This is a genomic window from Pseudomonas sp. PDM03, assembly GCF_014852385.1.
Lineage (GTDB): Bacteria > Pseudomonadota > Gammaproteobacteria > Pseudomonadales > Pseudomonadaceae > Aquipseudomonas > Aquipseudomonas migulae.
Map to the genome: position 1 here is coordinate 1 of NZ_JACVBM010000015.1, position 112,209 is coordinate 112,209.

General features: G+C 59.9%; 111 protein-coding genes and 1 pseudogene (1 of these 112 only partly in view). 39 read left to right on the forward strand and 73 right to left on the reverse strand.

Annotation, left to right across the window (positions count from 1 at the left end; all coding sequences use genetic code 11):
• Positions 1–86 precede the first annotated feature (86 nt).
• Positions 87–914, reverse strand: coding sequence for a phosphonoacetaldehyde hydrolase (gene phnX / locus IB254_RS19715; RefSeq protein WP_008040487.1), 828 nt, complete (start codon positions 912–914; stop codon positions 87–89).
• Positions 915–1,049: 135 nt separating this feature from the next.
• Positions 1,050–2,159: a 2-aminoethylphosphonate--pyruvate transaminase gene (locus IB254_RS19720; protein ID WP_192418970.1), complete on the reverse strand. Its 1,110-nt coding sequence runs from the start codon at positions 2,157–2,159 to the stop codon at positions 1,050–1,052.
• 109 nt (positions 2,160–2,268) lie between these two features.
• Here IB254_RS19720 and IB254_RS19725 point away from each other — a divergent pair, with 109 nt between their 5' ends.
• Positions 2,269–3,132, forward strand: a complete 864-nt coding sequence (locus IB254_RS19725; RefSeq protein WP_192418972.1) for a LysR substrate-binding domain-containing protein — start codon at positions 2,269–2,271, stop codon at positions 3,130–3,132.
• A 107-nt stretch (positions 3,133–3,239) separates the two neighbouring features.
• On the opposite strand, the gene IB254_RS19730 is transcribed toward IB254_RS19725, so the two are convergent.
• Positions 3,240–4,112, reverse strand: a complete 873-nt coding sequence (locus IB254_RS19730; protein WP_008029617.1) for a LysR family transcriptional regulator — start codon at positions 4,110–4,112, stop codon at positions 3,240–3,242.
• A gap of 268 nt (positions 4,113–4,380) precedes the next feature.
• On the opposite strand from IB254_RS19730, the gene IB254_RS19735 reads away from it, so the two are divergent.
• Complete coding sequence (locus tag IB254_RS19735; RefSeq protein ID WP_192418974.1) at positions 4,381–5,706, forward strand: MFS transporter; 1,326 nt, start codon at positions 4,381–4,383, stop codon at positions 5,704–5,706.
• Positions 5,707–5,710: 4 nt separating this feature from the next.
• Positions 5,711–7,108: an FAD-dependent oxidoreductase gene (locus IB254_RS19740; RefSeq protein WP_177318886.1), complete on the forward strand. Its 1,398-nt coding sequence runs from the start codon at positions 5,711–5,713 to the stop codon at positions 7,106–7,108.
• Here the strand turns inward: IB254_RS19740 and IB254_RS19745 are convergent, their stop codons facing one another.
• Entirely contained in the window at positions 7,109–8,437 is a 1,329-nt protein-coding gene (locus IB254_RS19745) for a type VI secretion system Vgr family protein (RefSeq protein WP_192418976.1), read from the reverse strand.
• Positions 8,438–8,656: 219 nt separating this feature from the next.
• Here IB254_RS19745 and IB254_RS19750 point away from each other — a divergent pair, with 219 nt between their 5' ends.
• On the forward strand, positions 8,657–9,361 hold the full coding sequence (locus IB254_RS19750; protein WP_008029612.1) for a YebC/PmpR family DNA-binding transcriptional regulator: 705 nt from the start codon (positions 8,657–8,659) through the stop codon (positions 9,359–9,361).
• Positions 9,362–9,469: 108 nt separating this feature from the next.
• On the opposite strand, the gene IB254_RS19755 is transcribed toward IB254_RS19750, so the two are convergent.
• The 9 genes from IB254_RS19755 to IB254_RS19795 form a co-directional block, all read right to left on the reverse strand.
• Positions 9,470–10,771, reverse strand: a complete 1,302-nt coding sequence (locus IB254_RS19755) for a protein kinase (protein ID WP_192418978.1) — start codon at positions 10,769–10,771, stop codon at positions 9,470–9,472.
• A 202-nt stretch (positions 10,772–10,973) separates the two neighbouring features.
• Entirely contained in the window at positions 10,974–12,104 is a 1,131-nt protein-coding gene (gene zapE / locus IB254_RS19760; RefSeq protein WP_192418980.1) for a cell division protein ZapE, read from the reverse strand.
• A 197-nt stretch (positions 12,105–12,301) separates the two neighbouring features.
• Positions 12,302–13,348, reverse strand: coding sequence for an ABC transporter substrate-binding protein (locus tag IB254_RS19765; RefSeq protein WP_192418982.1), 1,047 nt, complete (start codon positions 13,346–13,348; stop codon positions 12,302–12,304).
• 18 nt (positions 13,349–13,366) lie between these two features.
• Positions 13,367–14,482 (reverse strand): NAD(P)/FAD-dependent oxidoreductase, encoded by a 1,116-nt coding sequence (locus tag IB254_RS19770; protein WP_192418983.1) that lies wholly within the window; start codon positions 14,480–14,482, stop codon positions 13,367–13,369.
• Entirely contained in the window at positions 14,479–15,834 is a 1,356-nt protein-coding gene (locus IB254_RS19775; RefSeq protein WP_192418985.1) for an NAD(P)/FAD-dependent oxidoreductase, read from the reverse strand. The genes IB254_RS19770 and IB254_RS19775 overlap by 4 nt, the downstream gene beginning before the upstream one ends.
• A 1,078-nt stretch (positions 15,835–16,912) precedes the next feature.
• On the reverse strand, positions 16,913–17,203 hold the full coding sequence (locus IB254_RS19780; RefSeq protein ID WP_192418986.1) for a (2Fe-2S)-binding protein: 291 nt from the start codon (positions 17,201–17,203) through the stop codon (positions 16,913–16,915).
• A 7-nt stretch (positions 17,204–17,210) separates the two neighbouring features.
• The gene (locus IB254_RS19785) at positions 17,211–18,005 is read right to left on the reverse strand and encodes an ABC transporter permease (protein WP_008031926.1); all 795 of its coding nucleotides are present in this window, start codon (positions 18,003–18,005) and stop codon (positions 17,211–17,213) included.
• A gap of 6 nt (positions 18,006–18,011) precedes the next feature.
• Entirely contained in the window at positions 18,012–18,881 is an 870-nt protein-coding gene (locus IB254_RS19790; RefSeq protein ID WP_008041222.1) for an ABC transporter permease, read from the reverse strand.
• On the reverse strand, positions 18,878–19,897 hold the full coding sequence (locus IB254_RS19795) for an ABC transporter ATP-binding protein (RefSeq protein ID WP_192418987.1): 1,020 nt from the start codon (positions 19,895–19,897) through the stop codon (positions 18,878–18,880). The genes IB254_RS19790 and IB254_RS19795 overlap by 4 nt, the downstream gene beginning before the upstream one ends.
• Before the next feature lie 242 nt (positions 19,898–20,139).
• On the opposite strand from IB254_RS19795, the gene IB254_RS19800 reads away from it, so the two are divergent.
• Entirely contained in the window at positions 20,140–20,976 is an 837-nt protein-coding gene (locus IB254_RS19800) for an IclR family transcriptional regulator (protein WP_008031920.1), read from the forward strand.
• A 184-nt stretch (positions 20,977–21,160) separates the two neighbouring features.
• Here the strand turns inward: IB254_RS19800 and IB254_RS19805 are convergent, their stop codons facing one another.
• A complete protein-coding gene (locus IB254_RS19805) occupies positions 21,161–21,913 on the reverse strand; it encodes an anti-sigma factor family protein (RefSeq protein WP_192229206.1) in 753 nt (250 codons plus the stop codon).
• Entirely contained in the window at positions 21,910–22,416 is a 507-nt protein-coding gene (locus IB254_RS19810) for a sigma-70 family RNA polymerase sigma factor (RefSeq protein WP_032832617.1), read from the reverse strand. Before IB254_RS19810 ends, IB254_RS19805 begins: the two co-directional genes overlap by 4 nt.
• A gap of 158 nt (positions 22,417–22,574) precedes the next feature.
• On the opposite strand from IB254_RS19810, the gene IB254_RS19815 reads away from it, so the two are divergent.
• Entirely contained in the window at positions 22,575–23,660 is a 1,086-nt protein-coding gene (locus IB254_RS19815) for a catalase family peroxidase (RefSeq protein WP_192229207.1), read from the forward strand.
• Complete coding sequence (locus tag IB254_RS19820) at positions 23,657–24,205, forward strand: cytochrome b (protein ID WP_192418989.1); 549 nt, start codon at positions 23,657–23,659, stop codon at positions 24,203–24,205. Before IB254_RS19815 ends, IB254_RS19820 begins: the two co-directional genes overlap by 4 nt.
• Here IB254_RS19820 and IB254_RS19825 read toward each other — a convergent pair.
• Positions 24,202–25,407 (reverse strand): MFS transporter, encoded by a 1,206-nt coding sequence (locus tag IB254_RS19825; RefSeq protein WP_192418991.1) that lies wholly within the window; start codon positions 25,405–25,407, stop codon positions 24,202–24,204. The two genes, IB254_RS19820 and IB254_RS19825, sit on opposite strands and share 4 nt — an antisense overlap.
• 94 nt (positions 25,408–25,501) lie before the next feature.
• On the opposite strand from IB254_RS19825, the gene IB254_RS19830 reads away from it, so the two are divergent.
• Positions 25,502–25,948 (forward strand): winged helix-turn-helix transcriptional regulator, encoded by a 447-nt coding sequence (locus IB254_RS19830; RefSeq protein WP_192418993.1) that lies wholly within the window; start codon positions 25,502–25,504, stop codon positions 25,946–25,948.
• 39 nt (positions 25,949–25,987) lie between these two features.
• Here IB254_RS19830 and IB254_RS19835 read toward each other — a convergent pair whose 3' ends face one another.
• Both IB254_RS19835 and IB254_RS19840 read right to left on the reverse strand, forming a co-directional pair.
• The gene (locus tag IB254_RS19835; protein ID WP_008031906.1) at positions 25,988–27,139 is read right to left on the reverse strand and encodes a M14-type cytosolic carboxypeptidase; all 1,152 of its coding nucleotides are present in this window, start codon (positions 27,137–27,139) and stop codon (positions 25,988–25,990) included.
• A gap of 485 nt (positions 27,140–27,624) precedes the next feature.
• On the reverse strand, positions 27,625–27,966 hold the full coding sequence (locus tag IB254_RS19840) for a DUF6124 family protein (protein WP_008041212.1): 342 nt from the start codon (positions 27,964–27,966) through the stop codon (positions 27,625–27,627).
• 130 nt (positions 27,967–28,096) lie between these two features.
• On the opposite strand from IB254_RS19840, the gene IB254_RS19845 reads away from it, so the two are divergent.
• Complete coding sequence (locus IB254_RS19845; protein WP_192229209.1) at positions 28,097–28,744, forward strand: LexA family protein; 648 nt, start codon at positions 28,097–28,099, stop codon at positions 28,742–28,744.
• A 39-nt stretch (positions 28,745–28,783) separates the two neighbouring features.
• Here IB254_RS19845 and IB254_RS19850 read toward each other — a convergent pair whose 3' ends face one another.
• From IB254_RS19850 to IB254_RS19865, 4 genes are all read right to left on the reverse strand, one after another.
• On the reverse strand, positions 28,784–30,733 hold the full coding sequence (locus IB254_RS19850) for an acetyl/propionyl/methylcrotonyl-CoA carboxylase subunit alpha (protein ID WP_192418995.1): 1,950 nt from the start codon (positions 30,731–30,733) through the stop codon (positions 28,784–28,786).
• Positions 30,733–31,548, reverse strand: coding sequence for a gamma-carboxygeranoyl-CoA hydratase (locus IB254_RS19855; RefSeq protein WP_008041207.1), 816 nt, complete (start codon positions 31,546–31,548; stop codon positions 30,733–30,735). The genes IB254_RS19850 and IB254_RS19855 overlap by 1 nt, the downstream gene beginning before the upstream one ends.
• 137 nt (positions 31,549–31,685) lie before the next feature.
• The gene (locus IB254_RS19860) at positions 31,686–33,293 is read right to left on the reverse strand and encodes a carboxyl transferase domain-containing protein (RefSeq protein WP_192418997.1); all 1,608 of its coding nucleotides are present in this window, start codon (positions 33,291–33,293) and stop codon (positions 31,686–31,688) included.
• 12 nt (positions 33,294–33,305) lie between these two features.
• Positions 33,306–34,469 carry an isovaleryl-CoA dehydrogenase gene (locus IB254_RS19865; RefSeq protein WP_008031893.1) on the reverse strand — a complete coding sequence of 388 codons (1,164 nt, stop codon included), beginning with the start codon at positions 34,467–34,469 and terminating at the stop codon, positions 33,306–33,308.
• A gap of 295 nt (positions 34,470–34,764) precedes the next feature.
• Here IB254_RS19865 and IB254_RS19870 point away from each other — a divergent pair, with 295 nt between their 5' ends.
• Positions 34,765–36,462 (forward strand): AMP-binding protein, encoded by a 1,698-nt coding sequence (locus IB254_RS19870; RefSeq protein WP_192418999.1) that lies wholly within the window; start codon positions 34,765–34,767, stop codon positions 36,460–36,462.
• Positions 36,463–36,520: 58 nt separating this feature from the next.
• Here IB254_RS19870 and IB254_RS19875 read toward each other — a convergent pair whose 3' ends face one another.
• The 4 genes from IB254_RS19875 to IB254_RS19890 form a co-directional block, all read right to left on the reverse strand.
• Positions 36,521–36,721, reverse strand: coding sequence for a hypothetical protein (locus IB254_RS19875; protein ID WP_032828949.1), 201 nt, complete (start codon positions 36,719–36,721; stop codon positions 36,521–36,523).
• 419 nt (positions 36,722–37,140) lie between these two features.
• Entirely contained in the window at positions 37,141–38,040 is a 900-nt protein-coding gene (locus IB254_RS19880; protein WP_192229214.1) for a hydroxymethylglutaryl-CoA lyase, read from the reverse strand.
• A 147-nt stretch (positions 38,041–38,187) separates the two neighbouring features.
• Positions 38,188–38,589 (reverse strand): MerR family transcriptional regulator, encoded by a 402-nt coding sequence (locus IB254_RS19885; RefSeq protein ID WP_192229215.1) that lies wholly within the window; start codon positions 38,587–38,589, stop codon positions 38,188–38,190.
• Between the two features lie 196 nt (positions 38,590–38,785).
• A complete protein-coding gene (locus IB254_RS19890; RefSeq protein ID WP_008031887.1) occupies positions 38,786–39,715 on the reverse strand; it encodes a LysR family transcriptional regulator in 930 nt (309 codons plus the stop codon).
• Positions 39,716–39,867: 152 nt separating this feature from the next.
• On the opposite strand from IB254_RS19890, the gene IB254_RS19895 reads away from it, so the two are divergent.
• On the forward strand, positions 39,868–41,097 hold the full coding sequence (locus tag IB254_RS19895; RefSeq protein WP_192419001.1) for an acyl-CoA dehydrogenase: 1,230 nt from the start codon (positions 39,868–39,870) through the stop codon (positions 41,095–41,097).
• Positions 41,098–41,221: 124 nt separating this feature from the next.
• Here IB254_RS19895 and IB254_RS19900 read toward each other — a convergent pair whose 3' ends face one another.
• Positions 41,222–42,028, reverse strand: coding sequence for a TatD family hydrolase (locus tag IB254_RS19900; protein WP_192419003.1), 807 nt, complete (start codon positions 42,026–42,028; stop codon positions 41,222–41,224).
• A gap of 235 nt (positions 42,029–42,263) precedes the next feature.
• Between IB254_RS19900 and IB254_RS19905 the strand changes: the two genes are divergently transcribed.
• The 3 genes from IB254_RS19905 (at position 42,264) to IB254_RS19915 (ending at position 44,782) form a co-directional block, all read left to right on the forward strand.
• A complete protein-coding gene (locus tag IB254_RS19905; RefSeq protein ID WP_192419011.1) occupies positions 42,264–43,685 on the forward strand; it encodes a transglycosylase SLT domain-containing protein in 1,422 nt (473 codons plus the stop codon).
• 105 nt (positions 43,686–43,790) lie between these two features.
• Positions 43,791–44,225 (forward strand): DoxX family protein, encoded by a 435-nt coding sequence (locus IB254_RS19910; protein ID WP_008031879.1) that lies wholly within the window; start codon positions 43,791–43,793, stop codon positions 44,223–44,225.
• Positions 44,226–44,473: 248 nt separating this feature from the next.
• Positions 44,474–44,782, forward strand: coding sequence for a hypothetical protein (locus IB254_RS19915; RefSeq protein ID WP_008031878.1), 309 nt, complete (start codon positions 44,474–44,476; stop codon positions 44,780–44,782).
• A 3-nt stretch (positions 44,783–44,785) separates the two neighbouring features.
• Here the strand turns inward: IB254_RS19915 and greB are convergent, their stop codons facing one another.
• Genes greB through IB254_RS19930 form a run of 3 tightly spaced genes read right to left on the reverse strand, consistent with a single transcriptional unit; the run spans position 44,786 to position 48,505 of the window.
• Positions 44,786–45,283, reverse strand: a complete 498-nt coding sequence (gene greB / locus IB254_RS19920; protein ID WP_008031876.1) for a transcription elongation factor GreB — start codon at positions 45,281–45,283, stop codon at positions 44,786–44,788.
• A 34-nt stretch (positions 45,284–45,317) separates the two neighbouring features.
• Positions 45,318–47,822 (reverse strand): ABC transporter permease, encoded by a 2,505-nt coding sequence (locus IB254_RS19925; protein ID WP_192419012.1) that lies wholly within the window; start codon positions 47,820–47,822, stop codon positions 45,318–45,320.
• Positions 47,822–48,505 carry an ABC transporter ATP-binding protein gene (locus IB254_RS19930; RefSeq protein WP_008041184.1) on the reverse strand — a complete coding sequence of 228 codons (684 nt, stop codon included), beginning with the start codon at positions 48,503–48,505 and terminating at the stop codon, positions 47,822–47,824. Before IB254_RS19930 ends, IB254_RS19925 begins: the two co-directional genes overlap by 1 nt.
• Positions 48,506–48,515: 10 nt before the next feature.
• Here IB254_RS19930 and IB254_RS19935 point away from each other — a divergent pair, with 10 nt between their 5' ends.
• Complete coding sequence (locus IB254_RS19935; protein ID WP_192419014.1) at positions 48,516–49,121, forward strand: arylesterase; 606 nt, start codon at positions 48,516–48,518, stop codon at positions 49,119–49,121.
• A gap of 92 nt (positions 49,122–49,213) precedes the next feature.
• Here the strand turns inward: IB254_RS19935 and hxsC are convergent, their stop codons facing one another.
• Genes hxsC through hxsA2 form a run of 4 tightly spaced genes read right to left on the reverse strand, consistent with a single transcriptional unit; the run spans position 49,214 to position 52,409 of the window.
• Positions 49,214–50,377 carry a His-Xaa-Ser system radical SAM maturase HxsC gene (hxsC, locus tag IB254_RS19940; RefSeq protein WP_192419017.1) on the reverse strand — a complete coding sequence of 388 codons (1,164 nt, stop codon included), beginning with the start codon at positions 50,375–50,377 and terminating at the stop codon, positions 49,214–49,216.
• Positions 50,371–51,828 (reverse strand): His-Xaa-Ser system radical SAM maturase HxsB, encoded by a 1,458-nt coding sequence (hxsB, locus tag IB254_RS19945; protein ID WP_192419123.1) that lies wholly within the window; start codon positions 51,826–51,828, stop codon positions 50,371–50,373. Before hxsB ends, hxsC begins: the two co-directional genes overlap by 7 nt.
• Positions 51,821–52,123 (reverse strand): His-Xaa-Ser system protein HxsD, encoded by a 303-nt coding sequence (gene hxsD, locus IB254_RS19950; RefSeq protein WP_192419019.1) that lies wholly within the window; start codon positions 52,121–52,123, stop codon positions 51,821–51,823. The genes hxsB and hxsD overlap by 8 nt, the downstream gene beginning before the upstream one ends.
• Before the next feature lies 1 nt (position 52,124).
• Positions 52,125–52,409, reverse strand: a complete 285-nt coding sequence (gene hxsA2 / locus IB254_RS29945; protein ID WP_225602429.1) for a His-Xaa-Ser repeat protein HxsA2 — start codon at positions 52,407–52,409, stop codon at positions 52,125–52,127.
• A 143-nt stretch (positions 52,410–52,552) separates the two neighbouring features.
• Between hxsA2 and IB254_RS19955 the strand changes: the two are divergent.
• The 3 genes and pseudogenes from IB254_RS19955 to IB254_RS19965 all read left to right on the forward strand — a co-directional run.
• Positions 52,553–52,741, forward strand: a pseudogene (locus IB254_RS19955) (arylesterase); the annotation flags it as partial.
• Positions 52,742–52,797: 56 nt separating this feature from the next.
• Positions 52,798–53,091 carry a hypothetical protein gene (locus IB254_RS19960; protein ID WP_003226812.1) on the forward strand — a complete coding sequence of 98 codons (294 nt, stop codon included), beginning with the start codon at positions 52,798–52,800 and terminating at the stop codon, positions 53,089–53,091.
• A 1,020-nt stretch (positions 53,092–54,111) separates the two neighbouring features.
• Entirely contained in the window at positions 54,112–55,083 is a 972-nt protein-coding gene (locus IB254_RS19965; protein WP_192419021.1) for a L,D-transpeptidase family protein, read from the forward strand.
• Between the two features lie 123 nt (positions 55,084–55,206).
• Here IB254_RS19965 and oprI read toward each other — a convergent pair whose 3' ends face one another.
• A complete protein-coding gene (gene oprI, locus IB254_RS19970; RefSeq protein WP_003172710.1) occupies positions 55,207–55,458 on the reverse strand; it encodes an outer membrane lipoprotei OprI in 252 nt (83 codons plus the stop codon).
• Between the two features lie 644 nt (positions 55,459–56,102).
• Here oprI and IB254_RS19975 point away from each other — a divergent pair.
• The gene (locus tag IB254_RS19975; protein ID WP_008031384.1) at positions 56,103–56,390 is read left to right on the forward strand and encodes a GNAT family N-acetyltransferase; all 288 of its coding nucleotides are present in this window, start codon (positions 56,103–56,105) and stop codon (positions 56,388–56,390) included.
• Between the two features lie 60 nt (positions 56,391–56,450).
• On the opposite strand, the gene IB254_RS19980 is transcribed toward IB254_RS19975, so the two are convergent.
• Positions 56,451–57,527 (reverse strand): 3-deoxy-7-phosphoheptulonate synthase, encoded by a 1,077-nt coding sequence (locus IB254_RS19980; protein WP_008031386.1) that lies wholly within the window; start codon positions 57,525–57,527, stop codon positions 56,451–56,453.
• Between the two features lie 162 nt (positions 57,528–57,689).
• Positions 57,690–58,133, reverse strand: a complete 444-nt coding sequence (locus IB254_RS19985; RefSeq protein WP_008031388.1) for a PilZ domain-containing protein — start codon at positions 58,131–58,133, stop codon at positions 57,690–57,692.
• On the opposite strand from IB254_RS19985, the gene IB254_RS19990 reads away from it, so the two are divergent.
• From IB254_RS19990 to cysB, 5 genes are all read left to right on the forward strand, one after another.
• Complete coding sequence (locus tag IB254_RS19990) at positions 58,132–58,518, forward strand: thioredoxin family protein (protein WP_032832541.1); 387 nt, start codon at positions 58,132–58,134, stop codon at positions 58,516–58,518. The two genes, IB254_RS19985 and IB254_RS19990, sit on opposite strands and share 2 nt — an antisense overlap.
• On the forward strand, positions 58,515–59,471 hold the full coding sequence (locus IB254_RS19995; protein WP_192419023.1) for a putative 2-dehydropantoate 2-reductase: 957 nt from the start codon (positions 58,515–58,517) through the stop codon (positions 59,469–59,471). The genes IB254_RS19990 and IB254_RS19995 overlap by 4 nt, the downstream gene beginning before the upstream one ends.
• Positions 59,472–59,496: 25 nt before the next feature.
• Positions 59,497–60,402, forward strand: coding sequence for a 5'-nucleotidase (locus tag IB254_RS20000; protein WP_008031392.1), 906 nt, complete (start codon positions 59,497–59,499; stop codon positions 60,400–60,402).
• Positions 60,403–60,496: 94 nt separating this feature from the next.
• Positions 60,497–61,000: a universal stress protein gene (locus IB254_RS20005; RefSeq protein WP_008031396.1), complete on the forward strand. Its 504-nt coding sequence runs from the start codon at positions 60,497–60,499 to the stop codon at positions 60,998–61,000.
• 113 nt (positions 61,001–61,113) lie between these two features.
• Positions 61,114–62,088 carry an HTH-type transcriptional regulator CysB gene (gene cysB, locus IB254_RS20010; protein WP_008031398.1) on the forward strand — a complete coding sequence of 325 codons (975 nt, stop codon included), beginning with the start codon at positions 61,114–61,116 and terminating at the stop codon, positions 62,086–62,088.
• A 7-nt stretch (positions 62,089–62,095) separates the two neighbouring features.
• Here cysB and IB254_RS20015 read toward each other — a convergent pair whose 3' ends face one another.
• A complete protein-coding gene (locus tag IB254_RS20015; RefSeq protein WP_008031400.1) occupies positions 62,096–62,578 on the reverse strand; it encodes a GreA/GreB family elongation factor in 483 nt (160 codons plus the stop codon).
• Positions 62,579–62,580: 2 nt separating this feature from the next.
• Positions 62,581–62,991 (reverse strand): hypothetical protein, encoded by a 411-nt coding sequence (locus IB254_RS20020; protein ID WP_192419025.1) that lies wholly within the window; start codon positions 62,989–62,991, stop codon positions 62,581–62,583.
• Positions 62,992–63,115: 124 nt separating this feature from the next.
• On the opposite strand from IB254_RS20020, the gene earP reads away from it, so the two are divergent.
• Together earP and IB254_RS20030 are read left to right on the forward strand one after the other, a co-directional pair.
• The gene (gene earP / locus IB254_RS20025; protein ID WP_225602430.1) at positions 63,116–64,273 is read left to right on the forward strand and encodes an elongation factor P maturation arginine rhamnosyltransferase EarP; all 1,158 of its coding nucleotides are present in this window, start codon (positions 63,116–63,118) and stop codon (positions 64,271–64,273) included.
• A 48-nt stretch (positions 64,274–64,321) separates the two neighbouring features.
• On the forward strand, positions 64,322–64,891 hold the full coding sequence (locus IB254_RS20030) for an elongation factor P (RefSeq protein WP_007943632.1): 570 nt from the start codon (positions 64,322–64,324) through the stop codon (positions 64,889–64,891).
• Between the two features lie 226 nt (positions 64,892–65,117).
• Here IB254_RS20030 and IB254_RS20035 read toward each other — a convergent pair whose 3' ends face one another.
• The 4 genes from IB254_RS20035 to IB254_RS20050 all read right to left on the reverse strand — a co-directional run bounded on the left by IB254_RS20035 (position 65,118) and on the right by IB254_RS20050 (position 68,437).
• Positions 65,118–66,134 (reverse strand): alpha/beta hydrolase, encoded by a 1,017-nt coding sequence (locus IB254_RS20035; protein WP_192419027.1) that lies wholly within the window; start codon positions 66,132–66,134, stop codon positions 65,118–65,120.
• A 32-nt stretch (positions 66,135–66,166) separates the two neighbouring features.
• The gene (locus IB254_RS20040; protein WP_008031409.1) at positions 66,167–66,586 is read right to left on the reverse strand and encodes an organic hydroperoxide resistance protein; all 420 of its coding nucleotides are present in this window, start codon (positions 66,584–66,586) and stop codon (positions 66,167–66,169) included.
• A gap of 363 nt (positions 66,587–66,949) precedes the next feature.
• Positions 66,950–67,411 carry a MarR family winged helix-turn-helix transcriptional regulator gene (locus IB254_RS20045; protein WP_008031411.1) on the reverse strand — a complete coding sequence of 154 codons (462 nt, stop codon included), beginning with the start codon at positions 67,409–67,411 and terminating at the stop codon, positions 66,950–66,952.
• Positions 67,412–67,480: 69 nt separating this feature from the next.
• Positions 67,481–68,437 carry a LysR family transcriptional regulator gene (locus tag IB254_RS20050; protein WP_008031414.1) on the reverse strand — a complete coding sequence of 319 codons (957 nt, stop codon included), beginning with the start codon at positions 68,435–68,437 and terminating at the stop codon, positions 67,481–67,483.
• A gap of 110 nt (positions 68,438–68,547) precedes the next feature.
• Here IB254_RS20050 and IB254_RS20055 point away from each other — a divergent pair, with 110 nt between their 5' ends.
• Positions 68,548–69,297 carry a sulfite exporter TauE/SafE family protein gene (locus IB254_RS20055; RefSeq protein WP_192419029.1) on the forward strand — a complete coding sequence of 250 codons (750 nt, stop codon included), beginning with the start codon at positions 68,548–68,550 and terminating at the stop codon, positions 69,295–69,297.
• Here IB254_RS20055 and IB254_RS20060 read toward each other — a convergent pair.
• A complete protein-coding gene (locus IB254_RS20060) occupies positions 69,287–70,141 on the reverse strand; it encodes a LysR substrate-binding domain-containing protein (RefSeq protein ID WP_192419031.1) in 855 nt (284 codons plus the stop codon). The genes IB254_RS20055 and IB254_RS20060 overlap by 11 nt on opposite strands.
• Before the next feature lie 96 nt (positions 70,142–70,237).
• On the opposite strand from IB254_RS20060, the gene IB254_RS20065 reads away from it, so the two are divergent.
• Together IB254_RS20065 and IB254_RS20070 are read left to right on the forward strand one after the other, a co-directional pair.
• Entirely contained in the window at positions 70,238–70,453 is a 216-nt protein-coding gene (locus IB254_RS20065) for a DUF1127 domain-containing protein (protein WP_008031420.1), read from the forward strand.
• Between the two features lie 64 nt (positions 70,454–70,517).
• Positions 70,518–71,747, forward strand: coding sequence for a winged helix-turn-helix domain-containing protein (locus IB254_RS20070; RefSeq protein ID WP_192419033.1), 1,230 nt, complete (start codon positions 70,518–70,520; stop codon positions 71,745–71,747).
• A 104-nt stretch (positions 71,748–71,851) separates the two neighbouring features.
• On the opposite strand, the gene IB254_RS20075 is transcribed toward IB254_RS20070, so the two are convergent.
• The gene (locus IB254_RS20075) at positions 71,852–73,198 is read right to left on the reverse strand and encodes a class II 3-deoxy-7-phosphoheptulonate synthase (RefSeq protein ID WP_008031425.1); all 1,347 of its coding nucleotides are present in this window, start codon (positions 73,196–73,198) and stop codon (positions 71,852–71,854) included.
• A 149-nt stretch (positions 73,199–73,347) separates the two neighbouring features.
• Here IB254_RS20075 and IB254_RS20080 point away from each other — a divergent pair, with 149 nt between their 5' ends.
• Positions 73,348–74,103 (forward strand): spermidine synthase, encoded by a 756-nt coding sequence (locus IB254_RS20080; RefSeq protein WP_192419035.1) that lies wholly within the window; start codon positions 73,348–73,350, stop codon positions 74,101–74,103.
• A gap of 116 nt (positions 74,104–74,219) precedes the next feature.
• On the opposite strand, the gene IB254_RS20085 is transcribed toward IB254_RS20080, so the two are convergent.
• Complete coding sequence (locus tag IB254_RS20085; RefSeq protein ID WP_192419037.1) at positions 74,220–75,011, reverse strand: crotonase/enoyl-CoA hydratase family protein; 792 nt, start codon at positions 75,009–75,011, stop codon at positions 74,220–74,222.
• A gap of 432 nt (positions 75,012–75,443) precedes the next feature.
• On the opposite strand from IB254_RS20085, the gene IB254_RS20090 reads away from it, so the two are divergent.
• Positions 75,444–77,117: a DEAD/DEAH box helicase gene (locus IB254_RS20090; RefSeq protein ID WP_008031432.1), complete on the forward strand. Its 1,674-nt coding sequence runs from the start codon at positions 75,444–75,446 to the stop codon at positions 77,115–77,117.
• A gap of 221 nt (positions 77,118–77,338) precedes the next feature.
• Here IB254_RS20090 and IB254_RS20095 read toward each other — a convergent pair whose 3' ends face one another.
• The 7 genes from IB254_RS20095 to minC all read right to left on the reverse strand — a co-directional run bounded on the left by IB254_RS20095 (position 77,339) and on the right by minC (position 84,222).
• The gene (locus IB254_RS20095) at positions 77,339–79,495 is read right to left on the reverse strand and encodes a mechanosensitive ion channel family protein (RefSeq protein ID WP_192419040.1); all 2,157 of its coding nucleotides are present in this window, start codon (positions 79,493–79,495) and stop codon (positions 77,339–77,341) included.
• A 78-nt stretch (positions 79,496–79,573) separates the two neighbouring features.
• Positions 79,574–79,750 (reverse strand): hypothetical protein, encoded by a 177-nt coding sequence (locus IB254_RS20100; RefSeq protein WP_008031437.1) that lies wholly within the window; start codon positions 79,748–79,750, stop codon positions 79,574–79,576.
• Positions 79,751–79,892: 142 nt separating this feature from the next.
• On the reverse strand, positions 79,893–81,182 hold the full coding sequence (locus IB254_RS20105) for a M18 family aminopeptidase (RefSeq protein ID WP_008040545.1): 1,290 nt from the start codon (positions 81,180–81,182) through the stop codon (positions 79,893–79,895).
• A gap of 210 nt (positions 81,183–81,392) precedes the next feature.
• Entirely contained in the window at positions 81,393–82,028 is a 636-nt protein-coding gene (locus IB254_RS20110) for an RluA family pseudouridine synthase (RefSeq protein WP_008031443.1), read from the reverse strand.
• A 189-nt stretch (positions 82,029–82,217) separates the two neighbouring features.
• Positions 82,218–82,472, reverse strand: coding sequence for a cell division topological specificity factor MinE (minE, locus tag IB254_RS20115; protein WP_007944431.1), 255 nt, complete (start codon positions 82,470–82,472; stop codon positions 82,218–82,220).
• Entirely contained in the window at positions 82,472–83,284 is an 813-nt protein-coding gene (gene minD / locus IB254_RS20120; protein WP_008040547.1) for a septum site-determining protein MinD, read from the reverse strand. Before minD ends, minE begins: the two co-directional genes overlap by 1 nt.
• Before the next feature lie 200 nt (positions 83,285–83,484).
• The gene (gene minC, locus IB254_RS20125) at positions 83,485–84,222 is read right to left on the reverse strand and encodes a septum site-determining protein MinC (protein WP_032828916.1); all 738 of its coding nucleotides are present in this window, start codon (positions 84,220–84,222) and stop codon (positions 83,485–83,487) included.
• Positions 84,223–84,340: 118 nt separating this feature from the next.
• On the opposite strand from minC, the gene IB254_RS20130 reads away from it, so the two are divergent.
• The 3 genes from IB254_RS20130 to IB254_RS20140 all read left to right on the forward strand — a co-directional run bounded on the left by IB254_RS20130 (position 84,341) and on the right by IB254_RS20140 (position 89,464).
• Positions 84,341–85,273, forward strand: coding sequence for a lipid A biosynthesis lauroyl acyltransferase (locus IB254_RS20130; protein WP_008031451.1), 933 nt, complete (start codon positions 84,341–84,343; stop codon positions 85,271–85,273).
• Positions 85,274–85,431: 158 nt separating this feature from the next.
• The gene (locus IB254_RS20135) at positions 85,432–86,601 is read left to right on the forward strand and encodes a patatin-like phospholipase family protein (RefSeq protein ID WP_192419042.1); all 1,170 of its coding nucleotides are present in this window, start codon (positions 85,432–85,434) and stop codon (positions 86,599–86,601) included.
• A gap of 73 nt (positions 86,602–86,674) precedes the next feature.
• A complete protein-coding gene (locus IB254_RS20140) occupies positions 86,675–89,464 on the forward strand; it encodes an RHS repeat-associated core domain-containing protein (protein WP_192419044.1) in 2,790 nt (929 codons plus the stop codon).
• A 47-nt stretch (positions 89,465–89,511) separates the two neighbouring features.
• Here the strand turns inward: IB254_RS20140 and IB254_RS20145 are convergent, their stop codons facing one another.
• From IB254_RS20145 to puuE, 8 genes are all read right to left on the reverse strand, one after another.
• On the reverse strand, positions 89,512–90,297 hold the full coding sequence (locus IB254_RS20145; RefSeq protein ID WP_192419047.1) for an outer membrane protein OmpK: 786 nt from the start codon (positions 90,295–90,297) through the stop codon (positions 89,512–89,514).
• A 375-nt stretch (positions 90,298–90,672) separates the two neighbouring features.
• Positions 90,673–91,458 carry an outer membrane protein OmpK gene (locus tag IB254_RS20150; RefSeq protein WP_192419049.1) on the reverse strand — a complete coding sequence of 262 codons (786 nt, stop codon included), beginning with the start codon at positions 91,456–91,458 and terminating at the stop codon, positions 90,673–90,675.
• Between the two features lie 158 nt (positions 91,459–91,616).
• Positions 91,617–92,969: a nucleobase:cation symporter-2 family protein gene (locus IB254_RS20155; protein ID WP_008031456.1), complete on the reverse strand. Its 1,353-nt coding sequence runs from the start codon at positions 92,967–92,969 to the stop codon at positions 91,617–91,619.
• A 130-nt stretch (positions 92,970–93,099) separates the two neighbouring features.
• Entirely contained in the window at positions 93,100–94,392 is a 1,293-nt protein-coding gene (locus IB254_RS20160; RefSeq protein ID WP_008031457.1) for a urate hydroxylase PuuD, read from the reverse strand.
• A 50-nt stretch (positions 94,393–94,442) separates the two neighbouring features.
• Positions 94,443–94,946: an ureidoglycolate lyase gene (locus IB254_RS20165; RefSeq protein WP_007988150.1), complete on the reverse strand. Its 504-nt coding sequence runs from the start codon at positions 94,944–94,946 to the stop codon at positions 94,443–94,445.
• A gap of 120 nt (positions 94,947–95,066) precedes the next feature.
• Positions 95,067–96,062 (reverse strand): allantoicase, encoded by a 996-nt coding sequence (gene alc, locus IB254_RS20170; RefSeq protein ID WP_008031459.1) that lies wholly within the window; start codon positions 96,060–96,062, stop codon positions 95,067–95,069.
• An 88-nt stretch (positions 96,063–96,150) separates the two neighbouring features.
• Complete coding sequence (gene uraD, locus IB254_RS20175) at positions 96,151–96,666, reverse strand: 2-oxo-4-hydroxy-4-carboxy-5-ureidoimidazoline decarboxylase (RefSeq protein WP_192419051.1); 516 nt, start codon at positions 96,664–96,666, stop codon at positions 96,151–96,153.
• Positions 96,663–97,589, reverse strand: coding sequence for an allantoinase PuuE (gene puuE, locus IB254_RS20180; RefSeq protein ID WP_008031461.1), 927 nt, complete (start codon positions 97,587–97,589; stop codon positions 96,663–96,665). Before puuE ends, uraD begins: the two co-directional genes overlap by 4 nt.
• Positions 97,590–98,021: 432 nt before the next feature.
• Between puuE and uraH the strand changes: the two genes are divergently transcribed.
• The gene (gene uraH / locus IB254_RS20185) at positions 98,022–98,375 is read left to right on the forward strand and encodes a hydroxyisourate hydrolase (protein ID WP_008031462.1); all 354 of its coding nucleotides are present in this window, start codon (positions 98,022–98,024) and stop codon (positions 98,373–98,375) included.
• Positions 98,376–98,562: 187 nt separating this feature from the next.
• Here uraH and IB254_RS20190 read toward each other — a convergent pair whose 3' ends face one another.
• From IB254_RS20190 to IB254_RS20200, 3 genes are all read right to left on the reverse strand, one after another.
• On the reverse strand, positions 98,563–99,189 hold the full coding sequence (locus IB254_RS20190; protein ID WP_192419053.1) for a LysE family translocator: 627 nt from the start codon (positions 99,187–99,189) through the stop codon (positions 98,563–98,565).
• Between the two features lie 68 nt (positions 99,190–99,257).
• The gene (locus IB254_RS20195; RefSeq protein ID WP_017339770.1) at positions 99,258–100,607 is read right to left on the reverse strand and encodes an NCS2 family permease; all 1,350 of its coding nucleotides are present in this window, start codon (positions 100,605–100,607) and stop codon (positions 99,258–99,260) included.
• Between the two features lie 297 nt (positions 100,608–100,904).
• Positions 100,905–101,351 carry a MarR family winged helix-turn-helix transcriptional regulator gene (locus IB254_RS20200; protein ID WP_192419055.1) on the reverse strand — a complete coding sequence of 149 codons (447 nt, stop codon included), beginning with the start codon at positions 101,349–101,351 and terminating at the stop codon, positions 100,905–100,907.
• An 82-nt stretch (positions 101,352–101,433) separates the two neighbouring features.
• Here IB254_RS20200 and IB254_RS20205 point away from each other — a divergent pair, with 82 nt between their 5' ends.
• Entirely contained in the window at positions 101,434–102,600 is a 1,167-nt protein-coding gene (locus IB254_RS20205; RefSeq protein WP_192419057.1) for a PLP-dependent aminotransferase family protein, read from the forward strand.
• Positions 102,601–102,786: 186 nt separating this feature from the next.
• On the opposite strand, the gene IB254_RS20210 is transcribed toward IB254_RS20205, so the two are convergent.
• The 7 genes from IB254_RS20210 to IB254_RS20240 all read right to left on the reverse strand — a co-directional run bounded on the left by IB254_RS20210 (position 102,787) and on the right by IB254_RS20240 (position 107,711).
• On the reverse strand, positions 102,787–103,158 hold the full coding sequence (locus tag IB254_RS20210) for a glutathione S-transferase N-terminal domain-containing protein (protein WP_018925194.1): 372 nt from the start codon (positions 103,156–103,158) through the stop codon (positions 102,787–102,789).
• Positions 103,159–103,259: 101 nt separating this feature from the next.
• Complete coding sequence (gene folE, locus IB254_RS20215; protein ID WP_032832746.1) at positions 103,260–103,805, reverse strand: GTP cyclohydrolase I FolE; 546 nt, start codon at positions 103,803–103,805, stop codon at positions 103,260–103,262.
• A gap of 394 nt (positions 103,806–104,199) precedes the next feature.
• A complete protein-coding gene (locus tag IB254_RS20220) occupies positions 104,200–104,874 on the reverse strand; it encodes a polysaccharide lyase family 7 protein (protein ID WP_192419059.1) in 675 nt (224 codons plus the stop codon).
• A gap of 314 nt (positions 104,875–105,188) precedes the next feature.
• Positions 105,189–105,902: an XRE family transcriptional regulator gene (locus IB254_RS20225; protein WP_192419061.1), complete on the reverse strand. Its 714-nt coding sequence runs from the start codon at positions 105,900–105,902 to the stop codon at positions 105,189–105,191.
• A 117-nt stretch (positions 105,903–106,019) separates the two neighbouring features.
• Complete coding sequence (locus IB254_RS20230; RefSeq protein WP_008031481.1) at positions 106,020–106,577, reverse strand: Smr/MutS family protein; 558 nt, start codon at positions 106,575–106,577, stop codon at positions 106,020–106,022.
• An 86-nt stretch (positions 106,578–106,663) separates the two neighbouring features.
• On the reverse strand, positions 106,664–106,984 hold the full coding sequence (locus IB254_RS20235; RefSeq protein ID WP_008031483.1) for a hypothetical protein: 321 nt from the start codon (positions 106,982–106,984) through the stop codon (positions 106,664–106,666).
• Between the two features lie 136 nt (positions 106,985–107,120).
• A complete protein-coding gene (locus IB254_RS20240) occupies positions 107,121–107,711 on the reverse strand; it encodes a cysteine hydrolase family protein (RefSeq protein ID WP_008031485.1) in 591 nt (196 codons plus the stop codon).
• 238 nt (positions 107,712–107,949) lie between these two features.
• On the opposite strand from IB254_RS20240, the gene prmB reads away from it, so the two are divergent.
• Entirely contained in the window at positions 107,950–108,858 is a 909-nt protein-coding gene (prmB, locus tag IB254_RS20245) for a 50S ribosomal protein L3 N(5)-glutamine methyltransferase (RefSeq protein ID WP_192227315.1), read from the forward strand.
• A gap of 94 nt (positions 108,859–108,952) precedes the next feature.
• Here prmB and IB254_RS20250 read toward each other — a convergent pair whose 3' ends face one another.
• Together IB254_RS20250 and IB254_RS20255 are read right to left on the reverse strand one after the other, a co-directional pair.
• Positions 108,953–109,744: a hypothetical protein gene (locus tag IB254_RS20250; RefSeq protein ID WP_192419063.1), complete on the reverse strand. Its 792-nt coding sequence runs from the start codon at positions 109,742–109,744 to the stop codon at positions 108,953–108,955.
• 110 nt (positions 109,745–109,854) lie between these two features.
• Positions 109,855–110,853 carry an alpha/beta hydrolase gene (locus tag IB254_RS20255; RefSeq protein ID WP_008042789.1) on the reverse strand — a complete coding sequence of 333 codons (999 nt, stop codon included), beginning with the start codon at positions 110,851–110,853 and terminating at the stop codon, positions 109,855–109,857.
• A gap of 83 nt (positions 110,854–110,936) precedes the next feature.
• Between IB254_RS20255 and aroC the strand changes: the two genes are divergently transcribed.
• Positions 110,937–112,028, forward strand: a complete 1,092-nt coding sequence (aroC, locus tag IB254_RS20260; protein WP_008031492.1) for a chorismate synthase — start codon at positions 110,937–110,939, stop codon at positions 112,026–112,028.
• A gap of 28 nt (positions 112,029–112,056) precedes the next feature.
• Positions 112,057–112,209: the 5' end (the start) of an MFS transporter gene (locus tag IB254_RS20265; RefSeq protein ID WP_192419065.1), read on the forward strand. 999 nt of this gene lie beyond the right edge of the window; only the first 153 of its 1,152 coding nucleotides appear in the window; its start codon is at positions 112,057–112,059; the stop codon falls past the right edge of the window.

Here is a 112,209-nt window from a genome sequence, read left to right on the forward strand (position 1 = left end):
CGATGGCGGTGGGTCAGCAACCTTTTTGTGGGCTGACCCACCGCCATCGCCAGCAAGCCGGCTCCTACAGGGGGGAATGTGGTTAATCAGTTGGTTTGCGGCATCTCGCCGTTGGCCAGGCGCTGGTTGATGTCGGCGATCACGGCCGGCAAATCGGTGATGGTGTCGATCATGTAGTGCGGGCGCGAGCCTTCGAACAGTGCGTGGATGCGCTTGCGTTCGCTGTCCAGCTCGTCACTGCCGAGGGCGCGATAACCTTCGTAGTCCAGGCCCAGCGCGTTGCCCGAGCAGATCAGCGCCACGGTCCACATGCCGGCGCGACGACCTTCAAGAATGCCTGGCACGGTGTCGTCGATCTTCACGCACGCGGCGACATCGTCGATGCCCAGGGCGATCACGTTGGCCAGTGCCTGAGCCGGCCATGGACGGCCGTTGGGCACTTCGTCGGTGGCGACCACGTGATCGGCGACGTAGCCATTGGTGGCGGCGAGTTCGACCACTTTGTCCATGACCTGTTTCGGGTAGCCGGAGCAGGAGCCGATCTTGATCCCTTGCGCACGCAGGTTGGCGATGGTCTCCAGCGCGCCGGGGATCAGCGCCGAGTGCTCGGCGATTTTTTCGATTTGCAGTGGCATGAAGCGTTGGTAAATCGCAGTGACGTCATCGTCGGTCGGCGTGCGGCCGAAGGCCTTGCGATAACGTTCGGCGACGGCCGGCTGATCGCACAGTGTGCGGATGTGATCCCACTTGCCCATGCCCATCGGGCCACGGGCTTCTTCGATGGACACCTGGACGTCGAATTCGGCGAAGGCCTCGACAAAAATCTGCGTTGGGGCGAAGGAGCCGAAGTCGACCACGGTGCCGGCCCAGTCGAGGATGGCGGCTTGCAGTTTGGTTGGGTTTGCGTAGTTCATGAGTATCGATGTCCTTGTAGGAGCTGGCTTGCCAGCGAAGGTCGTTAACGATGACGCGTGTTGTCTGGATGAGCGCGGTGCTGTTGAGTCCATCGCTGGCAAGCCAGCTCCTACAACAGCTGAGGCGCCTGTGGTTCAGATTTCTAGCACTTCCATCTCGCGCAGCACTTCAGCAATCGCCGCCACCGCCGCGTGCATCTCGGCCTGGTTGACGTGGCCGATGCAGCCGACGCGGAAGGTTTCGACCTGGGTCAATTTGCCGGGATAGAGGATGAAACCCTTGGCCTTGACGCGTTCGTAGAACTCCTTGAACTGGTAACGCGGGTCTTTCGGTGCGTGGAAAGTGACGATGATCGGCGCCTGGATCGCGGTGGGCAGGAAGCTGCGCAAGCCGAGCCTGGCCATGTCATCGAGCAACACTTTGCAGTTGTCGGCGTAGCGCTGATGCCGCGCCGGCAAACCGCCTTCTTCGTTGTATTGCAGCAGGGCTTCGTGCAGCGCCGCGACCACGTGGGTTGGCGGGGTGAAGCGCCATTGGCCGGTCTTGGCCATGTAGGTGTGCTGGTCGAACAGGTCCATCGCCAGCGAGTGCGAGTTGCCGGCGGCATTGGCCAGCGCGTCTTTTCGAGCGAAGACAAACCCCATCCCCGGCACGCCTTCCAGGCATTTGCCCGAGGCGGCGATCAGCGCGTCGAACGGCACCTGTTGCGCATCCACCGGCAACGCGCCGAAGGAACTCATGGCGTCGATGATCAGGCGTTTGCCGTGTTGCGCAATGACTTGGGCGATTTCCGGCAGCGGGTTGAGGATGCCGGTGCTGGTTTCGCAGTGGATCAGCGCGACGTGGGTGATGCTGGCGTCGGCCCGCAGCAGACGGTCTACGTCGGCGGCGGTGGTCGGTTCGTCTTCGGCGGTTTCAAAGGTGCTGAAGGAACGGCCGAGCACTTCGCAGATTTTCGCCAGGCGTTTGCCGTAGGCGCCGTTGATCAGCACCAGGACTTTGCCGTCGCGAGGCACCAGCGTGCCGATTGCCGCTTCGACGGCGAAGGTGCCGCTGCCTTGCAGGGGCACGCAGTGGTGACTGTCGCCGCCGTTGATGATCGCCAGCAGTTGCTCGCAGAGGCTGGCGGTCAGTTGATTGAAGCGGTCATCCCATGAACCCCAGTCGACCATCATCGCCTGACGGGTGCGGGCCGACGTCGTCAACGGGCCGGGGGTGAGCAGGATGGGTTCGGCAGTACTCATTCTCGTGTCCTCGCAATCGATGGGATGAAGCTACGGGGCTTAAATTGCAATTTGCCGTGCTATCAATCAAATTGTTTGTTGTTATGCCAGCCATCAGTGAGGGTTATTCATGAACCTGTTCCAGCTCCGCGCCTTCGATGCGGTGGCCCGCGAGGGCAGCTTCACCCGGGCCGCCGCGCGGCTGTTCATCAGCCAACCGGCGGTCACCGGGCACATCAAGGCGTTGGAGGAGCACTACCAGATCACCTTGCTGCGGCGCACCGCGCGTCGGGTCGAGCTGACGGAGGAGGGCACCAAACTCGCCGCGATCACCCGGGCGATGTTTGGTCTGGCCGAAGAAGCGCAAGTGATGCTGGAGGCCAATCGGCAATTGCTCACCGGGCGTCTGGAAGTGGCGGCGGACGGGCCGCACATGGTCATGCCGATGCTCGCGAGCCTGCGCGCGCGGTATCCGGGGATCACCGTGAACCTGCGCCTGGGCAATGCGCAGGAAACCCTGGCGGCGCTGTTGTCGGAGCATGCCGATGTGGCGGTGCTGACCGAGGTTGAACCGCGCAAAGGGTTGCATTTGCAGGCGCTGAGCGAGTCGCGGATTTGTGCGCTGGTGCCTGAGGGGCATGCTTGGGCGCAGCGTTCGAAAGGGGTGCCGCTGAAGGAACTGGATCAGGTCATCATGGTGTTGCGCGAACCGAGTTCGATTACTCGACGCACGTTCGATGATGCTTGCACCCAGGCGAAGGTGAGCCCTCGGGTGTTGCTGGAACTGGACAGTCGCGAGGCGGTGACCGAGGCCGTCGCGGCGCAGTTGGGGGTTGGCGTGGTGTCGTCGGTGGAGGTCAGCCATGACCCACGGGTGGCGGCGGTGCCGATTATTGGCGAGGGGTTGGTGAACCGGCACATGATCGGGTGCATGGAGCGGCGGCGGGATTTGCGCTTGATTCAGGCGTTTTTCGAGTTGGCGCCGGTCAGTTAGACCGCGGCGCGGCCATCGCGGGCAAGCCTCGCTCCTACAAGGTCGTATGCAACCTGTAGGAGCGAGCGGGCGGCGATCCGACTTGCCCGCGAAGGGGCCAGACCTGCCTACACCAGACTCTCGCGCACCATCTCCAGAAACGTCGCCACCACCCGCCGCGAACTCTGCTCGCGCAAACACACCAGCGTTTCCGTCAGCCGCCGCTTGCAGTCGGTGATCGGCAGCGCACACACCCGCGAATCCGCACCAAACTCCGCCGCCGAGACCACGCCCACCCCGATCCCCACGACCACCGCCTCACGCGCCGCCTCCCGGCCTTCGACCTGAATCGCCGGGCGAATCCGAAACCCGGCGCCGGCCATTTCCTCCTCCAGCGTCTGGCGCGTCACCGAGCCGATTTCCCGCAGCACCAGTGGCGTGTCGTCGAGGTCCGCGAGGCAGATCGACTCGCGGTCGGCCCACGGATGATTGCGCGAAACAAACGCCACCATCGGGTCATTGCGCAGCGGCAGCGAGATCAATCGTTCATCGCTGACATCGCGCCCGAGCAACGCCAGGTCAGCCTGATAGTTGAACAGCCGAAACAGCGATTCATCAGTGTTGCCGGTTTCGATCTTCACGCTGATGCCGGGGTAGCGCTCGCAGAACCGCGCGATCTGCGGCAGCACGTGCACCGGGGCGTCCACCGCCAGAATCAGGCTGCCGGTCTGCAACGCCTGCGAGTCCTGAAGTAACTCCTGCGCCTCGGCTTCGATGACGAACAATCGCTGGGTAATGCTCAACAAGCGTTCACCCAGATCGGTCAGGCGCACCGAACGTTTGTTGCGGTGGAACAGCAACACCCCGAAGCGCTCTTCGAGCTTGCGCACCTGGTCGGAAATCGCCGGTTGCGTGAGAAAAAGCCGCTCGGCGGCTTTGGTGAAGCTTCCGTGAACAGCCACGGCATGGAAGGCTTTGAGCTGGGCGTGGGAAACCGACATCGAAACCTCCAGTAACAAGCTGGGCTTATATTGGAAATACGATAAATCGATTTCACTTATTAATCAGTAATTGTTTTTATCGGCTCCAGTCGCGGTGACTGGTCAGTCGAACAGCCTCCGTGACCATGAGCCTGCGCGTGCAATTGCAGGACTCATCTGACCGGTATCGCCAAAGGGACGCAGCGATATCGCAGTGCTCAACAATAAAAAACACAGGCGTTTTCTTCCAATTCTGCCGGCACACTCACACCCTGAGGTCAGAACCACAATGAACAAGCACATCGGCACCATCAAGCGTTGGCGCGTGCAGATCTTCGCGATCACCTGGCTCGCCTACGCCGCTTTCTACTTCACCCGCAAAGCCTTTTCCGTGGCCAAACTGGGGATCGCCGAAGACCCCACGTTCACCCTCGACAAAATGGCCATGGCCAACCTCGACGCTATCTATCTCGCTGCGTACGCCATCGGGCAATTCACTTGGGGCATCCTCGCCGACCGCTTTGGCCCACGGGTCGTGGTGCTCGGCGGGTTGCTGATTTCCGCTGCGGCGGCGCTGGTGATGGGCAGCTTCGCGACGTTACCGATTTTCGCCACCTGCATGTTGATTCAAGGCCTGGCCCAGTCCACGGGATGGTCGGGGCTCTGCAAGAACATCGGCAGTTTCTTCCCCGCCGAACAGCGCGGTCGGGTGCTCGGGTTATGGAGTTCCTGCTATGCCTTCGGCGGGCTCGTGGCTTCGCCGTTTGCCGGTTGGTGGGCGTATACGCTCATCGGCTCCTGGCATGCGGCGTTCATTTCCAGTGCGGCGGTGGTTGGGCTGGTCGCCGTGCTGTTTTTTATTTTTCAACGCAACAAACCGCAAGACGTTGGCTTGCCGGCGGTGGAACCCGAGCCTGCGCTGACCGCCGAGGAGGCGCATGCGCAAAGCAAGATCAGCGTGCTGGAACCGCTGAAGGAAATCCTGCGCAACCGCACGGTGCTGGTTCTCGGGCTCGCGTACTTCCTGCTGAAACCGGCGCGCTACGCGATTCTGTTGTGGGGGCCGGTGATCGTTTTCGAGCAGATGCCAACCGTGGGCAAGGTCGGTGCGGCGATCATCCCGACGGCGTTCGAACTGGCCGGGTTGCTCGGGCCGATCCTGCTCGGGCTGGCCTCGGACAAACTGTTCGGCGCCCGACGCATGCCGGCCTGCGTGATCAGTTTGCTTGCGTTGACCATTTCGCTGGCGTTGTTCATGGGCGCCTTGCACACCGGCAGTGTGATGCTGGTGGTGGCGCTGCTGTTCGTGATGGGCCTGACCCTGTACGGACCTGACTCGATGATCAGCGGCGCGGCGGCCATCGATTTCGGCACCGCCAAGGCCGGCGCCACGTCGGCGGGCTTCGTCAACGGTTGCGGCTCGGTCGGGGCGATCCTCGGCGGTTTGCTGCCGGGCTACTTCGACTCGGTCACCGTGTTCATTATCTTCGCCGGCTGCGCCTTGTTTTCAGCGCTGGTGCTGATCCCCTACTGGAATAGCCGCCCGGCTGGCCTGCGTGGCGAAACTGCATTCGTGCCGAACCGGCCGATGAGCGTCAAACCCCTGCGTACCTGAGGAAATACCGATGAGACCTTTCTGGCTGGAACAGGCGCTGGCGGCTGAGTCGTGCGCGCCGTGCGAACCTTTGCCCGGCGACACCCGCGCCGATGTCTGCATCGTCGGCGGTGGCTACACCGGTTTGTGGACTGCGATCATGCTCAAGGAGCAGAACCCGGAACTGGATGTGTTGCTGATCGAAGCCGACATCTGCGGTGCCGGCGCCAGCGGCCGCAACGGCGGTTGTGCGCTGTCGTGGTCGGCCAAGTATTTCACCCTGGAAAGGTTGTTCGGCGTCGAAGAGGCGGTGCGGCTGGTCAAGGAATCCGAGCGCAGTATTCATGCGATCGGCACCTTCTGCGAACAGTACGGCGTGGACGCCGATTACCGCCTCGACGGCACGCTCTACACCGCGACCAACCGCGCCCAATGCGGCTCGACCGACGCGGTGATCGCTGCGCTCGAACGCCACGGCATCAACTCGTTCACGCAACGGCCGGTCGCGGATGTGCAGCGCATGGCCGGTTCCCGAAAACACCTGGAAGGCTGGTTCTCACCGGCCGCCGCCAGCGTGCAACCGGGCAAGCTGGTGCGCGGTTTGCGCCGGGTGGCGTTGCAGTTGGGCGTGAGGATTCATGAGAACACCGCGATGACCGGACTGGAGGAGGGCAAACCGGCAGGGATCCAGACCCCGCACGGCACTGTCCGCGCGGACCGGGTGGTGCTGGCGATGAACGCGTGGATGGCCCGCGCGTTCCCGCAGTTCGAGCGCAGCGTGGCGATTGTCTCCAGCGACATGCTGATCACCGAACCACGGCCGGACCTGCTCGACCAGATCGGTTTGACCAGCGGTGTCACGGTGCTCGATTCACGGATTTTCGTGCACTACTACCACAACACCCCGGACGGCCGGATCATGCTCGGCAAGGGCGGCAACACGTTTGCCTACGGTGGCCGGATGCTGCCGGTGTTCGATCAGCCATCGCCCTATGCAGGCCTGTTGCAGCACAGCCTCAGCGAGTTTTTTCCGGCGTTTGCCGAGGTCAAAGTCGAAGCGACGTGGAACGGTCCGTCGGATCGCTCGGTCACCGGTTTACCGTTCTTCGGCCAGATGAGCGCCCACGGGAATGTGTTCTACGGCTTCGGTTATTCCGGCAGCGGGGTCGGGCCCTGTCACATGGGTGGGCAGATTCTCGCTTCGATGGTTCAGGGGCTCGACAATGCCTGGACCCGTTCACCGCTGGTCAACGGTCCGTTGGGCTTCTTTCCGCCGGAGCCGATTCGCTACCTCGGTTCGCTGATGGTGCGCAACGCCATCCGCCGCAAGGAGCGCGCCGAAGATCACGGGCGTCGGCCACGGCATCTGGACGTGCGCCTGGCGAAATTCGCGGCGGCAGCGGGCAAGGCGGACAAGGGCTGATCAGGCCTGACGGTTGATCAGCCAATCAAGCAGCAGCCGGTCATCACCGCGTGGTTGTCGCGTGGTTCGAGGCGCTGGCGGATGGCTCGCCGTCGCGCACAACACCGGGCGGTCCGGATCGCTGTCGAGAAAACTGATGAGCGCCTCGGTGCCGGCGACCGGCAGCTTCGACGGATCGATCCGACCGTCCGCTGTTGCGAGAGCCAGGGGTAGCCAAAGGCCGGGGGATTCATCGTCATCGGACTCTGGGGTGGGCCACAATCTGACCTGTATCCGGCCTTGTTCATCCAGCACCGCAGGCTGGCCGGCCGGGCCGAGCACCCGCGCCGTCTGGAAGCCCGGAATGCCGGGCCTGGCGTGTGTCAGCGCGGGGCGGAACACCGTTGACCACGGAATGGCGGTGAACTGATTGCTGTAACGCCGGCTCATGTCAGAGGTGGCCGGGGCGAGTATCGACGGTTGCTGTCCCTGATGACGGAGCTCGGTCAGCAGCCATTGATCGTTGAAGTTCTGCAACGGATGTTCCGACACTTGCACGATGCGTCCGCTGCGCAATTCGCTGTGATTGCTTTGACCCTGTATCTGCCGATGCAGACAGCGCAAGCGCTCGAGTATCCGGCGGCTGAGCCGTTCGCGATCGAGCGGTGGCGGGGCGGGGGGCGCGCAGAGTGGCGGCGAGGTGTGCCGCTGGAACAGTTCGTTGATCACCGGCTCGTTCGCGTGCTCGGGGGTGTCGCCATGAAACGGCGTCAGCAGCGGTTCCTGGGGGAAACTCAGGCAGTCATCCGCGAGCACCAGCACATGGCCGTCGCATTGATGTTCGAAGTGATAGTGGATGCCTTCTTCTTCGCACAGACGTTGCAGGAACGTCAGGTCGCTCTCGTCAAACTGAATGCAAAACGGCCTGGCGGGATAACGCCCGTTCGGCAGTTCGAAACGATAGCTGTCTTCGGGCACTGAGTTTTCTGCGAGTAACTGGCGCAGGATCGCTGGCACATTGAGTTGATGAAACACCCGTCGGCAATGCTGCCGGTCGAGATTTTGCAGCCAGGGCACCACCACCAATCTGTACCCGATCCAGTGCGGGCCGCGATGTTCGTGGCTGGCGCTGTGGACGACGCCATGAATACCAAGGCCTTGCGTCAGGCTGAGGAACACCGGTTGTTGCAACAGGCGATCCGGGCTCATCGCCGGTGACAGGCCGATCACTTCGATATCGAATCGATAGGGCTGGTTGAGCGCTTCATGGCCACTGAACTGAACCACCTGCCAACTCAAATCGGCGTCCAGCAGTGTCAGGGTGAAGGGACTTTCCTTGTCGTTGTGCATCGATCGCGCTTCTGCCAGGGAGTACGGGCACAGAGGGTACGAAACCGTGGGCCTTTATGGTCACCGCAAATCGACGTTTCAGAATCGCCCTACAACCAGCGGTGAAGAAGTCGATTCGACAGGATGGATTTTTTGGTCGATTGCCAACTTTAGGCCGTATAAACTTGCGCAAAGCGTCGGCCAATAGATGTCTCGGCGCCATAGATAAGAGAGTGAGTAATGGGCGCACAGTGGAAGGTTAAACACAAAGAAGCGGCAGCCAACGCCAAGGGCAAGATCTTCGGCAAACTGGTGAAAGAAATCACCATTGCTGCGCGTAACGGTGCCGATACCGCCACCAACGCACACCTGCGTCTGGTGGTTGAACAGGCCAAAAAGGCGTCGATGCCCCGCGAAACCCTGGAACGTGCGATCAAGAAGGGCTCCGGCCAGCTCGGCGAAACCGTGCAATACCATCGCGTGACTTACGAAGGGTTCGCGCCGCACCAGGTGCCGCTGATCGTTGAATGCGTGACCGACAACATCAACCGCACCGTCGCTGAAATCCGCGTCGCGTTCCGCAAGGGCCAGCTCGGCGCCTCCGGTTCCGTCGCCTGGGACTTTGACCATGTGGGCATGATCGAGGCGTCCCCGGACAGCCCGGATGCCGATCCGGAAATGGCCGCTATCGAAGCCGGCGCACAGGATTTCGAACCTGCCGATGACGGCGCTACTCTGTTCATCACCGAAGCGACCGATCTGGATTCGGTGCAGAAAGCCTTGCCTGAGCAGGGTTTCACCGTGTTGTCGGCGAAGCTGGGCTACAAGCCGAAGAACCCGGTCAGCGGCCTGAGCGACGAGCAGATGGCTGAGGTTGAAGCGTTCCTGGAAGGCCTCGACAACCACGATGATGTGCAGGACATGTTTGTCGGTCTGGCTGGGTAATTTGTTGCTTCAGTGATACCGCCATCGCTAGCAGGCTAGCTCCCACACTGGATTGTGAACACCGGTCAATTGTGGGAGCTAGCCTGCTAGCGATTGACCGCGCAGCGGTCACCGATTGTTCAATTCCCGCACAATCTCGCTGAACCCCGGCCGCGCCAGCACTTTCGGCTGGCAGCAACGTTGCTGCAAATCCTCCAGCTTCACACGCGCCTGATCACTCAGCCCCGAGTCGATCCGCTCCAGCAGTTCCCCCAACAGAACGCCAAACGCACGCACCTCGATCCGCTGCAATGCACGGGTTTCAAGGCTGTCCTCGGTCGCGTGGAAAGACGCTGCGCCAAAGTCCCCCAACAGACAATCGCCGTGCTCGTTCCATAGAATATTGTGGCCATAGAGGTCGCCGTGGGTGATGCCCTGGCGGTGCAGATGCTCGGCCACCGACGCGATGCCACAGGCGATCCGCAAGGCCACGTCGGCGCTGAACCGGGTATCGCTGGCGTAGACATCGCGGCTGCAGGATTCCAGGCTCGGCAACCCGGCGAGGTTGCGATAGCTCGGGTCGATCAACTCCATGACCAACCCGGCCTGGGCCTGCGGATGCTCGACAATCCGTCCTTCGACCCGGATCAGGTTGGGGTGAAGGCCGGCGGTGATGCAGGCGTTCATTTCATGCAGCGGCGAGCCATCGCTGGTCATTTCGCCCTTGTAGAGTTTGACCGCGACCGGCGTTGCCTGCTTCCACAACGCCTGATGAATGACGCCGGAAGCGCCTTCACCCAGCTTCTGTTCAAGGCTCAGCTGTGACCAGGGAATCGTCGGCGTGGCATCGAGCGCGGCGGCATCGGCTTCGGTTTCCAGCGGATTGCCGGCATAGGCCAGCCAGGTCAGGCTCGGCAGGGTCAGCAACCAGGATGGCAACTCGGTAAACTGGTTGGCGGCGATGCGGGTCAGCTCGAGGCGATGGCAATTGCTCAGGCTCTGGGGCAAGCACCGCAGGCGGTTACCGGCCAGCATCAGTTTTTGCAGATACGGGCGTTCGCCCAGTTCGGTCGGCAATTCGCTGATGCGGTTGTCGGTCAGGATCAACCAGCGCAACAACGGCGGCAGCGCGGCGCCAGGTACGGTTTCGATACGGTTGGCCTTGAAACCGACCATGGTCAGTGCGGGGCACTGGCCGAGGCAGGCGGGCAGTTCGCTGAACTGGTTGCGGTCGCAGAACAACACGCGCAAACGGGTCAGGCGATGAAAGTCGTCCGGCAGGCTGCGCAACGCGTTGCCACTGAGGTTGAGCACCTCCAGCGAATCCGCCAGGTCGAGGATTTCCCGGGGGAACTCCGTCAGGTCGGCGGCCAGGTCCAGGCGAGTGGTGCCAGCCAGCAGGCCGGCGCGCAGTTGGGCAAGGGTATCCATGATCAGATTCGCTATTGATCGAAGGTAGGGCGCGAGGCCCGATAAAGGGCGACATGATAGCGGTAAAACCCGGGTGGTTGTCAGACCGCTATCGCGAGCCGGCTCACTCCCACAGTAGACCAAGTTATCTGGATGTACGCGGTCAACTGTGGGAGTGAGCCTGCTCGCGATGGCGTTGGGTGCTGCGCCGCAAGAACTGGGTTCAGGCCGTCTCCCTGACTTCCATCAACTGTCCCAATCGACTGCGGGTGCGCGCCAGGTCAATGGCATCGCCGCCCAGGCTTTCGCGCAACGAGCGGTGGCCGAGCAGGATCAGGTGCTTGTCCTGGTCGTATAGAACGTCCACCAGATTGATGAAACGCTGCTGCGCGGCAATCGAGCAGTCGGCGAGGTTGGGCAGTTTATCGATGATCCAGTGGTCGAAACGTCGGCACAGCTCCAGGTAATCCATGACCGCCGTGGGGTGGTCGCACAGATCGCCGAAGGTGAAACCGATGGTGCGTCCTGCGCAATATCGGGCTGGGAGATGCCGGTTGCCGACGGGCAAAGGAATGGATGGCGCGTCGGGCCCGGGCAGGTTCAGTGCCTGACGTTGCGCCAGCGTAGCCGGCCAGACGTAGTGACCCTGGGTAAACAACTGCTGGGCGTGGGTTCTCGCCTGACTGCGATAGTCGTGCGGGCCGCCGACTTCCATGACTTGCATGCGCGCATTGATCAGGTCGATCACCGGTTTGAAGCGCGCGTGGTAGAGCGGGTTTGGCAGCAAGCCCTCAGGCGGGTAATTGGAGGTCACCAGCAGCAGAATGCCTCGGCGAAACAGAGCCTTGAACAGCCGCGCGATGAGCATCGCGTCGCCAATGTCGTGGACGTGAAACTCGTCGAAACACAGCACGCGGCAATCGTTCAGCAAGTCGTCGAGCGTCGTCGCCAGCGCATCCGGGTGATCGCGATGACTGAACATGCCTTGGTGCAGTCGAGCGAAAAACTCGTGGAAGTGCAGGCGCTGTTTTTCCGCGATCGGCAGCGCCTGGAAAAAGCCGTCGAGCAACCAGCTCTTGCCACGCCCCACGGCGCCGTACAGATACAGGCCCGGCAGCGTTTTCGCCGAAGTGCCGAGCAGTGCCGCGGCGTGCTGCGCCATGCAGTCGATTACGCGCTGCTGGCTGTGGCTGAGGGTGTAACCCTGTGCATGGGCCTTGTGCCGGAAGTAGTCGTGGATTACGCGCCCCGTCGCTGAATGAGCGGCGGAAGCGGTCGATGCCTTGCCGAAGAGGCGGCGCAGCGCGGGCCAGCGTGGTGTGAATCGCGAACGGTTGGGCGGTCGAACGGCCACTGTGTCACCCCGTAATCGTCAGGCAGGCTCCCCGAGCTGCGGCGGTGTAGTGTAACCAAATGAGGAAATTTGCTTCCAGTTGTGTCGACAAGTGCGGGGCGCAATTGGGCAGTGTGATGCTGGAGGTGGGGGGAGCGCCAAACCTGTGGGAGCGGGCCCGCTCCCACAGGGTTTTGTTGTGTTGGCTCGATAGTGAACTACCGCTCGATACTACGATTCCACCGCGCATTCCACGCCGGGCGCTGTTCGTTGACCTGGTCCCAGTCGATGGCAATCGCCGTCGTCAGATACTGCTTCATCGCTTCGACCTGGCCCCGGGTCTTGTCCGTGGTCGGGGTGTTCGGGTTGGACGGGATCTGATCGCCATCTTCAAGTGCAGCGGCTTGCGCCTCGGGGGTCAGCAGAAACGCGGCGAGTTTCTGCGCCAGTTGCGGCTGGGTGTTGTTGGCGATGGCGCATTCGGCAACGTTGAGCACCACTGCGCCTTCCTTCGGTTGCGCATATTCGACCGGCATGCCTTTGAGTTTCAGCGCGGTGACCTGGGTCGGCGTCAGCGGGAACAGCGCCGCTTCGTCGGTCTGGAGCATTTCGGAAATCTTCGCCGAGCTCGGAATGTATTCCAGCACGTTGCGCCCGACGGTGTTCGGCCACGCCTTGAAGCCCGGCTCGACGTCGGTTTCGCTGCCGCCCTGAATCCGGTTGAACATCAGGAAACCGTGCAGGCCGAAGGTCGAAGAAGCCATCGACTGGAACACCAGTTTGTCCTTGAAGCGCGGGTCGGCCATGTCCATCCACGAGGTCGGCGTCGCCCAGCCTTTTTCCTTGAACAACCGTGTGTTGTACGCCAGTCCCGTGACGCCAAGGCTGACCGCCACGGCCTGGTCCTTGATGCGGCCCTTGGCCGGAATCTGCGCCAGGGTCGGGCTGTCTTCGAGTTTGTCGCACAGGCCCATGGCGATGGCGCGGTACATGATGCCGTCGTCGAGGAACATCACGTGCATTTGCGGGTTGCCTTTGCTGGCCTGGACCTTGGCCAGAATATCGGCGGACGTGCCGGGCACGATCACCACTTTGACGTTGTTGGCCTTCTCGAAAACCGGCAGCACCTTGTCGGCGTAGAGCCGTTCCATGGTCCCGCCGTTCATGCCGAGGTAAAGCGTCGGTTCGGCCTGGGCCTGGGTAACCGTGAGCAGGGCGCTCAGGCACGAAAGTCCGAGCAGTGCAGTGCGTTTGACGTTATTCATTGGCGCGACCTTCCTCTATCAAGCAACGGAGATGGAGTGAAACCGGGTGATGGAAAACGCATCCAGCGACGTGGTTGAGGCGCCGCTGCAGATGATCTCGGTGAGCGCCTGACCCACCGCCGGACCGATCTGGAAACCTGCGCCGGCAAAGCCGAACGCGTGCAACAGACCGGGTTGAGTGCCACTGTGACCGATCACCGGTTGGCGATCGGGCAAGTAACCTTCGGTGCCGCTCCAGGTACGAATCGCCTGGGCGCCTTCAAGAAACGGATAGAGCTCCACGGCTTGGCGCAGGATTTCGATCACCGCGTGTTGACCGGGGCGGGCGCGCGCGCCGTCGAGGGCAAACCCCTGGCCGCCGCCCAACACGCAATTGCCGCGCGCGACCTGACGCGCATAAATACCGCCGCCCTCGACGCCGGTGCTGGCATCCATCACCCATGGCAAGGGTTCGGTGACCAACATCGCCGGGTGCCCGGCGTGCATCGGCACCGCTTCGTCGAACTGCGCGGCAAGGCTGCCGGCCCATGCGCCAGCGCAGTTCAGCAGCCAAGGGGAGTGCAGCTCTAAACCGTTTTGCGTGCTGACGCGAAAGCGCTGGCCGTCGTGCTCCACGGCGCTCACCGCGCATTGTTCGTGGACTTGCGCGCCGTGGCGCTGTGCTGCCCGGGCAAACGCGGGTGAAACCAGTCGTGGGTTGGCGTGACCGTCATCCGGGCAAAACGAAGCGCCGACCGCGACGTCGCCGACCCACGGAAAACGCCTGCGTAATTCATTGCGATCAAGCACCTGCAAGTCGAGGCCGAAACCCTGACTGCTGGCGGCATAGTCCTGCAATGCGCGCAGGTCGTTGAGGCTGCGCGCCAGTTTCAAGTGGCCGCTGCGCTGGTACTCACCGTCGATGCCGATCAACTGCGGCAACTGCCCCCAGATTTCGTGAGCCTGTTGCGACAGCGGTAGTTGCGACAACGGTCGGCCCTGTCGCCGCACGCCGCCGTAGTTCACGCCGCTGGAGTGCGAACCGCAAAAATCGCGTTCCAGCAGCGCCACGCGACGCCCGGCCTTGCTCAGGAAGAGCGCGGCGGAGGCACCGACAATGCCGCCGCCAATGATCACTGCATCGACCTCGATCATGGCTCGACCTCCAGACCAAACGGCAACGGTTTGATCGGTGCCTGCGCCCGCAGGCGGCCGATGTCAGAGACGTTTCGCTGACTGGCGCAGGCAATGATTTCTGCGGCGGCAGCGCCACACATGCGCCCCTGACAGCGACCCATGCCGACCCGGCAATGGGCCTTGACCCGGTTGATTTCCCAATGGCCCTCGCGCACGACGTCGCGGATGTCACCGGCGCGCACTTCTTCGCAGCGGCAGACCATCACGTCGTCCGGCGTATCGGCCGCCCAGTTTTGTGGAAACACGAAAGCGCGTTCCAGGCCTTGGCGAAAGCTATCGATTCGTTCAAGTGCCTGCTCCAGTTGCACGCCACGCTTGGGCGCAACCACGTGACCCATGTCTTCGAGCAAGGCGAGGGCGGCCCGTTCGCCGGCCATTTCCGCCGCGTCGGCGCCCATGATGCCGGCGCCGTCGCCGGCCAGATAAACCTCGGCGACACTGCTGCGACCGGCGCCGTCACGCTGCGGCAGCCAGGCGCGGTTGAGCGGGTTCCAGGCGAATGCGCAGCCGAGCAAGTCGGCGAGTTGGGTTTCACTGCGCAGGCCATGGGCGAATGCCACGGCGTCGCAGTCCAGTTGATGCTCACGGTTTGAGTTGGACCAACGCAGCGACTGCACGCGGTGTTCGCCATCGATGCGTTTCAAGGTTGCCCCCTGATGCACCGGGATGCCGTGAGCGGTCAGCCAGCTGCGGTAATAGATGCCTTTGGCCAATGTGGCCGGTTGCGCCAACAGATCGGGCAGGGCGCGGGCTTGGGCGCTGAACGGCGAGCTGTCGAGCACCGCGACCACGTTCGCGCCGGCCTTGGCGTATTGATACGCCACCAGATACAGCAACGGTCCACTGCCAGCGAACACCACGCGTTCACCGATGGCGCAGCCCTGGAATTTCAGGGCGATCTGCGCAGCGCCAAGGCTGTAGACGCCAGGCAGCGTCCAACCTTGCACCGGTAAAACCCGGTCGGTGGCGCCCGTGGCGACGATCACCCGAGAGAACTCCAAGCGTGCGGCGCGCTGCTCGTGCAAGGTGTCGAGCGCGCCGGCCTCGGCGTTCCACACCAGGGTTTCAGGACGGTAATCGAGCTGCTCGCGCAACTCGTCAATCGTCTGGTGCAAGGCTTTCGCCTTGCGCGCTTCGAAGCCATACAGCTTGACCGCCGAGCGCTTGAAGTTCGCTGGCTGCCGCCGATAAATCTGCCCGCCACCGCGCGCGGCTTCGTCCAGCAAAACCGGGCGCACACCATGCGCCACCAGCGTCTGCGCCGCACGAATCCCGGCCGGCCCGGCACCCACAATAACCACCGACTTCATACCCAACCCCCTGCAGGAGCGAGCCTGCTCGCGAACAGGGCCTCACATCCAACACCCATGTCGGCTGACCCACCGCTATCGCCAGCAAGCCGGCTCCTACAGTGGATTGGGATTGGTCGCGAATTTTGTGCTCGACACAGCTCCCTTGTAGGAGCTGGCTTGCTAGCGATGGCGGCCTCACATCCAACATTCATGTCGACTGACCCACCGCCATCGCCAGCAAGCTGGCTCCTACAGTGGATTGGGGTTGGTCGCGAATTTTGTGCTCGGCACAGATCCCCTGTAGGAGCTGGCTTGCCGGCGATGGCGGCCTCACATCCAACACCCATGTCGGCTGACCCACCGCGATCGCCAGCAAGCTGGCTCCTACAGTGGATTGGGGTTGGTCGCGAATTTTGTGCTCGGCACAGATCCCCTGTAGGAGCTGGCTTGCCGGCGATGAGGCCCTCACATTCAACATCCATGTCGACAGATGCACCGCGATCGCCAGCAAGCCGGCTCCTACAGTTGATTGGGGTTGGTCGCGAATTTTGTGCCCGACACAGCTCCCCTGTAGGAGCTGGCTTGCTAGCGATGGCGGCCTCACATCCAACATCGATGTCAGCTGATACACCGCGATCGCCAGCAAGCCGGCTCCTACAGTTGATTGGGGTTGGTCGCGAATTTTGTGCTCGGTACAGCTCCCCTGTAGGAGCTGGCTTGCTAGCGATGGCGGCCTCACATCCAACATTCATGTCAGCTGACCCACCGCGATCACCAGCAAGCCGGCTCCTACAGTGGATTGGGGTTGGTCGCGAATTTTGTGCTGGACACAGCTCCCCTGTAGGAGCTGGCTTGCTAGCGATGGCGGCCTCACATCCAACATCGATGTCAGCTGATACACCGCGATCGCCAGCAAGCCGGCTCCTACAGTTGATTGGGGTTGGTCGCGAATTTTGTGCCCGGCACAGATCCCCTGTAGGAGCTGGCTTGCTAGCGATGGGGGCCTTACATCCAACATTTATGTCGGCTGATACGCCGCCATCGCGAGCAGGCTCGCTCCTACAGGGGATTCGGGTTGGGGAGATGTAATGTGTGTTCATAGCGATCGCCCCGGTTCGCGGCTGATGTCTTCGCCGGCTTCTAGCAGCGTCGAACACGCGCGCACTCGCCGGCCATCGCCCAGGCGGACCCAGCAGTCCTGGCACGCGCCCATCAAGCAAAACCCGGCGCGGGGCTGTGCGCTGAAATCGCTGCCGCGCAAGTGTTCGCTGCAGGTCAGCACGGCGGTCAGCACGGTGTCGCCGAGCAGCCCGCTGGCCGGTGCGCCGTCGAGGGTAAAGTTCACGGCCGGGCGGTCGCCTTCGGCCAGTCGTTTCAGCAGAGCCATGGCGCCCTCATTGTTTACCCACCAGAACCCGATCCAGGCCGTAGACCCGATCAAGCAGAATCATCGTCAGCGCGGTCAGCGCGATCACCAGGGCCGACACCGCCGCCATCATCGGATCGATGGATTCAGTGGCGTACACGTACATGCGCACCGGCAAGGTTTGCGTGGCCGGCGAGGTGACGAAGATCGACAGCGTCACCTCGTCAAAACTGTTGATGAACGCCAGCAGCCAGCCCCCGGCGACCCCCGGCAAAATCATCGGCAAGGTGATTTGGCGGAACAGCGTGAAGCGCCCGGCACCCAGTGATTGCGCCGCGTGTTCGGCGCTGCGATCCAGGCCAATGGCCGAGGCCAGCACCAGTCGCAGCACATACGGCGTGATCACCAGCACGTGAGCAAAGATCAGCCAGGCGAAGCTGCCGTTGACGCCCATCAGCGCAAACAAGCGCAGGAGTGCCACGCCCAACACCAGATGCGGAATGATGATCGGCGACAGAAACAGGCCATTGAAAAAGTCCCGGCCGGGAAACTCGAAACGGGTGATTGCCAACGCTGCCGGCACCGCAATCAGCGTCGCCAGGCTGGCCGCGCAGAACGCCAGGATCAGGCTGTTGTAAAACGCATCGACAAAGTCGGCACGCTCGAACACCGCACGGAACCAGCGCAGGGAAAACTCCGTGGTCGGCAGGCTCAGGGTGTTTTCCGGGGTGAACGCCACGAGGCAGACCACCACCAGCGGCGCCAGCATGAACACCACCACCAGGGTATGGAACAGCAGGGCGAAAGGACCGTTCTTGGACATGACGAGTTATCCCAATGACTTCTTGTAGCGGCCTTCGATCATCCGGTTCCACGACAGCATGATCAGCAGGTTGAGCAACAGCAGCGCGACGGCGATGGCGGCGCCCATCGGCCAGTTGAGCTCCGACAGGTACTGGTCGTAGATCAGCGTGGCGACCATCTTGATCCGCCGCCCGCCGAGCAGGCCGGGAATGGCAAAGGAGCTGGCCGCGAGGCCGAACACGATCAACGTGCCGGACAGCACGCCGGGCATGATTTGCGGCAACACCACCTGGCGCATCACCGTGAAGTGACTGGCACCCAGCGACATCGCTGCTTGTTCGGCGGCCGGGTCGAGTTTTTGCAGCGAGGTCCAGACCGGAATGATCATGAACGGCAACATCACGTGAACCAGTGCAATCACCACCGCGAACGGCGTGTACAACAGCTTCATCGGTGAGCCGCCGAAGGCTTGCAGTGTCTGGTTGACCAGACCGTCGGCGCCGAGCAAGAGGCTCCAGCCGAAGGCGCGCACTACCACCGAAATCAGCAACGGCGTGAGGATCAGAATCAAGAAAATCGAACGCCATGGCGCTCCCATGCGGCTGAGGATGTAAGCCTCGGGCACGCCGATCACCACGCAGAGCAGGGTGGTCAGGGCGCTGATCCAGAACGTGCGCAAAAAGATTTCGTAGAAGTACGGATCACCCAGCAGACTGCTGTAATGGTCGACGGTGTAGGCGTCGCCGTTGATGCCCGAGCTGTAGTCGAAGACGTTGAACGACAACACCAGCGTCAGCAGCAGCGGGATCACCAGCAGGCAGACGTATAGCGCCAGCGCCGGTGCCGACAACAAATAGCCCTGACGTCCCTGGCGAACAGCCACGAGCGTACTCATGCCGACACCTCGTCGACACTCAGCACCCGCAGCAGCGCCGTGTCCCAGTCGAGGCCGACCGGTGTGCCTTCGTTCAGCGGTGCCGAGCCGTCGTTGCGGCGCACCACGCTGAGTTCGCCGAGGCTGGTCGAAACGCCGTACAACCATTGGCTGCCGAGAAAGAAGCGGCTGACGATCCTGCCTTGCAGGCGGCCGTGATCTTTGTCCCGCAGATCGATTTTTTCCGGACGCAGGCTCAGGGTCAGTTCACCGCCGCTGCGCACCTGAACCACACCCGCACTGTCTCGTTCGCCGGGCAACAGATTGGCCTTGCCGACGAAGCCGGAAATGAACTCGGTGCGCGGGTGTTCGTAAAGGGTGTAGGGCGCGTCGATCTGGGTGATGCGCCCGGCCTGCATCACCACCACGCGGTCGCTGATGGACAGCGCTTCGGACTGGTCATGGGTGACCATCAACGTGGTGATCCCGACTTCGCGCTGGATGCGGCGGATCTCGAATTGCATCTCTTCGCGCAGGTTGGCGTCGAGGTTGGACAGCGGCTCGTCGAGCAGCAGCACCGGCGGCTCGATCACCAGGGCGCGGGCCAGCGCCACACGCTGGCGCTGGCCACCGGACAGTTCGCGTGGGTAACGTTCTGCGTGCTGGTCCAGACGCACCAGTTTCAACACCCGATCCACGCGCTGCTGCAACTCGCCGTTGGGCACTTTGCGCATGCGCAGGCCGAAGGCGACGTTGTCTTTGACGGTCATGTGCGGAAACAACGCATAACTCTGGAACACCACGCCCAAGCCACGGCTGGCGGGTTTGGCGTGGGTGATGTCGCGACCGTCCAGCAGAATGCGCCCGCTGGTGACTTCGACGAAGCCGGCGATCATTTGCAGGGTGGTGGTTTTGCCACAGCCGGAAGGGCCGAGCAGGGACACGAACTCGCCTTTCTCGACCGAGAGGTGGGTGGCGACGACGGCGTCGATGTCGCCGTAACGTTTGCCGAGTCCTTCAAGTTGCACAAAAGCCATAACTGCGCTCCACCTGAGATTGTTATGCGCGGCCTGAGGTCGCGCTTTTTTGTATGGGCAGATACGAAAGGGTGTTGCGGGGTGCGTTGGCGCTCGACTTGGGTCGGCTGCCGCTGTTGTTCGAATCGCCCCTGTGGACGCAGATTAGGACGAAGACTAGGATGGGCTCAATGGCCTATTTCACTGAAGCGATGACTATTTTCAGTTTCATTCGGTGAGTAAATTAATTGTCGAGAAATGGCATGACTGATTCCATTGAACGGAATGAAAACAAAAATGAAGTCGGCGTCGGTGCGGTCTCCCGGCTGTTTGCGGTGCTGCGCAGTCTGGGTGACACCGTCGAGGGCGGGGAGCGCGTGACGCAACTGGCCCAGCGCATCGGTTTGTCGCAACCGACCACGCACCGTTTGCTGCGCAGCCTGATGGACGAGGGCATGGTCGAGCAGGACGTTCGCAGCAAACGCTATCGCCTGAGCCTGGATTTTTTTGCGCTGGCGGCGCGTGCCGGCAATACCGGAAACCTGCGCGAACTGGTGCGGCCGTCGTTGCTGCGGTTGTCGGCTTCGCTGGGGGATTCATTGTTTCTACTGGCGCGCAGCGGGTTTGATGCGATCTGCCTGGACCGCAGTGAAGGGCCGTTTCCGATTCGCACCTTTACCGGTGACATCGGCGGGCGGGTGGCGCTGGGCGTGGGCCAGGGCAGTCTGGCGATCCTGGCGTTCCTGCCGGAAGAGGAGCGCGACACGGTGATCCATTACAACCTGCCGCGGCTGAAGGATTTTCACCTGTACGACGAGGTGTTCCTGCGTTCGGAAGTCGAGAACGTGCGCGCCCTCGGTTACGCCGGGCGCAACACCGGCGTGCTGCAAGGCATGGCCGGCGTGGCGGTGCCGATTCTGGATCGCGAGGGGCGAGCGGTGGCGGCGTTGAGTGTGGCCACTGTGAGTGATCGGCTGGGCCCGGATCGCTTGCCGACAGTGGTGGAGATGCTCAAGCGCGAAGCAGCGCTGATCGGGCCGCGGATCAATCCGTTTGATCCGTTGTTGCGGCGGCCGTCCCAAGTCTTCGGCCAAAGCTGAAACCACACAAATCCCCTGTAGGAGCCGGCTTGCTGGCGATGGCGGTGGGTCAGTTAAATCAATGGTGACTGACACACCGCCATCGCCAGCAAGCCGGCTCCTACAAGGGGTGGTCAGTGTGTCAGTCAAATTAATGGTGACTGATACACCGCTATCGCCGGCAAGCCGGCTCCTACAGGGGGACCTAGAACTGCACGGTTTGCTTGAGCATCTGCGCCGTCGGCGTATCGCTCGGGCTGACCATCGCGTAGTTGTAACCGCTGCCGGACCAGTACTCAGCCTGCAACCCGCCGTCACTGCGACTACCCCTCGGCAGCAGAAAGTTTTTCGGACCCGGCGGGCGCACGTAGAAGCTGACTTTATGCCCGCTGCGATCCTCATAAACCACCATCGCCGCCGGCCCTTGCTCAGTGCTGAGCAAGCGCCCGCTGACCGGTTTGAACCCCGCGCCGGAAAGGTCCGGCAAGCGATGGGCCTGCGTGAAATAGCGGTCGAGCCAGCCCTGCATATCGCCGTCATCGCTGACCTTGTAATCGGCCGGCAGCATGCCTTGCTGGGCAAACAGCCGATAAGCCTGCATCGCGTCGGCCATCGGCGCCGCCGCGCTGAGGAGGGTCATCTCCCGCGCCTTCCAACCGCTGAAGCCGCCGATGCTCACGGCAATCAGCAACACCGCGGCGCTGGCCAGATGGCGGCGTGATTGGCGTTTGAGGCGTTGGCGAATCAGCGCCGGGTCGAGGGCCGGGTTGGCGGGTTGCTGCAACGCACCGCTCAGGGCCGCGCGCAGTTGCTGGGCGTCCTGCTGCCAGGCGCGAACCTGTGCGGATATTTCCACGTTGCCGGCCAGAAAAGTCTCTACCAGACGTCGGTCGTCATCATTGAGCTGGTGGTCCACATACGCGTGCAGGTCACGCTCGCTCGGGGGCATGCTGATCATTTGAGTCTCCGCAGGGAAGGGCGGGTGATTTCGCCGTCGCTGAGTTGGCGCAAGGCCTGGCGGGCGCGGGACAGGCGCGACATGACGGTGCCGACGGGGACGTCGAGAATCTCGGCGACTTCCTTGTAACTCAGGCCTTCGACCGACACCCAAAGCAGCAGCGCACGCTGTTCGGTGCCGAGCTGATCGAAGGCTTGCAGGGTCGATTGGGCGATCACGGTGCGCTCCACCGACGGTTGGGTATCGTCCCGTCCGGTAAAGAATTCGAGCATCCGCGCATAACGCCGGGAGCGCCGGTGAGCGTCGAGAAATTGCCGATACAGAATCGAAAACAGCCAGGCGCGCAAGTCGCCTTCGGGGCGTTTGTCGCCCCAACTCGATAGCGCCCGCTCCAGACACGACTGCACCAGATCGTCGGCGCTGCTGGGGTTGCGCGTCAACGACACGGCAAACCGGCGCAATCCGGGAATGATTTCTCTGAGTTGTTCGTCGATCTCGTTCATGAAGTTCTGGCTAGTCACTACGCTGTGGACTAGAGAGACGCCCGGCACTGAAGGTTATTCCACGCCTGAAAAAATAAATACCGCACGATGGAATAAACGTTCGCGGGGTTCGTCTGCTTGATCCTTCTCACTTGTGGCCGATGGCCCTGGAGTCTTTCATGGTAGATCGCTCATCACCGCCCACCCGGCCCCCCTTGAGTGCCGCGAGCCTGACGTTGCGTCTGGCCGGTATTGCCGTGGTGGTCGCTGCAGTGGCCGGGGCATTTGCCTACGTCAACGGCACCTTTGACCCACAGCGACTGACCCCGAAAAAGCTGATCAACGTGCTGGAAACCAACAACGGCGTGCACCCGGGCTTCCGGCGCAATCACTCCAAAGGCGTGTGCGTGATCGGGCATTTCGAGAGCAGCGGCGAGGCGCGCAGCTATTCCAGCGCTCAGGTGTTCAATGAGGCGCGGACCCCGGTGGTCGGGCGTTTCGCGTTGCCGGCGGGCAACCCTTATGCGCCGGACAGCGCCGTGCCGATCCGCAGCCTGGCGCTGCGCTTCACCCAGGCCAACGGCCAACAGTGGCGCACCGGGATGAACAGCATGCCGGTGTTCCCGGTGGGTACACCCGAGGCGTTCTATCAATTGCAGCAAGCCCAGTCGCCGGACCCGGCCACCGGCAAACCGAACCCGGCAGCGGTGCCGGCATTCTTTGGGGCGCACCCGGAGGCCGGGCCGTTCCTGGCCTGGATCAAAACCGCCAAGCCGTCCGCCAGTTACGTGACGGAAACCTATAACAGCGTCAATGCGTTTTACCTAGTCAACGCCGCCGGGCAAAAGCAAGCGGTGCGCTGGAGCATGGTGCCGTTGGTGCAGGACGCGGCAGGTGCCACGGCGCCGGAGGGTGGCGATTTCCTCGAAAAAGACCTGCTTCAACGGATTGCCTTGGGGCCGCTGCGTTGGCAGTTGAACATCACGCTGGCCAACCCCGGTGATCCGGTCAACGACGCCAGCAAGGCCTGGCCCGACGGTCGCAAAGTGGTGAACGCCGGCACGCTGGTGCTCGAAAGCACCCAGCCGCAGCTCAATGGCGAATGCCGGGACATCAACTACGACCCGCTGGTATTGCCCGCCGGTATCGAAGGTTCCGACGACCCGTTGCTCGCCGCTCGCTCCGCCGGTTACGCCAGTTCCTACTTGCGCCGCACCAGTGAAGTCAGTCAGTTGCCCGCCGCCAAACAGGAGGCTCAACAATGAGCAACCAACCGAACCACTTCGCGCCGCTGGCCCGACTGCTGCACTGGCTGATGGCGCTGATGATCATTGCCATGCTGTTTATCGGCGCGGGCATGGCCGCTTCCGTCTCTGAGCGGCACGAGTGGCTGATCCATCTGCACAAACCGCTGGGCATCGCCATTCTGTTGCTGGTGATCGTGCGCCTCGCTGTGCGCTTTTCCACCCGGCAACCTCCTTTGCCGGCAGACCTGCCGGGCTGGCAAGCGCTGGCGGCCAAGGCTTCGCATGTCTTGCTGTATGCCTTGATGTTGATCCTGCCGCTGCTCGGCTGGGCGATGATTTCGGCAGCGGGCGACCCGGTGATGCTCAGCAGTTCATTGCAGTTGCCGTCGATTGTGCCAGCCAATGCGCAGGTGTTTGCGTTCCTGCGCAAGGCGCACGGGTATCTGGCGTACCTGCTGTTTCTGACCGTGCTGCTGCATCTGGCGGCGGCGTTGTTTCACGGTTGGGTACGGCGTGATGATGTGCTCGACAGCATGCTGCGGGGCAACAAGGACCGCGGTTAACCGGCTTGTGTGGCGCATCGTTCGGGTGCGCCACTTTTCAGCGTCAGCCACCAGTAACCCAATGCCACGGCGTTAATCCCCGCACCCAACAGGCATACCCCCAGCCACCCGGCCCAGGCGTACATCGCCGTCGAGCCGATCGACCCCAGCGCGCTACCAATCGAATAAAACAGCATGTACCCCGCAGTGAGGCGGCTTTGCGCTTCGGGGCGCACGCTGTAGATCATGCTTTGGCTGGTCACGTGCACGGCCTGCAAACCCAGATCCAGGGTGATCACGCCCAACAACAGGGCCCACAAAGAGGATTGAGTCAGCGCGATCGGCAGCCAGGAGGCCAGCATCAACAACAATGACAAACCGCTGACCCACTGACCCAAACCACGATCAGCCAGATGCCCGGCACGCGCGGCGGCCAGTGCTCCGGCAGCGCCGGCCAGCCCGAACAAGCCGATTTGCGTGTGGGACAACGACAGCGGCGGGGCGCTCAGCGGCAACACCATGGGCGTCCACAGCACCATGGCACTGGCGAAGGTCAGCAATGCGAGTACCGCCCGTTGACGCAGCACAGGTTCTTCCTTGAACAACGTGAACACCGAGCCGAGTAACGCGCCATAGGAACTGGCCGGTTGCGTGTTCTCGTGTTTAGGCAGCACACGCAACAGCAGCAAAGCCATCACCAGGGTCAACCCCGCCGACAACAGATAAATAGAACGCCAGCCGGCCAGATCGGCCATGCCGCCTGCCACCGTCCGCGCCAGCAAAATGCCGACGACGATGCCGCTGGTGACCACGCCGACCACACGCCCACGCTGCGCCGGGATGGCCAATGTCGCGGCGTAGGCCACCAACACTTGGGTGACCACCGCCAACAACCCGGTCAATGTCATCCCGAGCAACAGCCAGGTGCTGTTCGAGGCTAACGCAATCATCAACAACGCCAGCGCCGACAACAGGGTTTGCGTGACGATCAGGCGTCGGCGGTTCAGCAGATCACCGAGCGGCACCAGCAACAACAATCCGACGCCGTAACCGATCTGGGTGAGCGTGACGACGATGCCGATAGTGGCGGGGTCCATGGCAAACGCCTCGGCCATCGCATCGAGCAAGGGTTGCGCGTAGTACACGTTGCCGACGGCCAGTCCGCAGGCGACGGCGAACAGCAACACGACGCCGCTGCTGAGTGTTGTTTGAGTGGGCTTCATGCCGGGCTCCTAAAGTGGTTTCTAAATAAAACCAGTTGTACGGTAAGTAAGCTGGTTTTATATTGCAACCACATTTGTTTTCGAGAGCGCAGGCATGGCCAAGCGTACAAGCATGGAGAGCGCCGAATGCCCGGTGGCCCGTTCACTGGATGCCATCGGCGATTGGTGGTCGTTGCTGATCGTGCGCGATGCGTTCGACGGCATTCGCCGGTTCGGTGAGTTCCAACGCAACCTGGGCATGGCGAAGAACATTCTCTCGGCACGATTGCGCACGTTGGTGAGCCACGGGATTTTCGATCTGGTGCCGGCGTCGGATGGCAGCGCGTATCAGGAATACGTGCTGACGGAGAAGGGCAAAGGCCTGTTTCCGCTGATCATCGGCTTGCGGCAGTGGGGCGAGGCGTTTTTTTATGAGGACGGGGAGACGCATTCACGGGTGGTTGACCGCGACAACGGTCGACCGGTGCGGCCATTGGAATTGCGCGCCGAGGACGGGCGATTGCTGGGGCCGGAGGATTGTGTGCGAGTGGCGGCCGAATGAGGCGTGGCTGCATGCCTGGCATGCAGCCATTGCGCAGGATCAGCGCAAGGTATCGACCATGTCCGCCACGGTCGTCAGCACATCCTTGCCCAGTTGCTTCGAACGCTTGCCGGACCAGCCAGTCAACGGATCCGGTTTGTCGTTGTTGTCCTTGAATGGCATCTCCAGGGTCAACGACAGGCAGTCGAATTTCTGACCGACGCTGTTGCACGCCAGGGTCATGTTGGCTTTGCCTGGCTCGTCGCGGGTGTAGCCGTGCTTGGTCTGGAAGTCCTTGGTCAGATGTTTCAGATGACTGCGGAAATGCTCTTCGAGCTTTTCGATCCGCGGCGTGTAGCCTGGGTTGCCCTCGCAACCGGCAGTGAACACGTAGGGGATTTCTTCATCGCCGTGGATGTCGAGGAACAGGTCGACGCCGTACTTTTCCATCTGTTGCTGAGCGAACAGCACTTCCGGGCTGATCTCCTGACTGGCGCTCTGCCAGGCGCGGTTGAGGTCCTGGCCCATGGCGTTGGTGCGCAGATGACCGTGAAAGGCACCGTCCGGGTTCATGTTCGGCACCAGGTACAGGTCGGCGCTGGCCAGCAGTTTGTTCAGCACTGGATCGTCGTGTCTTTCCAGGCGTTCGATCACACCTTCCATAAACCACTCGGCCATGTGTTCGCCGGGGTGTTGCTGGGCAATCATCCAGACCTTGCGCCGGCCTTCGGCGCCGGTGCCTTTGCGCAGCAACTGAATGTCACGACCTTCGACACTCTTGCCGGTGGCCAGCAATTCGGTGCCGGCCTTGGTCAGCGCCTGTTCGATCAACCAGTCATGGCGGCCACGGCTGTAGGGTTCGAAGTAGGCAAACCAAGCGTGGGTGGCCGTGGCTTCGAGGCTGAAACGCAGGCAGTCGCCTTCGAAGATGGTCGGCACCCGGAACCAGTTGACGTGGTCGTAGGACGCCACTGCCTGATAGCCGTCCCAGGCTTTGTTGTACGAGGATTTACTGGCATTGTTCAGACGAAACCAGTGTTCCTGTCCGACGTGCAAACCGCTGGCCTTGAAGTGAAACCACTGAAAATGCTGGCTGCGGGTGTCTGGCTTGATGGCCAGTAGTGCTTGCAACGGATTGCTGATATCCAGCACTTCAATGTTGCCGCTGTCGAAGTTGGCGCTGATGTCGAAAGAAGATCTAGCCACGGTCATAATCGATTCCTGAATATGATTTTTATGGCTGATACTTTACACGCTGGGAAGGGAAAAACCGGGGGAAATTGCGGGGTAAAAGGGGGGCGTCCTCCTTGACGCCGTCGCAGCTTAGAGACTGTGCGATTGATTCTCAAGTGCTATTTTCCGTTAGTTTGGCCCAATGTTGCCGGGCTTCTCTTGCCAACAGATATTCTTTTGATATTATCCGCGCCATCGAATTTGCAGCACCCAAAGACTTCATTAGCCTGAAGGTAAAGCCAGAATAACTGGCAAAAAAAAGACCCGGCAAAAAGCCGGGTCAAAAACCGTGATTAGCCTGATGAGGAGATAGTCCAGGAGACCGACCTAAGGTCACTTGGACAATCAACTGATCTCGCGACCAGCTGCATGCAATAATAATCATTCTCGTTTGCAAGTCAAACGATTTTATCTGCGCGATTGGAAAATTCTTTCCCGCGCCCCGCGAAATATCCCTGCCTGCCTTATGCGTGATGATCCCCGTCGAGGGATCGGTCCAGCAAAGCCTTGGCCATATCGATCATATGCACCGTCGAAAACGCCAGGTCCCGGTGCACGCCCTGCAGATTGTTCGCCGACTCGTACGCCGTGGCGGCAGCGCAGCGCAACAGGTCTGAGGCGCGCACCAGTGCTTCCTCGCAGCTGACATTTCGGTTCACATCAAAAAAACGCTCCTCTTCCACCGCTTCGGACACAGCTGGTTTCAAGTAATAGTCCAGGGCGCGCTGCGCGGCGGCCGAGCCTTTTGGCGAGGTGAGGGAGGTGTCGATCTGCATGTCTGGCAAGTCATTGCTGGGGATGGTCATGGCGATGGCAAAGCTCCGTGTTAGATTCAAATCCGTGATCCAATCGTAGTACGAACTGTATTTGTGACGAAAATTTAAATACTACAAGTTGTGTTTTGCTGGCCGGAGGCGCCCACGTATCGTGCCGCACATGGATAAATGGATTGAATTGGTCAAGGCCAAGATGAGTGAACTCAAAGTCACTCAGGAAATACTCGCCGACCGCCTGGGGATGTCCCAGGGCGGCGTCGGCCATTGGCTGAACAAACGTCGCCAACCGGGCATCGATGACATGAACCGTGTGCTGCACGCACTGGGCATGGAGTTTCTCGAGGTGGCGCTGGTGATTCGCGAGCCGGACATTGCGAAGGAGGAAAGCCAGGATCTGGTGCGCAAGTACAACCCGTACTTCCGTTACCCGGTCAGTGACTGGCGCGAATCCTGCGAGGTGCGTGACGGTGAGCCGACGGTCTATGACACGGCGCGATTCGAACTGACCGACTACCACGCTCAAGGCGCGGCGTTCTGGTTGACCGTGGTGGGCGATGCGATGACTGCACCGAGCGGCGTCAGTATCGCCGAGGGCATGATGATCCTGGTGGACCCAGCCATTGTGCCGGAGCCCGGGAAACTGGTGATCGCCCAATGGCCGGACAGCACTGAAGCGACGTTCCGCAAACTGATCGAAGAGGGCGGGCAGCGTTACCTGGTCCCGCTCAATCCGACGTATCCGAAAGCCCTTTACACCGAAGCCTGCCGAATCATCGGCGTAGTGGTTCAGGCAACGGCCAGATTCTGATCAGATCGGTCCTCGCAATGCGTAGGACCGATCCGCATTTCAGGCTTCTTCCAGCTCGACCAATGCACTGCCTTCGCTGACCATCTCGCCTTCCTGGCAATACAGCGCTTTGATCACCCCGGCGTGTGGTGCACGAATGCTGTGCTCCATCTTCATCGCCTCCAGCACCACCAGTTGCGCCCCGGCTTCGACCGTTTGCCCGGCTTCCACCAGCACTCGCACGATGCTGCCGTTCATGGGCGCAGTGAGCCCGCCGTGATGGCTGTGACTGGCTTCGACGGCGCTGATCGGGTCGTAGGACTCGATGCGGCGTAATTCACCATCCCATTGCAGATACACAACGCCGTCGCGACGGATTGCCCGATGCTGGCGGCGTACGCCGTAGTGTTCGGTCAGCAGTTGCTCGCCCGCGAGTTGCGCCGATCGGGTAGCGCCCAACGTCAGCGCGCGGTCCTGACCTTCGCAGCTCAAATGCAGGGTGATTTCTGTCGGCAATCCGGCACGGAACCCAGTGCCGATAGCCCAAGGCGAACTCAGGTCATCAGTGCGGGTCGTGTCCGCTTGGCTTTGGGAAAACGCCTGCGCCGCGGCTTGCCAGAACTCATCACTGAGCGGCGAGGGCTCTGGCAGCAGTTGCTCCTGGTAACGCGGAATGAACCCGGTATCCAGCTCAGCCGCCGCAAACGCGGGATGACCAACGATTCGACGCAAGAAGTTTATGTTGGTCTTGAGCCCGCCAATCGCGAACTCATCGAGCATGCTCAACAACCGCAGACGCGCCTGTTCGCGATCCTCGCCCCAGGCAATCAGCTTGCCGAGCATCGGGTCATAGAACGGCGAAATTTCGTCGCCTTCTTCCACGCCGCTGTCGACCCGACGACCCGGACCTTCAGCCGATTCACGGTACAACTCCAGGCGCCCGGTGGCCGGCAGGAAATCATTGCCCGGGTCTTCGGCGTACAGCCGCACTTCGATCGCATGGCCGATCAGGGGCACTTGATCCTGAGTCATCGGCAGCGCTTCGCCACGTGCCACGCGAATCTGCCAGGCCACCAGATCGAGGCCGGTGATGGCTTCGGTGACCGGGTGTTCGACTTGCAGGCGCGTGTTCATCTCCATGAAGAAGAACTCGCCGCGCGCATCCAGCAAGAACTCCACGGTGCCGGCGCCGACATAACCGATGGCTTGCGCCGAACGCACGGCGGCCTCGCCCATGGCGCGGCGCAGTTCCGGGCTCAAGCCCGGTGCGGGCGCTTCTTCGACGACTTTCTGGTGCCGACGCTGAATCGAGCAGTCACGTTCGTTGAGGTACAGGCAATTGCCGTGCTGGTCGGCGAAAACCTGGATTTCCACGTGACGCGGCTTCAGCAGATATTTCTCGACCAGCATCCGCGAATCGCCGAACGAGGATTGCGCTTCACGCTGGGCCGAGGCGAGGGCTTCGGCCAGTTGGCTGACGTCCTCGACCACTTTCATGCCTTTGCCGCCACCGCCTGCCGTCGCCTTGAGCAGCACCGGATAGCCAATGCGTTCGCAGGCGTCGCGGAAGGTGTCGAGGTCTTGGGCCTCGCCGTGATAACCGGGCACCAGTGGCACGCCAGCGGTTTCCATCAAGGCCTTGGCGGCGGACTTGCTGCCCATCGCGTCGATGGCCGAGGCGGGCGGACCGAGGAAGATCAGGCCTGCTTTTTCGATGGCGCGGGCGAACCCGGCATTCTCGGACAGAAAACCATAACCCGGATGAATCGCCTGCGCGCCGCTGGCCTTGGCGGCGGCGATCAGCTTGTCGATTTGCAGGTAGCTGTCGGCGGCTTTGCTGCCACCGAGGTCAACGCGAATGTCCGCTTCGCGGCTGTGCCGTGCTTCGCGGTCGGTGGCGCTGTGCACGGCGACGGTGGTCAGGCCCAGGGCCTTGGCGGTGCGCATGACCCGGCACGCGATTTCGCCACGGTTGGCCACCAGCAGAGAGGTAATGACAGGTGCGCTCATCAACGCGGCTCCTTGGGGGTGGTTTCGGCCTGCCAGCTCGGCGGACGTTTTTGCAGAAAGGCGCGCAGGCCTTCCTGGCCTTCGGGGCTGACGCGGATGCGCGCGATGGCATTTTCGGTGTAGCGACGCAGCGCCGGGGTCAGCGCGCCGTTGCCGACTTCACGCAGCAAATCCTTGCTGACGCGCATGGCTGCGGGGCTGTTGAGCAGCAGGTTGTCGATCCATTGCTCGACTTTCTGCTCCAGCTCATTGCCCGGATAACTCTCCGACAACAAGCCGATTTCCCGAGCGCGTTGCCCACCGAAGCGCTCGGCGGTCAGCGCATAACGGCGTGCCGCGCGTTCGCCAATGGCTTGCACCACGAACGGGCTGATCACCGCCGGTGCCAGGCCGATACGCACTTCCGACAGGCAGAACTGCGCGTCGTCGGCGCCGATGGCCATGTCGCAGCAACTGATCAGGCCCAGCGCGCCGCCGAAAGCCGCGCCTTGTACCACGGCCAGCGTCGGAACTTTCAGCTTGGCCAGGTTGTACATCAGCTCCGCCAGTTCCCGGGCGTCGTCGAGGTTGGTGTGGTAATCGAGCTCGGCCGATTGCTGCATCCACGCCAGGTCGGCGCCGGCACTGAAATGCTTGCCACGTCCGCGCACCAGCAAAAAGCGCAGGCTGGCGTCGGTCGAGACCTTGTCCAGCGCGAGGATCAGTTCACGGATCATCTCGGCGTTGAACGCGTTGTTCTTTTCTTCCCGGCTGAGCCACAGGGTCGCGAAACCACGCGGGTCGGTCTGCAGTTCGAGGGTGTTGAAGTCGCTCATATTGTCCGTCTCCACAACTCTATTCTGTAGGAGCGAGGCTTGCCCGCGAAGGAAGCGCCACGGTGTATCTGTTGCACCGCGTCATGCTTGTTCGCGGGCAAGTCGGATCGCCGCCCGCTCGCTCCTACAAAGTCAAATCACATCCGGAACACGCCGAAGCGGCTCGGTTCGATTGGCGCGTTCAGCGACGCGGACAAGGCCAGGGCCAGCACATCTCGGGTCTGCGCCGGGTCAATGACGCCGTCGTCCCACAGCCGTGCGCTGGAGTAGTAAGGGTGGCCCTGTTCTTCGTATTGATCGAGGATCGGTTGCTTGATTTCGGCTTCCTGCTCGGCGCTGAAACTATGCCCGCCACGTTCAGCCTGCTCACGCTTGACCTGCACCAACACGCCCGCCGCTTGCTCGGCGCCCATCACGCCGATGCGTGAATTCGGCCACATCCACAGGAAACGTGGATCGTAGGCCCGCCCGCACATGCCGTAGTTACCGGCGCCGAAGCTGCCGCCGATGATCACGGTGAATTTCGGCACTTTGGCGCACGCCACGGCGGTCACCAATTTTGCGCCGTGCTTGGCAATGCCGCCGGCCTCGTACTTCTGGCCGACCATGAAGCCGGTGATGTTTTGCAGGAACAGCAACGGAATGCCGCGCTGGCAGGCCAGTTCGATGAAGTGCGCGCCTTTCTGCGCGGCCTCGGCGAAGAGGATGCCGTTGTTGGCGAGGATCGCGATCGGGTAACCGTGCAGGTGAGCAAAACCGCACACCAGCGTGGTCCCGAACAGCGCCTTGAATTCGTCGAACACCGAACCGTCCACCAGCCGCGAGATCACTTCGCGCACATCGAACGGCTGCTTGGCGTCGGCCGAGACCACGCCATACAACTCGTCGCTGCTGTAGAGCGGGGCGATGGGCGTGCGTTGTTGCAGTTCGCCAAGCTTGCGCCAGTTGAGGTTGGCGATGCTGCGTCGGGCAATGGCCAAGGCGTGTTCATCGCTCTCGGCATAATGGTCGGCGACCCCGGAAATCTTGCAGTGCACATCGGCGCCGCCCAGATCTTCGGCGCTGACCACTTCACCGGTCGCGGCTTTCACCAGCGGTGGGCCGGCGAGGAAAATAGTCGCCTGCTCGCGAACCATGATCGCTTCGTCGGCCATCGCCGGCACGTAAGCGCCGCCGGCAGTGCACGAGCCCATGACCACCGCGATTTGCGGAATGCCCATGGCGCTCATGTTGGCCTGGTTGAAGAAGATCCGCCCGAAGTGCTCGCGGTCCGGGAACACTTCATCTTGGCGCGGCAGGTTGGCGCCGCCGGAGTCCACCAGATAAATGCACGGCAAGCGGTTCTGCTGAGCGATGGTCTGGGCGCGCAGGTGTTTTTTCACGGTCAGCGGGTAATACGAGCCACCTTTCACGGTGGCATCGTTGGCCACGATCATGCACTCGACGCCTTCCACTCGACCGATCCCGGCAATCACGCCCGCGGCCGGCACGTCTTCGCCATACACCTCGTAGGCCGCCAATTGGCTGATTTCGAGAAACGGCGAGCCCGGATCGAGCAGGCGATTGATCCGCTCGCGGGGCAGCAATTTGCCCCGCGAAGTGTGGCGTTCTTGCGCTTTCGGACCGCCACCTTGCTGCACTTGCGCGAGCAGGGTGTGCAAGGCGTCGACCTGGGTGAGCATCGCCGCGCTGTTCGCGGCAAACTCCGCCGAACGGGGGTTGAGCTGGGTATGCAGGATAGCCATGGACAGCTCCGTTTAGCGGGTTTCGTTGAACAGTTCGCGACCGATCAGCATGCGACGGATCTCACTGGTGCCAGCACCGATTTCGTACAGCTTGGCGTCACGCAGCAGACGACCGGCCGGGAATTCGTTGATGTAACCGTTGCCGCCGAGAATCTGGATCGCGTCGAGGGCCATTTGCGTGGCGCGCTCGGCGCTGTAGAGGATCACGCCGGCGGCATCCTTGCGCGTGGTTTCGCCGCGCTCGCAGGCCTGGGCCACCGCATAAAGGTAGGCGCGGCTGGCGTTGAGTTGGGTGTACATGTCGGCGACTTTGCCCTGGATCAGCTGGAATTCGCCGATGCTTTGCCCGAACTGCTTGCGGTCGTGGATGTACGGCACGATCAGGTCCATGCACGCCTGCATGATCCCGGTTGGGCCGCCGGACAGAACGACACGTTCGTAATCGAGGCCGCTCATCAGCACTTTCACGCCGCCGTTGAGTACGCCGAGGATGTTTTCTTCCGGCACTTCGACGTCATCGAAGAACAGCTCGCAGGTGTTGGAGCCGCGCATGCCGAGCTTGTCGAACTTGTTGCTGCGGCTGAAGCCTTTCCAGTCGCGCTCGACGATGAACGCGGTGATGCCGTGCGGGCCTTTTTCCAGGTCGGTCTTGGCGTAGATCACATAGGTGTTGGCGTCGGGACCGTTGGTGATCCAGGTTTTGCTGCCGTTGAGCACGTAGTGATCACCACGTTTGTCAGCGCGCAATTTCATCGAGACCACGTCGGAACCGGCATTCGGTTCACTCATGGCCAGGGCGCCGATGTGCTCGCCGCTGATCAGCTTTGGCAGGTATTTGCTTTTCTGTTCGTGATTGCCGTTGCGGTTGATCTGGTTCACGCAAAGGTTGGAGTGCGCGCCGTAGGACAGGGCGACCGACGCCGAACCGCGGCTGATTTCTTCCATGGCCACCACGTGCGCCAGGTAACCCAGGCCAGCACCGCCGTATTCTTCCGGGACGGTAATGCCGAGCAGGCCCATGTCGCCGAACTTGCGCCACAGGTCGGCGGGGAACAGGTTGTCGATGTCGATTTGAGCGGCGCGCGGGGCGATCTCTTTGGCGACGAAGGACTGGACCTGATCGCGCAGCATGTCGATGGTTTCACCGAGGGCAAAGTTCAGGGATGGATAGCTCATGGGTCACCTTTTGGCTTTTTTGTAGGGCGGGGAGGGTCGTGATTTGGCTCTCACCTTTACGTTAACGTAAGCCTGTGACGAATGGCTGTCAATCACCCTTTACGTTAACGTCAACTTGAGCGAGAGTAGAGCCAGTTCAAGATAGAAAGCCGACCCAACTTGTAGGAGCGATGCTTGCTCGCGAAAGCGTCAGATCAGTCGACATAAATGTTGAATGTAGAGGCCTCTTCGCGAGCAAGCATCGCTCCTGCAGGTATCCGTTGGTAGCCCATTAATAAAGACAATAGGGGTCGTCATGGATCAACCCAGTGCAAGCCCGCAGCGCAGCTATACCCGTGGTTCTCAGGACAAAGCCTTGTTGGCGATGACCATCGGTCAGGCATTTGATAACACCGTCGCGCAGTACCCGACGGGCGAGGCGCTGGTCGTGCGCCATCAACAGTTGCGCTACACCTGGCAGCAACTGTCCGACGCCGTGGACCTTCATTCCCGGGCACTGCTCGCGCTGGGGTTGCAGGCCGGTGATCGCCTCGGCATCTGGGCGCCGAATTGTGCGCAGTGGTGCATCAGCCAGTTCGCCAGCGCGAAGATCGGCGTGATCCTGGTCAACATCAACCCGGCGTATCGCAGCTCGGAACTCGAATACGTGCTGAAGCAGTCAGGCTGCCAGTGGCTGGTCTGCGCGGGCGCGTTCAAGACCTCCAATTACCACGGCATGCTGCAAGGCCTGGTGCCCGAGCTGGCAGAGCAATCCATCGGCCAGTTGCAGAGCGAGCGTCTGCCGGACTTGCGCGGCGTGATCAGCCTGGATGCGCAGCCGCCATCAGGTTTTCTGCCGTGGTCGCAACTGAGCGATCTCGCAGCGGGTGTATCCGGCGAGCAGTTACGCGAGCGGGGGGACAGCCTGCATTTCGACCAGGCCGTGAACATCCAGTACACCTCCGGCACCACCGGTTTTCCGAAGGGCGCGACCCTCAGCCACTACAACATTCTCAACAACGGTTACATGGTGGGCGAAAGCCTCGGCCTGACCGCCAATGATCGGCTGGTGATCCCGGTGCCGCTGTATCACTGCTTCGGCATGGTCATGGGCAACCTCGGCTGCATCACCCACGGCAGCACCATGATTTACCCCAACGATGCCTTCGATCCGCTGCTGACCCTGACCACCGTCGCCGAAGAAAAGGCCACCGCACTGTATGGCGTGCCGACCATGTTCATCGCCATGCTCGATCAGCCGCAACGTGCGCAATTCGATCTGTCGAGCCTGCGTACCGGGATCATGGCCGGCGCGACCTGTCCGATCGAAGTGATGCGTCGGGTGATCAGCGAAATGCACATGAATGAAGTGCAGATTGCCTACGGCATGACGGAAACAAGTCCGGTGTCGTTGCAGACCGGTCCTTCAGACGAACTGGAATTGCGCGTCACCACGGTCGGTCGCACCCAACCGCAGCTTGAAAGCAAAATCATCGACGAGGCGGGCAACCTGGTACCTCGCGGCACCATCGGCGAACTCTGCACCCGTGGCTACAGCGTGATGCTCGGCTACTGGAACAACCCGCAAGGCACCGCCGAAGCCATCGATCAGGCCGGCTGGATGCACACCGGTGATCTGGCGAGCATGAATGATGAAGGCTACGTGTGCATTGCCGGACGCAACAAGGACATGATCATCCGAGGCGGTGAGAATATTTACCCGCGGGAGCTGGAAGAATTCTTCTTCACTCACCCGGCGGTGGCGGACGTGCAAGTGATCGGCATCCCGTGTTCGCGTTATGGCGAAGAGATCGTCGCCTGGATCAAATTCCACCCCGGTCACAGTGCCACCGAGCAAGAGCTGCAAACCTGGTGCAAGGAGCGCATCGCGCACTTCAAGACACCGCGCTACTTCAAGTTTGTGGAAGAGTTTCCGATGACGGTGACCGGCAAGATCCAGAAATTCCGGATGCGCGAGATCAGCATCGAGGAGTTGCGCATCAACAAGGCGTGACAAATTTCCCCTTGTGGGAGCCAGCCTGCTAGCGATAGCGGAGTGTCAGTCAACATGCCTATGTCTGAACCACCGCAATCGCCAGCAGGCTGGCTCCCACAGGGGCGATGGTGAAAACCTGAATCGCAGAAAGCACAAAGGGGAGCCGAAGCTCCCCTTTAATTTTTCGTTGCGCATGCTCTTTTTTTATTATTGAGGGGCGGTCTGTTTTTGTTTTTGGCAACCGTGACCCTTTACCGCTGTTTTTGTCGATCCCCATCCGGGATCAAGAGCAAACGTATTTTTTTGAGCGCTGATCTACTTTTTCGCTAAGCGATCCAACCAGTTCGGGAGCTACCTGAAGGTAGTTTTATTGTTCTCTGCCCGGTTGCGGGTTACTCCGAAAAGCACCCTGAAAAGCACACCTTCTCCAAAAAAATCTGTTAGCTGCGTCTCTGCCGTGTTGTTCTTGTTATGTCAGAGTCGTTACGTCTTATTTTTATTGGTTTGCTGCTTTTTATTCTTGTTATGCCATAGAGATAGCAGAAGCCGTGCCAACTTTTAAAAACCCTTTAAAATCAATGACTTGATTTTTTGTAGGATTTTTCGCTCAGGTAAACCCCTACAATTTGTTTCCGTGTTACTCGCTTATCCCCCACGTTCCAGACGCAGCGGTAACACCTGGACACATCAGCGCACTTACTGCGCGCTGCGAGCCTTGGCCACGCGCGAACCGGTTGGGCGCCCCAGTACCGTGCAAATCTGCTGACCGGCGAGAATCAAGGCGTCCAGGTCGATACCTGTTTCGATGCCGAGGCCATTGAGCAGGTAAACCACGTCTTCGGTGGCGACGTTACCGCTGGCGCCTTTGGCGTAGGGGCAGCCGCCGAGGCCGGCGATGGAGCTGTCAAACACCGAGATCCCTTCGAGCAGGCTGGCATAGATGTTGGCCATGGCCTGGCCGTAGGTGTCGTGGAAGTGCCCGGCCAGTTTCTCCCGTGGCACGTCGGCCGAAACCACTTCGAACATCTTGCGCGTCGCGCCCGCCGTGCCGGTGCCGATGGTGTCCCCCAGTGAGACTTCGTAGCAGCCCATGGCATAGAGCTCGCGGGCGACCAGGGCAACTTGCTCGGGTTTGACGTGACCTTCATAAGGACAGCCCAGCACACAGGACACGTAACCGCGCACGGTAACGCCGTGCTGCCTGGCGGCTTCCATGATCGGCGCAAAACGCTCCAGGCTTTCGCTGATCGAGCAATTGATGTTGCGCTGGGAAAACGCTTCGGACGCTGCGGCGAACACTGCGACTTCCTTGACCCCGGCGGCGATCGCATCTTCGAAGCCGCGCAGGTTGGGGGCGAGGGCGCCGTAGGTCACGCCCGGTTTGCGCTGGATTTGCGCGAAGACTTCGGCGGATCCGGCCATCTGCGGCACCCATTTGGGCGAAACGAAACTGCCGACTTCTATATAGCCGAGGCCCGCGGCCGTGAGTGCATCGACCAGTTGCACCTTGTCAGCAACGCTGATCGGTTGAGCTTCGTTTTGCAGACCGTCGCGAGGGCCGACTTCGACCAGGCGTACGTGGGAAGGAAGGGACATGGGAATCGACCTGTGCTGTCTGTCTGAATGTTCATGGAACCCTGTAGGAGTGAGCCTGCTCGCGATGGCGGACGATCAGTCAACATCCATATTGAATGTCACGCCCTCATCGCGAGCAGGCTCGCTCCTACAGGGGAATGTGTTGACCTATTGAACCACCGGCTGGCTTTTCATCGTCTGTTCCAGCGCTTGAGTGCAGCGCTCCTGTGCGGTGTCCAGTTCCAGCTTCATCTGCTCGATATCGAGCATCTGCTGCTCCAACTGTTCGCGGCGCTCGGCGATTTTGCTCAGCATGGTTTGCAGCTGTTTCTGATTGCCGCCGGTGGGGTCGTAGAGTTCGATCAGCTCGCGGCATTCGGCGAGTGAGAAACCAATGCGCTTGCCCCGCAGGATCAGTTTCAGGCTGACCTTGTCGCGGGGCGAATAGATGCGTTCCTGGCCGCGCCGCTCGGGGCTGAGCAAGCCTTGCTCTTCATAGAAGCGAATGGCCCGCGTGGTGATGTCGAGCTCGCGGGCGAGGTCGGAAATGCTATAGGTCTGGCTGCTCATGGAAGCGCTCGAAAAAAGGTCATGGCGCTAAGCTAATGGCAGGTTGACGTTTACGTCAAGGGGCGGGTTTTTTCGTCGTCATTGCGGGCCTCTTCGCGGGCAAGTCGGATCGCCGCACCGCTCGTTCCTACAGGTACTGTGTAAATCCTGTAGGAGCGAAGCTTGCTCGCGAAGAACGATAACGCGGTACAAAGCCCTACACCTTATCGAGCTTCTTCTCATGCGCCGTCACCTGCTGGCACAACTCGATCATCTGCTCACGCATCCAGCGGTTGGCCGGGTCCTGGTCGGTGCTTTCGTGCCAGTAAAGGTGAGTTTCCACCGGCGGCACGTCGTTGACCGGCAGGTTTACCGAGTACAAATCATGGCGGCGGGCGAAGCGCTCCGGCACGGTCATGACCATGTCGGTCTGCTGCAACACCTGCGACGCCATCAAGTAATGCTGGGAACGCAGGGCTATCTTGCGCTGGATGCCCATCTTGCCCAGCGCCAGGTCGACATGGCCCAGACCGCTGCGGCGGCTGGAAATATGGATGTGCGTCAGTGACAGATAGTCATCGAGGGTGAATTTCTCCTTGGTCGCCAGCGGATGGCCCTTGCGCATGGCGCACACGTAACGGTCTTCCATCAACTTGACGTGACGCACTTGCGGGTCGGTGTTGAGCGGCGCGTCCACCGCAAAGTCGAGTCGCCCGGCCGCCAGTTCCTTGGTGGTCTCGCGACGTTTGGACAGAAAGCTCTCGATGATCACCGTTGGCGCCAGGCGGCGCAGGCGCTGGAACAGTGGCGGCAGGATCACCGCTTCGGTGAGGTCGGTCATGCTGATGCGGTACGTCTTGACCGCCTGCAACGGGTTGAAGATGCGGCTTTCCTGCACCGACACCCGCAGCAGCGAGAGGGCGTTGCGCACCGGGCCGATGATGTTTTGCGCCATCGGCGTTGGCACCATGCCTTGGGCCGTACGCACGAACAAAGGATCGTTGAACGTCTCGCGCAGGCGGGCCAGAGCGTTCGAAACAGCCGGTTGAGTAATGCCGACAATCTGTCCGGCGCGGGTCAGGTTGGCTTCGGTGTAGATCGCGTCGAAGACGATGAAAAGGTTGAGGTCGACCTTGCTCAGATTCATTGCGCTGCACTCTTATTGTTGGTTCTCAATCAGCCGATCATATATCGGTGATGAATGTTAATACACGCCGAGAATAGGCTAGGTAAATTTTCGTAGCTGTTCTAGCATCGATTGCATGACCTAAACAACCTCCCCCCAGAAGGTAGCTGCTCATGGATTTCGCTTATTCGCCCAAGGTGCAAGAACTGCGTGAGCGCGTGACCGCGTTCATGGACACCTACGTTTATCCCGCCGAAGCCGTGTTCGAGCGCCAGGTTGCCGAGGGCGACCGCTGGCAGCCGACTGCGATCATGGAAAAACTGAAACTCAAGGCCAAGGCTGAAGGCCTGTGGAATTTGTTTCTGCCTGAGTCCGAACTCGGCGCCGGCCTGACCAACCTCGAATACGCACCATTGGCAGAGATCATGGGCCGCTCGCTGCTGGGGCCTGAGCCATTCAACTGCTCGGCGCCCGACACCGGCAACATGGAAGTGCTGGTGCGCTACGCCAACGAAGAACAGAAACAACGCTGGCTCGAACCGCTGTTACGCGGCGAGATCCGCTCAGCGTTCGCCATGACCGAACCGGACGTGGCTTCGTCCGACGCCACCAACATGGCCGCCCGCGCCGTGCGTGACGGTGACGAGTGGGTGATCAACGGCAAAAAGTGGTGGACCTCGGGTGCCTGCGATCCACGCTGCAAGATTCTGATCTTCATGGGCCTGAGCAATCCTGATGCGCCGCGCCACGCCCAGCACTCGATGATTCTGGTGCCGGTGGATGCACCGGGCGTGAAGATCGTTCGTCCGCTGCCGGTATTCGGTTACGACGACGCGCCTCATGGTCATGCCGAAGTGCTGTTCGAAAACGTCCGGGTGCCGTACGAAAACGTCCTGTTGGGCGAAGGACGTGGCTTCGAAATCGCTCAGGGTCGCCTTGGCCCGGGCCGAATTCACCACTGCATGCGTTCGATCGGCATGGCTGAGCGTGCGCTGGAACTGATGTGCAAACGCTCGGTGAATCGCACCGCATTCGGCAAGCCCCTGGCGCGTTTGGGCGGCAACATCGACAAAATCGCCGACTCGCGGATGGAGATCGACATGGCGCGCCTGCTGACCTTGAAAGCGGCGTACATGATGGACACCGTCGGCAACAAAGTGGCGAAGAGCGAAATCGCGCAGATCAAGGTGGTGGCCCCGAACGTGGCGTTGCGCGTCATCGACCGGGCGATCCAGATCCATGGCGGGGCAGGGGTTTCCAACGATTTCCCGCTGGCCTACATGTATGCCATGCAACGCACGCTGCGCCTGGCCGACGGCCCGGATGAAGTGCACCGTGCGGCGATCGGCAAGTTCGAGATCGGCAAGTATGTGCCGAAGGAAATGATGCGCAGCAGCCACTGAGTGTCACCCCTCTGTAGGAGCGAGCCTGCTCGCGATGGTCGCCAACGATAACGCGTGTTTATTGGATAAACACGGTGTTCATTAGTCCATCGCGAGCGGGCTCGCTCCTACAGTTGATTGCGTTTCAGTCGATCACTGGCAGTCCGTAAAAAGCCCGCGCACACGCGGTGCTGTGGGCCGCCAGCTCTTCCTCGCTTTCCCCGCGATGCAACGCCACTTCCCGCAACACTTCAGTCAGGTACGCAGGTTCGTTGCGACCATTTTTCGGCTTTGGCCGCAAGCTGCGCGGCAGCAGATACGGCGCATCGCTCTCCAGCATCAACCGCCCGCGTTTGATTTCTTTCACCAACGGATGCAAATGCGTGCCCCGACGCTCGTCGCAGATCCAGCCGGTGATGCCGATGTGCAAGTCCAGGTCGAGGTAGCTGAACAGCGCTTTCTTTTCGCCGGTGAAGCAATGCACCACGGCGGCCGGCAATTGGTCGCGGTAATCGCGCAGGATTTCCAGCAAGCGCTGACTGGCATCACGTTCGTGGAGAAACACCGGCAGTTGCAGATCGACCGCCATCGCCAAGTGCTCTTCGAGGACTTTTTCCTGTTGCGGACGCGGCGAGAAATCGCGATTGAAATCCAGCCCGCATTCACCCACCGCCACTACGTTCGGCTCTTTGAGCAAACTGCGCAGACGCTGGGCGCTGTCGGCGTTCCAGTCGCTGGCTGCATGAGGGTGAATGCCGGCGGTGGCGAACAGCCGTTGCGCCGTTTCATCCAATTGCCGGCACAGCTCCAGCGCCTGTTCGCTGCCTTCGACATTGGTGCCGGTGAGCACCAATTGGCAGACTCCGGCGGCATAGGCGCGGTCGAGTACAGCCTGGTGTTTGTCGGCAAAACTGGGGTTGGTCAGGTTGACGCCGATATCGATGAGTTGCATGGTGCTACCTCGGACCAAAGGCCGGAAAGCATATCAGAGCTGTAGATTTATAAGAAAAGCCAAGAACTACAACGAGTTAAAGCTGTCTTTTGATGCCGCGAGACAAGCTGGGGTGGTCAGCATGCCATCACTGTGCCAGTCTTTCGCACTTTGCCAGCGCTCAAGGCGCTCTGTTTCTGACGTTCGATTTCAAACATTTTTTTGAAATTGACCCAGTATTCTTTCCGGAGAGTGGATGACACGTCCCTCGATTTTGTTACTGCTGTGTGGTTCGTTGCTGCTGCCGATGCCGGCGGTTGCGCGGCTGGCCGGCCCGCTGCAAGCCGTGCCGGCGGCCAAGGTGCGCGACCTGCAGGAAATCCGCAGCAGCCGTGTGCTGAAGGTGCTGGTCAACCAGAGCCGCAACAGCTCCGGCGAAGTCCAGGGCCAGGCCATCGGCGTCGAATACCATCGCTTGCGTGCCTTCGAGCAATACCTCAATGGCCATGCCCGTGACGGTCAGGAAGTGACGCTCAAGATCATTCCCAAAGCCAAGGATCAACTGCTCGGCGCGTTGCAGCGCGGGGAGGGGGATCTGGTTGCACCGGGCGAGTTGCTCGATCTGCAACCGGGCTACGCCGTCAGCACCAGCGAACCGATTGCCAGCGACATTCCTCTGGTCCTGGTCGGAATCAAGGGCGAGAAACGCTACACCCGCCTCGAACAACTGTCCGGTAAAACCCTGGCGCTACCCACCGGCAGCGCCGCCGGGGAGGCGATCAGTCAGATCAATCAAAAACTTGCCTTGCACAAACTGGCACCGGTGAAGATCGAGTGGGTCGATCCGAGTCTGGCGGTCGAAGACGTGCTGGAAATGGTTCAGGGCGGGATTTTTCATCTGACCATCGTCGAGCAGCCGATTGCCGAACGCTGGGGCAAGATCCTGCCCAAGTTGCGCTTCGATCGGCAGGTGCTGATCAGCGAGCCGGGGGAAGAATTCTGGTTCGTACGCCGCGATGCCTCGATGCTGCGGGCGAGCATCGATCGCTTCCTGATCGGGTACAAAAAGCCTTCGGATCAGGACGCGGCGTTTCTGCGCATCTATCGTCGCCTCTATCAAGTGCATTACCCACTGGCCAAGACTGATCGCCAGCGCCTGGAAAAACTCAGACCGGTACTGCAGAAACACGCCGATGCCCAAGGCATGGATTGGTTGAATCTGGCGGCATTGGCCTTCAAGGAGTCCGCGTTGCAACCCCGCGCACGAAGCGGCGGTGGCCCCACTGGCCTGATGCAGATCACTCCGTCCGCGGCCCAGCGGGTAGGGGTCAACAACATTCAGGACCTCGATTCCAATGTGCAGGCCGGGGCCAAATACCTGGCGATGATCCGCCGCAAGTTTTTCGCCAGCCCCAAACTCAACGAGCGTGAGCGCATGGCGTTCGTACTGGCGGCTTACAACATCGGGCCGGAGCGGGTTCAGGGCATGCGCGCCGAGGCGCGTCGGCGAGGCTTGAATCCCAATCAATGGTTCTTCCAGGTCGAGCGCATCGCCATGGAGCAGGTGGGAATGGGACCCGTCAGCTATGTTAATAGCGTGAACAAGTATTACTTGGCGTTCGATCGGGAGCGGGAGTCGTTGGAACCCCAGGGGCAGAAAGTAGCCTCAAGGAAGTGATCGAATAAACTGATTGTTATGGCGAAAAATTTGCGCTTTTAGCATTTAATTTATTGATTAATATAGCGGCCAACCAACACACAAACACACAATGGATGACACAGCATGAGCTCACTGATCAACAAGGTACTGTTTACCCGCGCTGGCTACGGCCTGACTGTCCTGCGGATCTTCGTCGGCATCATCTTCGCGGCCCACGGCTCGCAGAAACTCTTCGGCGCTTTCGGCGGCTACGGCCTGGCGGGCACCGCGCAGTACATGGAAAGCATCGGCCTGGCACCGGGTTACCTGATGGCCACTTTGGCCGGTGGTACCGAGTTCTTCGCCGGTCTGGCCTTGATCATCGGCTTGCTGGTCCGCCCTGCGGCACTTGGCCTGACGTTCCTGTCGCTGGTCGCAATCTTCAGTGTGCATATCAGCAACGGTCTGTTCATGGCCAACAACGGTTATGAATTCGCCCTGGCCCTGCTGGGTGGCAGCATCGCGGTGCTGTTCGAAGGCGCCGGCAAGCTGTCGGTTGATCGCGCCATCGCTGGCTGATCGCTCTGGCTCAACGAAAAGGCCCGCATTGCGCGGGCCTTTTTTGTTGTGCGTCATTCTTGACACTGTCCGGTCAGCTTCTCTAGGATGCTGCTCATGCGCCGATTTAAACAGCTACTTGCGGGGCGCCAGGTGACTCATTCAGTTGCCGATAGAAGCTTGAAACAGGCTTCGAAATACCGCTAAAGCGCTGGTTCGGTGTTGCCTCTCACCTGCCATGCAGACTTTTGAGGCAGAGACACGACACGATGAATGCACTAAACCCCGTTGTACGCCCCGCGCCGATCACGGCACATCTGACCCAGCGCAATCCAAAAATCCTGCTTGGCGGCAAACATCAGCCGACGCTCCTGCGTTACCTCGATGGTTGGCCACGTCGTACCGGTGGGCCCGCAGCTTTCCTGATCCAGTTTGTCGAAGACGGTGAGTCACTGGCGCGTTTTGCCAGCGACAGTTTCGACCTGGCGGTGATTCAGTCGCCCGCCCTTGAAGACGCGCCAGAGATGATCAGGCAACTAACGCGCGTCGCCCGGCAAGGGCTGATCACCCGCCGTTAAGGCTTATGGGTAATCAATCGCCACGATATACACGCACTGTTCGCCGGTAGGCGTCTGGACCCGAACTTCGGCGTCCAGTGCCTTGCCGATCAGGGCGCGAGCCAGCGGTGAGTCGATGCTGATCAGGCCCAGTTTCAAGTCCAGTTCATCCGGCCCGACGATGCGGTAGCGCGACTCTTTGCCGTCCTCGTCTTCGATGGTGACCCAGGCCCCGAAGTAGACTTTGTTCGGATCGCTGGGTTTTTCGCTGACCACCTTGAGCGCTTCCAGCCGTTTGGTGAGAAAGCGCACGCGACTGTCGATTTCGCGCAGCATCTTTTTGCCGTAGGTGTATTCGGCGTTCTCGGAGCGATCACCCTGCGCCGCGGCCTCGCTGACCGATTGCGTGACCTGCGGTCGGCGCACATGCCAGAGCTCATGGAACTCGGCCCGCATCCGCGCTTCACCTTCAGGGGTGATCAGCGCGGTGCCAGCGGTGCGGGGAGGGCGATAACGGCTCATGGCAACTTCTTGTGGTTGAGAAGGGTTGAGTCTATCAACCCTCGCGCAAGACTGTCAGGGGGCTGGCGTTCAAGGCGCGTCGGGTGCCAAACACGCTGGCACCGCCGATCAGCACGGCGCCGATCAGTGGCAACACCAGCAGCCACGGATGCGGGTGCCATGGCAAGTCGAAGGCGTAACGGTACAGCACCAGGCTCACCAGCTCCGAGCCCAGCGCTGCCAGCAATCCGCTGACCGCACCAAGCAGGCCGAACTCGATCCGTCGGGCCTTGACCAGCAACTGACGCTCGGCCCCCAGCGCCCGCAACAATGCGCCCTGGCGAATGCGTTCATCCAGCGTGGCTTGCAGGCCCGAGAACAACACTGCCATCCCCGCCGCCAACACAAACAACAGCACGTATTCCACCGCCAGGGTGACCTGGGCGAGGATGCTGCGCAGCTGCGCAAGCAAGGCTTCGACTTGCAGAATGGTCACTGCCGGGAAAGCGCGGGACAGGTCGACGATCTGCTGGTCGTGGCCCGCCGCCAGATAGAAACTGGTCAGGTAGGTCGCTGGCAGATCCTTCAATGTGCCGGGCTGGAAAATCATGAAGAAGTTCGGCTGGAAGTTGTCCCAGTTGATCTCCCGCAGGCTGGTAACCTTCGCTTCGCGATTGACCCCGCCGACAGTAAAGACCAAGTGATCGCCGAGCTTGAGCTTCAGGCTCTCGGCGACTTTGCCTTCAACCGACACACCGGGAACGTCGTCCGGTGCCTGATCGCCCCACCAGTTGCCGGCGGTGAGTTTGTTGCCGGCCGGCAGGTCTGCCGCCCAGGTCAGGCTGAGGTCGCGCTGAATCGCCCGATCACCGGCCGAGTCCTTGCTGACGATGTCCTGCACCGGTTCGCCATTGATGCTGATCAATCGCCCCGGCACCACCGGGTACAACGGCGCCGATTGTGCCGACAGTTCGATCAGGCGGTCGGTGAATGCCTGTTTTTCCGCCGGCAGGATGTTCAGCGCGAAGTAATTCGGCGCGTTTTTCGGCAACTGGTTTTGCCAGGTGTCCAGCAATTCGCCGCGCAGCAAAGCGATCAGCGCCATGGACAGCAGGATCAGACCGAAGGCCAGCGATTGGCCGGCTGCCGCCAGTGGATGACGCAGCAATTGACCCAGGCCGAGACGCCACGGCAACGAAGCGCGCGCGAGCATTCGACGCAGGCTCTTCAGTAGCAGCAACAGCAGGCCGCCCAGCACCAGCGCCGCGATCACGCCGCCGCCGAGCAGGGCGAAGGTCAGTACCAAATCCAGGCTCAGGCGCCACATGATCAGCCCGAGCGCGCCCAGTGCCGCGCCGTAGACCATCCAGGTGCTGGAAGGAATCGGCAGCATGTCGCGGCGCAATACGCGCAATGGCGGGACCCGCCCCAATGCAGCCAGTGGCGGCAAGGCAAAACCGGCCAGCGCCACCAGTCCGGTGCCGATCCCGGCGATGGCCGGAAGCAGGCCGCCCGGTGGAACATCGGTCGGCAACAAATCATGCAGCAGCGCGAACAACCCGAGTTGCGCCAGCCAGCCGAGCAAGGCGCCGCTGATGCTGGCCAACAGTCCGAGAACCGTCAGCTGCAAACTGAACAGCACCATGGTTTCCCGGCGGGACAGCCCGAGGCAGCGCAACAGTGCACTGGCATCGAAGCGGCGGGTGGCGAAGCGCGTCGCCGACAGCGCCACCGCGACGCCGGACAACAGCACCGCGACCAGACTCGCCATGTTCAAGTAGCGCTCGGCTTTGCCGAGTGCGCCGCCGATCTGCCGGTTGCCATCGCGGGCGTCTTGAATGCGTTGATTGGCGGCGAGGCCGGGTTTGATCAATTGACGGTAAGTTTCCAGCGCTTCGGCCTTGCCGCGCCAGAGTTCGCGGTAGCTGACGCGGCTGCCGGGCTGCACCACGCCGGTCGCCGCGAGATCGCTGAGGTTGATCAGCACCCGCGGCGTCAGGCTGTAGAAGTTGCCGGCACGATCCGGTTCATAGGTCAGCACGCGCGCCAGTTTCAGGGTGCGCATGCCGACGTCGATGCTGTCGCCGATCTTCAAGTCCAGCGCGGTCAGCAGTCGCGCTTCAACCCAGGCTTCGCCAGGTTTCGGTCCGCCTCCGGATTTTTCCGCAGCGAAGGGCGCGGCGGCGCTTTTCAGCTCGCCACGCAGTGGATAGACGTCGTCGGCGGCTTTGATGCTGGACAGCTGAATGCCATTGTCGGTGGCGATTACGCTGGAGAACTCCACCACCTGCGCATGTTCGAGGCCCAGATCCGTGCCGCTTTTGATCTGTTCGGGTCGCGCCGGCGAACTGCCTTCAAGCAGCAGGTCGGCGCCGAGAAACTCGGTGGCGCGCAGCATCATGGCGCCATTCAGGCGGGCGCCGAAGTAGCCGATGGCGGTACTCGCCGCCACCGCTACCAGCAAAGCGAAGAACAACACCCGCAACTCACCGGCGCGGGCGTCGCGCAGCAGTTGGCGGATGGCGAGACTGAACAGGCGCAACAGCGGCAGGCGTGCCATCAAGGCTCCAGAGGGGCGACCAGCAGGCCGGCTTCAAGGCGGATCAGGCGCCGGCAACGATGTGCCAGGCGTTCATCGTGGGTCACCAGCACCAGGGTCGTGCCGCGTTCCTTGTTCAGTTCGAACAACAGATCGCTGATGCGCTCGCCGGTGTGGCTGTCGAGGTTGCCGGTGGGTTCGTCGGCGAACAGCACATCGGGCTCGGCGGCAAACGCACGGGCAATCGCCACACGTTGCTGCTCGCCACCGGAGAGCTGGCGGGGCGAGTGGGTCAGGCGTTGGCCCAAACCGACCCGTTGCAGCAATTCGGTAGCGCGCTCACGGGCGTCTTTGCGGCCATCGAGCTCCAGCGGCAACATGACGTTCTCCAGGGCGTTGAGGCTGTCGAGCAACTGGAATGATTGAAAGACAAAACCGACGTGCTCGGCGCGAATGCGTGCGCGCTGATCTTCATCGAGATTGCTCAGGCCCTGGCCGGCGAGGGTGACTTCGCCGCTGCTCGGCAGGTCGAGGCCGGCGAGCAGGCCGAGGAGGGTGGATTTCCCCGAGCCGGACGCACCGACGATGGCCAGGCTGTCACCCTTGTTCAGTTCCAGGCTGAGTTCGTGCAGGATAGTCAGATCACCTTCCGCGCTGGGAACCACTTTGCTGAGGTCCTTCGCGGTGAGAATGCTTGCGCCCATGGAGAATCCGATGCGAGTGTGGTTTTTGAGTGCTGGCCTGGCCTTGATGTGCATGGCCCAGAACGCAGCGGCGGGTACTGTCCTGATCGTTGGCGATAGTATCAGCGCCGGTTTCGGACTGGATACCCGCGAGGGGTGGGTGTCGCTGCTTGAGCAACGGCTCAAGCGCGAAGGTTTCGACGATAAGGTGATCAATGCGTCCATCAGCGGCGACACCAGTGCCGGAGGCCGGGCGCGCCTGCCTGCGCTGCTTGCAGAGCATAAACCGGAGTTGGTGATCCTTGAGTTGGGCGGCAATGACGGGCTGCGCGGAATGCTGCCAATACAATTGCAACAAAACCTTGCAGCGATGATCAACAGCTCCAAGGCCAGTGGTGCCAAAGTGCTGCTACTCGGCATGCAATTGCCACCCAACTACGGTGCGCGCTACAACAAGGCCTTCGCTGAGGCTTTCAGCAACGTCGCGACCGAGAAAAAAATCCCGCTGGTGCCGTTTTTCCTCGACGGTGTGGGCGGGCATCCGGACCTGATGCAGTCAGACGGCCTGCACCCGACTGCGGGCGCTCAGGACAAGTTGCTGGAGAATGTCTGGCCGACACTGAAACCGCTGCTTTGAAAGAATTTTTTACAAAAATCAGAACAGACGCTGAATTTTGTAAACATCACCGAAGCATGAAAAAACAGGAAATTCAAAGCGAAACAATCAGATTAGAAGGGCGATAGCTGTTTGCTGTAACCGAATTTAACCCCCGATGCGAAGAATCCTCCACACTCGTTCTGCTTTTCGCAGCTCTGACATTCTGGGGCGAATTCGTTTTTCCAATCACTGATCGATTTTCGGTAGTAGGGCAGAATGTCCGGGTTCACCAAGCAAAGCTGATGGTTATAGACCGAAATGTTCATGCCGTATCTGGCCAGAATGCTGACCGACTTACTAAGCGTGTCCTTATATTCGATTGGGTCAATCCATAGCTCGTCAAGATTTGCTCTGGTGAAGCCCATCATTTCAAGGCCCATCAGTGCTACTTGGTCAACAAATAGGAGGTTGCGGGCGATGAATTCACACAATTCGGGAAGCCGCTGCACTGAGAGCTTATGAATGACGACTCGGATTTCAACCTTCTGACCTAAGCGCTTAAGGTTGAGAATTCCTTGGATGGTTTCGTCAAATGCCCCTTGAGCTTGAACGATGTAGTCATGCAACGTCGGGTCATCAGAATAGACAGGGATTCCGATCATCGCATCGGATAGTTCTAATGCTGCATATTTTTCCGTAAACGCGAGGTCTTTGAAGCTGCGTCCGTTTGAGAGGATGTGGATTCCTGTTCTTGGAAGATAGCTTTTGGTCAAGCGCAGGATCTTAAGGAAGCGGTCCCTGTTGGTCGTGGGCTCGCCGCCTGTAAATCCCAGTTCCCTGGTGTCTTTTGGAATTAATGGAATCAGGGTCTCAACGTCATCAAGTATCCACGAGTCATCAACTGCTTTAGGGGGTTGCGAGCACATCAGGCAGTAATGATTGCACTGCTCTGTCAGCAGGATGCTGTTGTGCGGCGACGAAGCCCGAAAAAGTACGCGGATGCTTTGGCGATCAGCTGTAAGTCTGACGACGTCATTATCCCCTATGTAGCTGTAGTCATTTGGCAGAACCGAATAATCAGCGTCAGAAGGCAGTTCGTGGGCCCGCGACTGATGTCGCTCCAGTAGTAGATAGTGCGCGAACCCTCGGGGGATACTGTGATCGCACACCAGATAAGCCATATCCCTTCGCAAGATCTCGGGCAGCTTCCGATTAGTCGAAACCTTGATCAAAGTGAGGTTCTTAAGAACATCAACCGCGTGGATGCGGATAATTTTTCCGCTGAGCTTCAGCATCGGTTAGCCCACCCCATGAAGATCCGTTTCGTTTCTTCGTCATTCCCCATCAGCTGGATGAGGTGCTTGAAAATCGCCATATTCCGTTTGCAGAAGGAGGACTCAGGTTTCCTTGCTGCGACATCTTTATGAATGGCGTGATGGTAGACGGGCTCAGCGCCACAGTACGCTTCAAATGCGCAGTCGGAGCACATCGGAGCACTCAAGGTGAAGGAGTTTTCCAGTGCATCCAGAAGCTGGTCGGAGAGAATGATCTCCTCGTATGAATTCTCAAGGATATTACCGAGCCGGAAGGTATGATCCCCCATCTCGGCTAGCATACGGCTTTCATCTGAGGCATAGACGGAGCCATCGTAATTGAACACGATAGCTGCAATACCAGCTCCAGCAGGGTTCATTAAATCTACAAACCCAGGGTCTCCTGAGGTCAGCATTTTTGTAAGCACAAGCCCCGAGTATTGCTCGACAAATCGTACGCCGGACTTGTTCAGTTCGATGATGTACTCAAGACCTTCCTTGTAAAACTGCAGCCAGCGCTCAGTGTCATAAGACATGAATTTTTTGGTTTTGATTGCAAAGCCATATGGGGAGAGCGTGCGTAGAAAAATTCCGTCGAAGCCTAGGCGCAAGTATTCATCGATGATGTCACGTGCTCGCGGCAGGCTCTTATCTGTGGTTGTCATCAGGGCCGACACTTGGTCGTAACCGAGGGTTGATCGGGCCTTTTTCAAACCTTCTTCAAAACGCTGGTGACTGTCTCGCCCCGGCCTTGGGCGATTTTCATTATGCAGATCCATTGGTCCATCGAGCGACGATGAAAGCACAATGCGATGTTGCTTGCAGAAATCGAGCACATTGTCGTTTAGGAGCGAAAGCGTGGTCGCAATGACGAACTGCAGATCGCGGCCTTCATGCAAGTTGCGTTTTTTTGCCTCAAGAACAACGTACTTCACCATTTCAAAATTCAGCAGAGGTTCTCCACCCTGAAATTCAATTTTGATGGCTGGATTCGGAGTCCTAAAAACGAAATCCAGCGACTTGTCTGCCATATCCCTGGTCATGTCGAATTCGCCTTTACTCTCCGACTGCCTCGATACTTGGCAGTACGGGCAGCTATGATCGCAGCGAAGCGTAACCACAAAGATGTGCAGGTTGGTGAACTGCGCCAATCTGGCCAGTCGCGTGCGTATCTTCAGAGCAAGGAGTTGAAGCGGTGCCTGCTCATTGGGGAAGCGAATAAATTGCTTGGATCGCAGGGTTGGGATCAGCTCTGATGAGGCCGGAAGCATCTTGCTTATGATTGGCTCCAGCATCGGTGCTGGTATGACGTGAAACTCGCCTGCCATGTTGGTAATGACATATTCGTCGTCATTCAGGCGGTCAAATTTGAAGGGCAGCAACTCGTAGGAGCATTGCTGCGTGTAAAACTCCCGCTTTTGAAATTTACTCACTGATAAGCCCGGTTTTTGAAAACGCCAGTCCAAGGATCAGATTCTTGATCGGTAGGGTCTCCGCGTTCAGCTTGTGGCGTAGCTGGTAGTCGAGAACATCCTTCTTGAATTCTTGAACGGCAGACAGAAATGACGGTTCGTCTGTACCGATATTCGGGGATAGGGTGCAGATAAATTGCCCATCAACGGATTTGATATCAACCGTCACGGAGTTCATTGAGCGGTAAGCTGCTTTTTGCAGAGCCTGCACGTCATAAAACCGCTCATTAAAAATGAGCGTATTTGCGAGCTCCATTTTAGGAGCCCGAGTGGTGGGAGCTATGGGAGCTATGAGACGCGTGTGAGCTATGAGAGCTGTGGTAAGCCATCAGTTGACCTTGATCGCCACGTTTTAGAACAAACGCAAATAGGTCATTTCCGCCGCGAGCTGAGAGATTCTCACTCGGAGCAGCAGTTTGTAGGGTGTTTGAAGTATCAGCGTCGGGTACGGCAACCTCATGGGCGGTTATTGCCGATGCGTGCTCGGTAGCTACTGCTGCTGCCAGAGTAGCCATTGGTACCAGAAATGAGCGCTTTTTCATTATGAGATTTCCTTATCGAAGGTGAGGTTATTTGTTGAGTCTCGCTGGCGCGCGTCAATGATGTCAATATGGAATCGATTGATAGAGGCTTTCCGATCCCAAAATCCGACAAACGTACCGTTCGGCTCAAATACTGCTAGTGCCATACCGAGGCCTTCGCTGAGGCTTTTAGCAACGTCGCGACCGAGAAAGAAATCCCGCTGGTGCCGTTTTTCCTCGACGGTGTGGGCGGGCATCCGGACCTGATGCAGTCAGACGGCCTGCACCCGACTGCGGGGGCTCAGGACAAGTTGCTGGAAAATGTCTGGCCGACACTGAAACCGCTGCTTTGACGCTTTTCTAGTGGCGGCGTTTCGGCTAATGTGGCGCCCCCGATTTGGAGCCCCCGATGCCGCGTCCCGCCTGGTCACTTTTTGCCTATCAACTGATCGAGCCTGACGAACAGCTGGATCTGTTCGCCTGCCAGGAAGTGCGGGTACATCTGGTGACCCGTCAGCTGGAGCTGGGCGGCTCGGCCGATCGCACCTTGTGCGGCAGCCTGTTGCCCGCGCAACCGCGCTGGTCGAGCGTTGATCGCCGAGTGTTTCAGGACCAGCGGCTGTGTTCGTTGTGCCGGGCCATTCTGGAGTCGCAAAAACGCGGTACTTCGCCGATCTGGCCGGAGCTGCGGTTCGAGCTTTGATGGCTTGATGTGGGGTTGGGTTGGGTTGGGTTGGGGGCATATCCGTTTTTGCGGTAACGGCCACTGACGGTTTCGCTTTTACAGCGAGTCACTTTCGAAAAGCGCGAAAGTAACCAAAGCGCTTTTGCCCCTTTCGTTCGGTGGCTCGCTAATGCTCGCCATGCCCTCGCTCCGGTCCCGCTCCGTGGGCCCGCCGCGATCGGCCATCCCTGGCCGTGCGCGGCTAACCCGGCATCCATGCCGGGTTGCCCACTGCGCAGAACCTCCACTCGGCCTCTCGAGGGGGCGACTACCGCCACAGCCGCCGAGGCGGCCTGAAAGCCGACCTGGCTCTTTAGTTGTCCGCGTTCTTCTTCTCTGCTGCGCTCACTCATTCCCGACATGTACACCGCTCCCCTGTAGGAGCCGGCTTGCTGGCGATAGCGGTGGGTCAGACAATTAATGTGTTGGTTGGACGGACGCAATCGCCAGCAAGCCGGCTCCTACAATGGATTGGGTTCGCACGATTCAAAATTGTAGGAGCCAGCTTGCTGGCGATGGACGTCAACGATGACGCGGGCTGTCTGAATCAACGCGGTGTCTGGGCGTTTTTCGCCGGCAAGCCGGCTCCTACAGGGAATCGCGTTTGCTTTTGCTTTTCACCACTCATCAGGCCGAGCGTTAGCTCGCCTTCAGCTTTTGATCTGAGCGCCCCCTCGAGAGGCCGAGTGGAGGTTCTGCGCAGTGGGCAACCCGGCATGGATGGCGGCGGGCCCACGGAGCAGGACCGGAGCGAGGGCATGGCGAGCATTAGCGAGCCACCGAACGAAAGGGGCAAGAGCCCTTGGTTACTTGGGGCTCTTCCAAGTGACTCGCCGTAAGGGCGAAACCAATAGCGGCCGTTACCGCAAAAACGGATATGCCCCCCTGAAAAAATATCGCAGCCAATTCACGCTCTATCGGTGTCTCTCCCCGAATACCAGAGCGCCAGTGTACAATTGCGTTCTTAAACCCCAGTCGATTATGCGAAGGATTTTCCGGATGTTGCCGCGCTTTCCTGCCGTCACCCGCTGCCTGACTCTTGCCGCCCTTTGTATGGCTGGCCCCGTAGCAGCATTGGAGCTACCCCTGCCACCGCCCGGTGAAGACATCATCGGCCAGGTGCAAGTGATCAAGGCCAAGTACGAAGACACCTTCGCCGACCTTGGTACCACCTACGATCTGGGCTACTCGGAAATGGTCGCGGCCAACCCGGGCGTCGATCCATGGTTGCCGGGTGCCGGCACCGAGATCGTGCTGCCGACGCGCTTCATCCTGCCGCCCGGCCCACGTGAAGGCATCGTCATCAACCTGGCTGAATACCGCCTCTACTACTTCCCGAAAGGCCGGAACGTGGTCTACACCTTCCCGCTGGGTATCGGTCGTGAAGGCTGGGGTTCGCCGATTGCCCACACCAGCATCGTTGCGAAGACGCCGAACCCGACCTGGACGCCTCCAGCGTCGATCAAGGCCGAACACGCCGCTGACGGCGATCCGCTGCCGAACGTCGTGCCGGCCGGCCCGGACAACCCGCTGGGCCCGTTCAAGTTCACCCTGGGCACACCGGGCTACCTGATCCACGGTTCGAACAAGAAGTTCGGCATCGGCATGCGCACCAGCCACGGCTGCTTCCGCATGTTCAACAACAACGTGCTGCAAATGGCAGGCATGGTGCCGGTCGGCACGTCAGTGCGCATTCTCAACGACCCGTACAAGTTCGGTGTAAGTGGCGGCAAGGTTTATCTGGAAGCGCACACGCCGCTGGACGACAAGGGCAACCCGTCGGTCGTCGACAAGCACACGGCTGTGATCAACGCGATGCTCAAGCGCGAAGACATCACCAACAACCTGCGCATGAACTGGGATGTGGTGCGTGATGTGGTTGCCGCTGAAGATGGCCTGCCGGTGGAAATCGCCGTGCCGAATGCTTCTGCGCCGATGGTGACGAGTGCACCGATCGATCCGTTGCAGTAAGGCTTGAACAGAACCCGCCGGCGCTGAGAGCGTCGGCGGGTTTTTTATTGCCTGGACAAACGCCGGGCAATAAAAAAGCCGACCCAAAAAATGGGTCGGCTTGATAACAACCCCGAAGGATTATTACTTGCGGCTAGCTTTTTCCAGCATGCGCAGAGCACGCTCGTTAGCTTCGTCAGCAGTCTGTTGTGCTTTTTGAGCAGCAGCCAGAGCTTCATCAGCTTTACGGTAAGCTTCGTCTGCACGAGCCTGGGAGCGAGCAGCTGCGTCTTCAGTAGCGGTCAGACGTGCTTCGGTTTCTTTCGATACGCTGCTGCAACCGGTAGCCAGAACTGCGGCCAGAGCCAGAGCAGAGAATTTCAGAACGTTGTTCATCGTGTTCCCCTTCAAGGACTTTCAATTAAAGTAGCTGTCTCCTCAGAGTGAGGAAATAGCCGGCGTACATACTACCCATTACTTGTCGTAAGTAAACTGACGTAAAGCAAGAAGCAAAAAAAATTGTAGGCGTTGATTCTTTTTCGAGCAACTTTTACTTGCGATTGATTAAAAAATATCCAGCTGCAAGGCCCGAGCTGAGCGAGTTGGCACGAAAAAGTTCCCAGCGGCAGGACTGTTTTTCCCATCTTGGCTAAAGTCTGTCTAGATGGATTCGTCTACACTTTTGTTCGGAATTTGCGCGGCACCTCTCAAACTCTTTCGCCTAGTTGAGGTGACTTAATAGAGGGGCGCTCGTCTTAAGTCTCAACATCCGGCAATGTTCAGGCTATCGACCCGCAGAGCGCTTCGGTCGAGCCGTCCCTGCGTAACCCGGAGCAGCACCCGCCCAACCCAGCGTGATGACGAGCGCACCTTGAGCATTTCTGCCAATGGTGCCTACTATTTGATACGTGCTCGGTTGCGCGAGATCGGTGCAGCTCTTCTCGGTGTCCATTCAGGCACGGGGGTGGCGTAGATGTTCCTTCGCCGGAAAAACATCGGTAAGGTAGGGGTCAGAATTCAAGACCCGCAGAGGAGTTGTGATGAGCGAGGCGTTGTCCATCAACCATGACCAGGCAGGTCATCAGTTCGAGACCAATGTGGACGGTCATCGTGCCTACCTGACCTATATGGATCTGGGGAAACAGACTCTGGATATCTATCGCACCTTCGTGCCCAACGCATTGCGTGGTCGCGGCATTGCGGCAGCCTTGACCGAGAAGGCGCTGGAGTACGCCGAGGAAATGGGCTACACCGTGATTCCATCGTGTTCCTACGTGGAGCGCTATATGGAGCGCCACCAGCGGCATGCGGCCAAGCTGAGCCAGTAAAACGAACGCATAAAAAAACGCCGGGTTAAGCCCGGCGTTTTTGTGTGCGCTGAACAGTGATCAGGTGCGATCACGTTTAGGCAGCACATCCTTGAGCTTGGCGTGCATGCTGCGCAAGGTGTTTTCGGTGGCGGACCAATCGATGCAGGCATCGGTGATCGACACGCCGTATTGCAGGTCGGCGAGGTCTTTCGGGATCGCCTGGCAGCCCCAGTTCAGATGACTTTCGACCATCAGGCCGATGATCGACCGGTTGCCTTCGAGGATCTGGTTGGCGACGTTCTCCATCACCAGCGGTTGCAGGGCCGGGTCCTTGTTGGAGTTGGCGTGGCTGCAATCGACCATGATGTTCGGCTTGATCTTCGCTTTGTTCAGCGCTTGTTCGCACAGTGCGACGCTGACCGAATCGTAGTTCGGCTTGCCGTTGCCGCCGCGCAGCACCACGTGACCGTAGGCATTGCCCTTGGTGGTAACGATCGACACGCCACCTTCCTGGTTGATCCCCAGGAAACGATGCGGGCTGGAAACCGATTGCAGGGCGTTGATCGCCACGGTCAGGCCGCCGTCGGTGCCGTTCTTGAAGCCGACCGCCGAGGACAGGCCGGAGGCCATCTCACGGTGAGTCTGGGATTCGGTGGTGCGCGCGCCGATGGCCGACCAGCTGATCAGGTCCTGCAAATATTGCGGAGAGATCGGGTCAAGGGCTTCGGTCGCGGTCGGCAGGCCCATTTCGGCCAGGTCCAGCAGCAACTGACGACCAATGTGCAGACCGTCCTGAATCTTGAAGGAGTCGTCCAGGTACGGGTCGTTGATCAAGCCTTTCCAGCCGACAGTGGTGCGTGGCTTCTCGAAATACACGCGCATGACCAGATACAGCGTATCGGACACTTCCGCGGCCAGCACTTTCAGGCGCTCGGCGTATTCGTGGGCAGCCTTGATGTCGTGGATCGAGCACGGCCCGATGACGACAAACAGGCGGTGGTCGGTGCCATCAAGAATGTTGCGAATGACTTCGCGACCCTTGGTGACGGTGCGCAGGGCAGCGTCGCTCAGAGGGATATCACGCTTGAGCTGGTCAGGAGTGATCAGCGTCTCGTTGGAGGCGACGTTTAGGTCGTTGATCGGTAAATCAGCCATCGTTTACTCGTCAGGTCACGGGTGCCGGCCGCCAGCGAACCCGCGCGGCGGAGCACAGCAAATTAAGCGCGTCGGGGAGCGGAACCTTAGCGCGTTACACCGTGGCTCGACAATGGGCAGACAGCGGTTTAAGGGCCATTCGCAACGAATTGATGACGTCCCTTAATCCAGCACCGCCTGCGCAAATGCCTTGCGAACCGTGTCGTGGGAGAACTCGTCGGCGTGCTGCTGGACCCATTCGAGGGCCAGCGCCTGGGTTTCCTGCAGGTCGTCGTGGGCGTCATGCAAGCGACAGTAACGCTCGATCTGACACACCTGTTCGCCCATTCGGGCGCTGAACATCATCTGCTCGTCAACAAAGGCAATGCCTACCAGGTAGCCGCGCTTGCGTCGCAAGCACCAGGCCACGTAGCCCAGGAAACGCATATCGGGGTTCAAGGTCGGCATGCGGACTTCCAGCGCGGTACCGTGACGCCAGGCGCGGTGGTAATTGCAAGCCATGCCCCCGAGGCTGATAGTGTGCAGCTGTTGCCGTGAAATACACTCAGGTTTTAGCAACGTTAATTCGACGGGTACATCGTCAGGATGAGGAATAAAACGTCCCATGAGCACGGACTCCATGTGTCGGCCATCTGACATTGTTTCCCCCAGTATAGTGGTCGAATTGGCACTGACCGATTTCGACGCCGACCAACGGTTGCTGGCGATGAGCGGCGTTTCGCTGGTTGTTTTTACCAGCGTCGGCTGCGCCAGTTGCCGTTTTGCCCGAGAGCAATTGCCCAGGCTCGATCTGGATGTCGATCGCTTGTGCTGGATCGATGCCGGGGACAACGGCGGGGTGGTCGAGCGTTATCAGGTCTTTCATTTGCCGGCGCTGTTTGTGGTGCGCGACGGTGAGTTCTTCGGGGCACTAAAATCACGCCTGACCGCTACCGAGCTGAATGAGGCCGTAGGTCAGGCGTTGACGAGAACAGCAGAGGAGTTGCCATGACGGCTGCAGTTGCCAAACCGACCATCGGTATTATCGGAACCGGTGCAATCGGCGGGTTTTACGGGGTCATGCTGGCGCGTGCCGGTTTCGATGTGCATTTTCTGCTGCGCAGCGAGTTTTCGGCGGTGGCTGAGCACGGACTTCACGTCGACAGTGCACCGCACGGCGCGCTGACGTTGAATCCGGTTCAGGCCTATTCGTCGGCCGAAGACATGCCGCCCTGCGACTGGTTGCTGGTGGGCGCGAAGACCACCAGCAATGCCGGTCTGGCGCCGGCGATCATTCAAGCCGCAGCGCCGAATGCCAAGGTACTGCTGCTGCAAAATGGCCTGGACGTCGAAGACAGTCTGCGGTCATTGCTTCCCGATACGCTGCACCTGCTCGGCGGGCTTTGTCTGATCTGCGTGCATCGCACCGGCCCGGGCGCGATCACTCATCAGGCCCTCGGCGCGGTGAACGTCGGCTACCACAGTGGCCCCGCTGGCGATGAGCAGGCGCGCATGGCGATTGTCGAGGAGGGCGCCGGGTTGTTCCGCAGCGCCGGTATCGATTCCCAGGCCATGGCTAACCTGCAACAGGCGCGCTGGCAAAAACTGGTCTGGAATATTCCATACAACGGCCTGTCGGTTCTGCTTGGGGCGGGCACCACAGCGTTGATGGCCGATGTCGACAGCCGCGAACTGATCAAGGCCTTGATGGCCGAAGTGGTCCGGGGCGCGAAGGCCTGCGGTCACGACATGCCGGCCGGTTATGCCGATTATCTGTTCATGATGACCGAGAAAATGCCGGACTACTGGCCGAGCATGCACCACGACTTTTTGCACAAGCGACCGCTGGAACTGGCGGCCATTTACGCCCGGCCGCTGGCGGTGGCCAAGGCTGCCGGGTGCGAATTGCCGCGAATCGACGCGTTGTATCGCAGTTTGAGTTTTATCGATCGACGCAACACCTGAGTCGATCAACCCGAGGGGGAAGGGCATGGCAAAGACGATTGACGACAAACTGGTACTGGCGATTTCTTCGCGTGCGCTGTTCGACCTGAGCGAAAGCCACAAGGTTTATCTGTCGAGCGGCGTCGAGGCTTATCGGCAATATCAGATCGAACACGAAGACGAAATCCTCGAGCCCGGCGACGCATTCCCTCTCGTTGAAAAACTCCTGAACCTGAACGCCAGCCTCGGCCGCGCCAGGGTCGAGGTGATCCTGGTGTCGCGCAACAGCGCTGACACCGGGCTGCGGGTGTTCAACTCGATTCACCATTACGGGCTGGCGATTTCGCGCGCGGCATTTGTCGGCGGGCGCAGTCCGTATCCGTACCTCAAGGCGTTTGGCTGCGACCTGTTCCTGTCGACCCATGCCGAAGACGTGCGCAGCGCACTGGATGCCGGGTTCGCGGCGGCGACCATTCTGTCGGGCGGCGCCAGCCGTGCGGCCAGCGATGAGTTGCGGATTGCCTTCGACGGTGACGCCGTGCTGTTTTCCGACGAGTCGGAGCGGGTTTATCAGGCCGGCGGCCTTGAAGCGTTCCAGGCCAGCGAACGCGAAAGCGCCCGCGAGCCCTTGCGCGGTGGGCCGTTCAAAGGCTTTCTCGCGGCGCTCAATCTGTTGCAGCGCGAGTTCCCGGAGGACGACTGTCCGATCCGTACCGCGCTGGTCACCGCGCGTTCCGCACCGGCTCATGAACGGGTGATTCGGACCTTGCGCGAGTGGGATATTCGTCTGGACGAATCGCTGTTTCTGGGTGGCTTGACCAAGTCCGCTTTCCTTGAAGCCTTTGCCGCTGACGTGTTTTTCGACGATCAGGCCGGCCATTGCGAGTTGGCTCGCGAGGTGGTCGCTACCGGCCATGTGCCGCATGGCATAAGCAATGAGCAAAAGGTTTAAGCCCGCCGTTCAACGCGTTACGCGGGACGTCGCACTCGCCAAGGCACTGCTAAGCTGAATCAATCTCCGCCATGTTGGCACTCGAGGAGGTCATATGATTCGTTCGATGCTCTATGCCACTGACCTCGGCCTGTACGCCCCTTTGGTGATGCAGCATGCCCTGGAGCTGGCTCGAACATTCAATGCCGATCTGTATGTGGTGCACGCGGTTGAACCCATGGGGCTGTTTGCCGAATCGGTGCTTCAGAGTTACCTCGATGAGCAGGCGCTGAACGAGTTTCACAGTCAGGGCCTGAACACCGTGATCGCCAATATCGAGCAGCGCGTGCTCGACAGTTTTCGTGAAGAACTGGGGGATGAAGGGGAGCAGGATCTGGAGCGGATACAAGCGGTGCGGGTGCTTCAGGGCGATCCGTCGCAGGTGATTCTCGAGCAGGCGCAGAAACTCTCCGTGGATTTGTTGATCGTAGGTAGTCATAGCCATGGTGCTGGTGCGGAAACGCCTTTGGGGCGGACCGCAGCGCGGGTGTTGCAGTTGGCTCGGGTCCCGGTCTATCTGGTGCCGCTGGTGGAACGCCGTCGCCAAGGGGACCGCTAGTCCACGAATAGTGGCAGTTTGATAAAAAAGTTCTAGATTTATTCTTCAAACCATTAATATAGTTATATACCGTCGCTGATGCCCGTGGCGTCTACTTGCTTTGAGGGATTCATATGAAGCTTCAACAATTGCGCTACATCTGGGAAGTGGCGCACCACGACCTCAACGTTTCCGCTACAGCCCAAAGCCTTTACACCTCGCAACCGGGCATCAGCAAGCAGATCCGTCTGCTGGAAGACGAATTGGGCGTCGAGGTTTTTGCTCGCAGCGGCAAGCACCTGACCCGCGTCACCCCGGCCGGCGAGCGCATCATCACCACCGCCGGCGAGATCCTGCGCAAGGTTGAAAGCATCAAGCAGATCGCCCAGGAATTCTCCAACGAGAAGAAAGGCACCCTGTCGATCGCCACCACGCACACCCAGGCGCGTTATGCGTTGCCGCCGGTGATCAGCAATTTCATCAAGCAATACCCGGACGTTGCGCTGCACATGCACCAGGGTTCGCCGATGCAGATCGCCGAAATGGCCGCTGACGGCACCGTCGATTTCGCCATCGCGACTGAAGCGCTGGAGCTGTTCGGTGATCTGGTGATGATGCCGTGCTACCGCTGGAACCGCTGCGTGGTCGTGCCTCAGGGCCACCCGTTGACCAAGCTGTCGAAGCTGACCCTCGAAGCGCTGGCCGAATACCCGATCGTGACTTATGTCTTCGGTTTCACCGGCCGTTCGAAACTCGACGAAGCCTTCAGCCATCGCGGCCTGACGCCGAAAGTGGTGTTCACCGCCGCCGACGCCGACGTGATCAAGACTTACGTTCGCCTGGGGCTGGGCGTGGGCATCGTGGCAAAAATGGCGGTCGATACCAAACTCGATAATGACCTGGTGGTGCTCGATGCCAGCGAATTGTTCGAATCCAGCATCACCAAAATCGGTTTCCGCCGCGGCACCTTCCTGCGTGGTTTCATGTGCGACTTCATCGAGAAGTTCGCCCCGCACCTGACCCGCGAAGTCATGGCCAAAGCCATTCAGTGCCACAACAAGCAGGAACTGGAAGAGCTATTCGACGGCGTCGAACTGCCGGTTCATTGATCTCCCGCTAAACCACCTCGGTAACAGAAAACTGTTGCCGAGCACCCGCCACCAGAATCTCCACCTCGTCCCCCTCGAACTTGCCCAGCAGGCTTTTGCCCAGCGGCGAGCGAGGGGTGATGACGGTAATCCATTGCCCCACCAAGTCGACCTTCAAACCTGCCGCGTCGGGCGCCAGGAACAGCCATTGCTCACGTCCCTTTTCGTCTTCGAGACCGAGCAGGGCGCCGACTTCGATGCCGCGCTGGTCGTCATAAGGCCGTAGCGTCAGGTTCTGGCACAGCGTCAGTGACTGCCTGATTTCCTCCACGCGCTTAGCCTGTCCGGCCGCGAGATATGACGCCTCCAGGCCCAGGGTGTCGTACTTGTTTTCGGCGATGTTTTCTTCGTGGGTCGCCGTTTCGTAAGCGGTTTGCGCGGCACGCTCGGCGATATCGAGATCGATCCGCAGCTTGTCGATAATCAGTTGGTGGACGGTTTGCTTATTCATGATCAATCGCAGAATTGCAGGACATTGGCGCGGCTTTTTTCGCTCGGTGCCGTCCGGTCCTGTTGCAGCCAGAACTGGCAATTGGGGTTCGACAGATTGCGGTTGCTGCTTCGCGCCTGATCCAGCCGTTGTGCCTGCTCGTTCTTGCGCAGGTTCTCTTCGTATTGCTGGAAAATCGGGCTCTGCGGCGGAATGTCCGGCTCCGGTTGCACCACCATCGGCGGCTTGGCCAATTGCTCCACCGCTTGCGCAACGGGCGCCAGTTGCTCGCTGAACAACAGGCGCGAGGCGAGCCAGCAGGTCAGTGCGATCGCGAGGAAACCCAGCCACAATCCGAGGGCGATACTGCCCGTCAGTTGCAGGGCATTAAGCTGGATCGGCAAGCGGCGGCGCGGATTGGGACGGTAGGGCATGACTGCCTCCTGGCGGGTGGTCGCGGGCGAGTGGCGATTGTCGCATGAAGATTAATCGCCGTCGGCTCTTCTGCACGGGGTAATTTATGCGGACAATCGGCGCCTTTGCCAACGGGAGCCTGGAATGCCTGAAATGCCTCAAATGAAAAACCGCAGGCGCTGGGATATTTTTTGCACCGTGGTCGATAACTTTGGCGACATCGGTGTGACCTGGCGCCTGGCCCGCCAATTGGTGGCCGAACATGCGATGGACGTGCGTTTGTGGGTCGATGATTTGCGGGCCTTCGAGCGTTTGTGCCCAGCCATCGATCTCAACCTTTCACAGCAGTGGCAGGAAGGGGTCGAGGTGCGTCAGTGGACGGCCGACTGGCAGCCGACTGACGCGGCTGATGTGGTGATCGCCGCGTTCGCCTGCCAGTTGCCGAGTGCTTACATGGAGGCCATGGCGGCGCGGGAGAAGCCGCCGCTGTGGTTGAACCTCGACTACCTGAGCGCAGAAGACTGGGTCGTCGGCTGCCACGGCTTGCCGTCGGTGAAGTACAAAAACGTGCAGAAATTCTTTTTCTTTCCGGGGTTCCAAAAGGGCACCGGTGGCTTGCTGCGTGAAAGCGGATTGCTGGAACGGCGTCGGCAGTTTCAGCAAGACCCCGAGGCTCAGCGCGCATTCCTGCAAGGTTTAGGGATTGATCGGGCGCAAGGCGCGCAGTTGATTTCGCTGTTCGCCTACGAAAATGCCGGCCTGGCCAGTTGGCTGGATGTCATGGCCGCCGATCCAGTGGCCACGCATCTGCTGGTGCCCGAAGGGCGGATTCTCGGTGATGTCGAACGTTGGCTCGGTGTCGAGGGTTTGGCGGCGGGCGCGGTGCATGTGCGCGAGTCATTGACCGTGCAAGTGCTGCCGTTCGTCCGACAGGATCAATACGATCACCTGCTTTGGTGCTGCGATTTCAACGCCGTGCGCGGCGAAGATTCGTTTGTCCGCGCGCAATGGGCAGGGCGGCCGCTGCTCTGGCACATCTATCGGCAGGACGAAGACATTCACCTGGACAAGCTCGAAGCCTTCCTCACGCTCTACACAAAAGGCCTGTCTGCGCCTGCCCGCGAGGCGATCAGCGGTCTTTGGCGAGAGTGGAATGCCGGGCATGATATGTCCGACCATTGGGCTACGACCCGTAAACACTGGCCAGAACTGCAAAAACACGCCGAAGCGTGGTGTCTGGAACAGGCTTTGCAGGCTGATCTTGCCGCAGCGCTGGTACAGTTTTATGTAAATTGGATATGATACGCGGCCTAGATTTTTGTAAATCCCATCCAAATTCGGATATTCGCAATGAAAACTGGTAAAGAACTGAAACCCGGTACCGTGATCCGTCTCGAAAACGATCCATGGTTGGTTCAGAAAGCTGAATTCACCAAATCCGGTCGTAACAGCGCGATCATGAAGACCAAGCTGAAAAACCTGCTGACCGGTTACAAGACCGAGATCGTTTACAGCGCTGACGACAAACTGGACGACGTAATCCTCGACCGCAAAGAAGCGACCCTGTCCTTCATCAGCGGCGACACCTACACGTTCATGGACACCACCGACTACACCATGTACGAGCTGAACGCTGAAGACATCGAAGCCGTTCTGCCTTTCGTTGAAGAAGGCATGACCGATGTTTGCGAAGCGATCTTCTTCGAAGAGCGTCTGGTTTCCGTAGAACTGCCGACCACTATCGTGCGTCAGGTTGACTACACCGAAGGTTCCGCTCGCGGCGACACTTCCGGCAAGGTAATGAAGCCTGCCAAACTGAAGAACGGTACCGAGCTGTCGGTTGCTGACTTCATCGAAATCGGCGACATGATCGAGATCGATACCCGCGAAGGCGGTTCCTACAAAGGCCGTGCTAAATAAGCACTGCTTCAGGAATGAAAAAGCCCGACCATTGAGTCGGGCTTTTTTGTGCCTGAAATTCCGGATTCAACGATGAACCCTTGTAGGAGCGAGCCTGCTCGCGAAGGCGGTATCACATACATCATTGATCTCGACTGATACACAAACCTGTAGGAGCCGGCTTGCTGGCGATGGCGATCTTGAATACGCCATCGCCAGCAAGCCGGCTCCTACAGGGTGAGCGGTGTTATTTCTTCAGGTGTTGCTTCAGTTCTTCGGACGCTTGCAGCATCGCCGAGCGAACCGCTGGCACCTGGCTCACCACATTCAGCAAACCATAATCGTGAATCATGCCGTTGTAACGCACCGCCGTGACCGGCACACCCGCCTCATCCAGTTTGCGCGCATAGGCTTCACCCTCATCGCGCAGTACATCAGCACCGGCCGTCTGCACCAGCGCAGGTGGCAAGCCCTTGAGTTGTGCGGTGGTCGCCCGCAGCGGTGAAGCGTAGATCTCGTTACGTTGCTTGGCGTCGGTGGTGTAGTTGTCCCAGAACCACTTCATCATGTTTTTGGTGAGGAAGTGTCCCTCGGCAAACTGGTTGTAAGACGCCGTTTCAAAGCTGGCGTCGGTCACCGGCCACAACAGCACCTGGAATTTGATCGCCGGGGTGCCTTTGTCTTTGGCCATCAGCGCAACCACGGCCGCCATGTTGCCGCCGACACTGTTACCGGCCACGGCCAGTCGCTTGCCATCGACGTTGATCTCTTTGCCGTGCTCGGCCACCCATTTAGTGGCCGCGTAAGCCTGGTTGATCGCCACCGGGTAATGCGCTTCCGGTGAAGGGGTGTAGTTGACGAACACCGCCGCTGCCCCCGAACCCGCAACCAGATCCCGAACCAGCCGCTCGTGGGTCGGGAAGTCCCCCAGCACCCAGCCGCCGCCGTGGAAGAACATGAACACCGGCAGCTCGCCTTTGACCCCGGCCGGCCGGACGATGGTCAGGCTGAGCGGTTGGCCGTCGACTTGAATGGTCTTCTGGCTGACGTCTGCTTTTGGCAGCGTCAGTTTCACCCCGGCTTGCGCGCCGACCAAAATGGCCCGGGCATCTTTCGGTGAAAGCTGTTCCATCGGTTTGCCGGTGCCGGCATTCAGGACATCGAGGAACGCCTGGGTGTTGTGTTCAACCCCGTCGCCCGCGAATGCGCTGTGGATGGACAGGGCGAGAAGGGTGCCGGTCAAGACTTTGCTGAAAGTGTTCATGTTCGTTTCCTGTTCGGTCTTGGAGTCGACGGTTAGACGGTCACGTGCAGGCGCACTTCGACGTTGCCGCGGGTGGCGTTGGAGTACGGGCAGACCTGGTGGGCCGCGTCGACCAGGGTTTGCGCATCGGCTTGTTCAAGGCCCGGCAGGCTGATGTGCAGGTCGATGTCCAGACCGAAGCCGCCAGGAATCTGGCCGATGCCGACGTGGGCAGTGATCGAGGCGTCGGCCGGGATGCTGCGTTTGGTCTGGCTGGCAACGAACTTCAGTGCGCCGATGAAGCAGGCCGAGTAACCGGCGGCGAACAGTTGTTCCGGGTTGGTGGCCGCGCCGCCAGCACCACCGAGTTCTTTCGGGGTCGCGAGTTTGACGTCGAGGATGTTGTCGCTGGAAACCGCACGACCGTCACGGCCGCCAGTGGAGGTTGCGATTGCGGTGTAGAGAGTTTGCATGATGTAGGCCTCGTTTCAGGTTTGGATGATTTGCGCTAAATGTTTGCGCGCTAAGTAAGTGCGAGATGAATGTATCGCGCTAATATTTAGCGCGCAAGATAAATTTTTAAAAAAATCGCAGGAAAGGGAAAGGACCGTGGAGGGAGTATTAGCGAAAGAGTTGATCTAGAGCTGTCGAAGCAGTTTTTTTCGACGAAGATTTTTTTCAGGAGGGGCGAAGGCGAGCCAAGACAGCAAGAACACCGCAACCCTGTAGGAGCAAGCTTGCTCGCGATAGCGGCCTGTCAGTCAACCTCAACGCTGAATGACACATCGCAATCGCGAGCAAGCTTGCTCCTACAGGGATCTTCGGTGTCTGGGAGGTTAGAGGCTGTCCTGCAGATTGCTGCGCAGCACTTGCAGCTCCGCTTGCAGTTTTTGCAAGCGCTCAAGCGTCATGCCGCTGGCGCCGAGGATGCACTGGGGCACGCCTCGCGCCTTGTCCCGCAACGCGCGGCCCTGTTCAGTCAGCTCGACAATCACCACTCGCTCGTCCTCGCGGCTGCGAGTGCGGCTGAGCAAGCCTTCGACTTCCAGGCGCTTGAGCAACGGGGTCAACGAACCGGGATCGGTCAGCAAGCGCGTGCTGATTTCGCCTACGGTCAAACCGTCCCGTTCCCACAACACCATCATCGCCAGGTACTGCGGATAGGTCAGGCCCAGCGCTTGCAGCAGCGGCTTGTAGACCTTGGTCATCAGCAGTGAAGTGGAATGCAGGGCGAAGCAGGCCTGGTTGTCCAGCAGCAGGTCGTCGCAGTTATCCGTGGTGTCGCGTTCGGTGTTCATCTCAAAGCCTTGATCAGTGATCTTCATGAATCTAGCGGGCGAATCTTTAATGCGCCAGATAATTCTGCCCTAGTGTCGGTCCAGATTGGTTCGCAGCGCCAGATCCCACGGCGGGACAGGGCTGAAGCGGACTTTCAGGTACTCCAGCAATAAACGACTCCTCGGGTTAGGTTGCTGCTCCAGGCGCAACGCATAGATGCCGGTGGTTTCCGGCGGTGGCAGGCCGTGTTCACAGAACAGCGGCAGCAGTTCGCCGCGCAACAGGTATTCGCTGGTCAGCCAGGTCGGCAAGTGCGCGATACCGAGCCCGGCCAGCGCACCGCAGACCAGCGCCTCGGCATTGTTGGCGCTCATACGGATGCGCCCGGGACGATGCAAATGCATTTCTGCGTTTTGCTCGAAACGCCACGCAAATGGCGGCGCCAGGCCATCCCAGTCGAGGCCGTCGTGATCACTCAGCTGTGCTGGATCGGTCGGCACGCCTCGGCGTTGCAGGTAAGCGGGGCTGGCGCAGGCGATGCGCACCATGCTCGCCAGCGGCGTGGCCACCAGCCTGGTATCGGCCATTTGCCCGGCGCGCAGCACAAGGTCGACCTTGCCCAGATTCAAACCCTGCATGTCGACAAAACTGTCGATCAGGTGCAGTTGCACGTCGAGGCCGGGGTACAGCATCAGAAAATCAGCGATCACCGGTGCCAGATGCCGTCGGCCGAACGCGGCGGGCGCGTCGATCCGGATCAAGCCTTCCGGCGCGCTGCTCAGGGACACTGCCTCGGCGCGGGCCAGTTGCAATTCCGCCACGATCCGCCGCGCACGCTCGGCAAACGCCACGCCGGCCGGGGTCGCGCGGACGGCATGGGTGCTGCGAATGAACAACTGGCTGCCGACTGCGCTTTCCAGGCTATCGATGCGCCGCGCCACGGCGGAAGGGGTCAGTGGATGACGGCGAGAGGCAGCGGAAAAGCTGCCGGTTTCCAGCACGTCGAGGAACAGGCCGAGTTGTTCGGTCAATTGATTAGGGTTCATAGCGTATCAATGCTTATGCGAAGTTGGCACAGCCATTGTGTGTTGCTGTGCGTTTCCCCGCCAGCGCCGACTGCGTAGGATGAATGGCCTGAGATAAAAGGAAATTGGCCGTGATCGAGTTTTTGATGTACCTGGTATTTGGCGCAGCCTTGGGAACCCTCGGCGGCTTGTTTGGCATTGGCGGCGGTCTGATCGCGATTCCGTTGCTTGGCGTGTTGTTCGGTCTTGATCAGCAAATTGCCCAGGGCACCGCGCTGGTGATGGTGGTTCCGAACGTGATGCTGGCGCTATGGCGTTATCACCAGCGCAACAAAATCGAAATGCGTCACGCGCTGCCGCTGGCCTCAATGGGTTTTTGCTTTGCCTGGGCCGGCTCCATCTGGGCGGTGGGCATTGATGCGCAAACCATGCGCCTCGGATTTGTCGCCTTCCTGATCGCGCTGTCGGCCTACAACCTTTTGCGAATGTTCTACGCCAATGCGCCGGCTTCTTCGCAGATGAATTACGCCTGGCCATGGCTAGGTGTGCTCGGCGCGGCGTCCGGGACCATGGGCGGATTGTTTGGCGTGGGTGGGGCGGTGGTGGCAACGCCGGTGCTGACCAGCCTGTTCGGCACCAGCCAGGTGGTGGCCCAAGGGTTGTCGCTGGCACTGGCATTGCCCAGCACGGGCGTCACGCTGGTCACCTATGCCGTGCATCATCAAGTGGACTGGATGATCGGCGTGCCGTTGGCCGTGGGTGGACTGCTGAGCATCAGTTGGGGCGTGAAGATCGCCCATGCCATGCCGGAGCGCCTCCTGCGCGGGCTATTCTGTGGTTTCCTGGTGCTGTGCGCAGTGACGCTCGCGTTTAAAGTTTGAAGCCGTCGACGATGTGCTCGGCCAGGCATTCGGTAATCGGTGACGGATTGTGCAGGTTGCGCACCAGCATGATGCTTGCTTCGGGCAGCAAGGGCAGGTCTTCGGCGTCACCGAGAATGCGCATGTCCGAGGTGATCAGGCTTTCCAGTTGCGCGGTGACGGCCAGGCCGGCGCTGACCACCGCCATGATCGCCGACAAGCTCGAGCTGTTGTAGGCAACGCGGTAATCGCGGCCCATCGCGTCCAGCGCATTGCAGGCCCACAGCCTGCAGAAACAATCACTGTTGAACATCGCCAGCGGCAACGGTGTCTGCTCGTGGGCGCTGTAGCATTGTGCTTCGGCCCAGACGAAACGTTCCTTGCGCAGCAACTGGCCGATCTCGTTGCCCGGCTCGCGGGTGACGATGGATAAATCCAGATCCTGGCGTAGCAGCAATTGTTTTGATGATTCGCAGTGCACCTCGATCTGGATCAGCGGATATGACTGGGCGAATCGCCGCAGAATTCCCGGCAGAAAACGCATCACGTAATCGTCCGGCGTGCCGATCCGCACCGTGCCGACCATGTGCGGTTCGCGCAGGGTGTTGAACACCTCGCTGTGCAACTTGAGGATGCGCCGGGCGTAACCCAGCAGCACCTGGCCTTCAGCGGTCAGCCGCACCTGGCGGCCGTCGCGCTGGAACAGTTGGCGCTGCAACACGTCCTCTTCCAGTCGCTTCATTTGCATGCTGACGGCGGATTGCGTGCGGTTGACCAGCTCCCCTGCGCGGGTGAAACCGCCCTGATCGGCGATGGCAACAAAGGTGCGCAGCACTTCGGTGTCGATACTTGGGAAGGCGGACATACATCAATCTCCGAGATGTATTGCATAAGAAACATTCGTTGGATTGATCTTAGCTCTGGCGTGACACTTGAGCCATCCCAAACGGAGGGCAACAAGATGAAAGGTCAAAAAGGTTATGTCGAGGTAGAGAAACATTCCATCCACGTCGTCTCGGATTTACTGCACAAGATCAGTCGCTGGTACGAATTGCACCGTGAACGCGAGTTGTTGGCGGGCATGAGCGACGAAGCGTTGAAGGACATCGGGCTCAGTCGTGCGGATGTCGAGCACGAAACCGTGCGCCCATTCTGGGATGACCCGATGCACAAATGAGTAAGCCACAACTACACAAACCGTCTCCCGGTGAGGTAGGTTGCGAGCAGACAAGGAGATGCTCATGCCCGCAACGCTGTCCTTTTCCATCAAACAGGCTCGACGCCTGGCGCTGGCCGCCCAAGGATTCAACGGGCGCCAGCCGCCAGCGGCGATCAAAGCGGTGCAGCTCAATCGCCTGATCGAGCGGCTGGGCATCTTGCAGATCGATTCGGTCAATGCGTTGGTGCGTTCGCACTACCTTCCCTTGTTTTCCCGCCTCGGCAATTACTCATCCGACTTGCTCGACCAGGCTGCCTGGAGTTCGGGGCGGCGACGTACGTTGTTCGAATACTGGGGTCATGAAGCCTCGTTGCTGCCGCTGTCGATGTACCCGTTGATGCGCTGGCGCATGCAGCGCGCGAGTCGTGGCGAAGATATCTATCAGCAACTGGCACGTTTCGGGCGTGAGCAACAGGACACGGTCCGGCGGGTGCTGGCCTCGGTTGAAGAGCTCGGCGCGCTGGGCGCCGGCAGCCTTTCGACCCGTCAGGAGCGGGCAGGACCATGGTGGGACTGGAGCGCGGAAAAGCATGCGCTGGAATGGTTGTTCGCCGCCGGGGAAGTGACCGTGGCCGGGCGACGTGGATTCGAGCGGCTCTATGATTTGCCCGAGCGGGTGATTCCTGCGGCGATTCTGCAGCAACCGTTACTCGCGGAGGACGAGGCCCAGCGCGGGCTGCTGTTGCACGCCGCGAATGCCTTGGGTGTGGCGACGGAAAAGGACCTGCGCGATTACTTCCGGCTCAGCCCGGGTGATGCGCGTCCGCGCCTTGCGGAACTGGTGGAAGCCGGGGAACTGCTGACCTGTGAAGTCCAGGGTTGGCGGCAACCGGGCTTTTGTTTGCCAGCGCCGAAAGTGCCGCGCAAGGTCGAGGCCAGTGCCTTGCTGTCACCCTTCGATTCGCTGATCTGGGAGCGCAGTCGTACCGAGCGTTTGTTCGATTTTCGCTATCGGCTGGAGATTTATACGCCGCCGGACAAGCGGGTCTACGGCTATTACGTGTTGCCGTTTTTATATAACGAGCGGATTGCTGCGCGAGTGGATTTGCGTGCGGAGCGGGCGTTGGGGCGGTTGGCGGTGCATGCCGTGCATGAGGAAGAGCCGGGGCTGGATGAGGAAGGGATGCTGGCGTTGGCGGTGAATTTACGGCGGATGGCGGATTGGCTGGGGTTGGAGCGGGTGCAGTTGAATTGCCCGCGGGAGAGTGCGGGGCGGTTGCGGGTGGCATTGGCCAGTATTGGTGGTGTCTGAACTGATGCCATCGCGAGCAGGCTCGCTCCCACAGTTGACCGAGTTGTCCTGTCGGACGCGGTCCACTGTGGGAGCGAGCCTGCTCGCGATGGGCGCAACGCGGTTTACCGGCGGACTTGCTTCAGGGTTTCAGCAATAAGGAACGCCAACTCCAGCGACTGATCCGCATTCATCCGCGGGTCGCAATGGGTGTGATACCGATCCGACAAACCGTCCTCGGTGATCGGTCGCGCACCACCAATGCACTCGGTGACATTCTGCCCGGTCATCTCGATGTGAATGCCGCCGGCATAGGTGCCTTCCGCTTCGTGCACCTGGAAGAACTGCTTCACCTCGCCAAGAATCTGCGCAAAGTCGCGGGTCTTGTAGCCGCTGCTGGCCTTGATGGTGTTGCCGTGCATCGGATCGGAACTCCAAAGCACCTGCTTGCCTTCACGCTGCACAGCACGGATCAGTTGCGGCAAATGATCGCCAACCTTGTTCGCGCCCATCCGTGCGATCAGGTTCAAGCGACCTGGATCGTTGTCCGGGTTGAGCACGTCGATCAGGCGAATCAAGTCTTCCGGGTTCATGCTCGGACCAACCTTGACCCCGATCGGGTTGTTCACCCCGCGCAGGAATTCGACGTGAGCGCCGTCGAGCTGACGGGTGCGGTCGCCGATCCACAACATGTGCGCCGAGCAATCGTAGTAATCGTTGGTCAGGCTGTCGCGACGCACGAAGGCTTCTTCGTAGTTCAGCAGCAGTGCTTCGTGGGCGGTGAAGAAACTGGTTTCGCGCAGTTGTGGCGAGCTGTCCATGCCGCAGGCGCGCATGAACGCCAGGGTTTCATCGATGCGATCGGCGAGGTGGCTGTATTTTTCCGCCAGCGCCGAGTTGGCGATGAAGTCCAGGTTCCACTTGTGCACCTGATGCAGGTCGGCAAAGCCGCCCTGGGCGAAGGCGCGCAGCAGGTTCAGGGTTGCGGTGGACTGGTGATAGGACTGGAGCAGACGCTCCGGGTCCGGTACACGGCTTTTTTCGTCGAAGCCGATGCCGTTGACGATGTCGCCACGGTAGGCGGGCAGGGTCACACCGTCGATGGTTTCGTCGTTGGCCGAACGCGGTTTGGCGAACTGACCGGCCATGCGCCCGACCTTGACCACCGGGCAGCCGGCGGCGAAGGTCATGACGATGGCCATTTGCAGCAGCACTTTAAAGGTGTCGCGGATTTTCGCGGCAGAGAACTCGGCGAAGCTTTCGGCGCAATCGCCGCCCTGCAACAGAAATGCGCGGCCCTGGGTCACTTCGGCAAACTGACGTCGCAACTCCCGGGCTTCACCGGCAAACACCAGCGGCGGATAACTCGCCAGGGTTTGCTCGACGTGCAGCAAATGCGCCGCGTCGGGGTAGTGGGGTTGTTGCTGGATCGGCAGGGCGCGCCAGCTGTCAGGGCTCCAGGGTTGGCTCATCACGGTCTCGGTTGTTTTACGCTCGGACGTTCATGTTATCAGCAAATTAGTGCGTGACCTGTTCCCGTCGCTTCGCGGACAATCGCGCTTTTGCCGCCTGATGTTGCGGTGCATTGCGTTGCCGGGCCCGGTGACGATCTGGAGACGAAATGACTGAGGAGCGCGTCGAGCATCTGCTCGCCGAGGTGCAGGACGAGTTCGGCGTGATTCGCGTGCTGGAAGTGGCCGATTACCGTTTTCTCGAGTTCGGTGATGCCATCGAACAGAGCTGCGTGTTCACCGCCGACCCGAGCTGGCTCGAATACGATTACACCCGTGCCATGCTGATCGGCGCGTTGTGCCACGAGCAACCGGAAAGCGCGCTGTTCCTCGGCCTCGGTGCCGGCACGCTGACCCAGGCTTGCCTGAAGTTCTTGCCGCTGGAAGATGTCGAAGCCATCGAGTTGCGGCCCGACGTGCCGCGCCTGGCCATCGAATACCTGGGGCTGGATGACGATCCGCGGCTGTACATCCGTGTCGGCGATGCGCTGGAACTGCTTGATACCGCCGAGCCGGCCGACCTGATTTTTGTCGACCTTTATACCGATGTCGGGCCGGGTGTCGGGCATCTGGCCTGGAGTTTTCTGGAAAACTGTCAGAAACGCCTGAATCCGGGCGGCTGGCTGGTGATCAACCAGTGGGCCACCGACGATGGCAAACCGTTGGGCGCGGCGTTGTTGCGTGGGCTCTATCACCGGCATTACTGGGAACTGCCGGTGAAGGAGGGCAACGTGATTCTGCTCGTGCCGTCGGAGCTGGATCAGGTGCTGGATATGGATGGGTTGGTTGCGCGGGCCGAAGGGCTGGCGCCACGGTTGGGGTATTCGTTGCAGTCGTTGATCAAGGCGATTCGCCCCGCGACCTGATGTGTCGTCTGTAAGGGCCTCATCGCGAGCAGGCTCACTCCCACAGGGGGACGCATTCCAAATGTGGGAGTGAGACCGGCTTGCCGGCGATGGGGCCGTAAAAGGCGACACAAATCTCAAACCCCTTTGAAAATGCCCGGCCGCTTCTCAACCATCGACCGCACGCCTTCCTTCGCATCCTCACTCGCCAACAACTTCTTCACCAGCGGCGGCAACCCCAGCGCCGCTGCTGTTTCGCCCTCATAACGCGCCTGCCGCGCCGACATCAACGTCGCCTGTACCCCCAGCGGCGCCTGCCGGGCAATCCGCTCCGCCAGCTCGATCGCCCGGGGCAGCAAATCCTCGCTGGCCATGACTTCCTGCACCAAACCCAGATGCAACGCGTCATGCGCATCGAATTCATCCCCGGTCAGCAGCCAGCGCATCGCATTGCCCCAACCGGCGACTTGATGCAGGCGCAATGTGGCCCCGCCGAACGGGAAAATCCCGCGCTGTACTTCTTTCTGGGCAAACCGGGTGTTACTGGCGCAGAGGTTGATGTCGGCGGCGAGCATCAGCTCGATACCGATGGTCAGGCAATAACCTTGCGCGGCGACGATCACCGGTTTGCTGACTCGCGGGCCCGCGAACACGCCCCACGGATCGCAACCGCCGGGCGGCGCCTGCCAGCCCTCGGCCAGGGCCGAACTGGCGCTGACCAGATCAAGCCCGGCGGTGAAATGCTCGCCATGGCCGAACACCACCGCCACCCGCGCTTCGCTGTCAGCCTCGAACTCACCGTAGGCCAGACTGAGTGCGTTGAGCAGGTCGAGGTCGAAGGCATTGCGCTTGGCCACCCGATCCAGGCCGATCAACAGGACATGGTCGCGCCTTTCGCAGGTCACACGGCTGGTAACAGGTTGATTCATCGAACAATTCCTCGGACGGGAAGGGGTTTGAAGGGGTAGGCGAGGCCGCAGGTCCGAGTCACAACGGTGAACCGTTTTAGCGCCATCCCCAGCAGGGCCGGGCCTTTGAAAAATAGACCGTCGCACGATTATCCGCAAAGCCTGTGACACAACGGTGTATCCGTCAGTTTTCCGACAAATAATGCTCCCTTTTTGGGCGAATTCCGGTATAGTGCGCGCCGGCCTTTAACCGGGCCGCGTTTAGGTAGCGCAATTCCCCGAAGTCAGCTTCGGCTGCACGTCCGCACAGCGGACTCTCCCTTGACGAATCTTTTTCATTCATTCGTTTTCGCAAATCCCCGCCGACAAAGCAGCCAGGGCGACTCTTGAGTCTTACACGGCATGCGCAGCTTTGGAGCATGGGTCTTTGCGGATGCACTTAGAGGCAGACCCATGACCCAGGAAACCGGCGGCTTCGCCGCTTTTAATCTTAATCCGAATATCCTTGCAGCCGTCATTGCGACTGGCTACGAAGAGCCTTCGGCTATTCAGCAGCAATCGATCCCGATCATCATGGCCGGCCAGGACATGATTGGTCAGGCGCAAACCGGTACGGGTAAAACCGCTGCGTTCGCCCTGCCTATCCTGCATTGCATCGATCCTGCCAAGCGCGAGCCGCAAGCCCTGATCCTGGCGCCAACCCGTGAGTTGGCGCTGCAAGTAGCAACCGCTTTCGAAACCTACGCCAAGCAAATGCCAGGCGTTACCGTTGTGGCCGTTTACGGCGGCGCCCCTATGGGTCCACAACTGAAAGCAATCCGTAATGGCGCACAGATCGTTGTCGCCACTCCGGGCCGTCTGTGCGACCACCTGCGTCGCGACGAAAAAGTCCTGTCGACCGTGAACCACCTGGTTCTCGACGAAGCCGACGAAATGCTCAAACTGGGTTTCATGGACGACCTCGAAGTCATCTTCAAGGCACTGCCTCCAACCCGTCAGACCGTATTGTTCTCGGCTACCCTACCGCAGTCGATCCGTGCGATCGCCGAGCGTCACCTGCGTGATCCGCAGCATGTGAAGATCCAGACCAAGACTCAGACCGTTACCGCGATCGAACAGGCTCACCTGTTGGTTCACGCTGACCAGAAGACCTCGGCTGTATTGAGCCTGCTGGAAGTCGAAGACTTCGACGCCCTGATCATGTTCGTGCGCACCAAGCAAGCGACCCTGGACCTGGCCAGCGCCCTGGAAGCCAAAGGCTACAAAGCCGCTGCGCTGAACGGTGACATTGCCCAGAACCAGCGTGAGCGCGTGATCGACTCCCTCAAGGATGGCCGTCTGGACATCGTTGTGGCGACCGACGTTGCCGCTCGTGGCCTGGACGTTCCGCGCATCACTCACGTGTTCAACGTTGACATGCCGTACGATCCGGAATCCTACGTTCACCGTATCGGCCGTACTGGCCGTGCCGGTCGCGAAGGTCGTGCACTGCTGCTGGTGACTCCGCGTGAGCGCCGCATGCTGCAAGTGATCGAGCGTGTAACCGGTCAGAAAGTTGCCGAAGTTCGCCTGCCGGACGCTCAGGCTGTTCTCGATGCCCGCATCAAGAAACTGACCAACAGCCTGTCGCCGCTGGTTGGCGATGCCGAATCGACTCACGGTGATCTGCTGGATCGCCTGACCGCCGATATCGGTTGCACGCCGCGTGCACTGGCTGCTGCCCTGCTGCGCAAGGCCACCAACGCTCAGGCGCTGACCCTGGCTGCAATCGAGAAAGAACGTCCACTGGTGCCGAACAACGCACCGCGTGGCGATCGTCCAGAGCGCACCGGTGATCGTCCGGACCGTGGTGATCGTGAGCGTCGTGCTCCGGTTCCATTGGCCGAAGGTCGTGCCCGTTGCCGTACCGCGCTGGGCGCGCGTGACGGTATCGCGGCGAAAAACCTGCTGGGCGCCATCCTCAACGAAGGTGGTCTGGCGCGTGAAGCGATCGGTCGCATCCAGGTGCGTGACAGCTTCAGCCTCGTCGAGCTGCCGGAAGATGGTCTGGAGCGTCTGCTGACCAAGCTGAAGGACACTCGCGTTGCCGGTAAGCAGTTGAAGCTGCGTCGCTATCGCGAAGATTGATCCGCCCCCGGGCTGATTGATCGAACATAAAAAATCCCCGACTGGTTCGGGGATTTTTTTATGCCTGCGATTTGTTGAATACCGCCGATTTCACGTTTAGCTGCGATCCCTGTAGGAGCCGGCTTGCTGGCGATAAACGCACAGGCACCGCGTACATTCAGACCGCACACGTAATCGTTCACGCCCATCGCCAGCAAGCCGGCTCCTACAGGGGGCTGGGTTTAATCTGATGCTGGACCGCCACCCGCCGTGACCACTTGCACACTCATGCGCGGTGTCGCCAGATCGAGCCCTGCTTCATCCAGGTGTCGTTTCAAGGACAGATTGAACGCCCGGGAAACTTCCCACTGCTTGATCGGCGCGGTCTTGAAGCGGGCCCGCAGAATCGCGTTGCCTGATTCGAAACTCTCGACCCCTTGAATCTCCAGCGGTGACCAGATGTTGCGTCGTTGCAGTGGATCGGCGCGCATCTTCTGGCCGACGTCGCGCATCAGTTTGATCGCGTTATCGATGTCCATGTTCGAGGGGATCGCCACGCGAAAGATCGCGTAGCCGAATTCCCGTGAATAGTTTTTGATGCTTTTGATTTCACTGAACGGGATGGTGTGGACGATGCCGTCGATGTCCCGCAGGCGCACGGTACGGATGGTCAGGCCCTCGACAGTGCCGAGGTGGCCGCCAACATCCACGTAGTCGTCGATGGCCAGGGAGTCCTCGATGATGATGAACAGCCCGGTGATCAGGTCCGCGACCAACGATTGTGCGCCGAAACCGATGGCCAGGCCGATCACGCCGGCACCGGCCAGCAGTGGCGTGACGTTCATGCCCATGTTCGCCAGGGCGACGATCAGCGCAACGATGAAAATCGCCACGAACAGCACGTTGCGGATCAGCGGCATCATCGTCTGCGCACGCGCATTGGCCAGGCCTTTGCGCGAGCGGGTGAGGGCGTGGTGTACGGCGGTGTCGCTGAGGATCCAGATCAGCCAGGCAAAAATCAGCGTGCCGCCGAGGCTGAACAGTTTGACGCTGACTTCATGGCCTTCGCCTTCGGTGAACGCAATCAGCGACATGCCCCAGACCCGCAGGCCAAGTTCGATGAACGCCAGCCACACCAGCAAGTGGGCGAGGGTATAGAAGAAGCTTTTCAGGCGTTCGGAATACAGTGCATGACGCTTCACGCCCCGTTGCGGTTTCAGTGCATGCCGGCGCACCAGCCCGTTGATGACCATGCACAACACCAGCAGCACGGTGCAGATCAGCGATTGGCGCAACGCGGTGCTGGTGTCGCCGGCGGAAACGAAGGTGGCGAACAGCGAAATCGCCACCAGCACCAGCGCTGGCATGTACCAGAAAGTGCCGAGAATCTCGATGGTGTCGCTGAGTGCGCGGCGGGTCAGGCGCCGTGACAGCGGTTGGTTGCGGATCAAGTGGGCGATGGGACGTCGGAAGCGCAGGATGAACAGTCCGGTAGACAGCGCGGCCAGCACGTTGGCGATGGTGGCGGCGGTGTGCGCCAAATGGCTGCCGAGGCTGGCGACCAGTCGCGGGTCGTTCAAGGCTTCGCCGAACGCGGCAAAACTGCCGATCAGCCACAACGGCCGAAAGGCCTGATGCCGCAGGATGTACAAGGCGCGGTGGCGGTGCGGTCCGTCGAGCAAGGAAAAGGCGATCACGCAGATCGCCGAAAAACACGTGCCGACCACCAGCGCATAGGCCAGCACCATCGCCAGGCTTTTACCCAATGACGAGGGCAGGGCGTAGGTCATGTAGACGGTCATTACCAGAGCGATCAGCCAAGGGCCGAGTTTGCGCAGGGCAAAGCGCAGCATGTCGAGGGCCTTGGGATGCTGCGGTAATTCTTCGGTCAGGCCAAAGCGCATCCGTACCCGGTGGCCGAGCCAGATCAGCGCGGCGGCCAGCAGGCTCCAGACCATCAGAATCATGGCGAAGCCAAAGATGATCGGCAGCCATTCATTGGCCGGCAACACCAACCCCGCCAGTTCTTCCTTGGCCAGATCAAACTCGTCGGACCAGCGTGTGAGCGGGCTGTCAGCGCCGGAGAATTGTTTTTCAAAATTGGCCAGCGTGCCGCCAATCAGGCCCAACACGCCTTCTTCGGCAGCCGGTTGGGCTTTTTTGGTGGCGTCGCGCAGCTTCTTCAGGTCGACCAGCAATTTGCTGCGTTGCTGATCGTTCTCCAGTGACTTGATGACTTCGTCGAGGGATTGCCCGAGGGGTTCTTGTGCCTCGGGCTGGGTTTTCGCCGAGCTGTTGAGCAAGCTCGGTAAACCGACGGCCTGGGCCGGCATGACCGGCAGCAGCGCCATCAGGCAGACGAGGAAAAGGCTGGGCAGGGCAAAAAGACGAGCGAACACTAGGCGGTCAACCTTGAAAAGAGCAGATCGACCGAGTGTACGAGCCCGCCAAAATCAATGCGAGCCGAGGGCGAGGATTTATTCGTTGAGTTTGGCGAGGATCTTGAAGACGACGGTAGCGAGGATGGTCAGCATGCCGATCCACATCGCGAACACGCCGGCATTCTTGTCGCGGAAGTTGAAGCCGATGGCCAGCAGGATCATCCCGGCAAGAATCGGGATCAGCATGGCATGGAATGAAGACATCGAGATCATGAGCGACTGCCTTGTCGGAAGGGGTATTTAAAGTCTAGCGGTTTTAACACGTGTAGGAGCCGGCTTGCTGGCGATAGGATCAGCGCGTGCGTCAGTTACACCGCGTCGCCTGGATCGCCAGCAAGCCGGCTCCTACAAGGTTCTACGGAAGCTCTTGGCTGGCGTAAAACGCGCTCAGCACTTTCACCAGGTGCGCCAGATCATGACTGCCGCACAGCTCGCGGATCGAGTGCATGGCGAATGTCGGCAGACCGATGTCCACGGTGCGCACGCCCAGGTGGCTGGCGGTGATCGGGCCGATGGTCGAGCCGCAGCCCATGTCGCTGCGCACCACGAAGCTTTGCACCGGCACTTCTTCTGCCATGCACAGATGGCGGAAGAACCCGGCGGTTTCGCTGTTGGTGGCGTAACGCTGGTTGCTGTTGACCTTGATCACCGGGCCGGCGTTGAGTTTCGGGCCGTGGTTGGCGTCGTGCTTGTCGGCGTAGTTGGGGTGTACGCCGTGGGCATTGTCGGCCGAGACCAGCAGGGATTTCTGAATGGTGCGTACGAATTCATCACCTTCGGGCAACAAGCGGCGCAGCGTCTGCTCCAGCATCGGGCCGTCAGCGCCACAGGCCGAGCAGGAGCCGACTTCTTCGTGGTCATTGGCGACCAGCACGCAGGTTTCGTCGGTTTCGGCTGTCAGCAACGCTTGCAGGCCGGCGTAGCAGGACAGCAGGTTGTCGAGGCGCGCACCGGCGATGAAGTCGCCATGCAGGCCGATGACCGCAGCGCTCTGGGTGTCGTAGAAGCTCAACTCGTAGTCGAGCACCACGTCGGCGTTCAGGCCATGCTCGAGAGCAAGTTGATTGGTGAGCACGGCGCGGAAGTCCACGCGCTCGTCACCGGCGAACTGCGCGAGGATCGGCGGCAATTCGGTCTGGGCGTTGATCGCCCAGCCCATGTTGGCTTCACGATTGAGGTGAATGGCCAGGTTTGGAATGATCGCAATCGGCGTCTTGAAGTCGATCAGCTGGCTCTCGACCTTGCCGTCGCGGCGGAAGGTCACGCGGCCCGCCAGGGACAGATCGCGGTCGAACCACGGAGCCAGCAGCGCGCCGCCATACACTTCGACACCCAGTTGCCAGAAACCCTGGCGTTGCAGTTCCGGCTGGGGTTTTACCCGCAGGCACGGGCTGTCGGTATGGGCGCCGACCAGGCGGATGCCGCCGTGCAGGGGAGAGTGACGGCCCATTTTGACGGCGACAATCGAAGAGTCGTTACGGGTGACGTAGTAGCGGCCGTTGGCTTCGGTGGTCCAGGGCTCGCGTTCGTCGAGACGCTGATAACCCGCCGCTTCCAGGCGCTGAACAAGGCTGGCGGTGGCATGAAACGGGGTAGGGGAGGCCTTGAGGAAATCGATCAGGCCTTGGTTCAACTCTTCGCGCATAAGTAGCTCCAGACAGCAATGGCGCAAGTTTACCGTATTGGCTGGAGAATTGGCGGTGGCTGCTGTTGCGGTGCGCCGCAGATTGAGGCTGGAGGAGATTACCCTGTAGGAGCCGGCTTGCTGGCGATGGCGGCGTGTCTGTCGACATTTATGTTGAATGACACGCCGCCATCGCCAGCAAGCCGGCTCCTACAATTTGCGAATCCACCGCTAAAACGGTGCCGGGCACTCGAAGCGCAGGCGTTCACCGGTCTGCGGATGAGTGAAGCTGAGCATGCTCGCGTGCAGGCACAGCCGTGGCCAGGCGGCCAGCGCCTGTTCGTGGGCATAGAGCCCGTCACCCAGCAGCGGGTGGCCGATGGAGAGCATGTGCACGCGCAACTGATGGGAGCGGCCGGTGATTGGCGTCAGTTCAACGCGGCACCAATCGCCGCATCGTTCCAGCACGCGCCAGAATGTCAGGGCGTTTTTGCCGAACTCGAAATCCACCACATGGCGCGGCTTGGTCGGCGGGTCGTAGCGCAGGGGCAGGTCGATGCTGCCGCTGTCCAGTTCCGGCTGGCCCCAGCACAGTGCGGTGTAGGCCTTTTCGGTTTCACGGTCGTGAAATTGCCGAGACAATTCGCGATGGGTGTCCGGGTCACGGGCCAGCAGAATGATGCCGGAGGTTTCCCAGTCCAGGCGATGGACGATGCGGGCTTCGGGGTAGCCGTTTTCTTGCAGGCGGGTGATCAGGCAATCCTTGTTGTCATCGGCCCGGCCAGGGACGGAAAGCAACAGGGTCGGTTTATTCACCACCAGTACGGCGGCGTCCTGATGGATGATGTGGACGTTGGACAGCGGCATTAAACAGCCTCGTAACAAACGCCAACGGCGACTCGATCACTTGCGTACCCTCATGTAGGAGCCGGCTTGCTGGCGATAGCATCAACGCGGTGAATCAGTTAGTCCGCGTTGCCTGCATCGCCAGCAAGCCGGCTCCTACACACGAGGGCACCCAAATAATCGAGCCGCCGTGGCTCCCGACGGACCGACTCAGCGATCCGGCAGGGTGATATTGAGTTCCAGAATCGAGCAGCTACCCTGGTTTTCCAGGGCGACATGCACGTCATCGGACCCGATATTGACGTACTTGCGGATGACTTCGACCAGCTCTTTCTGCAAGGCTGGCAAGTAATCCGGCGTACTGCGTTGGCCGCGTTCATGCGCCACGATGATCTGTAGACGCTCTTTCGCTACCGAGGCGGTACTTGGCTTCTTGTTAGCACGAAAGAAGTCAAAAATGTTCATTACCGGCCTCCAAACAGACGCTCAAAGAATCCTTTCTTCGTCACATCGAGAAACCGATGCTCCACGGTTTTGCCCAGCAGGCGTTCGACCGCATCGCTGTACGCCTGACCGGCGTCGCTTTGATCGTCGAGAATCACCGGCACGCCGGAGTTGGATGCCTTGAGTACCGCTTGGGACTCAGGGATCACACCCAGCAGGGTCACAGCGAGAATTTCCTTGACGTCTTCAACGCCGAGCATCTCGCCATCGCTGACGCGTTGCGGGTTGTAACGGGTCAACAGCAAGTGTTCCTTGATCGGGTCTTCGCCGTTTTCAGCGCGACGCGATTTGCTGGCCAGCAGGCCCAGCATGCGGTCCGAGTCACGAACCGAGGAGACTTCCGGGTTGGTCACGACGATCGCTTCATCGGCGAAGTACATGGCCAGGTGAGCACCTTTCTCGATGCCGGCCGGGGAGTCGCAGACCACGAATTCGAAGTCTTCCTTCAACGCCATCAGGACTTTTTCCACGCCTTCGACGGTCAGCGCGTCTTTGTCGCGGGTCTGACTGGCGGCCAGTACGTAGAGGTTTTCCAGGCGTTTGTCTTTGATCAGGGCCTGTTGCAGGTTGGCTTCGCCGTTAACCACGTTGACGAAGTCATACACGACGCGACGCTCGCAACCCATGATCAGGTCGAGGTTACGCAAGCCGACGTCGAAGTCGACGATAACTGTTTTGTGACCGCGCAGTGCGAGGCCGGTACCGATAGCAGCACTGGTGGTGGTCTTACCCACACCACCCTTGCCGGATGTAACCACGAGAATCTTGGCCAAGGTGTTTCACCCCTAAGGAAAAAGGACATTTAGCCCCTGAAAAACATCTCTGGAAAAACGACTGCAGTCGGACAGCTTGGCTGGAATCCGGTCATGAACCGCGCTTACCCCCGGTAAACACTGCTTTAGGCCTTTTTCCTACTTCGTTTGAGCCGTTTTCGCTACGTTTTAGAGATGCTTGGAAAATGCGGCAGTATCCGTTAAAGCCGAATGATGTTCAACACATCGCCCGACAGGCTGACCTGTACACCCGCGCCCCACAAAGGGTCGCGACGCAGATCTTCCGAAACCTTGTAGTGGCCGGCGATGGAGACCAGTTCAGCGCTCATTTGCTGACAGAAAATCCTGGCTTTCGTGTCGCCTTTGACCCCGGCCAATACACGACCGCGCATCGGCCCGTATACATGGATGTTGCCGTCGGCGAGAAGTTCCGCCCCCGGGCTGACCGAGGAGATCACGACGAGGTCGCAACCCTGGGCATAAATCTGCTGGCCGCCGCGTACCGGCGAGGTGATGATTTTCGTCGGTTTGATCGTCGGTTCAGCGGGTTTTTCCGGTTTCTTCGCCACGGTGCCTTCAAGCGGGTCCAGTGGACGCTCGCGGGCGCCGGACGGCGGCAGCACCGGCAGGTCGACCGCGATGGCGGCGGCGATGTCTTCGATGCGACTGGCACGGATCGCCAGGGTGCGCAGGCCGTGCTGGCGGCAGACGCGCATCAAGCCTGGCAGATCGACCGCACCTTCGCTGGCCGGAAGCTTGTCCAGCGCCAGTACCAGCGGCGCGTTGCTGAAAAAGCCGGGCGCCTGGGCGACCTTGGCGGCCAATTGCCGATCAAGGCTTTCGAGGTCGTTGCGGGCCAGCTCCAGCACGGTAATGGCGAGCATGCTGCCCTTCAACTGGAACACGGGATCCTGGTCTTGCGGTTCGATTTGGCTCATGGTCGGCATACAACGGCTTGTCACTAAAAGTGCCGAGACTTATAACGAGAACGCTCGCGAGCCGCAAGCCGGGTCGAACGATGTAGAATGCGCGGCCATTGTCTTTCCGGAACCTTTAATGGATCGCCCGCGTTTTCAAAAAACATTTCTGATGCCGCGTTTCTGGCCGCTGTGGTGCGGCTTGGGGCTGTTGTGGCTGATCGTTCAGTTGCCTTACCCGGCGCTGCTGTTTATTGGTCGTGCCCTCGGTGCATTGATGTATCGCGCGGCGGGCGACCGACGGCGCATTGCCAAGCGCAACCTGGAGCTGTGCTTCCCGGAAAAATCCGCTGCCGAGCGCAAGCGCCTGCTCAAGGAAAACTTTGCCTCCACCGGCATCGCATTCTTTGAAATGGCCATGAGCTGGTGGTGGTCGCGGGAGCGCCTGGCCAGGTTGGCGCATGTCGAAGGGCTGGAGCACCTGAAAAAGGCCCAGCGCGAAGGTAAAGGCGTGATTCTGATGGCCGTGCATTTCACCACGCTGGAAATCGGCGCGGCGCTGCTCGGTCAGCAACACACCATCGACGGCATGTACCGCGAGCACAAGAACCCGCTGTTCGATTACATCCAGCGCAATGGCCGTGAGCGACACAACCTCGACTCGCTGGCCGTGGAGCGTGAAGACGTGCGCGGTATGCTCAAACTGCTGCGGGCCGGCCGGGCGATCTGGTACGCACCGGATCAGGACTACGGCGCCAAGCAAAGTATCTTCGTGCCGCTGTTCGGGATTCAGGCCGCGACCGTCACAGCCACCAGCAAGTTTGCGCGGCTGGGCAAGGCGCTGGTGGTGCCGTTCACGCAAGAGCGTCTGGCGGACGGCAGCGGTTATCGCTTGGTGATCCATGCGCCGCTCGAAGGTTTCCCCGGCGAGACCGAAGAGGCCGATTGCCTGCGGATCAACCAATGGATCGAAGGCGTCTTGCGCGACTGCCCGGAGCAATACCTCTGGGCCCATCGCCGCTTCAAGAGTCGTCCGCCGGGCGAACCCAAGTTGTACGCAAAACGCGGTTGAACCCCCAATCCCTGTAGGAGCGAGCCTGCTCGCGAAAAACCCGAGAGCGTCGCGGAGTGTCAGGCAGCCAACGTCATCGTTGACGACCATTGCCGGCAAGCCGGTCTCGCTCCTACAGGGAAATGGAAAATTCCAACGAGCACCATGGAGAGTTGTGGATGAGTCCAGGCGAACCGGTTACAGGGTTGATTCTTTCCGGCGGCGGGGCTCGGGCGGCCTATCAGGTCGGCGTGCTGGCAGCGATTGCCGAATTGCTGCCGGTGGGGGCAAACAATCCGTTTCCGGTGATCGTCGGCACCTCGGCCGGGGCGATCAATGCGGTCAGCCTCGCCAGTGGGGCGATGGACTTTCGCACTGCCATCGAACGCCTGACCGCTTTCTGGCAAGGGTTCCGTAGCCATCTGGTATTGCGCAGCGACTGGCCCGGCGTGATCCGTCAGGCCAGCCGGTTTGTCAGCCACAGTCTGCTCGGCATCGGCGCTCAGGTGCCGGTAGCCCTGCTCAACAGCTCGCCGCTGCGCCGGTTGCTCAACGACAAATTGCACATGACCGGCATCGCCGAAGCCATCGCGCAGAAGCAGTTGAAGGCCGTGGCGGTCACCGCGTTCGGTTACGAATCGGGTCAGGCGGTCACCTTCTATCAGGGCGGCGGCACCATCGACGCCTGGTTGCGCCATCGGCGCATCGGCGTTCCTGCGCAGTTGACCGTCGAGCACTTGCTCGCCAGCTCCGCCATCCCGCTGCTGTTCGCCCCGGTAAAAATCGGCGAGGAATATTTCGGTGACGGCGCGGTGCGCCAATCGGCACCGATCAGCCCGGCCCTGCACCTGGGTGCCAGCCGCGTGCTGGTGGTGGGCGTCAGCGGCAACCCGCGCGGTGTCGACCCGGAGCGACCGCTGCAACGGGCCTACACCGGGCAGCAGCCGACGCTCGCGCAGATCGGTGGGCACATGCTCAACAGTACGTTCATTGACAGCCTGGAAAGTGACATCGAACTGCTCCAGCGCTTGAATCAGTTCAGCCATCTGATGCCCGCCGGCACACCGACCCGCACGCTCGGCGTAGCGCCGGTGGAGGTGTTGGTGATTTCGCCGAGCCAGCCGATTGATGAGATCGCTGCGCGACATCGCCAGGAACTGCCGGCAGCGCTGCGTCTGTTTTTGCGCGGGCCGGGTGCGACCAAGACCAGTGGGGCGGGGGTGTTGAGTTATCTGCTGTTCGAGGCGGGGTATTGCAGCGAGTTGATAGATCTGGGGCGGCGCGATGCGTTGGCCAAACGCGAAGAGCTGTGTCGGTTTCTTGGGCTTTCAGTGCCGGAACCCGCTTGAACTGTCATTTGTGACAGTAGACGTTCAAGTATTTATTCGATCAGATTAAAACCCTCAGGCAGAGGGTTCGAACATGGCGCCCGCGCAATGGATTGATGCTCACACACCGAGTCTGTCGGTGGTGGATTCGCGTGGGTTGATTGTGCGAAATGTCGTCTATTGTCGTCATCCGCTGAGCCCATCGATAGATACCCGCATCACCCGTAACCACTTCGATCCTGCCGGACGGCTTTTTGCGTCCTGGGACCCACGCCTGTGGGGAACGGCGCCGAAACCCAATCTTGAAAACACCTTTGATCTGCAAGGCCGGGCTCTGCGGGTGGACAGCGTCGATGCCGGTTGGCAGCTCAGCTTAATGAATCAGGCGGATGCGGCCTGCTCGTTCTGGGACGGTCGCGGCGGTCAGCGTCACAGCGAATTTGATGAGCTCCAGCGTCCGATAGCCGTTACGGAGCAGATGGCGCAAGAGTTGCCGCGTGTTTCCGAGCGCTTTACGTATGGCGATGCCAGTGACGAGCGGGCGGCCCATAACCAGTGTGGTCAACCGATCCGCCACGACCATCCGGCCGGCAGGCGCAGCCTGTGTGAATATGGTGTGGGTGGATCGCTGCTGGCGGAACAGACGCGTTTCCTGCGCGATCTGGAGCTGCCGGACTGGTCATCTGAATTCGCCGAGGCGGAACTGGAAGACGAGGTGTTCGAGACGACGTGGCAGTACGGCCCTGTAGGAGAAATGCATCGTCAGACTGACGCCATGGATAACGTCAGATCGTTCGCTTACGACCGGGCCGGTCAGCTATGTGAAGCCCGATTGAAGCTGGCCGGTTCTTCAGGAGAGCCGCGTTTGCTGGTCAGTGAAATCCGCTACGACGCTTTCGGCAGGAACATCAGCGAACGGGCTGGCAATGGCGTCATCACCACAGCCCGTTACGCAGGTGAAGACGGGCGCCTCCTGCAATTGCAGTCCTGCGATGTCGATGGCAAGCCGCTTCAGGGTTTTAGCTACGGTTATGATCCCGTCGGCAATATCACTTGCATCGAAGACCAGGCTCAACCGACGCGGCACTTCAATAATCAGCGGATCGATCCGAACTGCTGCTATGGCTATGACAGTCTTTACCAACTGATCAAAGCCACCGGCAGCGAAGTCAGTCAACCCAGTTACGGCCCGGCTTTGCCCGCCTGGCAAACCACACCGCTGGACCCCAACCAGTTGCGCAACTACACCCAGACCTTTAATTACGACGCCGCCGGTAACCTGCAAACCCGCCATCACAGCGGTGCAGAAACCTTCGAGATGTTTACGACTACGGACAGCAATCGTAGCGTTGCGGATCAAGGCAACTTGGTCGACGGCTTCGACGCCAACGGTAATCAGTTGGAGTTACTGCGCGGGCAAAAGATGAGTTGGAATGTACGGAACCAGCTCTGCAGCGTAACGATGGTCAAGCGCGACGACGGCCCTGGCGATACTGAATGGTACTGCTATGACCGTCCTGGGCATCGCTTGCGAAAAGCCCGACGGACTCAGGCAGCGCATCGCACATTGCGTTCTGAAACGCGCTACTTGCCGGGTTTGGAAATCCACCGTGACAAGGCCAATGGAGAGGAGCGGCATGTCGTCAGTATCGAGGCTGGGCGCGGTCAGGTCCGCGCCTTGCACTGGGTCGCTGGATTGCCTCGTGATGTTCGTAACGATCAACTGCGTTTTTGCCTGAGCAATCATTTGAACTCCAGCACCCTGGAGTTGGATGAGCAGGGCAGAGTTCTGAGTCGGGAGGTTTATTACGCGTTTGGTGGGACGGCGTTGTGGGCGGGTGTCAGCGAGATCGAAGCCAGGTACAAAACGATTCGTTACTCGGGTAAGGAGCGGGATGCGACGGGGCTTTATTGTTACGGCTATCGGTATTTCGCACCGTGGTTGCAGCGGTGGGTGAACCCGGATCCGGCAGGATTTGTCGATGGTCTCAATATGTTCATCATATTGTTCAATAATCCGATCAACTGGGTAGACGCGGAAGGCCGGAATGCAGTGCCGACCACTGCTCATTTTTTTTGGGGTGGAGGGAATATCAACCCAGTATTTCTCAGTAATGTGTTGACGTTCAAAATGCACAACCCTGAGTATCAAATGAATGTATGGGTCGATAAGCCTTCTCATATTCTGAATACTTTGTCTGCAATGGAGGATGGTGATGACCCAATACATCGCGCGCTGGCGCGTCGCTATGGGCGTGAATTGTCTTTAAAACAGCCGGGGGAGTTGTTTCAGGATCTCGCAAAAATATTCACCGAAACTAATAAAGTTGAAGAGTTGTTTCGTCGTGAGCTTGAGGGTCCTTATAGGAACCTGGCCGCTGCGAGTGATATTTTGAGATTGACCGTCACATACGTACATGGCGGTTTATACATGGATGTCGATGTTGCTGTTCTCTCTGATACCAAACCTTTGCAGGCTCCAAAAGGCTTTTTGGCCTACGTAACAGCAAGGCAGTGGGTCACAAATTCAACAATAGCAGCAACTCCTGGATCTTCGTTAGGGCTTGAGTTTCTGCAAACGATGATTGCCAAGTATAGGAAGTATGATGAAGAAAGCTGGACTAAGAAAAGAGGTCATAAGTTTTGGCGTCGTGAAGATACACTTTACTGGACTGGGCCGGGGTTGATTCAGGATCCTGTTCGCGATATGAAATTGATTATTCCAGAGCATATGTTTTCATACCGAGTGCCTACGGTTCGAGTTGGTGGGCTTGTTGACGACAAGGGGGAGGTGTCCCGCCTTTTCGAGCGCGGCGTTCACCCAGGGATTGCTGTTAGTGGAGGCTGGCATAGGATAAAGCCGGGTCGCCGAGCTTCAATTTAATAGTGAGTCCCAACCTGCCTGATCAGCAGGTTGGGAAGTGCTTTTCGTTAAAAATGAAACTTCACCAAAAAGCTCGTCGTGCTCTGATCAGTCTTGAAGTACTGGCTATCCTTAATCCCGTACTTGTCCGACCAATAGTCATACTCCACACCCACATACAACTGCTTCTCGCCAACATTCAGCGCTTTACCCAGGTCATATTTAACCTGCGGGTTGAAGTGCAGGTTGGCGTGGTAGTCGCCTTTGGAGTTGGAGTCGTTATCGACTACCCAGTCCATGAAACCATCGATCAGGATGTTCGAATCGCCGACCGGGATGGTGTAGGACCACACTGGCGTGATCTGCCAAACGTTGTCGCCCGCACGGCTGCCTTCGGTATGACGCTGGTAGAAGTTCAGCTGGAAGTAGTCGAAGCCGGGAATCGCCAGGTCGAAACCCGGGCCGATCAGATAGGACTCGGTATCGCCTTCACCAAACTCGTACGTCATGGCCAGCAACACGTCTTTGACCGGGCCGAATTCGATTTTCTGGTCGAGGACTTTGCCCAGGGAAATACGCGGGCTGAACTCACCGTAATAGGTGTTGGGGCCGACGTTGAAGTCCTTTTCGCCGTTGTAGAAGATTTTGTCGACGAAGAAGAAGTTATCCCCATATTTCCAGCCATCGGCGTGTTCGAAGGTCACGGTCTGCTGAATGCGCGGGTTGACCTGGAAGTCTTTGCCATACAGGTAGGTCAGGCTGTTGTTCTGCCATTGCAGCAAGTCGCCGGCCATGGCCTGGCCCCCCGCCAGCAAGGATCCCGCCAGCATCAGGCTAGTGCACGTACGTTTCATTCGGTTGCTCCCAAAAAGTAGGTGTTTCACGTTGTTTTTTTAAGGTCGGCGCTCTGGTGTGGCGCCTTTTTCCGTAGCGGTAAAAAATCATCCAATCGGTCAGCTTCAGTGCTGTTAGCAAGAGCTGCGCCAAGGCTTTCGAAAAGCAAAAAAACTCCCGTTCGGCGGCTCAAGAGCCGTCGATTGAGAGGGGGGTTGGAATGCCTTGATACCGTCCAGGGCCGGGATAAGTTGGCTTTCTGGTCAGGAATTAAATCCGGGCTTTTTTTTAAAGCGGATTCAGGCGGCCGCGGAGAATACTGACTCCAGGGCCGGGTCTCAAGTGCCCCGCAACAGCGCACCGACGACAGGTTTGGGGCGCCGTTGCGGGTCATCTTAAAAGTGCACCTTCACCAGCAGGCTGGTGGTGTTTTCATTGGTGTCGAGGCGGGCGTTGTTTTCCACGCTGTACTTGTCTTTCCAGTAGCTGTACTCGACGCCGACATACACCTGTTTCTCCCGCCAGCCCAGGGCCTTGCCCAAGTCGTATTTGATCTGCGGGTTGAAATGCAGGTTGGCGTGATAGGTGCCGCGCGAGTTCTGGTCGTTGTCCACGACCCAGTCGAGGTAGCCGTCGATCAACAGGTTCGAATTGCCCAGCGGGACGGTGTAGGACCAGGCCGGTGTGATCTGCCAGACATCATCGCCGGGGCGCGAGCCTTCGGTCTGGCGATAGTAGAAATTCAAGGTGAAAAAGTTGAAGCCCGGTACTGCAAGGTCGAAGCCGGGGCCGATCAGGTAGGCTTCGGTGTCGTCTTCGCCATTCTCGTAGGTCATGGCCAGCAACACGTCCTTGATCGGGCCGAGTTCGAAGCGGCGGTCGAGGATTTTGCCGAAGGAGAGGCGCGGGCTGAATTCGCCGTAATAGGCGTGAACGCCTTTGTTCCGGTCTTTCTCGCCGTTGTAGTAGGTGCTGTCGATGAACATGAAGTTGTCGCCGTACTTCCAGCGGTCGGCATGTTCGAAGGTGATCGTCTGCTGAATCGACGGGTTGATCGCGAAATCCTTGCCGTACAGATAGCTCAGGCTGTTGGTCTGCCACAGCAGTAAATCGCCGGCCATGGCTTGGCTGGCAGCCAGAAGACCGCTGCCTAACAGCAGGTTTGTCTGTGTCCGAATCATCTGTTGCTCCCTCTTGTTTTTATTTTCAAGGCGCAGGCGTCCCACCCCTGTAGGAGCCGGCTTGCTGGCGATGAGGTCAGAACATCCAACATTGATGTCGTCTGACACACCGCCATCGCCAGCAAGCCGGCTCCTACAGGGGGTTGTGCGTTTCTGTCTTAGTGGGCGTGGCAGTCGTTGATCGCGGCGCGTTCCTTGCCGCCGAGGATGTTGAATAGCAGGTTCAGCGCCAAGGCACTCAACGTTGCCATGGCGATGCCGCTGTGGGTGATCGGGCTCATCCACAACGGCAGATGGGCGAAGAACTCCGGACGTACCACCGGGATCAGGCCCATGCCGATGCTCACCGCCACCAGCAATTGGTTGCGACGGTCACCGATGTCGGCTTCCTGGAGAATCTTGATCCCGGTGGCGGCGACCATGCCGAACATCGCAATCGCCGCACCGCCAAGCACGGCGGGCGGAATCGAGGCGACCAGGAACGCGGCTTTCGGCAGCAGGCTCAACACGATCAGCAACCCGCCGGCAACGATGGTCACCGAGCGGCAGCGCACGCCGGTCATCTGCACCAGGCCGATGTTCTGCGCGAAAGAGGAATGGGTGAAGGTGTTGAAGAAACCGGCGAAGAACGACGCACCGGCATCGCACAGCAAGCCGCGACGCAGCATCCGTGGGCAGACTTCCTGGCCGGTGATTTTGCCCAGCGCGAGGAACATCCCGGTGGACTCGACGAAGATGATCACCACCACCAGACACATCGAAAGAATCGGCGCGAGTTCAAACTTCGGCATGCCGAAGTGCAGCGGGGTGACGAATTGCAGCCAAGGCGCCTGGGCCATGCCGCTGAGGTCGACCATGCCGATCAACCCGCAGATCACGTAACCGAGGCACATGCCGATCAGCACGGAAATGTTGACCCAGAAACCGCGCATGAAACGATGGACCAACAGAATGGTGGCCAGCACCAGTGCGGCGATGGCCAGGTAAATCGGTGAACCGAATTGAGCGGCGCCGGCACCACCGCCCGCCCAATTGACGGCGACGGGGAACAGCGACAAACCGATCGAGGTGATGACCGTGCCGGTCACCAGCGGCGGGAAGAACCGAACGACTTTGGACATGAACGGGGCGATGAGCATGCCGAAGAACCCGGCGGCGATGGTCGCGCCGAAGATTCCTTGCAGGCCGATACCGGGCATGCCGGCCATGGCGACCATGCTGCCGACGGCGGCGAAGCTGGCGCCCATCATCACTGGCATGCGAATGCCCATCGGGCCGATGCCCAGCGACTGGACGATGGTGGCGATGCCGGCCACCAGCAGGTCGGCGTTGATCAGGAAGGCGATTTCTTCACGACTCAGGCCCGCGGCCTGTCCGATGATCAGCGGCACCGCGATGGCTCCGCCGTACATCAGCAAAACATGTTGCAGACCGACCAGGATCAGTTGCAAAAGGGGCAAACGCTGAATGGCGGGTGCGTCGGGGATGCGCGCTTGGGATAGCTCGGACATGCAACACCTCGGATCTTTTTTATTCTTGTGATTTTGTGCATCAGGGTGACCGCGTTGCGGCCGATCGCCGGCAAGCCGGCTCCTACAAAAAACCTGTAGGAGCCAGCTTGCTGGCGAAGCTTTTCAACGGTTAATTGGTTGGAGCTCCCTGAACAATCCACGCGCCAATCAGGTCACGTTCCTGCTGGGTCATCTGGGTGATGTTGCCCAGTGGCATGATCTGGCTGGTGACGGCTTGAGCCTGGATGCGCGCCGCGTTCTGGCGGATCTGCTCGGGGGTATCGAACATCACGCCGGCCGGTGCTGCGCTGAACAACGGGCTGGTCGGCTTGGCCGAATGGCATACCGCGCAACGTTCCTGGATCACGCTGTGCACTTTGTCGAAACCCGGGCCGGCGTTTGCCGCCTGGACCGGTGCTTCAGCCGGTTTCGCGGCGGCAGGTTTGGCACCACCACCGAGGGCGGTTTCCGGCAGCGGCTGGTACTCGATGGTGCCAGGTGCCTTGGCCACTTCAGGTGCGCTTGGCATCTGCGCCGGGCCAGTCACGTAAGCCAGGCAGATCATGCCCACGGCTGCGACGGGCAGGGTCCAGGCAAACTTGTGGCTGTCATGACGGGTGTTGAAGTAGTGACGCACCAACACCGCCAGCACCGCGATCCCGGCCAGGATCAGCCAGTTGTATTGGCTGCCATAAGTGCTCGGGAAGTGGTTGCTGATCATGATGAACAGCACCGGCAAGGTGAAGTAGTTGTTGTGACGTGAACGCAGCAGGCCTTTGGCCGGCAGTGCCGGATCCGGCGTGCGGTTCTCGGCAATCGCCGCTACCAGTGCGCGCTGCGCCGGCATGATGATGCGGAACACGTTGCCGACCATGATGGTGCCGATGATCGCGCCGACGTGCAGGTACGCACCACGACCGCTGAACACTTTGCTGAAGCCGTAGGCCGCGCCGATGATCAGCACGAACAGGATGAAGCCGAGCAGGGCAGGGCGTTTGCCCAGGGCCGAGTCGCAGAGGAAGGAGTAGACGAACCAGCCAACGAACAAAGAAGCGATGCCCAGGGCAACACCTTCAGGGCCGGTCAGGCTGCTGCCCGGTGCCAGCAGGTACAGCGTCGGGTTGGAGTAGAACACCACGCACAGCAGCGCGATCCCCGACATCCAGGTGAAGTAGGCTTCCCATTTGAACCAGTGCAGGTTGTCCGGCATGGTCGGTGGGGCCAGTTTGTATTTTTCCAGGTGATAGATACCGCCGCCGTGGATCGCCCACAAATCGCCGGCCAGACCACTTTTCGGGTTGACCCGATTGAGGTTGTTTTCCAGCCAGACGAAATAGAACGACGCACCGATCCAGGCCACGCCAGTAATCATGTGAACCCAGCGCACGCTCAGGTTCAGCCATTCCAACAGATGTGCTTCCACAGTCTTTACCTCTCGCCTGTCACTCTGTTGTCGAGTGATCAGACCTTCTCTTATTGGTGGGGGGCGAGGATCAAACGCTCATCCTCTTTGAAAAAATGCTCATCGCAGTTATTGCCTGTGCCACTGCGATCAACCACCAGGAAGTCATCCCGCTTTTCGATCGTCAGCACCGGGTGGTGCCAGACGCCGCGATGGTAATTAATGCCCTGCCTGCCGTTGGTGACGAAGGCGCGGACCAAGCCTGATACAGGTTCATCGCCAAGTGGCGCGACCACGATCAGAAAGGGGTTGCCGAGAAGCGGAATGAAAGCCTGGCTGCCCAGCGGGTGACGCTCCAGCATGCTGACGGTCAGCGGCATGTCCTGCGCGTCGGCGCGGAAAATGCTGATGATCGCCTTGTCTTCTGGCGTGGCGGTTTCCACCGTCGCCAGTTTATGAAAGCGCATGGTCGAACCGTTGTTGATCATGAAGTGATCGCTGCCGTCGGTTTCGATCACGTCACCGAAAGGGGCGAAGGCTTCTTTGGTCAGCGGTTCAATCGTCAGTGTGCGCATGCTGGTCTTCTTATCCGAATTCAATGTTGTTAGATCTATCGCCATCGCGAGCAGGCTCGCTCCCACATTTGGAATGCATTCCCCTGTGGGAGCCAGCCTGCTGGCGATTGGGTTCAGCGCTTATTTAGCGACCTTGCCCAGGACGCGCAGGCGGCTCACGCCGCCATCCGGGAACACGTTCAGGCGGATGTGGGTGATCGGGCCGAGTGCCTTGATCTGCTCGGCGAAGGTGTGTTCGGCGTGCATTTCCAGTTTCTGCGCCGGCAGCAGTTCGCGCCAGAACAGCGATTGGGTTTCGATCTGGCTGTCGGTGCCGCCCTTCACAAAGGCGCCCTGGATCGAGCAGGTGTCCGGGTAGTTGCCCTTGAAGTGCAGGGTGTCGACGACGACTTTTTCGATCTCGCCGGCATGTCCCAGCGCGACGATGACCCAGTCATTGCCCGGCGTGCGACGACGTGCGGTTTCCCAGCCGTCGCCCATGTTGATGCCGCGGCCCGGGTTGAGGATGTTGCTCATGCGGCCAAAGTGTTCGTCGGAGCAGGCGAGGGCGCGGCCACCGTTCAGGGCGGCGGCCAGGTCCACTTGTTCGTTGTCGCCGACAGCGGACCAGTCGCGGAACGGAATGCCGTAGACACGCAGACGGGCCACGCCGCCATCCGGGTAGATGTTGAAGCGCAGGTGGCTGAAGGCCTGGTCGTTGCTGATTTCGTGGTAGTGGTGGCTGTTGCCTTGCAGCTCGACGGCCGACAGCACTTCAGTCCACTGGGTGTTGTCGTCCGGCTCGCCTGACGCGAGGAAGCACGCTTCCAGCGAAGCCGACGGCGGGAAGTTGCCGGTGAAGAATGAAGTGTCGATGTCTACGCCTTTGATCGAACCCGGCACGCCCAGGCGGATGACCGCGCTGTCGTAGCCTTCGAAGCGTTTGCGACGCGATTCCCAGCCGTCCATCCACTTGCCGTTGTCATCGAACACGCCCTCCTTCCACACGGCCGGGGTCGGTTGGAACAGACGGTTGGCGTCTGCGAACCAGTCATCGGTGACCGAAATGATTTTGGTGCCCAGGCGGGCGTCGGCCAGGTTGACGAACTTCTCGAAAGGTACGGCGTAAGCTTTCATTCTTCTTGTCTGCCTTTAATAAGTTGGCTTGGGATGCTTGCAGTGCCCTGGGCGATGTTTGCGTCCAATGTCGCTCGGGCAAGGCTCGCTATAGGGTCAGTAATCGGAACAGGGCGATCTTGTTGATCTCCGCCAGCGCGCACTTGAACTCGGTTTCTGCCGGGTTGTGAATGCGCGTTTCGAACGCCGCGAGGATCTGATGCCGGTTGCTGCCTTTTACCGCCATGATGAAGGGAAACTTGAACTTGGCTTTGTAGGCGTCGTTCAGCTCGGTGAAGCGAGAAAACTCTTCGGCCGTGCATTGGTGAATACCGGCGCCAGCCTGTTCATTGGTGCTGGCTTCGGTCAACTGGCCCTGGACGGCGGCTTTGCCGGCCAGGTCCGGGTGAGCGTTGATCAGGGCCAGCTGGCTTTGGTGATCAGCGCTCAACAGGATGTCGCTCATGCGCTGGTGCAGGGTTTCGATCTCGTCGATCGAAGCGTCCTGGCCCAGGCCGAAGGCCTTCTCGGCCACCCATGGCGAATGTTCGTAGATGTCGGCGAAAGCGGCGACGAACGCGTCGCGGCTCAGGGTCGAGGGTTTCAGGGTTTGAAAGGTGCTCATTGGGCAGCCCCTTGGTACGGGTGGGTTTCGTGCCAGTGGCGAGCGATGTCGACGCGGCGGCTGAACCACACCTGTTCATGACTTTTAGCGTATTCGATAAAGCGCTTGAGCGAGGCCAGACGCGCCGGACGGCCGATCAGCCGGCAGTGCAGACCGATCGAGAGCATTTTCGGCGCTTCGGCACCTTCGGCGTAAAGCACATCGAAAGCGTCTTTCAGGTATTCAAAGAAATCGTCGCCCTTGTTGAACCCCTGGACCTGGGTGAAGCGCATGTCGTTGGTGTCCAGGGTGTACGGGATCACCAGGTGCGGCTTGCCGGTCGGGTTGTTCGGTTCCCAGTAGGGCAGGTCGTCGTCGTAGGTGTCGCAGTCGTAGAGAAAGCCGCCTTCTTCCATCACCAGCCGACGGGTGTTCGGGCCGGTGCGGCCGGTGTACCAGCCCAGTGGGCGTTCGCCGGTGATTTCGGTGAGGACGCGGATCGCTTCGAGCATGTGCTCGCGTTCCTGTGCTTCGTCCATGTACTGGTAGTCGATCCAGCGATAGCCGTGGCTGCAGATCTCGTGACCGGCATCGACCATCGCGCGGATCACGTCCGGGTGACGCTGGGCGGCCATGGCCACGGCGAAGATGGTCAGCGGAATGTCGAATTCCTTGAACAGTTTCAGAATCCGCCAGACGCCGGCGCGGCTGCCATACTCGTAAAGGGATTCCATGCTCATGTTGCGCGCGCCTTGCAGCGGCTGCGCCGAGACCATTTCCGAAAGAAAGGCTTCGGACTCTTTATCGCCGTGCAGGATGTTGCGCTCGCCGCCTTCTTCGTAATTGAGCACGAAAGACAGGGCGATGCGCGCATTGCCCGGCCAGTGTGGGTGAGGAGGGTTACTGCCGTAACCGATCAGGTCGCGTGGGTAGTCAGCGCTCACTGCAGTCTTCCTTCTTATTCGTGACTTATTCAAGGTCGGGGTTGTGAGGCGGCCTGGCGATGGGATGACAGGCTGGCGTCACAGCGATGGGCTGATTGTATACAACTTTATATCCACTTTGTAAGCCTGAATTTTCGCATTTTTCATCTACTGTCATCTTGGAGTGATACTGCAAGAAACCTGCCCAGTTGGTCAGCTAATGGATAGAAGGTCCGCTGCTCGTATGGTTTGGCGTCAGATTGACTGCGAATCCTTGAATGGCGGTGCTGGCTGCAAAAATGTCGTTTTTTATTGTGTACAATTTTTATGAAAAGTGTCTTAATCAGTCGCTCGCCGCAGCTTTTCGTGCTCCGAATCGGTGCGGTCTCCTTTTCAACTGACTTCGGGAGGCGCGAGGTCTGACTGCTCTACGCAGGCAGGCGCGCAGAATCAATGGGACGTTTGACTACACACGTTTTGGACGCTGCACACGGTTGCCCGGGCAGCTCGATCAAGGTCGAGTTGTACCGCGTTGAAGGCTCGCAGCTGGAATTGGTCGCCAGTGCAATCACCAACAGCGACGGCCGCGTCGATGCCCCGCTGCTGCAGGGCGATGACTACCGCACCGGGGTCTATCAGGTTCAGTTTCATGCGGGCGATTACTACCGCGCCCGTGGCGTTCAGCTGCCGGAGCCTGCGTTCCTGGATGTGGTGGTGCTGCGGTTCGGCATCTCTGCGGAACAGGATCACTACCATGTGCCGCTGCTGATTTCGCCTTATAGCTATTCCACGTACCGCGGCAGCTGATCCCCCAAGCAGCTGTCGCCTCCGAGAAGCGACTGCGCATATAGCTTCTTTGGTCTTTCGCCCGCTCACACTGCGGGCTTTTTTTCGCCTTCAGGAATGTGGTGCCTGTTCTGACGCCATCGCCGGCAAGCCGGCTCCTACAAGGATTTGCGCAGTCCCTGTAGGAGCCGGCTTGCCGGCGATGCTTTTAGCGGCTCAACAGCGACGCTGCGCCAGCGCCGCTAAACAACCCGGCACTCACGCGGTTAAACCAGCTCTGCCCCTTGCCACTGCGCAGATACCGCGCCGCACCATGGGCACCTAACCCGTAAGCCAATTTGCACAGCAGATCCAACACCGTCCACGTAGCAATCATCACCAGCAACTGCGGCAGGAACGGTTGCCCGGCGCTCAAGAACTGCGGCAGGAACGCGGCGAAGAACAGGATGTCTTTCGGATTGCTCGCACCCAGCACAAATGCGCGCCCGAACAGGGCACGGAAACGTGGCACCGGCGCTGCCTGGGGCACTTCAGCGCCGACCGATCGCTGGCGCGATTGCTGCCAGCTCTGCCAGGCGAGGTAGAACAGGTACAGCGCTCCGACGATTTTCAATGCGCTGAACAGCTGTTCCGAGGCCAGCAACAACGCCCCCAATCCCAACGCGGAAGCGCTGAGCAGGCAGATCGACGCAATCACGCCACCCAAAAACGCCGGGTAAGAACGACGCAAGCCGTAATTCAGACTGTTGCTGATCATCAGCAAAGACAGTGGCCCCGGGATCAGGATCACCACCAGCGCAGCGCCGCTGAACAGCAGCCAGGTTTCCAGACTCATCACTTTCCTCCATTTGCACAAAAGCCTCACCCGACGGGGTGAGGCTGTTTTCAAGCGAGTACCTGTGTTTACAAGAAGATGAACTTGGCGATGAAGATCGCGCAGAGCACCCACAGGCTCACGGAAATTTCCTTGTATTTACCGGTGCCGGCTTTCAACGCCACATAGGTGATGAAGCCCAGCGCAATACCGTCGGCGACCGAGAAGGTCAGCGGCATCATGATCGCGGTAACGATCGCCGGAATGCTGTCGGTCGCTTCGTCCCATTCGATGTGCGCCATGCCGCCCATCATCAGCATCGCCACGTAAATCAGCGCGCCGGCTGTTGCATAAGCGGGGATCATGCCAGCCAGCGGTGCGAAAAACATGGCTGCAATAAATAGCACACCTACGGTCACCGCGGTAAGACCAGTCCGACCACCAGCGGCTACACCCGCGGCACTTTCCACGTAGCTTGTTACCGGAGGAACACCCACCACGGCGCCGAATACGCTGGAGGCGCTGTCGGCTTTCATGGCGCGAGAGAGATTTTCGATGCGGCCGTCCGCGTTCACCAGGTTGGCGCGCTGGGCGACGCCCATCAACGTGCCGGCGGTGTCGAACATGTGCACGAAGAGGAAGGCCAGCACCACGCTGATCATGCTGACGTTGAATACGCCGGCAACGTTCATGGCCATCCAGGTCGGTGCCAGGCTTGGCGGCGCCGACATGATCCCTTCGTAATGCACCAGGCCCAGACCCCAACCGGCCAGCGTTACGGTGATGATGCTGATGAGAATCGCACCGAACACCTTGTGGTAGCTGAGCACGGCGATCATCAGGAAGCAGATCGCGGCGAGCAGCGGGCCGGGCTCACGCAGCGAGCCGAGCTTGATCAGCGTCGCCGGGCTATCGACGACGATGCCGGCGGTTTTCAAGCCGATCAGGCCGAGGAACAGACCTACGCCGGCGCCCATCGCAAAGCGCAGGCTCACCGGAATGCTGTTGAGCAGCCATTCGCGGATCTTGGAGAAGGTCAGGATCATGAACAACACACCGGACACGAACACTGCACCGAGTGCGGTTTCCCAGTTGTAGCCCATGGTGCCGACCACGGTGTAGGTGAAGAAGGCGTTGAGGCCCATGCCCGGCGCGAGGCCGACTGGCCAGTTGGCGTACAGGCCCATCAACAGGCAACCCAGTGCAGCCGCGATGCACGTTGCAACGAATGCCGCGCCGTGATCGATCCCGGCGTCGGCCATGATGTTGGGGTTGACGAAGATGATGTAAGCCATGGTGATGAAGGTTGTCAGACCGGCAATCAACTCGGTCTTCACCGTGGTGCCATGCAAGCTGAGTTTGAAGATGCGTTCCAGCCAGCCATTGCGTAATGGCGGCGAGAGTTCCAGCGTCGGGGCTTCGGATTTGCGGCTTTCCACAGCGAGTACTCCTCAAGAGTTTTATTGTTATTTCCAGGGCCGGACCCATGAGGGTGGCAGCGGCCCTTTGAGGCATTCGCGAATTTGTTGACCGCTTGGTCAGGAACTCGCACGCAGTGGATTATGCTTTTGTATACAAATAATGCAAATAATGTTTTTGATTTTGTAGACGAAAAGTTTGGCAATAGGGATATATCGCCTGTAAGGGCCTCATCGCCAGCAGGCTGGCTCCCACAGGTTTTGTGTACACCACAGATCACTGTGGGAGCCAGCCTGCTGGCGATGGGGGCAGAACAGTCAATCAACAACAGTCTGACTTTTCCCAAGCGCCAGATTCACCGCCAACCACCCATTCACCGCCGTCTCCCCAGCCTCGGCAAACACCCGCTCCAGCAGTTTCACCTGCTCACGCCGCAACGACTGCTCAAACCGCGCCCCTTCCACGGTCAGTTCCAGCAGCCGTTTACGCTTGTCGGTCTCGGACGCAACGCTGTCCACCAGGTGCATTTCCACCAACTGGCGCAGCGGAATGTTCAGTGCCTGCTTGCTCACACCGAGCAATGCCAGCAACTCCTTGACGCTCAGGTTCGGATAGCGGGCGATGAAAAACACGATGCGTTGATGCACCCGGCTCAAGCCGCGACGCTCGAGCATTTCGTCGGCCTTGGCGGTGAACGCCTGGTAGCCGAAGAAAAACGCCTCCATGGCCTGTTGCTGGGAGGCGGGATTTTTAAGGTCAAGCATGTTGACGTATCCGTTCGGGTTGTCGTAATTTCGGTCAACCAGTTTGACTCATTTTCCTCAGGCCTCGCTACCGGTGACCCCCATGGCTTTTTCCGAACGTGTCTCGCGCCTTAAAAGTTCTTTGATTCGTGAAATTCTCGCCGCCGCCCAGCGCCCGCAAGTGATGTCGTTCGCCGGTGGCTTGCCGGCCGAAGTCATGCTGCCGACCGTCGAATGGGCCGACATGCCACTGTCCATCGGCCAATACGGCATGAGCGAAGGGGAGCCGGCGTTGCGCGAAGCCTTGGCCGCCGAGGCGCGAGCGTTGGGCGTGCCCTGTGAGGCGAGTCAGGTATTGGTGGTCAGCGGCTCGCAGCAAACCCTCGATCTGGCGGCCAAGCTCTACATCGACAAAGGCACCGAAATCCTGCTCGAAGCGCCGACGTATTTGGCGGCGTTGCAGATCTTTCAACTGTTTGGCGCCGACTGCATCACCGTGCCGCTGGAGGCCGATGGCCCGAATCTGCTTGAGCTGCGCACGCGTCTGGAAAAACACCAGCCTGCGTTCATCTACTTGATCCCGACATTCCAGAACCCGTCGGCGGTGCGCTACAGCGAGGCCAAGCGCGATGCGGTCGCCGCGTTGCTGGATGAGTTTGGCGTCACCCTGATCGAAGACGAGCCGTATCGCGAGCTGACGTTTGATGGCGGCAGTGCCAGGCCAATCGTCAGTCGCTTGAAAAAGACCAGCTGGATCTACACCGGCACCGTGTCGAAAACGTTGTTGCCGGGGCTGCGAGTCGGCTACCTGATTGTCAGTCCGGACCTGTTTCCGCATTTGCTGAAACTCAAGCAGTCCGCCGATCTGCACACCAACCGCGTCGGCCAGTGGCAAGCGCTGCAATGGATCGGCACCGAGAAATTCCAGCAGCACCTGAGTGAGTTGCGGGACTTTTACCGGGGGCGTCGGGATGCGTTTCAGTCGGCATTGGAAACGCATTTTTCTGATTTGGCAGAGTGGAACGTGCCGCAGGGCGGGCTGTTTTTCTGGTTGACGCTGAAACAACCGCTGGACACGCGCACGTTGCTCAAGCCTGCACTGGCGGCGGATGTGGCGTTCATGCCGGGTGAGCCGTTTTTTCCAGAGCCGGACAATCACCCGGGGCATTTACGGCTGAACTTCAGCCACATCGATCCGGCGCGGCTGGATGAAGGGTTGAAGCGATTGGCGGCGGTGGTGCGACAGGCGCAGGCGGCGGAAGCGGCCTGATCGCAGCGATAAAAAAACCGGCTCATGGGCCGGTTTTTTTGGGGCTGGGTTTTGTGGTGTCTGGACGGGCCTCATCGCCAGCAAGCCGGCTCCTACAAATAGGCGGTGTACACAAGATTTGTGAACGCCGCGCCCCTGTAGGAGCCGGCTTGCTGGCGATGGCGTCCGTCAGAACACCGCCAAAACTCAGACCGCCGCGAATCGCTTGTCCAGATAATCAATGATCACCTTGGACTCATACATCCAGGTGGTCTGGCCATTCTCTTCAATGCGCAGGCACGGGACCTTGATCTTGCCGCCTTGCTCCAGCAGAGCCTGACGATCCTGCTCGTTGTTCTTCGCATCACGCAACGCCACAGGCACGTTCAGGCGGCGCAGGGTGCGGCGGGTTTTCACGCAGAACGGGCAGGCGTGGAACTGATACAGCGTCAGGTCCTTGGCAGCCGCTTCAACCTGAGCCTGGGCGGCGGCAGGGCGCTGCTTTTTGCCGGGACGGGTAATGAAGTCGATGAAGATGATCAGTTGGCCGAGGCCGACACGAAGCGCTTTAACGAACACGGTACAAGCCTCACGGGGCGAAAGAAGTCGCGCAGCTTACCTGATTTTTCGCAGACGAAAAAAAACCGGCGATGAATGCCGGTTTTCTTCGTTGCTGCGAATTACTTGATCAGGCTGAGAAACTCGCTGCGAGTGGCAGCGTTTTCGCGGAACTCACCGAGCATCACCGAGGTGATCATCGTCGAATTCTGCTTTTCCACACCACGCATCATCATGCACATGTGCTTGGCCTCGATCACCACCGCAACGCCCAGGGCGCCGGTGACTTGCTGGACCGCATCGGCGATCTGGCGGCTGAGGTTTTCCTGGATCTGCAGGCGGCGGGCGTACATATCGACGATCCGCGCGACTTTCGACAGGCCCAGCACTTTGCCGCTCGGGATGTAGGCGACGTGCGCCTTGCCGATGAACGGCAGCAGGTGGTGTTCGCACAACGAGTAGAGCTCGATGTCTTTCACCAGCACCATTTCGCTGTTGTCGGAGCTGAACAAGGCACCGTTGGTGACTTCTTCCAGTGTCTGTTCATAACCGCGGCAGAGGTACTGCATGGCTTTGGCGGCACGTTTTGGCGTGTCGAGCAGGCCCTCGCGGGAGACGTCCTCGCCCAATTGGCCGAGAATCGCGGTGTAATTCTGTTCCAGTGTCACAGGGGCTGATTCCATAAGGGTTTCAGAGGGGTACTGTTTCTGTCTGTACCAATGTTGTACCAATCGAGCTCGTTTCAAACGGCCCGTTCACTCTGGTCGATGCCGGAGTTGATTCGTCGGGCGTGGTCGATAGCAACATCTGAACGCTACGACCGAGCTGATTGGCAATAAAACGCAGGGTTCATCCCCGACATGGGGCACATGGTAGCGTATGTGTGACGGCAGTTGTATTGCCAGCGGGCGCGAAGCCCAAAATCGGTCGTTGCGGCCTGCAAGTGTTTGTCGGTCGCGCAGGCCTGCCGGATTTTATCCGCCTCCCGCTACAGCCTGTCGCCAGGCTGCAGCAGTGATGTTCCTCTGAAACCTGTTTTGCTCATCAGGCCGAGCAGGTCTATCAGGCGTGAGTGATCGACAGATCGCTGATGATGCAGACGGAGCCGTCTAGCGGGTCGGTGGTGTCGGAGTAATCGATCTGGTTGTACACGCCGCCGTGAAAGGCAAGCGTTTTCGTGTCCCAAGTGTTGTCGAGGCGCATGATCGCGGAAGTGGATTTGACGCCGTTACAGCTGGCCGATACAGAAACGGCGCCGCTCGAGTTGGCGTGAATGTTTATTTTGAAAAGTGCACCGAGCGGTACGTTTTCCAACACCGTCGAGTTGACCGGATCGTCCTGGAGGTAGCTTGACCGGAACCCCATGGTGATTTTTCCTTTGTTCCAGAACACCTTCACCGGAGGTCGTTCTGAACCCTTCACATGAATTTGGCCAATCACGACTTTCTGCAGCGAGTTGACTTTGGTCAGTCGCATTTCCTGGCGGTTCCAGTGGTCCGATGCGCTGGAGAACAGCCAGTAACCTGGCTCCTTCCACTCACAGCGAGTTCGTAGCGTGCTCTTGCTGGACGCTCCAAGCGTCGGCGCCGTCATCTGCAGCGAACCATCTTCAAGCATTGAGATGACGTCGGGGCATTCGAGCAGTGCGCGCCAGCCGATGAGTTCAAGCGCAATCGGATTGGTGTCGGAGATTGGAAGAGGGGTAGCGATGGTGAAGTTGCTGATGTCTACAGTCATGGTTTTTACCTCAGTCCATTGATGTCGCTTTTTGCTCTGGTGAGCCTTGCGTTTGATGCAGGCCTACATCCCACTGCCCACTCAATGAATGGGCAGAAGTGATAGTTGGCAGCTTCCGATAGATTTCCCTTTGGCTTGAATACGAATATAGGCGTTCCCATATTTTGTGTAAATGGGTATTCCCATATTTTATTCTGTGCCTGTATTTCAGGTGCAAAAAAAAGCCCGCGCTTGGCGGGCTCCTCTTGGATGTGCGTCGATTTGCTGTATTGCACGTCATGACACTGGACGCTCACGAATCACCGCAACTCGGTTCACCGCGAATACATTGCCCACCAAAAGACATGACCCAGGATCGCAATCTGCTGCTCCTGGACCTCGGCGAAGGTGTAGTCCTCGTCCGGATGCTCGTCACGGTTGAAGCTGCGTAGCCGGATCCCGCTGGGCAGTCGGTAGACTTGTTTCACGCGGAGCTGGCCGTTGTGGTTGATCGCGTACATGTCGCCGTCGACGGTGTCGCCCAGCGAATTATTGCCAATGTTCATGCCGACGGTGGCGCCGTCGCGCAGTACCGGGAACATGCTGTTCCCGCTCACCCGCACGCACCTGGCATTGTTGAACTGCACGTTATTGTGACGCAGGTCTTTCTTGAAGAAACGCAGCCTGGCGCTGTCGTTTTCTGTGATCACGAAACGGCCTGAACCCGCCGCCAGCTCAACTTCACGCAGGAAGGGGACATAAACCTCATCGTCATCCAGGGGGGTGCTGTCGTCCCAAGGCTGGATGTCTGACATTGAAATGTCTGGAGGGGGGGAGACCCCTTTAAGCATGTCACCGACACCTTCAGCCAGCCACATCGGTGAAACGCCACACACTGAAGCGATCTGGGCAACAAAGGCTGTCGCTTTCGATTTCCCGCGCTCGAGGTCGGAGATTGAGGTTTGAGTCAGCCCCGCGCGGTCGGCAAGCTCGGTCTGATTGAGCTTGGCGTGTTGGCGGGCTGTTTTGAGTCTTTCTTTAAATTCCATCTGCGAAGTATTACGGGAGCTCCCATATCATTGCAAGTCGGTGTACCTGTACTGATTGGTCAGCCAGTAGCCAGATCGGTGTGGCGGATACGACGCTGCAAGCGTGGCGCAACGACTTTACTCGTCGCGACCTTCCATCATGGTGCGTTTGAGCATCACATAAACCGCTCCGGCACCACCATGTTTCGCCTGGCACGAGGTGAAGCCAAGTACCTGTGAATGCTGGCGCAGCCAGGTGTTGACGTGGCTTTTGATCATCGGCCGCTTGCCGTCCAGGCGCACGGCTTTGCCGTGGGTGACACGCACGCAGCGGATTTCGAATTTGGTTGCTTCCGCCAGGAACGCCCAGAGGGTTTCCCGGGCCTTTTCCACACTCATGCCGTGCAGGTCGAGGCTGCCTTCGAAGGGGATTTGCCCGATCTTGAGCTTGCGCATCTGGCTTTCCTGCACACCGTCGCGGGCCCACATCAGCTCGTCTTCCGGGCCGACGTCGATCACGAACTGATCGGACAGGCCGTCAACGGTGGTGGCATCGGTGCGCACGGTGGCGGCTTGACGCAGCTTGGCGATCTGCGCGCGGTCAGCCTTGGGTTTGCCGGTTTCGGCGCGATCGTGCTTGATCGGCTTGACGCCTTGGATCGCGCTTTTGAACAGGGAAAAATCGTTGTCTTGCATATCAGCCTCCGCGAAGGGCGGCCAGTTTACCCAAGTCGAGACACGACCGATAACAATTGGGGCCCGGTAAACGTCAGGCCGTCAATTCAGTCGTGTTTTTTCATCAGATGCGGGGACATGTTCAGCTCTTGCGACTGGCGCGCACGGCGACGGCAACGCCGCCACAGCCAAACGCCCAGGTAGAGCAGGAACAGACCGACCGCCAGAATGATTGCCGAGCCCAGCGGGCTGGCATTCAACTCGCCGAGTGCCGGCGGGTGGCCCAGCAGGCTGGCGGCGCCGGCCATCGCCAGCAACACACCGCACGTTGCCAGCAAGGCAGCAAAGGCTGCGCCGAATCGAAAACGCCAGTTGCTTTGGCCTTTGGGCCGCAAGCGGCGTGCGTCAAAACCATCGGATAACTTCATTCCGACCTTCCTCAATGGGTATCGGCCCTTCGACCGGGAGTTGACCGGGATGTTCCTGAGGCTATGACATTTACAGCGAACGAGAGGCTTTTGCGGATGAGCGGCGGCATGAACCGCTCATCAAGCGTCGATCAGATCAGATCAGATCGTGAGTCAGGGCGAGGGTGGCGAAGTTGTCCGCCATGATCGCCATTTCGGTCTGTTGAACGTGGTCGGCGCTCAACACGCCACCCTTGTAGGGCAAGTCGCGCGTTGCACAGGCGTCTTCAACGAGGGTGCAGCGAAAGCCCAGGTTTTTCGCGGCGCGCACGGTGGTGCTGACGCTGGAGTGACTCATGAAGCCGCACACGATCAGGTCCAGGGAGCCGAGATTTTGCAGGCGGTCCAGCAGTTCGGTGCCGTGAAACGCACTCGGCAGCAACTTGCCGATGATGGTTTCGTCGCTCTGTGGTTCGAGGCCCGGGATGAATTCACCGCGCTCGCCTTGCGGATCGAACAGCCCGCCGACGGTGCCGAGGTGGCGCACATGCACGATAGGACGGCCGGCTGCGCGGGCAGCGCTCACCAGCTGCTTGATGTTCGCGACGGCAGCATCCATGCCGACCAGGGCCAGGGGGCCGCTGAGGTATTCTTTCTGGGCATCGATGATGACAAGGGTCGCATGGCTCAGATTGGCGGCGGCATAACCGCGACCGCTGAGTTGAAACATCGTTTTTGGAACGGACATTCTGGGGCTCCTTGGAGTGGGGCTTTTGCGACATTGTCCTCTGGCTGAGCGCTTCTGTGAATCGCTACCATCGTAGGCGCCGTCGTTACTGGCCTGCAGCCTTGTCAATATCCTCGTTTTGTTCAATAGCCAACGATAAAAATGGATATGTCCTACATCTGAGCCGGTATTTTTCCTGCGTCGTCGTAACGCGTTTTGGCTGTTAGAATCGCCAGTCGTTTTTTCTGGAGTTTACCCCGTGATCACTTCCCGACTTCGTACCCTGCGTGACCATATCCGTTGGGCCGTCAGCCGCTTCCATGGGGAGGATCTTTTTTTCGGCCATGGGACCGACAACGCCTGGGACGAAGCCCGTCAACTGGTGTTGGGTGCCTTGCACTTGCCGTGGGAAATTGCTGACAGCTACCTCGACTGCAATCTGGAAGACGATGAGCTGGTCAAGCTGCAGCGTTTGCTCAAGCGGCGCATCGAAGAACGCATTCCGACCGCTTACCTGTTGGGTGAAGCATGGTTCTGCGGCATGTCGTTCATCGTCGATGAGCGTGTATTGATTCCGCGTTCGCCGATCGGTGAGCTGATTGAAAAGGGTTTCGCACCGTGGCTGGGCGCCGCGCCTGCGCGGATTCTTGACCTGTGCACTGGCTCTGGTTGCATCGGTATTGCCTGCGCCTATGAGTTCCAGAACGCCGAAGTCGTGCTGGCGGATCTGTCGTTTGAAGCGCTGGAAGTGGCCAACCAGAACATCGAGCGCCATGGTGTCGATGAGCGGGTTTACACCGTGCAGGGCGATGGTTTCGATGGCTTGCCGGGTCAGCGTTTCGACCTGATCGTGTCGAACCCGCCTTACGTCGATGCGGAAGATTTCGCCGACATGCCGCAGGAATATCAGCATGAACCCGAGCTGGGCCTGGCCTGTGGCGACGATGGCTTGAACCTGGTACGGCGGATGCTCGCCGAAGCAGCGGATCATCTGACCGAGAAGGGTTTGCTGATTGTCGAAGTGGGCAACAGCCAGGTTCACGTTGACGCGTTGTACCCGGAAGTCGACTTTGCCTGGCTCGATTTCGAGCGCGGCGGGCATGGCGTGTTCATGTTGACGGCGCAGCAGTGCCGGGAGCATCAGGCGTTGTTCGCTTCCCGCGTCTGACCTGAGGACGCCTTCGCGGGCAAGCCTCGCTCCTACAGGTTATCGGTGATCCCTTGTAGGAGCGAGGCTTGCCCGCGAATGGCTGCACCTCCGATTAACGGTGTGTGGCAATCCAGATCAACAACCCCGCCTGAAACACCGCAAACGCCACCAGGCACGTAATGGTGAACCGCAGCCCCGCGTCTTCGCGTTTGTATTTGCTGACCTTTTCTTCGTGTTTCTTCAGCTTCACTTCCTGTTCGGCCAGGTTCTGCTCGGCCTGCTGCAGCATCTGCGCCGCTTCGAGAATTTCCACCTGTTGCAGCTTCTCGGTGTTCCAGTCGGCCAACAGGTCGCCGACCTGCACCTCTTTGACGCTGCCCTTCAAATGCTGGGCGTCGGCATACGCCACCTCAAAACCATGCGCCTTCAAAAAGCGATCACGGCGCAGGCGCGTGTCTTCGTTCAACGCGTCCTTGTTGTTCAGGTCGGTGCCGTCGACGGTGTAGCCGGGCCAGCGCTTTTTCGCCCAGGTAATGCCCTGGGCTGCCATGTAGCGGCCGATGCCACGGTTCATCGGTTCGATCTGCAAACCGCTTTCCGGCCCGAAATGCACACGTTTTGTGGTGTGGTCGACCCACACGTCGAGGTGGTTCTGTTCCTTGCGCACGCGCTGGCCGGGCAGGGAAATGGTCATGCGCAACAGACTGTGTTTCTTGTCGTTGCGTTCGGCATAACCGAATTCGACAAAGCGCAGTGGCCGCCCGCCGGTGTTGCGGTCGGTCTGCAACGGCGCCAGGCGGAGCATCTTGTGGTGCTCGACGTGGACGTCCGCCCACGGCAGCTCGACCGCTGGCGGTGCGTCTTTTTCAGCGGTGGTGTCGGGTGAAGTCGGGGTATCAGTCATAACGGCGAGATCCTGTCCAAGCTCAGCTTGTCGCCAGTCATAACGCTGGCGACAAAGGCTTATCGGCCGTTTTTTTCAGGACTGGAGGGAAAAAACGCTTAAAAAAGCGCTCAACTGGAGCGAAGTCCGTCAATAAACCCGAGGATCCGCGTGCCCAGTTCGGCTGCCAGCGGCAATTGCGGATCTTTGTAGGAGGCCAATTGCCGTTTGACGTCGTTGGGCACGATGCGCATGACGTGGTTCATGCCCTCGATCAACGCCAGTTCGGCGTCCGGTTTGGCGGCCTGCAACAACCTGGCGTCGCCGACACCGACCTGGATGTCGTTGCTGCCCTGAATGATCAGCGCCGGCATTTTCAGTTTGGCGAATGCGGCGGCGGGGTCCTGGCGGAACAGTGAGATCAGGTACGGCTGCACGCTCGGACGGAATATCACCTGAAGTTGCGGCGGCACGTTGTCATCGGTGCGGCCGGCCTTGAGGCTGTCGAGCAGTTCATTGCTGCGCAGCATCAACGGCGGTGGCAAGCGATTGCTCAGTTGCTGACGCAGCACCTGATCGATCGGCCGTGCGCTGCCGGACAGGGAAATCACCCCGGCGGCATCGACGCTCGGCGCCGCGAGGCTGGCGATCAACGCGCCTTCGCTGTGGCCCAGCAGAATCAACTGGCCAAAGCGCGGATCGCTTTTGAGCTTGTGGCCCCAGGCCTCGGCGTCGGCCACATAGGCTTCCACCGTCAGATTGCGTTCGTCCGGGGTCGCCGCGAGGCTCGCCGCCACGCCGCGTTTGTCGTAACGCACGCTGGCGATGTTGTGTTTGGCCAGCACCCAGGCGAGGCGCTTGAGGCTGTCGTTGCGTCCGCCGTCGGGGTTATTGCCGTCACGGTCTGTAGGCCCGGAGCCGGAAATGATCAGGACAACCGGTACGGGTTTGTCGGATTTTGGCAGCAACAACGAGCCGAAAAGCTCCCCGGTGCCGGTATCCAATGTGATCGGCCGTTGCAGGACGGTGGCCTGTACAAAGCCGGTAAACAAGGTAAGGCTCAAGGCTAAAACTCGCAGCATCATCACGCCATCATGAACAAGATGCCGGTTGGACTCGCAGGCACCCATAAGGTTCGAGGATGAACTAGTTGGGTAGCCTGCGTATACTGGCGCGCATTACGTATTCAGGTTCATTTCACGGAGCGTCCTGCATGTCCGGCAATACCTACGGCAAGCTGTTCACTGTCACCACCGCGGGCGAAAGCCATGGTCCGGCGTTGGTCGCCATTGTCGACGGCTGCCCGCCCGGGCTGGAAATTTCCCTGGAAGATTTGCAGCGCGACCTCGATCGCCGCAAACCCGGCACCAGCCGCCACACCACCCAACGCCAGGAAGCCGACGAAGTCGAAATCCTCTCCGGCATTTTCGAAGGCCGCACCACGGGTTGCTCTATCGGCCTGTTGATCCGCAACACCGACCAGAAGTCCAAGGACTACTCGGCGATCAAGGACCTGTTCCGCCCGGCCCACGCCGACTACACCTATCACCACAAGTACGGTGAGCGCGATTACCGCGGTGGCGGCCGCAGCTCGGCGCGGGAAACCGCCATGCGTGTGGCGGCTGGCGCGATTGCCAAGAAATACCTGGCCACCCAGGGCATCGTCATTCGCGGTTACATGAGCCAGCTCGGCCCGATCGAAATCCCGTTCAAGACCTGGGATTCAGTGGAAGAAAACGCGTTTTTCAGCCCTGATCCGGACAAGGTGCCAGAACTGGAAGCCTATATGGACCAGTTGCGCCGCGACCAGGATTCGGTTGGCGCTAAGATCACCGTCGTTGCCGAAGGCGTGATGCCAGGCCTCGGCGAACCGATCTTCGACCGTCTCGACGCCGAACTGGCCCACGCGCTGATGAGCATCAACGCGGTCAAAGGCGTGGAAATCGGCGCCGGTTTCGCCAGTGTTTCCCAGCGTGGCACTGAGCATCGCGATGAAATGACCCCGGAAGGATTCCTCAGCAATAACGCTGGCGGCATCCTCGGCGGCATTTCCTCCGGCCAGCCAATCGTTGCGCATTTGGCGTTGAAGCCAACATCGAGCATCACCACGCCGGGCCGTTCCATCGACATCAATGGCAACCCGGTGGAGGTCATCACCAAGGGCCGTCACGACCCGTGCGTCGGCATCCGTGCCACGCCGATTGCCGAAGCGATGATGGCCATCGTGCTGATGGATCACCTGTTGCGTCACCGCGGGCAAAATGCCGATGTGCGCGTGAGCACGCCGGTGCTGGGTCAGCTTTAATGGCTGACCTCTCAGTCGCTGCGGCCTGATGGTCGTGGCGGCGCTCCCGTACTGGCGGCTCTCCAGTTTCTATCTGTTCTATTTCGCCTTGCTCGGTTCGACAGCGCCGTTCCTGGCGCTGTACTTCGATCACCTGGGTTTTTCTGCCGCGCGCATCGGCGAGCTGGTGGCGATCCCGATG

Bases quoted from the DNA above. Each gene is read 5' to 3' on its own strand.
- IB254_RS20030 (WP_007943632.1), top strand. From the start codon at position 64,322: ATGAAAACTGGTAAAGAACTGAAACCCGGTACCGTGATCCGTCTCGAA.
- IB254_RS19930 (WP_008041184.1), bottom strand. From the start codon at position 48,505: ATGGGCGCAAGCATTCTCACCGCGAAGGACCTCAGCAAAGTGGTTCCC.
- IB254_RS20090 (WP_008031432.1), top strand. From the start codon at position 75,444: ATGACCCAGGAAACCGGCGGCTTCGCCGCTTTTAATCTTAATCCGAAT.
- IB254_RS20250 (WP_192419063.1), bottom strand. From the start codon at position 109,744: ATGACTGATACCCCGACTTCACCCGACACCACCGCTGAAAAAGACGCA.
- IB254_RS19735 (WP_192418974.1), top strand. From the start codon at position 4,381: ATGAACAAGCACATCGGCACCATCAAGCGTTGGCGCGTGCAGATCTTC.
- minC (WP_032828916.1), bottom strand. From the start codon at position 84,222: ATGAGCCAAATCGAACCGCAAGACCAGGATCCCGTGTTCCAGTTGAAG.
- IB254_RS19925 (WP_192419012.1), bottom strand. From the start codon at position 47,822: ATGGCACGCCTGCCGCTGTTGCGCCTGTTCAGTCTCGCCATCCGCCAA.
- IB254_RS19780 (WP_192418986.1), bottom strand. From the start codon at position 17,203: ATGGCTCTGCTGAAACGACTGGCCGAAGGCGACCGCCCGGCCGTGAAC.
- IB254_RS20085 (WP_192419037.1), bottom strand. From the start codon at position 75,011: ATGAATCAACCTGTTACCAGCCGTGTGACCTGCGAAAGGCGCGACCAT.
- IB254_RS19755 (WP_192418978.1), bottom strand. From the start codon at position 10,771: ATGGATACCCTTGCCCAACTGCGCGCCGGCCTGCTGGCTGGCACCACT.
- minE (WP_007944431.1), bottom strand. From the start codon at position 82,472: ATGAACATTTTTGACTTCTTTCGTGCTAACAAGAAGCCAAGTACCGCC.
- IB254_RS20240 (WP_008031485.1), bottom strand. From the start codon at position 107,711: ATGTCCGTTCCAAAAACGATGTTTCAACTCAGCGGTCGCGGTTATGCC.
- IB254_RS19960 (WP_003226812.1), top strand. From the start codon at position 52,798: ATGCCGCGTCCCGCCTGGTCACTTTTTGCCTATCAACTGATCGAGCCT.
- IB254_RS19795 (WP_192418987.1), bottom strand. From the start codon at position 19,897: ATGGCTTTTGTGCAACTTGAAGGACTCGGCAAACGTTACGGCGACATC.
- IB254_RS19865 (WP_008031893.1), bottom strand. From the start codon at position 34,469: ATGAGCTATCCATCCCTGAACTTTGCCCTCGGTGAAACCATCGACATG.
- IB254_RS19820 (WP_192418989.1), top strand. From the start codon at position 23,657: ATGAGCAACCAACCGAACCACTTCGCGCCGCTGGCCCGACTGCTGCAC.
- IB254_RS19890 (WP_008031887.1), bottom strand. From the start codon at position 39,715: ATGAATCTGAGCAAGGTCGACCTCAACCTTTTCATCGTCTTCGACGCG.
- IB254_RS20100 (WP_008031437.1), bottom strand. From the start codon at position 79,750: ATGATCTCGATGTCTTCATTCCATGCCATGCTGATCCCGATTCTTGCC.
- IB254_RS20190 (WP_192419053.1), bottom strand. From the start codon at position 99,189: ATGAGTCTGGAAACCTGGCTGCTGTTCAGCGGCGCTGCGCTGGTGGTG.
- hxsA2 (WP_225602429.1), bottom strand. From the start codon at position 52,409: ATGAAAAAGCGCTCATTTCTGGTACCAATGGCTACTCTGGCAGCAGCA.
- cysB (WP_008031398.1), top strand. From the start codon at position 61,114: ATGAAGCTTCAACAATTGCGCTACATCTGGGAAGTGGCGCACCACGAC.
- IB254_RS20150 (WP_192419049.1), bottom strand. From the start codon at position 91,458: ATGATTCGGACACAGACAAACCTGCTGTTAGGCAGCGGTCTTCTGGCT.
- IB254_RS19870 (WP_192418999.1), top strand. From the start codon at position 34,765: ATGGATCAACCCAGTGCAAGCCCGCAGCGCAGCTATACCCGTGGTTCT.
- IB254_RS20110 (WP_008031443.1), bottom strand. From the start codon at position 82,028: ATGCCGCTGTCCAACGTCCACATCATCCATCAGGACGCCGCCGTACTG.
- IB254_RS19790 (WP_008041222.1), bottom strand. From the start codon at position 18,881: ATGAGTACGCTCGTGGCTGTTCGCCAGGGACGTCAGGGCTATTTGTTG.
- IB254_RS20230 (WP_008031481.1), bottom strand. From the start codon at position 106,577: ATGCAAGACAACGATTTTTCCCTGTTCAAAAGCGCGATCCAAGGCGTC.
- IB254_RS19800 (WP_008031920.1), top strand. From the start codon at position 20,140: ATGACTGATTCCATTGAACGGAATGAAAACAAAAATGAAGTCGGCGTC.
- hxsC (WP_192419017.1), bottom strand. From the start codon at position 50,377: ATGCTGAAGCTCAGCGGAAAAATTATCCGCATCCACGCGGTTGATGTT.
- IB254_RS20155 (WP_008031456.1), bottom strand. From the start codon at position 92,969: ATGTCCGAGCTATCCCAAGCGCGCATCCCCGACGCACCCGCCATTCAG.
- IB254_RS20040 (WP_008031409.1), bottom strand. From the start codon at position 66,586: ATGCAAACTCTCTACACCGCAATCGCAACCTCCACTGGCGGCCGTGAC.
- IB254_RS20220 (WP_192419059.1), bottom strand. From the start codon at position 104,874: ATGACTGTAGACATCAGCAACTTCACCATCGCTACCCCTCTTCCAATC.
- IB254_RS20140 (WP_192419044.1), top strand. From the start codon at position 86,675: ATGGCGCCCGCGCAATGGATTGATGCTCACACACCGAGTCTGTCGGTG.
- IB254_RS20000 (WP_008031392.1), top strand. From the start codon at position 59,497: ATGGCAAAGACGATTGACGACAAACTGGTACTGGCGATTTCTTCGCGT.
- IB254_RS19805 (WP_192229206.1), bottom strand. From the start codon at position 21,913: ATGATCAGCATGCCCCCGAGCGAGCGTGACCTGCACGCGTATGTGGAC.
- IB254_RS19860 (WP_192418997.1), bottom strand. From the start codon at position 33,293: ATGGCTATCCTGCATACCCAGCTCAACCCCCGTTCGGCGGAGTTTGCC.
- greB (WP_008031876.1), bottom strand. From the start codon at position 45,283: ATGAGCCGTTATCGCCCTCCCCGCACCGCTGGCACCGCGCTGATCACC.
- IB254_RS19830 (WP_192418993.1), top strand. From the start codon at position 25,502: ATGGCCAAGCGTACAAGCATGGAGAGCGCCGAATGCCCGGTGGCCCGT.
- IB254_RS19765 (WP_192418982.1), bottom strand. From the start codon at position 13,348: ATGAATAACGTCAAACGCACTGCACTGCTCGGACTTTCGTGCCTGAGC.
- aroC (WP_008031492.1), top strand. From the start codon at position 110,937: ATGTCCGGCAATACCTACGGCAAGCTGTTCACTGTCACCACCGCGGGC.
- IB254_RS20165 (WP_007988150.1), bottom strand. From the start codon at position 94,946: ATGCGCACACTGACGATTGAACCGCTGACCAAAGAAGCCTTCGCCCCT.
- IB254_RS20255 (WP_008042789.1), bottom strand. From the start codon at position 110,853: ATGGGTGCCTGCGAGTCCAACCGGCATCTTGTTCATGATGGCGTGATG.
- IB254_RS19785 (WP_008031926.1), bottom strand. From the start codon at position 18,005: ATGTCCAAGAACGGTCCTTTCGCCCTGCTGTTCCATACCCTGGTGGTG.
- IB254_RS19995 (WP_192419023.1), top strand. From the start codon at position 58,515: ATGACGGCTGCAGTTGCCAAACCGACCATCGGTATTATCGGAACCGGT.
- IB254_RS19775 (WP_192418985.1), bottom strand. From the start codon at position 15,834: ATGAAGTCGGTGGTTATTGTGGGTGCCGGGCCGGCCGGGATTCGTGCG.
- alc (WP_008031459.1), bottom strand. From the start codon at position 96,062: ATGAAAGCTTACGCCGTACCTTTCGAGAAGTTCGTCAACCTGGCCGAC.
- IB254_RS19965 (WP_192419021.1), top strand. From the start codon at position 54,112: ATGTTGCCGCGCTTTCCTGCCGTCACCCGCTGCCTGACTCTTGCCGCC.
- IB254_RS19840 (WP_008041212.1), bottom strand. From the start codon at position 27,966: ATGACCATCCCCAGCAATGACTTGCCAGACATGCAGATCGACACCTCC.
- IB254_RS19825 (WP_192418991.1), bottom strand. From the start codon at position 25,407: ATGAAGCCCACTCAAACAACACTCAGCAGCGGCGTCGTGTTGCTGTTC.
- IB254_RS19845 (WP_192229209.1), top strand. From the start codon at position 28,097: ATGGATAAATGGATTGAATTGGTCAAGGCCAAGATGAGTGAACTCAAA.
- IB254_RS20035 (WP_192419027.1), bottom strand. From the start codon at position 66,134: ATGAACACTTTCAGCAAAGTCTTGACCGGCACCCTTCTCGCCCTGTCC.
- IB254_RS19900 (WP_192419003.1), bottom strand. From the start codon at position 42,028: ATGCAACTCATCGATATCGGCGTCAACCTGACCAACCCCAGTTTTGCC.
- IB254_RS19725 (WP_192418972.1), top strand. From the start codon at position 2,269: ATGAACCTGTTCCAGCTCCGCGCCTTCGATGCGGTGGCCCGCGAGGGC.
- IB254_RS20065 (WP_008031420.1), top strand. From the start codon at position 70,238: ATGAAAGGTCAAAAAGGTTATGTCGAGGTAGAGAAACATTCCATCCAC.
- IB254_RS20045 (WP_008031411.1), bottom strand. From the start codon at position 67,411: ATGAACACCGAACGCGACACCACGGATAACTGCGACGACCTGCTGCTG.
- IB254_RS20130 (WP_008031451.1), top strand. From the start codon at position 84,341: ATGGATCGCCCGCGTTTTCAAAAAACATTTCTGATGCCGCGTTTCTGG.
- IB254_RS19815 (WP_192229207.1), top strand. From the start codon at position 22,575: ATGGTAGATCGCTCATCACCGCCCACCCGGCCCCCCTTGAGTGCCGCG.
- oprI (WP_003172710.1), bottom strand. From the start codon at position 55,458: ATGAACAACGTTCTGAAATTCTCTGCTCTGGCTCTGGCCGCAGTTCTG.
- IB254_RS19730 (WP_008029617.1), bottom strand. From the start codon at position 4,112: ATGTCGGTTTCCCACGCCCAGCTCAAAGCCTTCCATGCCGTGGCTGTT.
- IB254_RS20105 (WP_008040545.1), bottom strand. From the start codon at position 81,182: ATGCGCGAAGAGTTGAACCAAGGCCTGATCGATTTCCTCAAGGCCTCC.
- IB254_RS19915 (WP_008031878.1), top strand. From the start codon at position 44,474: ATGAATGCACTAAACCCCGTTGTACGCCCCGCGCCGATCACGGCACAT.
- IB254_RS19905 (WP_192419011.1), top strand. From the start codon at position 42,264: ATGACACGTCCCTCGATTTTGTTACTGCTGTGTGGTTCGTTGCTGCTG.
- earP (WP_225602430.1), top strand. From the start codon at position 63,116: ATGCCTGAAATGCCTCAAATGAAAAACCGCAGGCGCTGGGATATTTTT.
- uraD (WP_192419051.1), bottom strand. From the start codon at position 96,666: ATGAGCACCTTTCAAACCCTGAAACCCTCGACCCTGAGCCGCGACGCG.
- IB254_RS20005 (WP_008031396.1), top strand. From the start codon at position 60,497: ATGATTCGTTCGATGCTCTATGCCACTGACCTCGGCCTGTACGCCCCT.
- IB254_RS19875 (WP_032828949.1), bottom strand. From the start codon at position 36,721: ATGGGGATCGACAAAAACAGCGGTAAAGGGTCACGGTTGCCAAAAACA.
- IB254_RS20225 (WP_192419061.1), bottom strand. From the start codon at position 105,902: ATGGAATTTAAAGAAAGACTCAAAACAGCCCGCCAACACGCCAAGCTC.
- IB254_RS20235 (WP_008031483.1), bottom strand. From the start codon at position 106,984: ATGAAGTTATCCGATGGTTTTGACGCACGCCGCTTGCGGCCCAAAGGC.
- IB254_RS20205 (WP_192419057.1), top strand. From the start codon at position 101,434: ATGGCTTTTTCCGAACGTGTCTCGCGCCTTAAAAGTTCTTTGATTCGT.
- IB254_RS19990 (WP_032832541.1), top strand. From the start codon at position 58,132: ATGAGCACGGACTCCATGTGTCGGCCATCTGACATTGTTTCCCCCAGT.
- IB254_RS19910 (WP_008031879.1), top strand. From the start codon at position 43,791: ATGAGCTCACTGATCAACAAGGTACTGTTTACCCGCGCTGGCTACGGC.
- IB254_RS20015 (WP_008031400.1), bottom strand. From the start codon at position 62,578: ATGAATAAGCAAACCGTCCACCAACTGATTATCGACAAGCTGCGGATC.
- uraH (WP_008031462.1), top strand. From the start codon at position 98,022: ATGGGACGTTTGACTACACACGTTTTGGACGCTGCACACGGTTGCCCG.
- phnX (WP_008040487.1), bottom strand. From the start codon at position 914: ATGAACTACGCAAACCCAACCAAACTGCAAGCCGCCATCCTCGACTGG.
- IB254_RS20050 (WP_008031414.1), bottom strand. From the start codon at position 68,437: ATGAACCCTAATCAATTGACCGAACAACTCGGCCTGTTCCTCGACGTG.
- IB254_RS19850 (WP_192418995.1), bottom strand. From the start codon at position 30,733: ATGAGCGCACCTGTCATTACCTCTCTGCTGGTGGCCAACCGTGGCGAA.
- IB254_RS19980 (WP_008031386.1), bottom strand. From the start codon at position 57,527: ATGGCTGATTTACCGATCAACGACCTAAACGTCGCCTCCAACGAGACG.
- IB254_RS19720 (WP_192418970.1), bottom strand. From the start codon at position 2,159: ATGAGTACTGCCGAACCCATCCTGCTCACCCCCGGCCCGTTGACGACG.
- IB254_RS20070 (WP_192419033.1), top strand. From the start codon at position 70,518: ATGCCCGCAACGCTGTCCTTTTCCATCAAACAGGCTCGACGCCTGGCG.
- IB254_RS20080 (WP_192419035.1), top strand. From the start codon at position 73,348: ATGACTGAGGAGCGCGTCGAGCATCTGCTCGCCGAGGTGCAGGACGAG.
- IB254_RS19975 (WP_008031384.1), top strand. From the start codon at position 56,103: ATGAGCGAGGCGTTGTCCATCAACCATGACCAGGCAGGTCATCAGTTC.
- IB254_RS20020 (WP_192419025.1), bottom strand. From the start codon at position 62,991: ATGCCCTACCGTCCCAATCCGCGCCGCCGCTTGCCGATCCAGCTTAAT.
- IB254_RS19855 (WP_008041207.1), bottom strand. From the start codon at position 31,548: ATGAGCGACTTCAACACCCTCGAACTGCAGACCGACCCGCGTGGTTTC.
- hxsD (WP_192419019.1), bottom strand. From the start codon at position 52,123: ATGGAGCTCGCAAATACGCTCATTTTTAATGAGCGGTTTTATGACGTG.
- IB254_RS19895 (WP_192419001.1), top strand. From the start codon at position 39,868: ATGGATTTCGCTTATTCGCCCAAGGTGCAAGAACTGCGTGAGCGCGTG.
- IB254_RS20135 (WP_192419042.1), top strand. From the start codon at position 85,432: ATGAGTCCAGGCGAACCGGTTACAGGGTTGATTCTTTCCGGCGGCGGG.
- IB254_RS20060 (WP_192419031.1), bottom strand. From the start codon at position 70,141: ATGTCCGCCTTCCCAAGTATCGACACCGAAGTGCTGCGCACCTTTGTT.
- IB254_RS19810 (WP_032832617.1), bottom strand. From the start codon at position 22,416: ATGAACGAGATCGACGAACAACTCAGAGAAATCATTCCCGGATTGCGC.
- IB254_RS19885 (WP_192229215.1), bottom strand. From the start codon at position 38,589: ATGAGCAGCCAGACCTATAGCATTTCCGACCTCGCCCGCGAGCTCGAC.
- IB254_RS20075 (WP_008031425.1), bottom strand. From the start codon at position 73,198: ATGAGCCAACCCTGGAGCCCTGACAGCTGGCGCGCCCTGCCGATCCAG.
- IB254_RS19835 (WP_008031906.1), bottom strand. From the start codon at position 27,139: ATGACCGTGGCTAGATCTTCTTTCGACATCAGCGCCAACTTCGACAGC.
- IB254_RS19770 (WP_192418983.1), bottom strand. From the start codon at position 14,482: ATGATCGAGGTCGATGCAGTGATCATTGGCGGCGGCATTGTCGGTGCC.
- IB254_RS19880 (WP_192229214.1), bottom strand. From the start codon at position 38,040: ATGTCCCTTCCTTCCCACGTACGCCTGGTCGAAGTCGGCCCTCGCGAC.
- IB254_RS20145 (WP_192419047.1), bottom strand. From the start codon at position 90,297: ATGAAACGTACGTGCACTAGCCTGATGCTGGCGGGATCCTTGCTGGCG.
- IB254_RS19935 (WP_192419014.1), top strand. From the start codon at position 48,516: ATGCGAGTGTGGTTTTTGAGTGCTGGCCTGGCCTTGATGTGCATGGCC.
- IB254_RS20200 (WP_192419055.1), bottom strand. From the start codon at position 101,351: ATGCTTGACCTTAAAAATCCCGCCTCCCAGCAACAGGCCATGGAGGCG.
- IB254_RS19745 (WP_192418976.1), bottom strand. From the start codon at position 8,437: ATGCACAACGACAAGGAAAGTCCCTTCACCCTGACACTGCTGGACGCC.
- IB254_RS19750 (WP_008029612.1), top strand. From the start codon at position 8,657: ATGGGCGCACAGTGGAAGGTTAAACACAAAGAAGCGGCAGCCAACGCC.
- IB254_RS19985 (WP_008031388.1), bottom strand. From the start codon at position 58,133: ATGGGACGTTTTATTCCTCATCCTGACGATGTACCCGTCGAATTAACG.